Genomic DNA, 111,547 nt, shown 5'->3' on the forward strand with positions numbered 1-111,547 from the left:
GGGATCGTCACCACATCCAACGTTTCGCTGAGCGACGGCAGTTCCAGACGGCCGTCGAACTCAACGACATCGGCACCGTCATCAATGACCCGATCGAGGGCATCAGCGCTGGTCAGATGCGCGACCACCAGCACCCGGTCTTTCGGCAGCTCAGTGATGCGGAATCGGTTCACGCCACCCAGCGTAAACAGTGACCTGACTCACACACTCTTGCTACTCCCGAGTAGGTATCTGCTTTACTCCCCGGTAACAACCCTGTGTGATCTACGTCATGGTCAAGGAGGACCAGCGTGCGACGATCACTTGTTCTAGTCCTGGTACTCCTCACCACCCTGCTCGGTGCTCCGGCCGCCATCGCGGCTCCCGGGCACTCCATCACCTACCGGTCGATCTCCGGCGTCGGTGGCACCACCCTGAAGGCCTTCGTCATCGAACCGACCGGGCTCGGCAACGGCCCGTTCCCGTTGCTCGTCATGCCGGCCAGCTGGGCGGTGCCGAACATCGAGTACGTCGGCGCGGCGGCCAAGCTCGCCAAGGAGTCCGGCTACGTCGTCGTGAGCTACACCAGCCGCGGCTTCTGGGACTCCGGCGGTGAGATCGACATCGCCGGTCCGGACACCGTGAACGACGTCAGCAAAGTCATCGACTGGGCCGTGGCCAACGCCAAGGCCGACGTCACCAAGGTCGGCGTCGCGGGGATCTCCTACGGTGGTGGGCAGTCGCTCCTCGCCGCGGCCAACGACCCGCGCATCAAGGCCGTCGCGGCGCTGAGCACGTGGACCGACCTGGCCCGCTCGCTCTACCCGTACAGCACCGTGAACAAGCAGGCCGTCGAGCTGCTGCTGGCCGCAGGCCACGCGACCGGACGCCCCGGCCCCGTGCTGCTGGAGGCGGAGGACGCCTACCGCGACGGCAGGTTCTGGGAGGTCGTGCCGATCTCCGCGGGCCGTTCGGCGGCCTCGAAGATCGCGCAGATCAACGCCAACGGCACCGCGGTGATGATCGGCAACGCCTGGAACGACGGCATCTTCGCGCCGGGCCAGGTCGCGGACTTCTACTCGAAGCTCACCGGACGCAAGCGGCTCATGCTCTCTCCGGGTGACCACGCCACCGCCGAGCTCTTCGGCGCGGCCGGGCTGCCCAACGAGATCTGGGAGTCCGTCGGCCGCTGGTTCGACCGTCACGTCAAGGGCGCGGCCAACGGCGTCGACGCAGAGCAGCCGGTGCAGCTCAAGCCCAACAACGGCGGCGCGTGGAAGAAGTTCGGCGCGTGGCCCGCGGGTCCCGCCGACACGATGCAGCTCGACGCCAGGAAGATCTACGCGGGCTGGGGCACCGTGGCCGACAGCGGCACGATCCTGCTCTCCGGTGCGCTGCAAGGGTTCCTGAACATCCCGACCGGGGTGGCGCTGCCGTTCATCGACCGCAACCTCGCGGGCGTGTGGAGCGGGCCCCAGTACCCGAACGGCGCCACGCTCGCGGGCACGCCGAAGCTGAAGGTGCAGGTGACGCCCAGCGCGGAGACGACCACGCTGTTCGCCTACCTGTACGAGGTCGGGCCGCTGGGCCTGGGCTCGCTGATCACGCACAAGCCGATGAAGGTGACCGGTGCCGGCCGCACGCAGACGCTCGACGTCGAGCTCGAGCCGACCGTGTGGAGCGTCGGCGCGGGCAACCGGCTGGCGCTGGTGATCGACACGGTCGACCCCCGTTATCTCACCGAATCGACGCGTGGTTCAACTGTCACCTTCGGACCGTCGAGCTTGACGGTGCCCAAGGCGTAAGAATGTCCGGGTGGACTTCACCAGGCAGCAGGTGCTCTTCCACCGGATCCATCAGCACGAGCTGGACCGGCGGGTCGCAGGCGCGGCCGAGCTGGCGGTGTTCTCCCTGGGTGTCCAGGACAACACCTCCGGCTCGGCCCTGCTGAGTCTCGCCGCACGGCTCAGTTCGCCGTCCACGGACGAGTTCACCGTCACCTGGTCGGTGCGGGGCGCTCCTCACCTGCACCGCGCCGGTGAGCTGAAGGCGTTCGCCCGCGCGCTGTGGCCGTGGAGCGACGCGGACGCCCGTGCCCGCGCCGCACGTCCGAAGGTGGACGACATGGTGGCGGCGTTGCGGCACATCGCCACGGCGATGCGGTCGATCGTCACGAAGCCGATGACCAAGGGCGACGTCAGCAAGGCGCTGACCCCGTTGGCGCCCAAGCAGACCATCGAGGCGTGCCGGAGCTGCCAGACCGAGCACGTCAGCGACCCGATCTTCCGGCTCGGCGCACTGCCCGCCGGCCTCCGGATCCTTCCGGAGGAGAAGACCGTGACGTTCGAGCGCATCCACGGCTGGCCGGGCATCCCGCGCAAGACCGCGGGCTTCGACGAGCTGGTGCACCGCTACCTCACGCTGCACGGCCCCGCCGGACCGTCCGAAGTGGCCGGTTACTTCGGCACGACCACCCGCGAGGTCAGGAAGCGGTGGCCGAAGGAAGGCCTCGTCGAGGTGACCGTCGAGGGCAGGCAGGCGTGGCTGCCGGAGGACGTGGAGATCGTCGACGCGGAACCGCCGGACGTGCGCCTGCTGCCGCCGACCGACCCGTACCTGCAGGCCCGCGACCGGGACCTGCTGCTGCCGGACAAGGCGGCGCAGAAGGACATCTTCCGCATCCTGGGCCGCCGCGGCGCGATCCTGGTGGACGGCGAGATCGCGGGCTCCTGGCAGGGCAGGGTGGTCTCCGGCAAGCGGTTCGAGGTCACGGCCACGCCGTACCGCCCGCTGCCGGATCTCCTGCCGGAGACCCAGATCCTGGCTCAGGCCAAGGGACTAAGCGACGCAAGCGTCAAGAGCGACTGACACGTCGTCCGTGACGACGAGCGACTTCAACGCGGCGTGCGACACGAACCCCTTGTCGCGCAGGTGCGTCAGCCAGTCGACGAGTCCCTTGTAGTGGTCGTCGACGTCGAGCAGCACGACGGGTTTGGTGTGCATGCCCAGCACACCAGCCGTCCACACCTCGAAGAACTCCTCGGCGGTACCGATGCCACCGGGCAGCGTCAGGAACGCGTCCGCCTTGTCGTCCATCATCTTCTTGCGCTCGCGCATGGTGTCGACGACGTGCAGCTCCGTCGACTCCCGATCCGCGATCTCCCTGGTGGCCAGCCCCTTGGGAATCACGCCGTACGTGTGCGCGCCGCCGGCCCTGGCTTCCCGCGCCACCGCCCCCATCATCGACGTCTGCCCGCCACCCCAGACGAGGTTCCAGCCACGTGCCGCGATCTGGCGCCCCACCTCGGCGGCGAGGTCGATGTAGGTCTGGGGCACCGTGGCAAGACTGCCGCAGTAAACAGCCACGTACATCAGTGTGTGTCCGCCCATGCCTGGTGCGCTTCCTTGACCACGCGCACCGCGTCCTCGATGTCGTCGGTGAGGTGCAGCAGTGCGAGGTCCTTCTCGCCGACCTTGCCGCCTTCCAGCACCGAGCTCTTGACCCAGTCGTACAAGCCCTGCCAGTAGCTGCGGCCGAACAGCACGACCGGGAACTTGGTGACCTTCTTCGTCTGCACCAGCGTCAGCGCCTCGAACAGCTCGTCGAGCGTGCCGAACCCACCCGGCAGGCAGATGAACGCCTGCGAGTACTTGATGAACATCGTCTTGCGCACGAAGAAGTACCGGAAGTTCACACCGAGGTCGACCCACGGGTTGAGCCCCTGTTCGAACGGCAGCTCGATACCGAGCCCGATCGAAAACCCACCGGCCTCCGAACACCCCCGGTTGACCGCCTCCATGGCACCGGGCCCACCGCCCGTGATCACCGCGAACCCGGCCTCGGCCAGCGCCCCGCCGAGATCACGCCCGGTCTGGTACTCCGGGTGGTCCCGCCCGGTCCGGGCAGACCCGAACACGGTCACCGCACTGGGCACCTCGGCGAGCGCCCCGAACCCTTCGACGAACTCGGCCTGAATCCGCAGCACCCGCCACGGATCCGTGTGCACCCAGTCCGAGGGCCCACGCGAATCCAGCAACCGCTGGTCCGTGGTGGTCAGCTCGTCGCGGCGCCCACGCCGCAACACGATCGGCCCGCGCATCTTCTCTTTGGGACGCTCGTCCACCACGTCGTTCTCGTCTTCCGTCATCACTGAGATATTAGTGATCAGGCAAGCAAAAATCGCTTAAGCACGTCGAAACACCCGGTGATCTGATGGACCGGCACGTGCTCCTCCCTGGTGTGCGCCAACGTCGGATCCCCAGGCCCGAAATTGACCGCGGGCATGCCCAACGCCGCAAAGCGAGCCACGTCCGTCCACCCGAGCTTGGCCACCGGTGTCCCCCCAGCAGCCTCGACCAACTCCTGCGCCGCAGGCGCGTGCAGCCCGGGCAACGCCCCAGCCGCGAAGTCCGTGACCGCAACCTCGAACCCGTCGAAGACCTCACGCAAATGCTGCTCGGCCTGCGCCACCGACCGATCCGGCGCGAACCGGTGGTTGACCGTGAGCACGGCCTCGTCCGGCACCACGTTCCCGGCCACCCCACCGCTGATCTTCACGGCCTGCAGCCCCTCGTGGTACCGGCACCCGTCGATCTCGGGCTGCCGAGGCACGTACGCCTCCAGCCGCCGCAACGCCTCCCCCATCCCGTGGATGGCGTTGACCCCCATCCACGACCTGGCGGTGTGCGCCCGCTTCCCACTGGTCCTGATCTCGATCCGCATGGTCCCCTGACACCCGGCCTCGACCGTCCCGTTGGACGGCTCACAAACGATGGCCAGGTCCCCCATCAACCATTCGGAAAGCTCCCGCTGAATGCGCGTGAGCCCGTTCCGCTCGGCCTCGATCTCCTCGCAGTCGTAGAACACGAACGTCAGATCGTGTCGCGCGTTCGGACTGAGGGCCGCAACGGCCAGCATGACCGCGTCGCCACCCTTCATGTCCACGGTCCCGCACCCGTGCAGCACGTCCCCTTCACGCCGGCTGGGAAAGTTCAGGTTGATCGGCACGGTGTCGAGATGCCCCGCAAGCACCACCCGCCGCTCCCGCCCGAGGTGTGTCCGCGCCAGCACGGCGTTCCCTGATCGAGTGATCTCCAGATGCGGCGCGTGCAACGCCAACGACCGCTCAACCAGATCCGCGATCTCCGCCTCCTCCCCGGACACGCTGCGCACATCCACCAACGCAGTGGTCAAATCAATCGGGTCGGCGAAGAGATCAAGGGTGTCTGACACGCCGTTCACCCTACTCATCCACCTTCCCCACTAGCCCGTTCGGCCGATACCGTGCGCTCCGTGATCGAGCGCACACTCCTGGTCATCTCCCTGACGCTCATGGCCACCGGCTGCGGCGAGCCCCCGGTGGCCTGCGCCCACCAGTGCGGCGAGATCCGCTCCCTCTTCACCGCTCCCTGCGGCTCCCAGCACAGCGGCACCCCGGCCGACTGCGCCACGTGGGTGGCCAGGGTCAGCTCCATGACCCGCAAACTGGACCAGTCGTTCCAGGGCAAGCAGGTCGAGGACGACGTGCGCGAGGCCCTCCCCCGCCTGATGACCGCCGTGGGCGACTTCGAGGCCCACAAGTGCGGCGAAGTGCGCGTCGACAACGTCTCCAGCACCGACGCCCGCCAGTCGAAGTGCAACGAGGCCCTGATCGCCACCAGGGGCGACCTGAGCTCCCTGTACTTCAGCGCGGAAGTCCCCGGCTAGGCCACGGCTAGGCCGGGAGCCGCGGAGGGCCACCGCTCCCGGCCGGTCGGGGCCGCGGTCAGATCCGGGTCATGGTGGACGGGTAGCCGCCCCCGCCGGGGTAGACCCATTCACCGGTGACCGTGGTGCCGTCGGCGCTGGAGGTGCCCCGGTAGTAGGCCGGGCCGCCTTTCGCGCCGCCCCAGATGGTCAGCGTGTCGCCGGTCAGTTCGTAGACGTAGTCGAGGGTGTTGCCCATCGAGTCGTAGAACCGGGACGCCACGTCCGCCCCGGCCGGCTCACCGAACGGGCGCAGGTTGCCGATCACCTCCATTCCGGTGACCGGCTGCCCGAACTGGGTGAGCTCGACGTGCTGGAGCAGGAAGAACCGGCCGGGCATCCACTCGTACCGCACGGTTCCTTCGGCACCGCCGGTCACCTTCCAGGTGCCGACCAGCCGGTCCAGGGCTCGCACGTCAGCGCTCGGCTGGGTGATCGTCTCGGTCATCTCGTCCTCCTCGGCTTGCTTGCTGTGTGCCGGTACCTCGGAGCTGGCCCCTGCGCCTCGACATCCCTTTGTGGTGACGCAGGCCACATTCGCGGGAGGTCGAGATCCACGTGGCGGCGACGTGGTTGCGGCGAACACTCACCAAACCGCTCCCGAGGAGGAGTCATGGTCGCCGTCCGCACTGCCCCCGTTGCCCGCCGGTCGTCCGGGCGTCTGCTGATCGCCGGTGCCCTTGCCGGGCCGGTCTTCTTCACCTCGGTGGTCGCCCAGATGCTCACCAGGGAGGGCTTCGACATCACCCGGCACCCGATCAGCCAGCTCTCCACGGGCAGCCTCGGCGGGCTCCAGGTCGCAACGTTCGTGCTCGCGGGCCTGGGCTGCCTGGCACTGGCGGCGGGTGTCCGGCGCACGCTCACCGAGGGAGCCGGCAGGCGGGTGCTGCCGGTGTTCGTCGGGATCTTCGGAGCCGGGCTGGTCGCCGCCGGCCTGTTCACCATGGACCCGGAGAACGGCTTCCCCGCCGGCACCCCGGACGGACCGGTCGCCCGGATGTCGTGGCACAGCATCGTGCACTCGGCAGCGGCCGCCGTCGCGTTCACCGCGTTGGCCGTCGCCGCGATCGTTCTGGCCGTGCGATACGCCCGGCTGCGTCAGATGCGGCCCGCGGTGTCGAGCGGGGCGGCCGCCGTCGTGTTGCTGCTGCCCATGTCGCCGGAGTTCATGAGCATCCAGATCGCGGTGAACGGGCTCGTGGCCTTCACCTGGACGACCGTCGTCGCCTTGTCCCTGCGCAGTGCCGCCTGAGCTGCGTACCGTTGCCCGAGACGATCGACGAAGAGGAACCATCGTGAAGTACCTGCTGCTCAGCTACACCCCGGCCGCCGCGTGGGACGCCGGCACCGCCGACACTCCGTCCGAGGAGGCGCTGGCCGCCTTCGCCGTCTACCAGAAGTTCGAACAGGAACTGCGCGAGACCGGTGAGTTCGTCAGCAGCGAAGGACTCGGCCACCCCGCGGTCAGCACCACGATCCACAAGAGCGCGGACGGCGTGGTGGCGACCGACGGGCCCTTCGCCGAGCTCAAGGAGGTCCTGGCTAGCTTCGCCGTGATCGACGTCGCGAGCCACGAGCGCGCAGTCCAGATCGGCGCGCGCATCGTCGAGGCGCTGGGTGAGCCCATCGAGATCCGCCCGATCATGGGCGACGACTTCGGCGGGGGCTTCACCGCGTGAACGGCAGCGCCCCCACCATCGAGCACCTGCTGCGCACCGAGGCGCCGCAGGTGCTCGGCGCGCTGGTGCGGCGCTTCGGCCAGTTCGACATCGCAGAGGACGCGGTGCAGGAGGCGTTGCTCGCCGCGAGCCGGACGTGGCCTGCCGACGGGGTGCCGGAGAACCCGCGCAGCTGGCTCATCCGCATCGGCTACCGCAAGATGGTCGACCTGCTCCGCTCCGAGCAGGCCCGGCGCAGGCGCGAACAGGAAACCGGCCTGGCCGAGCTGGCCATGCGCGAACCAGCCCGTGACGCGGGCCCGCCACCGAACGTCGACGACAGCCTCACGCTGCTGCTGCTCTGCTGCCACCCCGCGCTCAGCCCCACGTCCCAGGTGGCGCTCACGCTGCGCGCGGTGGGTGGCCTGGCGACCGCCGAGATCGCCCACGCCTACGGCACCACCGAGAGCACCATGGGCACGCGGATCAGCCGTGCCAAACAACAGCTGGCCCGCGCGGGCGCTCGCTTCACCCCGCCCGGCGCCGACGACCGGGACAGCCGGATCACCGCGGTCACCCAGGTGCTCTACCTGATCTTCAACGAGGGCTACACCACCTCGTCCGGCGACCGGCTCACCCGCGTCGACCTGACCCAGGAGGCGATCCGGCTCACCCGCATGCTCCGCGCCACCCTGCCCGCCGACGACGCGATGACCGCCGAGGTGACCGGCCTGCTCGCGCTGATGCTGCTCACCGAGGCACGACACGCCGCCCGCACGGGCGACGACGGTGAACTCGTGCCGTTGGAGGAACAGGACCGGACGCGGTGGAATCGCGACCTGATCCGGGAAGGCACCGAGCTGATCGACAGCGTCTGGCCACTGCGCCGGCTCGGCCCGTACCAGATCCAGGCGGCGATCGCGGCCCTGCACGCCACCGCCCCGTCTCCCGGGCAGACCGACTGGCCGCAGATCGCCGGGCTCTACCTGTGGCTCGAACGGCTCACGCCCACCGCTCCCGTGCGACTCAGCCGAGTCGTCGCGGTGGCCCAGGCCTACGGCCCGGAACGAGGCCTCGCACTGCTCGACGACCTCAACCGCACCCACCACCTGGACCAGAACCCGCTGACGCACCAACGCGAACGCGCCGTCCGCGCGCACCTGCTCCAGATGACCGGCAACACCACGGGCGCCGCGGCCTTCTACCGGCAGGCGGCCACCCTCACCGACAACCACGTCGAACAGCGGTACCTCCACGACAAGGCCGACCACCTCGACCCGCCGGATCGCCGATGAAGCCGCCACATCGCTCAGTTCCGTGACAGAGGGGCAGCGCCCCCGGCGCCACCCACCAACCCGAACCCACCCGACTAGGCTGCACCACCGTGAGCACCGCATACGGCATCGGCTTGGCCACAGTGACCCCGGACGGCACCGTCCTCGACACCTGGTACCCGTCCCCAGCCCTCACCGACGCACCGGCGGAGGTAGCCGCCGAGGTGGCAGCAGAGGCGGCAGGCCTGGCCACCACCCGCCTGTCGTCCGCGGAGATCGCGGAAGCCCTCGGCGAGTCCGCCGCCAAGCTCCTGGGCGAGGACCCGGAGCGCAACGTCGAGATCGTGGGCGTGAAGGTCACCATCGACCTGACCACCGCCCCACGAGACACCTACGACGTCTGGCTGCGACTCCACCTGCTCAGCCACCGCCAGATCCGGCCCCACGGCGCCAACCTGGACGGCCTCTTCGGCCTCCTGACCAACGTCGTCTGGACCAACCACGGCCCGTGCGCGGTGGACGGCTTCGAACAGACCCGGATCCGCCTCCGCACCAGGGGCCCGGTCACCGTCTACGGCGTCGACAAGTTCCCGAGGATGGTCGACTACGTGGTCCCGTCCGGCGTCCGCATCGCCGACGCCGACCGGGTCCGCCTGGGCGCCCACCTGGCCCCCGGCACGACGGTCATGCACGAGGGTTTCGTCAACTTCAACGCCGGCACCCTGGGCAGCAGCATGGTCGAGGGCCGCATCTCGGGCGGCGTGGTCGTGGGAGACGGCTCCGACGTCGGCGGCGGCGCCTCGATCATGGGCACCCTCAGCGGCGGCGGCAAGCAGGTCATCAGCGTCGGTGAACGCTGCCTCCTGGGCGCCAACGCGGGCCTCGGCATCTCCCTCGGCGACGACTGCGTGGTCGAGGCGGGCCTCTACCTCACCGCGGGCACCAAGGTCACCCTCCCTGACGGCGAGGTCGTCAAGGCACTGACCCTCAGCGGCCAGAACAACCTGCTCTTCATCAGGGACTCGGTCACCGGCAAGGTCCTGGTCAAGCCGCGCAAGGGCACCGGCGTCGAGCTGAACGCCGCGCTGCACGCGAACGACTGAGCAACGCGCTTCTGGACTGAGCAGGGAGGAAACTCGGTGTCTGGGGCCCGGTCTGCCGAGGCAGGCTGGGCCCGTGCCGTTCTGATGGCTGTCGCGGGGAGGTGCACGTGCTGAAGCAGCGGATCGAGCTGAACGCTCGCGCCGCGATCGAACGTGCCCTGGAGGGGGCGCAGTCCGAGGACTCCTTCGTGGAGTTCAAGACCCAGTGGCCGGTCGACCACGGCAAGGCCGCCAGGCAGATCGCCGCGCTGTGCAACGCCGCGCGCGGGTCGGAGGCCATGTGGGTCGTCGGGGTCGACGAGAAGGGCCGGCACGTCAAGGGCGCGCTGGCCGAGGAGCTGTCGAGCTGGTGGCCGCGGGTCGAGAGCCACTTCGACGGGGTCGCGCCCGGCCTCACCACGGTGGCGTTCGACTGGGCACCTGGCAGGACAGTCGTGGTTCTCAGCCTCCAGACCGACAACGCCCCGTACGTCTTCGTCACGAAGAAGGAGCCCTACAGCAGGGAAATCCCGTGGCGCTCGGGCGAACGCACGCGAAGTGCCCGCCGCGGCGAGGTGCTGGAACTGCTGGTGCCCAAGCTGGACATGCCCGGCTGGGAGTTCGTCAGCGCGCGAGCGACGCTCAGCCAGCACTCGCCGACGCTGCGGTTCGAGGGCGATCTCTACCTGGAGACGAACCAGCCGCTGTCGCTGCCCCACCACCGCTGCCATTCGTACGCGACGTACGGGCTGGACAGCGAGACGGTCGACCTGGCGTTCAGCTTCCGCACGAACACCCGGGACGTGCGCGCGGTCGAGCGCGTCGTGCGGGTGGCGGAACCGGCCGTGCTCCACGTCAGCGCGGACGCCGACGTGGAGCTGGACGCGTTTCAGGACCTGTGGGACCTGCACTGGCACCTGGTGCTGGGGCTCGGACTGAGCGGCGACTCGATCAGCACGAGCGTCCGGCTCACGACGGACGCGGTGCCGCCGAACCAGTTCACCCGCCGGGTGTGGTCGGCCCTCAAGCCCTGAAAATCAGGCGCTGAGACGCTCGACGGCCGCCGCGATCCGCTCGTCGGTGGCCGTGAGGGCGATCCGCACGTGCTGTGCGCCCGCCGGCCCGTAGAACGTGCCGGGAGCGGCGAGGATGCCGCGGTCGGCCAGCCAGGAGATCGTCTCCCAGGCGTCCTCACCGCGCGACGACCACAGGTACAGCCCGGCCTCGGAGTGCGTCACGGTGAACCCTGCCGCCTCCAGGGCGGGCTTCAGCACGTCGCGCCGCGCGAGATAGCGGGCACGCTGCTCGGCCACGTGAGCGTCGTCCTCGAGCGCCGCCCGCATGGCTTCCTGCACCGGCCGCGGCACGATCATGCCCGCGTGCTTGCGAAGCTCCAGCAAACCCGAGATCAGCTCGGGGTCACCGGTGATGAACCCGGCCCGGTACCCGGCAAGCGAGGACGACTTCGACAGCGAGTGCACGGCGAGCACCCCGTCAAAGGAGTCCACAACGGACGGATGCAGCACCGACACCGGCGAGGCGTCCCACGGCAGCGCCAGGTAGCACTCGTCGGAGGCCACCACCGCGCCGAGCTCACGCGCCTTGGCGACGGCGTCACGCAGCTGCTGAGCCGACAGCACGCGGCCGGTCGGGTTCGACGGCGAGTTCAGCCACACGAGCTTCGTGCCGGCGGGCGGCAGCTCCCCGTCGGCCAGCCGCACGACCTCGGCACCCGCCAGCAGCGCGCCCACCTCGTAGGTCGGGTACGCCACGGAGGGCACGGCCACGATGTCGCCGGGACCGACGCCGAGCAGCGTCGGCAGCCACGCCACGAGCTCCTTGGAGCCGATCGTGGGCAGCACGGCCTCAGGCGACAGCCCGACGATGCCGAAGCGGCGTTCAACGGCGGCGACGAAGGCCGCACGCAGCTCAGGGGTGCCGTGGGTGGTCGGGTAGCCGGGAATGTCGGCGACCGACCACAGAGCGGACTGGATCACCGCGGGAACCGGGTCGACGGGCGTGCCGACGGACAGGTCGACCACGCCGCCGGGGTGCTTGCGCGCCTTGGCGGCGTGGTCGGCCAGCGAGTCCCACGGGAAGTCCGGCAGAGCCGGTCCCCTGCGCGTGAGGATCAATGCCCTTCGGCCTGCGGCTCGAGGGCCTTGATGAACTGCGGGTCGTTGCTCACCTTGCCGACCTTCGAGGCGCCACCGGGCGAGCCGAGCTCATCGAAGAAGTCCGCGTTCGCCTTGGTGTAGTCCTTCCACTCGTCGGGGACGTCGTCCTCGTAGTAGATGGCTTCCACCGGGCACACGGGCTCGCACGCGCCACAGTCCACGCACTCGTCGGGGTGGATGTAGAGCATCCGGTCGCCTTCGTAGATGCAGTCGACGGGGCACTCTTCGATGCACGCCTTGTCGAGCACGTCCACGCACGGCTGGGCGATCACATAGGTCACTGCGCTCTCCAACTTCCTCTGGTCCACACCGCGCAAGCCGGAGAGTACGCGGCACGTTCGAGTATCACCCGGTCAGGCTTGCCTTAGCTGCACGGTGTGCCACGTCACAACACCTGTTGGGACAGGATGAACGGGTGCACACCGTGGATCACCTGGAATCGCTCTGCGCGCGAGCATGGCCCGTCCTGGCACAAGTTCCGCTCGGAGACTGGTCGATGCGCGCGGCCGCGGGCTTCACCGGGCGCGCCAACAGCACGTTGACCTGCGGCGATCCCGGTATGCCAGTGCCGGACGCACTGGTCGTCGTCAAGGGGTTCGCGAGCGAGCACGGCATCAAACCCGCGGCGCACGTGGTCAACGGCTCAGCGCACGAACAGGCGATCGCGGACGCGGGCTGGCACGTCGATCTCGATCATCCCGGCGGCGCGGAGTCGCTGGTGATGACGGGTCCGCTGGAAAAGTTCGCCGAGGGCGAAGCCGGAAGTCATGATCTTCCCGGATGGTGGGAACTGACGGCGGGATCCGAGGTCTCCGCCGCCCAGCGGCACGTGCTCGGCAGCGGCGAGAACGTCTGCTTCGCGAGCATCAGCGAGAACGGAACGGTCGTCGCGGCCGTCCGCGGCGCCGTCGTCGAGGACTTGCTGCACGTCGCCCGGCTCGCCGTGCGGCCGTCACACCGCCGCAAGGGTTTGGCGAGGCAGCTGATGGGTGAGCTGGCGGGCTGGGGTCTGCGGCAGGGCGCCACGACGTGCGCGCTGCAGGTCGCAGAGCACAACGAGCCGGCGATCCGGCTCTACTCCGAGCTCGGCTGCACCGAGCACCACCGCTACCGCTACTGGGTGCCCGCGGTGTCGTAGAGGCCCGGCCGGTTGGCCGCGTTGCGCGCCATCACGGCACCCACGGCCACGGCACCCGTCAGCGCGCCACCCGCGAGCAGCAGCAGGCCGCGCCAGTCCTGCAGCAGCAGGACGGGGGTGCCCGCGGCGTGCCCCGGCTCGAAGTAGCCGAACCACGTCAGCGTGAAGAACCACACCAGCAACGGGGACGCGGCGGTCAGGACCCGTTCGGACAGCGAGGCCGCCCACGACACCAGCAGAGGTGTGGTGAAGGCGGCCACCGCGATCATGATGGGGAACGGCCAGTCCCGCAGCTCCGGCAGCAGCGTGCCGTCGAAGCGCAGGGGCAGGAACATCGTTTCCAGCACGGCGAGCACTGCCGCCTCGACGCACAGAAGCAGCAGGAACACGACTCGCCAGCTACCGGTCACCCAGTCCTCCGAACAGATCTGTGGCCGCGCCCTCCGCCGAACCCTTCGCGAGCACGTAGTACTCACCGCCGACCAGCGGCTGGGCGATGTTGTTCGACAGCGCGTAGCCGCTGTCCCACACACTGACCTGCGTCGAGTGTGCGCGCAACGCCCGGCGCTTCGCCGTCAGGTGCTCGGACACGTCGATCACGGTGGTGATCTCCTCGTCCGGCGTCACCGGCAGCTCACCGGGCTCTGGCAGCCGGAACGACTCCGGCACGTTCTCCATCGCCTGCACGCCTGTGGCCGTGGCGTCGCGGGACGTCACCGCGTAGAAGACCCGCTCAACGTCGGAAACCTGGGCGCACGCGGACACGGTGATCTCGTGCGCGCGGATGTGGTCCGGGTGGCCGTAGCCGCCGAACGCGTCGTAGCTGACGACGACCTGAGGCTTGACCTCGCGCAGGATCTCGACCAGCTGGGCGGTCTGCTCTTCCAGCGAACCCTGGACGAACGCGCGCGGGTGCGCGTTGGACGGCACGTCGACCATGCCGGAGTCGCGCCACCGGCCGATGCCGCCGAGGAATCTGTGGTCGGTCACGCCGAGTGCGGCGCAGGCTGATCTCAGCTCGCCCACCCGGTACCCGCCCAGCTGGTCGGCTGCGTCGGCGGCGAGGTGCGCCAGCGCGGGCGGGATGATCTCGCCCTCTTCCCCCAGCGTGCAGGTGACGACAGTGACGTGCGCGCCGGCCGAGGCGTAGCGCGCGATGGTGCCGCCCGTCCAGAGACTCTCGTCGTCCGGGTGGGCGTGCACGAAGAGCAACCGTGGTGGGGCAGTCAGCGTCACCGGAAAAGAGTAAAGCGGTGTTAATCGCCCCTGCTCCGCAGGGGCGGCGAGATCGCCGGGAAGTCGGTCATCCGGCCGAATCGCTCATGCCGAATTGGGCTTCGCCGAATTCGGCATGAGCGGTTGACCGGATGACCGACGCGATCTCGCGATCCGGCGTCAGCCACCCGGTCTTTGCTCTCGGCACGCCGATCGCGTCACACCACCGAGCGTTCCTCTGCGAAGTGGCACGCGGACAGCGTTCCGTCCGGCGCACCCCGCAGTTCCAGCTTCGGTTCCTCGGTGGCGCAGATGTCCTGGGCCTTCCAGCAGCGGGTGCGGAACCGGCAGCCCGACGGCGGGTTGACCGGCGACGGCACGTCACCGGTCAGCACGATCCGCTGACGCTTGCGCTCCTGCTTGGGATCCGGCATCGGCACCGCGGACAGCAACGCCTGCGTGTACGGGTGCATCGGCCGGTTGTAGATGGCCTCGCGCTCGCCCATCTCGATGATCTTGCCGAGGTACATCACCGCGACTCGGTCGGAGATGTGCCGCACCACCGAGAGATCGTGCGCGACGAACAGGTACGCGAGCCCGAGCCGATCCTGCAGCTCCTCCAGCAGGTTCACGACACCGGCCTGCACCGAGACGTCCAAAGCGGACACCGGCTCGTCCAGCACCAGGAACCGCGGGTTCAGCGCGAGCGCCCGCGCGATGCCGATGCGCTGCCGCTGACCGCCGGAGAACTCGTGCGGATAACGGTTGCGGTGCTCGGGGTTGAGACCCACGAGCTCCAGCAACTCGTTGACTCTGCGCTGCACGCCACCTTCCACACCGTGGATCCGCAACGGTTCCGCGATGATGTCGTTGACCTGCCACTTGGGGTTCAGCGACGCGTACGGGTCCTGGAAGACGATCTGGATGTCCTTGCGCAACGGCCGCAACTGCTTGGTGCTCATGGCCGTGAGCTCACGGCCCTCGAACTTCACCGAGCCCGAGGTCGGCTTGTGCAGCTGCAGGATCGCGCGCCCCGTCGTGGACTTGCCGCAGCCGGACTCGCCGACCAGGCCGAGCGTCTCGCCGGGGTTCAGCGAGAACGAGACCCCGGACACGGCCTGCACCGTGCCGACGTTGCGCGGGATGATCCCCTTGCCCCGCACGGGGAACTCCTTGACGAGGTCGGTGACCTCCAGCAGTGGCGCGGTCACTTCGCCTCCTCATCCGTGAGCAGAGACCCGTGCACGGCGGTCACTTCGAGCGACTCGTCGGGGTTGGCCGCGGCGAACACCGCCGGGTTCTCCACCGTGCCGATCTCGTCGTGCAGGAACAGCTTCTGCGGCTGGTCGATCGTCGCCAGGTGCTCCCACCGGTGGCAGCGCGACGTGTGGTTCGGCAGGCCGGCCTGTTCGAGCTCCGGCTCCCACTCGTGGCACACGTCGATGACGAGCGGGCAGCGCGGCGAGAACGAGCACCCGGTCGGCAGGTTCACGAGCGACGGCGGCGCGCCCTTGATCGGGGTGAGCCGCTTGCCCAAAGTGGACGGATTCGGGACGGAACCCAGAAGCCCCACCGTGTAAGGCATCCGGGGCCGTTCGAAGACGTCGTCGACAGGGCCGGACTCGACCACGGTGCCGCCGTACATCACCTGCACGCGGTTGACCATGCCCGCGACCACGCCGAGGTCGTGCGTGATCATGATGATCGCCGCGTCGGTCTCGGACTGCAGGCGCAGCATGGTGTCGAGGATCTGCGCCTGCACCGTCACGTCGAGCGCGGTGGTCGGCTCGTCCGCGATGATCACGCTGGGGTCGTTGATGATCGCCATCGCGATCACCACGCGCTGCCGCATGCCGCCGGAGAACTCGTGCGGGTACTGGGCCGCGCGCTTGTCCGGCTGCGGGATGCCGACCAGTTCCAGTGCCTCGACCGCCTTGGCCCACGCCGCCTTCTTCGAGACGTCGTGGTGCGCGCGGTAGGTCTCGGCGAGCTGCCACCCCACCGTGTAGACGGGGTTCAGCGACGTCATCGGGTCCTGGAAGATCATCGAGATGTGCTTGCTGCGGAACGGCTGCATCTGCTTGTAGGTACGGCCGTTCAGCTCCTCACCGCGGTAGCGGATCGAGCCTTCGATGATCGCGTTCTTGGGCAGCAGGCCCATGATCGCCATGGAGGACACGGACTTGCCGGAGCCCGACTCGCCGACGATCCCCAGCACGTCGCCGGGGTTGAGGTCGAACGAGACGTTGCGCACGGCGCGCACGTCGCCGTCGTCGGTCGGGAACGTGACCGACAGGTCCTTCACCGAGAGCAGCGGCGCGGTGGTGCTGGAGGACAGGAAGTCCTCCGACAGTTCGGAAACACTCGTCATCAGGCACGCACCTTCGTCTGCCTCGGGTCGAACGCGTCGCGCAGGCCGTCGCCGATGAAGTTGACGGCGAGGGAGAGCGACACGAGCACGATGAACGGACCCCAGAACAGCCACGGCCGGTTCAGGAACTGCCCGTAGTTCTCCAGCACGATCACGCCGAGCGACGTGTCCGGGGGCTGGACTCCCAGTCCCAGGAACGACAGCGCGGCCTCGGTGAGCACCGCGGCGGCGATCGCCAGCGTGGCGTTGACCGTGATGCTACCGATCATGTTCGGCACGAGGTGCTTGAAGATGATGCGCGGCGTGGAAGCGCCACAGGCCCGCGCCGCCTCGATGAACTCCCGCTGTGCCAGTGAAAGCGTCTCACCCCGGGTGATGCGGGCGATCTGCATCCAGGCGAACGCGGCGAGCACGAGCGCGACGACGTACCAGCTGCCGGAGAACCCCTTCACGACGATCGCGGCGACCGCGATCTGGGGGATGATCAGCAGCAGGTCGACCAGACGCATGAGCGCCGTGTCGACGAACCCGCGCAGATATCCGGCCAGAGCACCGAAAGTCACGCCGATGGCGGTGGCCAGCGCGGCCACGATCAAAGCGATCTGCAGCGAGTAGCCGGTGCCGCGCATGAGCAGCGCCAGCATGTCCTTGCCGACCTGGGTGGTACCGAGCGGGTGTGCGCCGCTCATCGGCTGGTAGGACTTGCTCGACACGTCCTCGAAGTCGTAGGTCCAGATGAACGGGCCCACGAACGCGAACAGGACCAGGAAGACGAAGACGCCGAGGCTCACCATCGCGAGCCGGTGGCGCAGGAAGCGCTGCAGGACGAGCTGGCCCTGCGTGCGGGTCTTGGTGGCGTCGAACTCGTGCGAGCCGGACTGGGGAGCGCTGTTCACCACGCCGCCCTCGGACGCCAAGTTGATGTTAGCCAAGGCGAATCCTAGGGTCGAGGATGCCGTACACGACGTCGGCGATCAGGTTGAACAGCACGATCAGGGTCGCGGTGACCGCGAGCCAGCCCATCAGCATCGGCGGGTCGAACTGCCGCACGGAGTTCACCAGCAGCGTGCCCATGCCGGACCAGCCGAACACCGTCTCGGTGATGATCGCGCCGGACAGCACGGCACCGAAGTTCAGCGAGAACAGCGTGGCGACGGGGATGAGCGCGTTGCGGAACGCGTGCCGGAAGATCACGCGGCCCTGCGAGATGCCCTTCGACCGCGCGGTGCGCACGAAGTCCGAGTGCAGGATCTCCAGCATCGAGGCCCGTTCGAACCGGCTGTACGCGGCGAAGCTGATCAGCATCAGCGCGATCGTCGGCAGCAGGAACGTGCCGGTGTACTTGAAGATCACCTCACCGAAGCTGCCGGTGAAGCCACCCGGCCGCGGACCGGCGGTGGTGAGCCAGCGGTCCAGCCCCATCGACTCCAGGACGTTGTTGAACTGGATGCCGTAGTTCTTCACGATGACCGCGACACAGAAGATCGGCATCGAGAACATGAGGAACGCGGTGCTGGTGGCGAGGTAGTCGAAGATCGAGTACTGGCGCACGGCGGCGAGCACGCCGACCGAGACACCCAGGGTGAGCGCGAGGAGTTCGGCACCGATGACGAGCCGTCCGGTGGTCCACAGCGCGTCCGTGACGGCCGGGAAGACAGCGGTCTTGGCCTGACCGAGGGCGATGCTCTGGCCCCAGTCACCGGACAGGAAGTCGGTGAGCCAGTTCCAGTAGCGGACGACGACGGGCTTGTCCAAGCCGAGGGAGGCCTCGGCGGCCTTGATGTCGGCTTCGGTGACACCGGGCCGGAATCGCATCTCCGCCAAGGGGTTTCCGGCGGAGGCGACGAGGACGTAACAGGCGAAGCTGCCGATCAGCAGGATGGGTATGGAGATCAGCAGGCGCCGGATGATGTAGCGGATCACGGGCGGGCTCCTAGGGGGCAACCCGGCTCGGGCGGGGCCGGACTCGTGGTCCGGCCCCGCCCGGTCAGGCGTTGCGCACTTCAGCTATGGCGATTTACTTGGTCTGCCACTCGTTGGCGTTCCAAAGCGCGCCGTAGTAGCTCTGGAAGTACACGCGGTCGAGTCCCTTGAAGGCCCACATGTTCGGCATCTGGAACAGCGGCAGCGAGAGGTACTCACCGGCCAGCGCGTCGTCCGCTTCCTGCCAGTACTTCAGCGAGTCGGCGATCGCCGTCTGCGAAACCGCCTGCTTCAGAGCCTCGTCGGCCTTCGGCACGCTCCAGTTGGACCAGTTCTGGCCACCACCGGTCTCGTAGATCGACTTCTTGCCGCTCTTGAACGGCGGCGACGACCACGCGAAGAGGGCGACCTCGTAGTCACCGGCGGAGACGCGCTCGTCGAGGAAGTTCGGGTCGGTGTCGTCCTTGACCTCGATGCCGGCTTCCTTGCACTGACCCTGGATCAGCTCGACGGTCTGCTTGCGGCGCGGGATGTCGGTGTGGCTGATCTTGAAGGAGGCGCGCTGGCCGTCCTTCGCGAACACACCGTCGGCACCCTGCGTCCAGCCGGCGTCGGACAGGATCTTCTTGGCCTCGTTCGCGTCACCCTTCGCCTTGTCGGCGTAGAGGTCCTTGTAGCCCTCGTCCTTCGGGAAGAAGATCAGGCTGCCCAGCGGCTTGGCGTCGGACTGAACCTCGGTGATGAGCTTGTCGATGATGTCCTGGCGCTTGACGCACATGAAGAACGCCTTGCGGATCTCAGCCTTCGACAGCACCGGGTGCTTCATCTGGATGTCGAGGTGCTCGAACGACAGGCCGGGGCCGGCGCCGAACGTGACGCCCTGAGCACTGAGGCCCTTGAGCTTCGTGGCCGCGTTCGCGTCGGGCTGGGCCATGGAGTTGACGGCGACCTCACCGTTCTCCAGCGCCTGCGCCTGCGCGATCGGGTCCGGGATCGCCTTCAGGGTGATCTTCTCGGGACCACCGGCCTTGCCGACCCACTTGGGGTTGCGCTCCAGCGTCACCGACTGGTTCGGCTCGAAGCCGGTCAGCATGTACGGACCCGCAGAGGGCATCAGGTCCTTGGTGAAGCCGTTCCACTTCTCGTTCCAGAAGTCGGCGGCCTTCGTCAGCTCGTCCGCGCTGCTGGACGCGGTGAGCTTGGTGACGTCGGCGATGCCCGTCTGCTTCTCGAGGATGTGCGCCGGCAGAACGTCGTTGTTGAACAGGCTCTCGTAGTCCGGGTACGGCTCCTTGAAGGTGCCGACGAACGTCTGGTCGTCCTTGCACTCACCGGTCATCAGGTCGTACCCGGTGGCGCTGGCAGGCTTGAAGAACTTGCTGCCGTCGGCCTTCTTGGAGGAGTTGCTCTGCGTGAACCACGCCATGTAGAAGTCGTCGCAGTCCCAGGCCTCGCCGTCAGACCAGCTGACGCCCTTCTTCAGCTTCCAGGTCACGACCTGCGGAGACTTCGAGGTGACCTCGATCGACTCCATGACGTCCTTGTTCAGGATGACCTTGTTGTTGCCGTTCGTGATGTGCGCACCCGGCTGCACGAGAACCAGCGCGAACGTGTTGTAGGACTGGTTCGCGTCCTCAGTCGCGTTGTTGTACGAGGTGAACGGCTTGTCGCTCGACACGACGATCGGGCCGCTCTGCTTCGTCTCCGGCGCGGTGTAGCCGTCCGCGGACTCACCACGAGCGGTCGCCATCTCCGCGATGGTGGCGTCGCCACCATCGGCGTCGTTGCTACCGCCACCGCCACCACAGGCACCCAGAACCAGAGACACGCTGGAAATCAGCGCGATCGCCGGAAGTGCTTTGGTTCTCCTCATCGACACGTGCCCTCCTAGCACTGGGCGGCCGTGGCCAGGTCGGCATGCACGCCCATAACCGTGATGTGCCATACGCGCCCCGAACCGGCACATCGTGGGCAGCACGGTAAGAACCTGGTGAGGGAGCGGTCACTACCTCGGAGGGCGATCGTGACCCAATGGAGACACCTCGTAGCGCGCCGCAATGGCCCGATTACCGGGCGAATGCGTTCGTTAACCGGGCGCGTAGAATTCTGTCAACAACGGCGGCCGAAAGTAGCAACGAGCAAACCGCCTCCGCAACGGGTTTTCCGCCCGCCGGCTACTTCTCGAGCCTCCGCCATTCGGGTGCTTCGCTCAGCACACCGGCCAGCGGCGCCCCGGTGTCGACCCCGGAAACCATTGTTGGCAGCACACCAAGAAGATCCACTACCTGGAACAGCGGCAACGCGACCGCCTGAGCCTGAATCTGCGGCTCGACCCGCGCGAGCACGTCGGCGAGGAGCACCTTGCCGTTGAGCGCGGCCTCGATGTCGGCCTGGATCGCCGGGTCACAGAACCCGGCGGGGTTCGCGGGAGTGGTCGTCCCGCCGTCCGGCTCGTCACCGGCACACCCGTACGCACTCGCGAGCCCGGCCGCCGAGTCACCGGCGTCGACACGCGGCACGACAGCGATGTCGACGTCCTTCTCGAGCAGCTGCTTGCTGAAGAGCTCCTCGGCTTTGGGCGTGACGACCTCGGAGTCGATCCCGCGCTCGGCCAGCTGCGCCTTGATCCGGTTCGCGAGCCCGACGTACGGCTCGTCCTTCTCGGGCGCGGCGATCTTCAGCCTGAGCGGCTTGCCGCCCTTCGCCCACGCGTTCTGCGCGTTCCTGACGTACCCGGCCTCGGCGAGCAACTGGTCGGCGGCCGCCGCGTTGAGCGTGTTGCCCTGGATCGTCGCGGTGTACCCGGTGCGGCTGGGCGGCACCACGTAGGAGTCGGCCCGGTACTGGGCACTCGGCCCGCTCTGCGTGCCGGACGCGATGAGCGCGTCGCGGTCCAGCGCGGCGACGATCGCCTTCCTCGCTCTGACGTCCTTCAGCTGCTCACTGGCCGGCCTGAGGAGGACCTGGACAACCTCGTTGCGCGGCACCGGTTTCGTCGTGAGGTCCTTGATCGACTTGAGCAGGTTGACGTCCGCTGCGTCGGCCCTGAGCAGAGCCGCCTGATTGTCGCCTTTGGACAGTGACTCGGCCATCGCGCTGTGCGTGGCCCTGCGGATCACGACCCGGTCGAGCGTGGTCGGCACCTCCCAGTACCGGTCACTGCGCTCCAGGACCACCTCACCGCGCGGTTCGTCCAGGGAGCGCACCTGGAACGGGCCTGCGGTGGCGGGGAAGCCGGTGCTCAGCACGTTCGACCACGTGCCGGGGGCGTCCTTGAGCAGGTGTGCCGGCAGGAGGTTGGCGAAGAGGGACCGCCAGCCGGGGAAGGGCTTGCCGAACACGACCTCGACGACCTTGCCGCCTTCTCTGGCGCTGATGTTGTTGATGAGCCGGTAACCCGCCGGATCCACAACACCGGGTTCGACGCGCATACGCTGCCACAGGTAGTAGAAGTCCTCGGCGGCGATGGGCGCGCTGTCCGACCAGCTCGCGTCCTTGCGGATCGTGTAGGTGACAGTGAACGGCTCGGCCTTGGTGACCTTGGCACTCACCATGAGGTTGCGGTCGAGCTGCGGCGCGCCATCGGGTCCGGGGCGGAACACGGACGGGAGCAGGAGGGAGCTCAACGCCGTGGTGATGGGGCTCTGCGCAGCCAGTGAGTGCGGGTTGTAGCCACCTGCCACGTCGTCCACACCGATCACGACCTCGGTGACCTTCGGCCCCGTCGTGGTGATGACCGGCGCCTCGGACTTCGGCACCAGAGGCGGAGGCGGCGCGTTCGTGCACGCCGCAGTGCCGCACAGGACGGCAGCAGCCAGCACTCCCCCGAGTCGCCTCATGGTCCTCACATTGCCAGAAGGGTGATGGTGGCGTTCGGGCAACCCAGGTTTTGTCACCCGCGCCACTTGTGGGACGTGCCCGGGTGGTGGCGGGTTGCTCGCACAGTGGGTAGTACGGCCCACCTGGGCGGGTGGTTCGGGGGTGGGGTCGGCTGGTTCTCGGCGCCCGAAACTCGGGCGGTTTGGCGGGTCGGCGCCTTGCGGCCGGCGCGGGAGCGTCGCCGTGGCGGGTGCTCGCCACCCCAACCACCCCGGACACGACGAAGGGCGGCCAGGCCGTGGCCCAGCCGCCCCTGTCAGGCGTTACGTCAGTTCAGCGCGTGAATCAGCCGCGCTGCTTCAGCCGCGACCGCTCGCGACCCCGCAGGTTCGCGTCCAGCGTCACCTTGCGGACGCGGACGACCTCCGGCGCCACCTCCACGCACTCGTCGGAGGCGCAGAACTCGAGCGCCTCCTCCAGCGAGAGCTTGCGGGGGCGGGCCAGGGTTTCCATCACGTCGGCCGTCGAGGAGCGCATGTTCGTGAGCTTCTTCTCACGGCAGACGTTGACGTCGAGGTCCTCGGCGCGCGGGTTCTCGCCCACGACCATGCCCTCGTAGGTGTCGGCGCCCGGCTCCACGAAGAACGTGCCGCGGTCCGCCAGCTGGATCATGGCGTAGGCGGTGATGGAGCCCGCGCGGTCGGCCACCAGGGAGCCGTTGTGGCGGGTGCGGATCTCGCCCGCCCACGGGCCGTAGCCCTCGGAGACGGCGTTGGCGATGCCGGTGCCGCGGGTTTCGGTCAGGAACTCGGTGCGGAAGCCGATGAGGCCCCGGGACGGCACCACGTAGTCCAGCTTGATGCGGCCCGAGCCGTGGCCCGACATGTTCTCCATGCGGCCCTTGCGGTTGGCGAGGAGCTGCGTGACGGCGCCGAGGTGCTCCTCGGGGCAGTCGACGGAGAGGCGCTCGAACGGCTCGTGGATCTTGCCGTCGACGGTGCGGGTGACGACCTGGGGCTTGCCCACGGTCAGCTCGAAGCCCTCGCGGCGCATCTGCTCGACCAAGATGGCCAGCGCCAGCTCGCCGCGGCCCTGGACCTCCCAGGTGTCCGGGCGCTCGGTCGGGAGGACGCGCACGGACACGTTGCCGACGAGCTCGGAGTCGAGACGCGACTTCAGCAGCCGGGCGGTGAGCTTGGTGCCGCCGTTGCGACCGGCCAGGGGTGAGGTGTTCACGCCGACGGTCATCGAGATGGCGGGCTGGTCGACGGTGATCCGCGGCAGGGCCTCGGGTGCGTCGGCGTCGGCGAGGGTGTCGCCGATCGTGATCTCCGGGATGCCGGCGATGGCGACCAGGTCGCCCGCGTGGGCGACCTCGGCGGGGATGCGCTCGAGGGCCTCGGTGATCAGCAGCTCGGTGATGCGGACCTTGACCGGCTCGCCGTCCTCACGGCACCAGGCGACGGTCTCGCCCTTGCGCAGCGTGCCGCGGTGGACGCGGCACAGCGCGATGCGGCCGAGGAACGTCGAGGCGTCGAGGTTCGTGACCAGGGCCTGCAGCGGGCCGTCCACGTCGACCGTGGGGGCCGGGATGTGGTCGAGCAGCACCTGGAACAGGGTGTCGAGGTTCTCCTCGTCCGGCAGGCCGCCGTCCTCCGGCTGGTTCAGCGAGGCACGGCCGGCGCGCGCCGAGGCGTAGACGACCGGCAGGTCCAGCACGGACTCGTCGGCGCCGACCTCGGTGGCGAGGTCCAGCAGCAGGTCGTGAGCCTCGTCGACGACCTCGGAGATCCGGGCGTCGGGGCGGTCGACCTTGTTGACCAGCAGGATCACCGGCAGACCGGCGGCCAGCGTCTTGCGCAGGACGAACCGGGTCTGGGGCAGCGGGCCTTCGGAGGCGTCGACGAGCAGGACGACACCGTCCACCATCGACAGCGCGCGCTCGACCTCACCACCGAAGTCGGCGTGGCCGGGGGTGTCGACGACGTTGATGATCACGTCACCGTCCGGCGTGTGCCTGCGCACAGCCGTGTTCTTGGCGAGGATCGTGATGCCCTTCTCACGCTCGAGCTCGCCGGAGTCCATGACCCGGTCGACGAGCTCGGCACGCGCGGAGAAGGCGCCGGACTGGCGCAGCATGGCGTCGACCAGCGTGGTCTTGCCGTGGTCGACGTGCGCGACGATCGCGACATTGCGCAGGTCAGTGCGCGTCTGAAGGGCAGGCGCGGTGGCCGTGGGCACGCAGAACTCCTAGAGCTTCGAAGGCGTTGGAGGGGCTCGCGCCGGACACGTCAATGCGCACAGCCGTACACCAGAGTACCGGCCGCGTCGGCATTACCACACAAGAGTGCTAGTGAAGTGAGCCTCACCTACTCTAGCGACACGTGCCGGAGTGGAGTGCAACCAGTGGGTAAGAAGCTCAAGAAGAAGTGCTGCCGGTCGAAGCCGCAGTGCAAGCGGTGCCCGGTTCCGTTCCTGCTCAAGGAGCGTGACAAGGCCCGCAAGAAGGCTGCGAAGAAGGCGGCCAAGGCGGCGAAGAAGGCCGCGTGATCAGGTATGTCCTCCTGGTCCTGCTGCTGTTGAGCACGGGCGTCGGAGAGCCCGTCTCACCGGCTCGCAGCTACCTCGACACCGCCCTCGACCTGCTCCAGCAGCACTCGATGGAGAGCTCCGCGGCCGACTGGCCGCGGTTGCGTGCTGAAGCTCACCGTGCCGGCGACGCCCACGACGCGATCCGGTGGGTGATCGGTGAGCTCGGCAACCCGCACACCGTCCTGCGCACCTCACCCAGCGGCGGCCCTCCGCCCTCCATCCGCGAGGTCCCCGGCGGCCGGATGATCGGCTCCACCGCCTACTTGAAACTGCCGCAGACCTCTTCGGACAACGGCGAGACGTACGTCGAGTCCGGCCGGTACCTGCTGCGCGACCTCCTCGCCGCACGACCGTCGGGCTGGGTCGTCGACCTGCGCGGCAACCACGGCGGCGACATGCACCCGATGCTCACCGTGGTCGCGCCGCTGCTCGGCGAGGGCAAGACGGGTTCGTTCGTGCACCCGGACGGCACCACGACGGACTGGGGCATCCGCGACGGCCACGTCCACGACGGCGAGAGGATCTGGTTTCCGCAGGTGGAGATGCCTCCCGCGGTCAACGGCCCGGTCGCCGTGCTGATCGACGGCGGGACCGCGAGCTCGGGGGAAGCCGTGCTGCTCGCGTTCACGGGCGCCGCCCGCACGCGCAGCTTCGGCGAGCCGACCGCCGGTTACGCGACGTCCAACGAGCTGTTCCTGCTGCCCGACGGCGCGCGGCTCGCGATCACCACCGCGTACATGGCAGATCGCACCGGCAGGACGTACGGCAACACCCCGATCGCCCCGCAGACGCTCGTGGACAGCGACGAAGCGCTCGACGCGGCGATCGAGTGGCTTGCCGAACAGACCTAGTGCTGCAGCACGGCCTCGTTCAGCTTCATGAGCTCAGGCGCCGTCCGCGTCGCCTCGAACTCGCAGATCTCGTACTTCACGAGCTTCTGCTCCGCCCACGGGTCCGTGGCGAGCAGCGCTTCGAGCTTGCCGCGGGGCATGGGCCGCGTGATGATCACGCCGCCGGTCCTCGGCACCTGACGCCCTGAGGCGAGGAACAAACCCCGCTCGTACTGCTTCTCGACCCACGCTCGGTGGTCGGGCAGGGCGTAGTCGATCTGTTCCAGTGGCGCGGCGTACTTCAGCAGCACGATGAACATCCTCCAACGGTAGTCCTATACTCGTGATCGTGCGCACTCTGAACGCCTTCTGGTGGGCCGCCTTCAGGCGGCCGGAGTAGCTGTGCGCTAAAGCGAACACAGGCCGCCCGACACGGGCGGCTTTTTTGTGCGTTCGTCCGGGCGGTCCTTCACGAAGGGACCATGACCATGATCCGTTTGTCCGCCATCACCCCGTCGGGCCAGGTTCACCTGGGCAACTACCTCGGGGCGCTGCGCACCTGGGCCCGCGAGGGCACCCAGGACGACGTGTACTTCATCAGCGACCTGCACGCGATGACGTCGTCGCACAATCCGCAACGCCTCCGATCGATGACGCGCGAGCAGCTCGCCGTTCTCGTCGCGTCAGGCATCGACCCGGCGAGCGTGTGTGTGCAGAGCGACCTGATCCGCGAGCTGGGAGCCCTCAACTGGGTCCTGGAGTGCACCTGCACGTACGGCGAGGCCGCGCGCATGATCCAGTTCAAGGAGAAGTCGCTCGGCCGTGACTCCGTGCGCCTCAGCCTGCTCACCTACCCGGTGCTGATGGCCGCGGACATCCTGCTGCAGGGCACCGCGGAGGTCCCGGTCGGCGAGGACCAGCTCCAGCACGTCGAACTGGCCCGTGCCCTCGCCCGCCGCTTCAACAACGCGTACGGCGAGGCGTTCGTCGTCCCGACGGCCGTGGTCCCGAAGGTGGGCGCCCGCATCAAGGACCTTTCCGACCCCACGCGCAAGATGGACAAGTCCGCGCAGAACTCCACGGGTGTCGTGTTCGTCCTCGACGACCCGGACCTGGTGCGGCGCAAGGTCCGCCGCGCAGTCTCGTCCACCGAGGGCATCGCGAACCTGACCGAGATCCTCGCCTCCTGCACCGGCAAGGACCCGGAGGACTACACGAGCAGGTTCGCCGACCTCAAGAACGTCGTGGCCGAAGCCGTCATCGAGGAACTGCGCCCGGTCCGCGACCGCACGCTGGAACTCCTCGCCGACCCGGCGGAACTGGACCGCATCCGCTCCTCCGGCGCCGACCGGGCCCGCGACCGCGCCCAGCACCGCCTGAACGCGGCCCTGCGCCTCTCCGGACTCATGTGATGAGCTGCTGAAGGGCAGGCACCAGCACCCGGTCGGCCGGCAACCAGTCCACGCCGGGCAGCTCGCCGGCGGTGAGCCACCGGACAGCGTTGTGCTCCAACGCTTCCGGCTCACCGCCGCCGAGCTGAGCCGCGTAGATCCGCAAGATCATGTCCTTTTTCAACGGCACGTCCGGCCCGACCTGCTCGCCGACCACGACCGGCACGCCGAGCTCTTCCACGCACTCCCGCGCCAGCGCCTCTTCCGGCTTCTCGCCGTCCTCCACCCGCCCGCCGGGCAGTTCCCACTGCCCCGCATGACTTTCGGGATAGGCCCGCTGCTGCGCCAGCAACCGTCCATCCCGGACGATCGCGGCCCCGACCACGACCCCGGCCTCGCCCAGCTCCCGGCACCGCTCCGCCAGCAACGCCGACCGCTTCTCCAGCACCCGCAGGGCCATCCCGCGCCCGACGGTGACGTCGGCGAACCGCCCGACCATCCCGCCCACCGTCGTCCACGCGACCCGGTCGACCACCATCGTCCCGGCCCCGGTGACCACGAGATCCGTGTGCAGCTCCAGGAAGTCCCCCGCCGCCGACACACCGGACAGATCAGCCCGCGTCACCGTCAACTTGACCCCGAACGGCCCGGTGAGCACGTCCCCGAGGCACAACAGCGCGCCAGGCACCTTCACCCCGAACCCGGTGATCAGCGAGGTCTCCAACAGGGCACCGGCAACAGCGGCAACAGGTGCGTCGACCAGCGCCGACGCTCGCAACTCTGGCACCTGCGCTGCCTACCAGGACGGCCAGCGAATCTCCAAACGCGCACCACCAGCAGGTGACTCAGCGGCCCGGACCGACCCGTCCCGCCGCTGCACCAGATGCGCCACCAGCGCCAGCCCGAGGCCAAATCCACCCGACCGCCGTCCACGGTCCTCCTCAACCCGGTAGAACCGGTCGAACACCTTGGCCCGATGCTCAACGGGAATCCCGTGCCCGTCGTCGTCCACCAGCAGCCGCACGTCCCGCCCCACCGGCGCCAGCGTCACGGTGATCGTCGAGTACGCATACCGAGCCGCGTTCCGCATCAGGTTGTCCAGCACCAGCTCGACCTCGGACCGGCTGGCCCTGACCAGACAGGCCGACGGCGGCGCGTTCAACCGCACCAGCAACTCGGTGTCGAGCCGCCCGATGGCCGCCTCGGCCTCCAGCACCAGGTCCACGGCCTCAGCCCGAGGCGGCGCCCCCGTGTCCGCCCGAGCCAGGATCAACAGCGAGTCCACCAGCGCACTGAGCCGGATCGACTCCTCGACCACCGACTCCAGCACCTCGATCGAGAAGTCAGGATCCGGATGCGCCACCGCAACCTCGGCCTGCGCCCGCACAGAAGCCACCGGCGACCTCAACTCGTGCGCCGCATCCCCCGTGAACCGCCGCAACCGATCCGAAGCCTCATCCCGCCGGGCCAGCAACGCGTTGAGCGCCTCGGCCAACGCCTGCAGCTCGTCCCGGGAAGGCGGCACCGGCAACCGCTCCCCGTGCGGCAGCTCCCCAGCCGCCACCCGCATCCGCTCCACCGGCCGCAACGACGACCGCACCGCCAACCACGTGGCAATCCCCACCAGCCCGGCCACCAGGACCGCCGCCACAGCCAGCCACCGAGTCCCCAGCGTGTTGGCCTTCTCGTACCCCAGCAAGGTGCTCCCGAACACCTCGAGCCGAGGCGTCCCGTCCCCTCCGAACACCACCCGCCCCCGCCACCGCTGCGCCGACTCCCCTTCGAGCCGCAGCACGGGTTCCCCGGACTTCAACATCCGAATGTCCTGAGCCGTCAACGGAAGCGGCGGCCCTCCGTCCACCGGCACCCCGGACACGTCCAGCAACCGAGGCTCGGCCTTGGCCAGCTCCTGGTCCACCGCCGTGATCTGGATGAGCCCGATCAGGGCAGGCGCCAGCCCGGTGAACGCCAGCAAACACAACAAGGCCACCCCGGTGGCCACCACGGTGATCCGGAAGCGCAACGTGCGCCGCAACCACCAGCGGCGAGGACTCACTTGTTCCCCAACGCACTGTCGAGGTCCGGAGTGGACGCGATGTACCCGTGCCCCCGTACGGTCCGCACAACCTCCCCAGCTCCCACAGCCTCCAGCTTGCGCCTGAGGTACCCGACATACACCTCAACCGCATTCCGCGTAGCAGCCTGCTCGTCCCCCCAAACAGCCCGCAACAACTCGTCCTTGGTGACCACCGACCCGGCGCGCGACGCCAGCACGTCCAGCACCGCGTACTCCCGAGGACTCAACGAAACATCCGTCCCAGCCCAACTGACTTCCCTGAGCCCCCGATCAATGACGAGCTCCCCCAGCGTCAGCTTCCGCCGAGCCCCACCCCCACGCCGCAACAGCGCCCGAACCTGAGCCACCAGCACCACAAAGCTGAACGGCTTCACGAGATACCCATCGGCCCCGAGATCCAGCCCGTCAGCCTGGTCGATCTCCCCGTCCTTGGCCGACACCATCAACACGGGTGTCCGCACCCCATCTGCCCGCATCCGCTGCAACACCCGGTACCCCGACAGCCCAGGCAACATGATGTCCAGCAACACGACGTCAAAAGCCCCGGTCAACGCCACCCTCAACGCAGTGGGCCCATCAGAGGCCGTAACGACCTCCATACCTTCAGCCGCCAGCCCACGCTCCAACGCCCGGCGCACGCCGACTTCGTCGTCCACGACCAGCACTCGAGGCTTCACACCGCACAGCATGCCGCTCCGAGCCTCGTCCCGCCCGCAAGATCTCAGCCGACTCTCAGCAACCACCCCTCTCTCGCGAAGCCGCAGGCGAGCAAAGGCGACGGCGGAGCTGAGCTGCTTTTAGCAACGCGCCGCTGCTGGGGTAGGTCCATTGGCGGGGTCTGGGGCGGAGCCCCGGGAAACCCTCGCAACCGGCACATGACAGAGCAATCCGGCCACCTATGAACAACGAACCGGAACCCGCCAACGCAACCCGGGTGACGACCCACGCACCCCGCGCGCACCCAAAACCGAGCACAAAACCCCAGGTAGAACTAGTCTCAGCATCATCTCAGCAACCCGCCCCCAAGCTAGACCTACAAGCCCTTGGAGGAGGGGACAGGATGAACAAGCGAAAGGTGACCCTGGCCGTAGCAACGGCCGGAGTGCTCACCGGTGCAGCAGGCCTGAGCCTGCTAGCCATGCCAGCAGGCGCAGGCCAGCCACCATCTCTACCCGATATCGCCCCGGAAGCCCTGGTAGAACAGGTCATGACCGTCAAGCCGGGCGCGTTCGGCGGCACAGTGGAGGTCGACAACAAGCTGGGCCTCCCGGCAATCGCAGAAATCCCGCAGCTGGCCGACGGCAAGCACAGCGGCAGGATCTGGACCGACGGCACGGGCAAGCTCCGGCTGGCCCTCCCGAACGGCCAGTCCGAGCAGACCATCGTGGACGACGGCAAAACCACCTGGTCCTGGAACTCCCAGACCAACGAGGTCACGAAGTCCGAACACAAGGCCGACCCCAAGCCCGAGAACAAGGACCAGGACAAGAACTCCGCAGAGCAGAAGGCGATCGACCCGGCCACCGCGGCCAAGGAGATCGTCACCATGACCAAGGAGTTCAGCGAGATCAGCGTCGACGGCACCGCACGGGTCGCCAACCGCGCAGCCTACGAACTGGTCCTGACCCCGAAGCCCACCGAGAAGACCCTGATCCGCGAGGTCAGGATCGCCGTGGACTCCGAGCTGAAGATGCCCCTGCGCGTGGCCGTGCTGACGAACGGCACCGCGGAACCGGCGGGCACGGTCGGCTTCACGCAGATCAACGTGGGCCCGCAGGATCCGAAGCTGTTCGAGTTCACCCCGCCGGCCAACGCCAAGGTGACCACGCCGGAGGCCAAGGAAGCCGAGTCGCGCGAGAAGCTGCCGGAAGCAGGCCTGGAAGCGGCCCTGCACGGCAAGGACCCGCAGATCTTCGGCACCGGCTGGGACTCGGTGATCGGCGCGAGGATTCCCGCTGAGGCCATGACCCAGGTGCCGGCCGAGGCCCAGGGCCTGGTCGACAGGTTCACGAAGAAGGTCAGCGGCAGCTGGGGCTCCGGCAACCTGTTCACCACGAAGGTCGCCACGATCCTGATCGCGGACGACGGCCGGGTGGTCGCGGGTGCCGTTCCCGAGCAGGTGCTGTCCGACACGATCGGACAGGTGAAGTGACCACCTCGACCAGCGCGCCGGTGACAGCACCAACGCAACAGGCTGTCGCTGCGCGGACCAGGGGTCTGCGCAAGGAGTACGGGAGCACGGTCGCCGTCGACCGCGTCGACCTCGAGCTGCCGGAAGGGGCCGTGCTCGGCATGCTCGGCCCCAACGGGTCGGGCAAGACGACCACGATCCGGATGCTGCTCGGGTTGGTGCGGCCGACACAGGGGGAGATCGAGCTGCTGGGCCGGTCGTTGCCGGACGGTGCCGAGCAGGCGCTGCCGCACGTTGGCGCGCTGGTCGAGGGTCCCGGGTTCCACCCGTTCCTGTCGGGGCGGGAGAACCTCATCAGGTGTGCCGCGTTCGAGCCGCTCCTCGAGAAGCGCGACATCAAGCACGCCGTCGAGGACGCGCTCGAACGCGTCGGGCTCGCCCAGGCCGCACACCGCAGGTACCGCGGGTACTCGCTCGGCATGAAGCAACGCCTCGGCCTGGCCGCGGCGTTGCTCGTGCCGCGCAAGCTGGTCGTGCTCGACGAGCCGACCAACGGTCTCGACCCTGCGGGCACGCGGGAGATCCGCAAGATCATCGCGGAGCTGCACGACCAGGGCAGCACGGTGCTGGTCTCCAGCCACCTGCTGAGCGAGGTCGAGGCCACCTGCACGCACGTCGCGGTGCTCCACCGCGGAACCGTTGTGGCGCAAGGTGAACTGACCGAGCTGCTACAGGCGGGCGGCTCGGCGCTCCAGGTCATCACCCCGGACGTCGAGACCGCGCTCAGCGCACTTCGGCAGGCGAAGATCTCCGCACGGCCGCTCGGCGAGGGCCTGCGGGTCGAACTCGCAGGGACGTCGGCACCGCAGGTGATCGAAACGCTGGTGAAGGCCGGCGTCGGGGTCTACGAGGCGACGCGGTGGAAGACCGGCCTTGAGGAGCTGTTCGCGCGGCTCACCGAGGCCGAGGAGGCCGAGCGCGGAATGTCCGCTGTGGACACGCTGGACGGGGGACCGCGATGATCACGCGTCAGTTCGGTTCCGAGGTGCGCTGGATGCTGCGCAGGCCGCGGACCCTCATCGGCCTGTTCGGGCTCGTCCTGGTGCCGATCATCATCAGCTTCGGCATCTGGACCGCCGGTGAGGACGGCGGCGGCGGGCCGGGTCTCGGCGCGATCATCCAGGGCAACGGCATGGTCGTGCCGATCTTCACCCTGTTCCTGTCGCTCAACCTGCTGCTGCCGCTGGTGGCGTCGATCTGGGCGGCGGACGGTCTCGCGGGCGAGGCGCAGCACGGCACGTTGCGCGGACTGCTCGTCGCCCCGGTGTCACGGGTGCGGCTGCTGTTCGTGAAGCTCTTCGGGCTCACCGCGATGTCGCTCTTCGCCGTCACGCTGATGGCGGTCGTGGGCATCATCGCCGGCACCGCGTTCCTCGGCATGAACGGCATGATGACGCTGTCCGGCACCACGCTGAGCACCGGAGAAGGCCTGCTGCGCATCGCCTTCTTCATCGTGCTGGTGACGTTCCAGATGGTGTCGATCGGCGCGGTCGCCCTCGCCGTCAGCTCGACCACCGAGCACCCGCTGGTGGTGCAGGCGGCGACGATGACGACGATCATCGTGTTCCAGGTGCTGGGGCAGTTCCCGTCGCTCGACTGGCTGCACCCGTTCCTGATCACGACGGGCTTCCCCGGCCTGGTCGACGTGATGCGAGACCCGATGCCGCTGAACCAGATCTGGGACAGCACGCTGCTCGCTGGCTGCTACCTGCTGATCGGCACGGGCCTCGCCGCGATGCGCCTGATCACGAAGGACAGCTAGAAGTTGATGAGGGGAGCTTTCCTCAACCTGACGTCGGGGAAAGCTCCCCTCATCAACCTCAGAGCTACCGGAACCCGCCCTCGCTGTTGATCACCTGACCGGTGATCCACTCGGCGTCGTCGGTGCAGAGCCAGGAGACCAGCCGCGCGGCGTCGTCCGGCTGGCCCCAGCGGCCGAGCGGCATCCGCTCCCGCACCCACTCATGTGTCTCCTCTGTCGCATAACCGGTGTCGGTCGGGCCGGGGTTCACGGCGTTGACGGTGATCCCCTGCCTGATCAGCTGGTGGGACAACGTCGGCATGATGCCCACCAACGCACCCTTCGCCGCGGCATAGGCGATCTGACCTGGCATCGGTCCGAGGTTCTGCCCGGACGTCATGAACACGACCCGGCCGCCCTTCGCGCCGTCGTGCTGTTCGGCAAACGCTTGCGTCAGCAGAACCGACGACCGGGTGTTCACCGCGTAGAGCGCGTCGATCTTGGCCGCGCTCAGCTCACCGAGCCCTCCGTCAGGCCCACTGCTCGCGTGGTTGCACACCAGCACGTCAACGCGCCCGTAAGCCTTGACCGCAGCCGCCATCAACTGCTCCGGCGCGTCCGGCAGAGCAAGATCGAGCCCGAGGTGCTCCACCCGACCACCGATGCCGGCGATCACGTCCTCGATCGAGTCCGCACCCCACGGCTGCTCGGCGTCGTGCGCCACGTGGTGCTGCACGAACAGATCAGCGCCCAGCCCGGCCAGCCGCCGCGCGGTCGCGTACCCGATGCCCTGCCGCCTGCTCACTCCGGTGACGAGGGCTACTCGTCCTTCAAGATGTCCCATAGTACTTCCAGCTAACCGATTCGAGCAACGCCGTCCAAGTCAATTTCGAGCCGAACCCGGTCCCCGACCTCGGTCATCGGGCCAACGGCCTCGTACTCCTCGCCATCGATCTCCACCAGCAGCCGCACGTGGTCCCGCCGATGCACCCGCTCCAGCACAGTGCCCTCGAGCGGCCCCGCCGGATCAACGCGCAACGCCGTGGCCCGCAGCCCAACCCGTCCAACCGAAAGCCCCACGAACGAACCGGGCACGAACTTGTTGCACCCCAGGAACTTCGCGGTCTCCACGTCGACCGGCGACGACCACACCTCGGCCGGCGGCCCGACCTGGACGATCCTGCCGCGCGACATGATCGCCACCCGGTCGGCCAGCGTGAACGCCTCGTCGTGGTCGTGCGTCACGACCAAAGCCGTCGTGGCGGCCTCTCGCAGCAACCGCGCCAGGTCGACCGCGAGCTGCTCTCGCAACGCCCGGTCCAGCGCCGACAACGGCTCGTCCAGCAGCAGCAACCGCGGTGAGGGGGCCAGTGCCCGCGCCAGCGCCACCCGTTGCTGCTCACCGCCGGAAAGCTGCGTCACGCGCCGATCCGCGTAACCCTCGAGCCCGACGAGCTCCAGCAGCGACAGCACCCGCTTGTCGCGCGACTCGCGCTCGACCTTCTGCATCCGCAGTCCGAAAGCCACGTTCCCGGCCACCGACCGGTGCGGGAACAGCTGCCCGTCCTGGAAGACCAGCCCGAACTCGCGCCGGTGCACCGGCACCCCTGCCAGGTCCGCCGAGTCCCAGCGGACGGAGCCGGAGGAAGGCTTCTCCAGCCCGGCGATCGTGCGCAGCAGCGTCGACTTCCCGCACCCCGACGGCCCGAGCAACGCCACGACCTCGCCGTCCGCCACCGAAAGCGACACGTCCGACACGGCGACCGTCTGTCCATATCGGACGGTGATCGAGTCAAGTTCCAGCGCCATCAGAACTCCCCGCTGCTCGGCACGCGCAACCGTTCGATCAGCAGCACGCACCCGACCGTGACGACCATCAGCAGCGCACACGCCGCGTAGGCCATCTGGCTGTTCAACTCCCCCGGCCGCGACATCAGCCGCGCGATCACCACCGGCAACGTCGGTGCGTCCGGCCGGGCCAGGAAGCTCGTCGCCCCGAACTCACCCAGCGCCACCACGTACCCGAACCCTGCCGCCGCCACCAGCGACCGCCCCACCAGCGGCAGGTCCACCTCACGCCACACGCGCAGCGGCGAGGCCCCCAACGTAGCCGCCGCCTGCCTCAGCCGTTCGTCCACGGCCCGCAACACCGGCAGGACCATCCGCACGATCAACGGCGTCACCACCAGCGCCTGCGCCAGCGGCACCAGCAGCGGCGAAGTGCGGAAGTCCCCCGGCAACGCGTCCATCGTCACCAGGTAGCCGAACCCGACCGTCACCGCGGACACGCCGAGGGGCAGCATCAGCGCGGTGTCCAGCACCTCGGCGATCCGGCCACCGGACCGCCGCAGCCCGACCAGCACCACGGCCGAGAACACTCCGACCACCAGCGCCACCACGGTCGCGTCGAACGCCGTCCGCACCGAGTTCAGGGCCGCGTCGAACCCGGTCACCGCCAGCGTCCCGCGATCTCCACGGGTGGCGAGCGCGGCATACCCGGCGAAGCTCCAGCCGTCCCGAGTCGACAGCGACCGCGTCACCAGCCCGACCACCGGCGCCAGCAACGCCACCACGACCAGACCGGCCCCGGCGACGACGTACCACTCACCCCCGGACGGCCGCCGCGCCAGCTCTTCCCTGTCGCGCAACGACAACGCGGTCTCCCGCCGCCGCCGGGCCAGCGCACCCAGCACCAGCACCGCCAGCACCGCCGCGAACTGCAGCGCCGACAGCGCGGCCGCCCCGGACAGGTCGAACAGCTCGACGGTCCGCAGGTAGATCTCGGTCTCCAGCGTCCGGTACCGCGACCCGCCCAGCACCAGCACCACACCGAAACTGGTGGCGCAGAAGAGAAACACCACGGCAGCCGCGGACCCGATCGCGGGAGCCAGCGCCGGCAGCACGACCGACAGGAACGCCCGCGGCCGGGAAGCCCCGAGAGCCCGAGCCGCGTCCTCGGCCCGCCGATCGGTGTGCGCCCACAGCCCGCCAACGGTCCGCGCGACCACGGCGACGTTGAAGAACGCGTTGGCCAGCACGATCGGCAGCACCCCGCCGTCGGGCCAGAACGTGCGGAACGCCAGTCCCACCACCACGGTCGGCAGGACGAACGGCACCATCACGGCCGCACGCACCAGCCCGAGCCCGCGAATCCGGCACCGCGCCAGCACGAACGCCACCGGCAGCCCGGCGATGATCGCCACCACCGTCGACGCGAATGCCTGGCCGAGCGTGAACGCGACCAGCTCCCAGGTCTCGGCGGAGAACAGCGCCTTGAGCACGCCGCCCTCGTCCAGACCCAGGGTGACGATCGCGAGCACCGGCCAGGCGAAGAACAGCGCCAGGAAGGCCAGCGGCAGCAGAGCCGCCGCCGACCAGCCAGAACGCGCCCCGAAGAGCCGGGTCCTGCTCAGCCCTGCACGAGCTTGCGCCACTGCTCGACCCAGGCTTCGCGGTTGTCCTTGACCTTGTCCGCGGGCAGCGTCTGCGGGTTCGGCGGCAGCGGCGCGTCCTTGGCCCACGACTCGGGCAGCGCGACACCCTCACGCGACGGGTAGACGTACATCTGCTCGGCGACCTGCGCCTGGAACTTCTCACCCAGCAGGAAGTCCAGCACCTTCTGCGCGTCCGCGGAGTTCTTGGCCCCCGCCAGCACGCCCGCGTACTCGACCTGCCGGTAGCAGGTGCCGAGCACGGCCTTGGTCTTCCCGCCCTCGGCCGACGGCGACGACGCGTACGAGACGACGATCGGCCGGTCGCCCTTGGTGGCGGAGAACTCCTGGTTGTAGGCCTCTTCCCAGCCGCTCACGACCTTGACGCCGTTGGCCTTGAGCTTGGTCCAGTACTCCTGCCAGCCGTTCTCGCCGAACTTCGCGATCGTGCCGAGCAGGAACGCGAGACCGGGTGAGGACGTGGCCGGGTTCTCCACGACCAGCTTGTCCTTGAACTTCGGGTCGGTCAGGTCCTCGTACGAGGCCGGTTCAACCCCGCCGAGCTTGGCCGGGTCGATGTTCAGGCACACGTCGCCGACGTCGACGGCGTGGAGGCGCCCGGTGTCGTCGACCTTGTACCGCTGGGCGCCCTTCGTGGCCTCCGGCGAGGCGTACTCGGCGAACACGCCCTCCGACAGCGCCCGTGACGCGAAGGTCGAGTCGACGCCGAACGCGACGTCGCCGATCGGGTTGGACTTGGTGAGCACCAGCTTGTTCGTGAGCTCACCCGCGTCACCGCTCGCGATCTGCTTCACGGTGATCCCGGTGGCCTTCTGGAACTCGTCGAAGAGGCCTTCCTTCACCACGAACGAGTCGTGCGTCACCAAAGTGACCTCGTGCGTTTGCGGCGCGGTCGAAGTACCGGCCGAACAACCGGTCAGCGCCAACGCGGCGAGAACAGCAAAAATCCTTCTCATCCAAATCTCTCCCTACGCCGGTATGACCCGGATCAGGTGGACGGTCGAGGGCTTGCGAGCCCTCCTCTCAGCCCGGCGCTTCACCGGACTCCCGTGGCAAACGCGCAGCTTACGTGACGTGGTGGGACGATCAGGACATGGCCGAGCTGTTGAGCGACGATCAGCTGAACGACGTGCTGCCCAAACTGCCCGACTGGGCCGCCCAGGACGCGGCACTGGTGCGCACCGTGGAGCTGGAGAGCTTCGCGCAGACGATCATGGTCGTGAACCGGATCGCCGAGATCGCGGAGAACGACAACCACCACCCCGACATCGACATCCGCTACAAGACCCTGACATTCCGCCTGAGCACTCATTACAAGGGAGGAATCACCGCGCTGGACGTGTCTCTCGCCGAGGAAATCGACGGAGTCCTGGACGCGTTGGCCTGATTCGGTCAAGATGTGCGCTGCCGCCGCCCGCGGATATGAGAGGGAACACCCTCATGCGGTTGCGCACACCACTTTTCGTCGTGGCACTGGCCGGCAGTCTTCTGATCGCTCCCGCGGCCGCTCAGGCCGTGCCCTGTGCCGTGACGGACGTGATGATCAAGGCCAGTCAGGCCTGGGTCACCAGGGGCACCGGCCTCACGGCGAACAACTGGTCCAACGCGAACTTCCACGTCGGCAACATCGCGCAGGTCAGGACGACCGGGATCAGCAACCACAAGACGTGGCCGTGGGTCCGGGCGAACAAGTTCCTGCTGCCGATCGACCCGGCGAACCCGTACGCCCCGGACCCGCAGGCGAGCGGTGAGGCCTACCTGGCGGTCTCGTTCTTCCACCCGGAGCCGGAGGTGCTCCAGCCGCTGCGGGACAACCTGCGCGCCCAGGTGAAGACCGGCAGGACCGACTTCTGGAAGTCGCCGGACGCGCTGACCATGTCGCTGCCGTCGTTCACCCAGGTCGCCGTACGCGACCTCGACCAGGACATGCTCGACTACTCGTACCGGTCCTACCGCAGCCTCAAGAAGAGGACGTTCAACGAGGTCACGGGCCTGTGGAGCCGGAACGTGCAGACCAACGGCTGGGCCGTGCAGGGTCTCGCCAAGGCGATCCTGGCGCTGCCGGCGGACAGCCCGTACCGGGCCGACTACGCCAGGACGCTGCGCAAGAGCGCGCAGACGTTGCGGTACCTGCAGCGCCACGACGGCTTCTGGGGCGCCACCGGCAAGGACTCGGCGGCCACCGCGATGATCACTTACGCGTTCGCCGCCGGCGTCAACACGGGCGTGCTCGACCGGGACACCTACCTGCCCCTCGTGCGGAAGGGCTGGCAGGCGCTCCTGACCGCGGTGGACGCCGACGGCCTGCTCGGCTGGACGGCGGCCCGCAACTCCTGGAAGCCCGCCTCAGCCGGAGACTCGGCTGGGTTCGCCGTCGGCAGCTTCCTCCTCGCCGGGCAGCAGCTCGTTCCTCTTACGCCGGGCTGCTAGGCCGATCGCGACGAGCGTGAGCATCCCGGCCGCCGGGTAGCCCCAGCCGAGCAGCATGAAGTACCAGGGACGCGAGAAGTCCCAGATGTTCGGCTGGGCGATCAGCAGGAACGAGATGAGGTAGCCGCCGGTCAGCAGCACCCACAGGCCGGCGGCGATCTTGCACAGGAGGTGTTCGCCCTCGTAGATCAGCCACAGGAGGGCGGGCACCATCCACACCCAGTGGTGGCTCCACGAGATCGGCGAGACCAGCAGGCCGAGCATCTGCACGCTGACGATCAACGCCAGCGCGTCCTTGGTCTTGCTGACGGCGAACCACGTCAGCGCGGCGGCGACGAGCACGCCGAGGATGTACAGCTTCCCGGTCCCGACGTCGTCGCCGATCGTCCGGCTCAGCGCACCGCGCAGCGACTGGTTGATCGCGCTGCCGACCGGTCCCACGCGGCTCGCGTCACCGAGCAGCTGGAACCAAAACTTGTCGGACTGCGAGGGCGAGACGGCCCAGCCGATGCCGTACACCGCGACGAACGCCACGAAGGACCAGACAGCGGCCATCCATCGGCGCTGAATGAGGAAGTAGAGCCCGGAGATCGCGGGCGTCAGCTTGATGCCCGCGGCGAAACCCACACCGGCGCCGGCGACCCAGTTGCGCGCACTGGCCAGCGTTCCGATCAGGATCGCCACCAGGACCAGGTTGATCTGGCCGTAGTTCAGCGTCGTGCGCACCGGCTCGATCCACAGCGTCAGCGCGGTCCACAGCATCACGCGGCGCGGGTCGTGCAGGTTCAGCAGCTTCAAGCTCGTGCGCACGATGTAGTACAGGCAGCCGAGGCAGATGAGCTGCCAGATCCACCGTGACGCTTCCCACGGCACCCAGCTCATCGGCGTGAAGATCGCGGCCGCGAACGGCGGGTAGGTGAACGGCAGCGGGAACACGTCCGCGTACTGCTCGAGCCGCCACTCGTACAGGTCGCCCTTGAACAGGTGCGGCGACCCGTTGCGGTAGACCAGCAGGTCGATCATGGTCATCTTCGCCTGGAAGGCGACCATCAGCAGGTGCCCGACGACCGACAACGCGAGCAGCCACGGTGCTACGGAGAGCACACGCGCTTCCACAGCACGGAGTTTCACCCCGAAAACGTTACCCGAGGCAACTTCCGGGGGTACCCGAGCGTCATCTGAACGGGAGAGATCGCTAGAGGGAGTTTTGCTGATCATGTCTGTTGATCTTGTAGTTGCCGCTGTCGCCGCTCTGGCCATGCTGGGGGTCGCGTTCGGAGTGTTCGCCGCTGCCGCTCGCACCAAGGGCAACGTCTGAAACACTTGCCAGACAAGCGAAAGGGAGAACCTCCATTGTGGAGGTTCTCCCTTTCATCTTTCCGAGTGGAAAGAGGACGCTTGTGCGTCAGAAGTAGTGCGCACGACCGCCGACCGGCTTGCCCACAGCGCCGAGGACGGCGAGGATGGCGCCGATCACCAGAAGCACCACTCCGATGGTCGTCAGAATGCTGATACCGGCCAGCCATCCGACGACGAGCAGGATCAGACCGAGAACGATCATGACACCTCCAGGTGGGGAATCCTGCTCTTGGCTACCCCACAGACGTCGGTACAAACCTAATCGAGTGAACTGAGCAGTCCGCGCACCTCGTCCGCCTCCTCCGGGCGTTGCTTCTCGTAGCTGACCAGCGCCTCCCCGAGCAGGTCCCGAGCGGTTTCGCGTTCCCCGGTCGCCATGTGGACCTTCGCCAGCCGCACCAGAACCGCGGCGAGCGTGTACGTGTCCCGGGTGTGCCGCAACATCCGGATGGACGTCTTCAGGTGCCCGGCCGCCTCCGCATACCTGCCGAGCTTCACGTAGACGTCGCCCAGAGTCTCGTAGGCCGTGCTGGCGGCGATGGAGCCGGTGTGGGCCAGCTCGACGAAGAGCGCGTGTGCCTCAAGACAGAGTTCGATCGCGCGTTCGCTCTCGCCCGCCAGGTGGTTCGCTCTGCCGTACGAGGCCAGGAAGCTGCTTTCTCGAACTTGCTCTCCAGACGTTCGCTGAGGGGATGCACCCGGTGCAGGATCGCCAGGCCGTCCACGGCCCTCCCCTGCAGTTCGCACATGTAGGCCAGCCCGCGAGCGTCGTTCAACTGCCCGCTCACGTCGTCGAGCTCCTCGTCACAGCGCAGAGCTTCGGCCAGGTAGGACTCCGCCTGGGCGAAGTCCCGTTTCGCGAGATGAACGGCTGCCAGCGAGCGGTTGAGGCGCGATTGCCCGAAGACGCTGCCGTCGCGTCGCGCGGCAGCGAGCCCACGCGTCTCGACGTCGACCGCTTCGTCGAGATGCCGTCTGCGCAACAGGTACATGTGCACGGAGTAGGCAAAGGTCCACAGGACGTCGTCCGCCCCGGTCTCCTCCATCTGCCTGAACACGCCCAGCAACACGTGGTGTTCGGCGTCGTACCAGTCGAAAGCGGCCTCCACGTTCGCGACCGGCTCCACCACCACGAACTCCGCCGGCCGCGGCAGGCCGGGCCAGCGGATGCCGCTGCCCTCGACATTCCTGCAGGCCGACCAGGTGGTGTGGAGGTAGTGGTCGAACATCCGCTGCCGCGCCGCGGACCGCTGTTCTTCCGGCAGCTCGGCGGCGCAGTCGGCCGCGAACTCGCGCAGCAGGTCGTGCAGTCCGAACCTGCCGTTCGCACCTGTGTGGACGAGGCTGCTCGCGACGAGCTCCCCGAGCGCCCGCCGAACCTGTCCGACCGGCAGTCCGGCGAGGCCTGCCGCGGCGGCGACGCTGAAGTCCGGGCCGGGGTGCAGGCCGAGCAGCAAGAACACCTTGGCGGCCTGCTCGCTGACCGCCCGGAGCGACCACGAGAAGACCGCACGAAGACCGGTCGTCGGGTCATCGATGTCGAACCCGTCGAGCCGTTCCTGCTCCAGTTCGTCCGCCAGTGCCGTGAGCGGTCCCCGCAGGCTGCGCGTGCGGCGACGATGCCCAGCGCCAACGGCAGTCCCGCACACCTCTCGATCAGGCGGGAGACCGCGTCCGGCTCGGCGACGACCTGTGCCGCGCCGATCCGCTCGGTGAGCAGATGCACCGCGGCCTGCTCACCGAGGACGTCCAGGGCGACCGGTTGAGCACCCTCGCGCGCGACGAGCCCGCGCAGGTGGTTGCGGCTGGTGATCAGCACCAGGTTGGCGGAGCCGCCGGGCAGCAGCGGCCGGACCTGCTCGACGTCCCGGGCGTTGTCGAGCACCAGCAACACCTGCCGCTGGGCCAGCGCCGACCGGTAAGCCGCTGTCAGCGCCTCCTCGGACGCCGGAACGTCCTTCGCGGCGACACCCAATGCCAGCAGGAAGTCGCGGGCCACGGTGAACGGGTCCAGCGGTTCGGCCCGCGTGTCGAAACCGCGCAGATCGACGTAGAGCTGACCGTCCGGGAACCGGTCGGCGACCTGGTGCGCCCACTGCAGCGCGAGCGCGGTCTTGCCCACACCGCCGATGCCGTTGATGGCCGAGATGAGCACCGGTGCACCGGGCCGGATGGCGAGCATCTCGGTCAGCCGCGACAGTTCGTGCTCGCGGCCGACGAAGTGCGGGACCCCGGCAGGGAGCTGACGGGGGACCGAGACGGCAGGCACCTCGCCACTGAGCACGAGTTCGTGCGCCTCGCGCAGCCGCGGGCCGGGGTCGACGCCCAGTTCGTCGGCGAGATGGTCACGGACCTCCTGGTAGACCGCGAGCGCCTCGGCCTGCTGGTTGGACCGGTGCAGGGCGAGCATCAGCTAGGCCCAGAACGTCTCACGCAACGGATATTGGTTCACCAGTCTTCGCAGTTCCGGCACCAGCACGTCGGTGTCCCGGCCGAGGTCCTGGTCGATGCGGCGTTCCAGCGCGACCACGTGCTCCTCCACCAGCAGCGGCACGTCGTCGCGGTGCAGCGACTCGGACGCGACGTTCGCCAGCACGGGGCCACGCCACAGTTCCAGCGCGGCACGGTGGTCACCGCGAGCGGTCAGTGCCCGGAAGCGGGTGAGGTCGAGTTGTTCCGGTGAAACAGCTGCCGAGTAACCGCGCGACGACGTCTGGAGGCAGTTCGCCTCCCCGAGCGCCTGGCGCAGTCTGCTCACCGTCATCTGCAACGTCTTGTAGGCACGGTCACCGGCAGGCGGCTCGCCGTCCCACACCCGGTCGACCAGCTCGTCGACCGGCACGAACTCGTTGGCACGCAACAACAACGTGGCAAGCAGCACGCGGCCGCGCCCCGCCGGGACCGCGACAGGCTCCCCGTCGGCGAGCACTTCCAACGGCCCCAGCACGCGATACTCGACGATCACGCTGGACGAGTCTAGGTGCGCGGCCTGAGACACGCGCTCGACGCGAGACGCAGTCTGGTGCCAGCCTTCAACACATGCAGGCAGTGAGCAGGACAGCGCTGTGGGTCGCCTCGATGCGCGCGACGGAGGCCGCACGACCGGACCGGTTGCACGACGATCCACTGGCAGCGGCCGTCGTGGCATCCGCCGAGCAGGAGATCCCATCGGCCCCACCGGGCGCGGCGGAGTTCATGGCGATCCGCACGCGCTTCTACGACAACTTCCTCGTGGACTCCGCTCGTCAGGTCGTCGTGCTCGCCGCCGGCCTGGACGCCCGCGCGTTCCGCCTGCCATGGGCGCCGGACGTCCGCCTGTTCGAACTGGACCTGCCGGAACTCCTCGCCTTCAAGGACGGGGTGATCGCCACTGCCGACCTCACCGCGGCCTGCACCCGCGTCGTCGTGCCGGTCGACCTGCGCGACGACTGGACCGCCGCGCTGTCCGCCGCCGGGTTCGCCGCGGACCAGCCCACGGCGTGGGTCGCGGAGGGCCTGCTCCAGTACCTGAGCGAGCCGGACAAGAAGCGCCTGCTCGACACGATCTCCGGCCTGTCCGCGCCCGGCAGCCGGTTCGCGTTCGACCACATGGACGCCTCGGCCGACGACCGCGAGGCCGTGGTCGACGCGCTGGAGAAGATCAGGAGCATGGGCGCGGAGTTCGTGGCGACGGTCGACGACCCGGCGGGCTGGCTGACCGCGCACGGCTGGACCGTGGCGGTGGACCGCATCCCGGCGCTCGCCGTCGCCTACGGGCGGCCGCTGCCGGACTTCATGGACCCGGCAGCGGCGAACGCGACCGCGCTGTGCACGGCCGCCCTTCCCGCCTGATGAACGAGCACAGCGCGTCCCACTAGCTGCAGCTCGGCACGGATGAACACGACATGTCAGACGTTGAAGCGGAACTCCACCACGTCACCGTCGGCCATGACGTAGTCCTTGCCCTCCATGCGGACCTTGCCCGCCGCCTTCGCGTCGGCCTTCGAGCCCGCCGCGACCAGGTCCTCGAACGACACGACTTCGGCCTTGATGAAGCCCTTCTCGAAGTCCGTGTGGATGACACCCGCGGCCTGCGGGGCCGTGGCGCCCTGCGGGATCGTCCACGCGCGCGCCTCCTTCGGGCCCGCGGTCAGGTAGGTCTGCAGACCGAGGGTGTGGAAACCCGCGCGCGCCAGGGAGTGCAGACCCGGCTCGTGCTGACCGATGGACTCCAGCAGCTCGCGGGCCGACTCCTCGTCCAGCTCCAGCAGCTCGGACTCGACCTTGGCGTCGAGGAACACCGCGTCTGCCGGGGCGACGAGCTCGCGGAGCTCCTTCATGCGGGTCTCGTTGCCCAGCACGCCCTCGTCGGCGTTGAAGACGTAGAGGAACGGCTTCGTGGTGAGCAGGGAGAGCTCGCGGATCAGCGCGGGGTCCACCTCGGCCTGGGCGGAGAACAGCGTGCGGCCGGAGTCGAGGATGTCCTTGGCCTTCTGCGCCGCTTCGAGGGCGGGGCGGCGGTCCTTCTGCATCCGCGCCTCCTTCTCGAGGCGCGGGATGGCCTTCTCCAGGGTCTGGAGGTCGGCGAGGATCAGCTCGGTGTTGATCGTCTCCATGTCGGAGGCCGGGTCCACGCGACCGTCGACGTGCACGACGTCCGGGTCGTCGAAGACGCGGATGACCTGGCAGATCGCGTTGGCCTCGCGGATGTTGGCGAGGAACTTGTTGCCGAGGCCCTCGCCCTCCGACGCGCCCTTGACGATGCCCGCGATGTCGACGAACGACACGACGGCAGGCACCTCGCGCTCGGAGCCGAAGATCTCGGCGAGCTTGGTGAGGCGCGCGTCCGGCAACGGCACGACGCCGACGTTCGGCTCGATGGTCGCGAACGGGTAGTTCGCGGCGAGCACGTCGTTGCGCGTGAGCGCGTTGAACAGGGTGGACTTGCCGACGTTGGGCAGGCCGACGATACCGAGGGTCAAACTCACGGGGGACGAGTCTACGGCAGGCCACGGTCATGTCCGATTCCCGCGAGCCTTTGCCCGTTGCCGCTGGCAGGATCGTTGGCATGGTCATTGACGAAGAGCACGCGTACCGGGTGTGCGCCGCACGTGACGCCCGCTTCGACGGGTGCTTCATCCACGCGGTCCGCACGACCGGCATCTACTGCCGGCCGTCGTGCCCCGCAGTGACCCCGAAGCGCCGCAACAGCCAGTTCTTCCTGACGGCGGCCGCCGCCCAGTCCGCGGGCTTCCGCGCCTGCCGCCGCTGCCTGCCGGACGCCGTGCCGGGCTCACCGGAGTGGAACCTGCGCGCCGACCTGGCCGCCCGCGCGATGCGCCTGATCAGCGACGGCGTGGTCGAACGCGACGGCGTCACGGGCCTCGCCTCCCGCCTGGGCTACTCGGAACGCCACCTGACCCGCGTCCTGACCGCCGAGCTGGGCGCCGGCCCACTCGCGCTGGCCCGCGCCCACCGCGCCCACGCCGCCCGCCTGCTGATCGAGACGACCGAGCTCCCGTTCGCCGACATCGCCTTCGCCGCGGGCTTCGCCTCGGTCCGCCAGTTCAACGACACCATCCGCATGGTCTTCGCCTCGACGCCGTCCGACATGCGCGGCCGTGGCAAAGCTCCGGTCGGCACACCGGGCCGGATCGTCCTGCGTCTCCCGTACCGCCAGCCGTTCGACGCGGCTGGTCTGCTGGCCCACTTCCGGCGCCACGCCCTGCCCGGCGTCGAGGAGGTGACCGCCGACTCCTACGCCCGAACGCTGTCGCTCCCCCACGGCGAAGCCACCGTCCGCCTGACGTTTCCCGCCGACCACGTCCTGTGCTCGCTGCGCCTGGCCGACATGCGCGACCTGGGCGCGGCCGTCTCCCGAGTCCGCCGCCTGCTGGACCTCGACGCCGACCCGGTCGCCGTCGACTCGTTCCTGGGCAAGGACCCCGTGATCGGCCCGCTCGTCCGCGAAACGCCAGGCATCCGCGTCCCGGGCAGCGTCGACGGCGCCGAAACCCTCCTGCGGCTGGTGGCCCATTACGCCGGCGTGCCCCTGCAGGTCCCGGACGGCACGCTCACCCACCTCTACTCGGCCGCAGACCACCCCGTGACCGAGGCACTGGCGACCGGCAGACTCGCGGTGGACGTGGGCCGCTCCTTCGAGGACCTGACCGAAGAACTGACCCCGTTGGTCGGCCCGTCGATCGCCGACGAGGTGGCCATGCGGGTGGTGGGCGCACCGGACGTCCTGGTGCTCCCCCCTGCCCTGCGAAACCTGACTTCCCACGGCCCAGATTGGCGACCGTGGCGCTCCTACGCCGGAGCACACCTGACGAGGAAGGCTGCAACATCATGAGCGTCGCACACACGTCCACTGTGGACACCCCGGCGGGGCCGTTCACCGCGATCGTCGCGCCGGACGGAGCGGTGCTGGCGAGCGGCTGGACCGCCGACATCGCCCTGCTGACCCCCCAGATCCACCCGTCACTGGCCCCGTCCTCGGTCACCCCGCGCACCGACCTGGGCGACGTCACCAAGGCCGTGGTCGCCTACCACGAGGGCGACCTGACGGCGATTGACACGGTGGAGGTCCGCCAGAAGTCGGGCCCGTTCCTCCAGCACGCGTGGGACGTCCTGCGCACCGTCCGCCCCGGCACCCCGGTCACGTACTCCGAGTACGCCGAGATGTCCGGCCGCCCGGCAGCCATCCGTGCCGCGGCCTCGGCCTGCGCACGAAACTCAGCGGCCCTCTTCGTCCCGTGCCACCGCGTGATCCGCATCGGCGGCAACCTCGGCGGCTTCCGCTGGGGCCTCGACGTGAAGCGCTGGCTGCTGGCCCACGAGGCCTAACCGACGAGGTTGATCTCCGGCGGCCCGCTCATGGTCACCAGCTCCGTGCCGCACCGCGCGCACGAGCTGGTGACCGGCCAGACCATGTTGCTCTGCAAGGACTTCTGCTCACCGACCCAGTCGTCCACGCCGGAGTCGCGGCAGGTGTGGCACCCCACGCGGTAGTACACGCGAACCCACGGCTTGTCCCCCAGCTCGCTCCCCCGCTCGCCGGGCCGCTTGAGGTCGGCGAACGGCGACCACCAGAACGACAGCCGGTATCGCAGCGTCTCCACCCCGCCATCCGACGCGGTGTCGAACCCGGTGATCCTGATCGGCGCCGGATGCATCCCCGCGTCATCCAGGTCGTCCTGCCACTCCAGCTGCCGCCGGGACGAGTGGCACACACCCTGAGTCGCACCGTGTTGCAGCGCAAAGGTTCGCCCCACCCGGCGGCACACAAAACAATCATGGGAGTACTCCACCCGGTTCGACCACACGAAGTGGGCAGCCGGACTGACGGTGACGCGCGCGGTGACTTCCACGTGGGACAGCACGAGCCGAGGTTAGAGCCGCCCCACCAATTCGTCCACATGCGACACACACGCCGGCCTCAACCGCGCGACGCCGAGCCGGGCAGGGTGATCGCAACCCACCAACGCGAGCTGCCCCGCGCAGCCCCACCTCAGCCCAGCGAAACCTCGAGCGTGGACCCGGTACGAGCCTTCCGGACCCTCAACCGAGTGGGAATCCGCTGCCGCAACTCCTCCACGTGCGACACCAGCCCGACAACCCGCCCACCAGCCCGCAACTCGTCCAACGTGTTCATCACGATGTCCAACGTGTCCGAGTCGAGCGTCCCGAACCCTTCATCCACGAACAGCGTGTCCAGCAACGCCCCGCCGGTCTCGTTGGCCACGACATCGGCCAGCCCGAGAGCCAGCGACAACGAAGCCAGGAACGACTCTCCACCGGACAGGGTCTTGGCAGGCCGGGCCCGCCCCGAGTAGTCGTCCAACACGTCGAGGCTCAACCCACCGCGAGTCCCCCGCGCCCCAGCCGAGTCCGAGTGCACGAAGCTGTACCGCCCCTGACTCATCCGGTGCAGCCGGGCGGAAGCCGCGACGGCGACCTCTTCCAGCCGCGCGGCCAGCACGTACGACCGCAGCGTCATCTTCTTGGAGTTCTGCCCGCGCCCGTTGATCACATCGGTGAGCGCGTCGAGCTCCGCGTACGAAGCCTCCAGCGGCTCCAGCGACTTCCACTCGGCCCGCAACCGGGCAGCCAGCTCACCGACCCGCTCGAACGCCGCACGGGCACGAGCCAGCCGGGTGGCGGCCTCCGAGGCAGCGGTTCGCGCGGCAGAAGCCGCTGCGGTGACCTCGTTCAGGTCCACCGCAGAACCCGGATCGACCTCCGCCAGCTCCTCCAAGGTCGCCATGGCCGTGGTGCGAGCGCGTTCCCAGGCGGCGATCCGCTCGTCCAGCGCCTGCAACTTGGCTGCGGGACGAGCAGCGGCAAGGGCCTCGTCGACATCGGCGAACCCCGCCTCCGCGGCCAACGCGGCCACGGAGGCCTGCTGCTCCTCGACCCTGGCCAGGGCGCTGTCACGCGCCGCTCGCCGATCAGCCAGCTCCACCAGCGCCTTGGCCAGCCGCAGCAGGTGGTCGCGGCGGGTCAGCACGTCCTCGTGCTCCCCGCGTGCCTTGTCCAGCCGCGCACCGCGTTCCTCGACCACGGTGACCAGCGACGCGTGCTCGGTGCGCAGCCCGACCAGGTCCTGCTCGACCTTCGCCTTCTCGGCGCCCAGATCGCGGGTCTTGGCCTCCAGCCCGACGAACTCGTTCTGCCGCTGCGACCGCGTGCGGGCCAGCTCCAACGCCGCCCGGTACTCGGACAACGCGACGGCGGGCTCCTCCGAACCCAGGGCCTCCCAGCAGGCCTGGATGCGCAGCTCCGCGGCGTGGGCGGCGCGTTCGGCCTCGTTGCGGCGGTCGAGCGCGGTCTGTTCGTCGCGGGCCGCGTCTTCCTCGTCGGTCGCGCCGACGCCGCCCAGCATCGGCTGGGCAGGAGCCGGGTGGCTCGGGGAACCGCAGACGGCGCAGGGCTTGCCGCGCTTCAGGGCCGCAGCCAGTTCGATGGCCATGTTCTCGAGGCGTTGCTGGCGGACCTGCTGCAGGACGTCCTTGGCCTTCTGGTGGACGTCGATCGCCTGGTGCAGCTCGTTCTTGGTGCGTTCCAGGGCCTTGGTCGCACCCGGCAGGGCCTCGGCCGCGTCGGCACGGGTCTTCAGCGACTCCAGGCGGGCTGAGGCTTCCGCGGCCGCGTCGAGCTGGGCACGGCACTGAGCGAGGCGCTCCGGGAGCACCTCCAGTTCTGCGTTCAGCGCCAGCAGGCGGCGCTCCACCTGGTACGAGGCGTGCTTGAGCTCGGAAAGCCTGCGCTCATCGGCCTTCTGACGTTCGGCCTCGGCGGCCAGTTCGGCCAGGCCGCCCGCTTCCTCACGGCAGCGCTCGGCGTCCTCCCGCAAGGAGGAGCCGGTGTAACCCAAGCGCGCCAACGCTTCTGAAGCCCGAGTCTCGTCGCGGACCGCGAACTCGTAGGACTGCTGGAGCTTCGCGATCTCGCCGAACGCCGGCACGACCGGGATCGCGCGGCGAGCGGCGTCGCGCTCGGCGAACCACGACGCCGAGTCGGCGGCTTCCACGCGGGCCAGCATGTCGCGGGCCTCGCGGACGCGCCGGATCTGGTCGGCCTGCACGCGGGCCTGGGCCAGCAGCGCGTCGGCGCCGTCGGCCACGCCTGCCGTCTCCACCGAGTGCGCCTCTGCCTCCCGGACGGCGAGGGAAAGCCGCTCCAGCACCGACTCCAGCCAGCCCGGCTCGAACGACGGTTCCTCGGAGGCGGCCTCCGCCACGCGGTGCATGAGCTCGACGGCGCCGCGGCGGCGTTCCTCCAGCACGCGGCCGGCCACCACCCGCTTGTCGCGGAACCACTTCTCCACGTCCAGGAAGCGCTCGGTGCCGAAGAGCTTTTCGAGCAGCACCTCGCGTTCCGCGGTGTCGGAGCGCAGGAAGCGGGCGAACTCTCCCTGCGGCAGCAGCACGACCTGGAAGAACTGCTCGTACGACATGCCCAGCATGTCCTCGACGGCGCGGGCCACGTCGTCGATGCGGGTGATGCCCTCGCCGTCCCAGCCCTCGAGCCATGTCAGCGAGCACTTCGCGGGCTGCGTGGTGAAACCGCCGCCGCGTTTCTTCGGCCTGTCGAACTCCGGTGAGCGCACGATGCGAAAACGGCGGCTCTGCACCGTCAGCTCCAGCGACACCGACGTCGGCACCTCGGGATCGGCGTACTCGCAGCGGAGCTTCTTCACGTCGCCACGCGCGCCCGGCACACGGCCGAACAGCGCGAAGGCCACCGCGTCGAGCAGCGTCGTCTTGCCCGCGCCCGTGTCGCCGTGCAGCAGGAACAGGCCGTCGGCGCCCAGTTCGTCGAAGTCGACGGTCTCGGGTTTCGGGTAGGGCCCGAAAGCCGTCAGCTCCAGGCGGTGCAGTCTCATTGCTCCTGCTCCCTCGCCACCGAAGCGAACGCCTCCCGCAGCAACGACATCTCCGCCTCGGAAGGCTCGGACCCGCGGGCGTCGGACACGAAGCAGCAGGCCACTTCCTCGTCCGTGCGTCCGCGCACCCGTTCCGCGTACGTCATGTTGTGCTGCAGGCCCTGCTCCGGCCGCCACTCCACGTGCACCGCGTGCTCGAACCGCTGCTGCAGCTGCCGCAACGCGTCCATCGGCCGCACCTGATCGGTCAGCACCACGGACAGGAAGTGATCTTCCAGCGGCGTGTGCGCCGGATCGGCCAGCACGTCGGCGAGAGTGCCCGTCACCGTCGCCAGCTGACGCGGTACCGGCAGCTCACGCCGTTCCACGCCGACGAGCCCGCCCGCGTCCAGCTCCACCAGCCACACCGACTTGCGGTGCCGCGCCTCGGAGAACGAGTACGCCAGCGGACTGCCCGAGTAGCGCAGGTTCTCGGCCAGGGTCTGCGGCCCGTGCAGATGCCCGAGAGCCACGTAGTCGACACCCGAGAACACCTGCATCGACACGTCCTGCACGCCACCCACGGCGATGGTCCGCTCCGACTCCGACGGCGCCCCGCCCGTGACGAACGCGTGCGCCAGCACCACCGACCGCGCCTCCCGGCCGGCCAGATCGGCCCGGATCCGCCGCATCGCCTCGGTCAGCACGGGAGCGTGCCCCTTGTCGGCCACCCCGAGCGCGTGCCGCGCGGGCTCCGGCTCCAGGAACGGAATCCCGTACACCGCGACCGGCCCGTGCTCGTCCTCCAGCTCGACCGGCTTGTCCAGCAACGAGATCTGCGTGCGCAGGTGCAGCCCGCCCGCCGCGGCGAACTCCCCGAACACCCCGATCCGCGCCGCCGAGTCGTGGTTGCCGGGCGTGATCACGATCCGCGCACCGGCCGCGCGGATCCGCATCAGCACCCGCGCGCACAACGCCACCGCGTCGGCGGACGGCACCGCGCGGTCGTAGAGGTCGCCGGAGATGACCACGACGTCGACCTTCTCGGAAGACACCAGGTCAGCGAGGCCGCTCAGCACCGACTCCTGCTCGACGAGCAGGTCGCGGCCGTGGAAGGTGCGCCCCACGTGCCAGTCGGAGGTGTGCAGGATCCGCATGGGACCAACCGTAGAGACGAGGTCCGACAAAACTTCGGGAGGGTTCCCGGCGTGTCACCCGATCGAGTTCAACATCTTTGAGGGAGCATCATCGGTGCCGTGACCGCAGTGATCATCACCGCCTCGCTCGTCCTGGCCCTCGTCAGCGCCGGGGCGCTGGTGTTCGTCTGGCGCCTGTACCAGGACAGCGTTCGCCGCACCGACGAGGCGCTCAACGCCATCAGCGCCGAACGCGCGCGCTACGACGCCCAGCAACAAGCCCTGCAACGGTACGAAGTGGCGTTCTCCAGCGTCAGCGGCCGCGGCGAGCTCGGCGAACAGGTCCTCGTCGAAACGGCGCGCGCACTGGGCCTGAGGGAGAACCTCCACTACACGCTCCAGACCGACGTCGCGGGCGGCGGAGCGGTGCGGCCGGACATGGTCCTGAACGTCGGCGGCGGCCGCATGGTCCCGGTCGACTCGAAGATGTCCATGGCCTGCTGGGCCGAAGCGGTCGAAACGGACGATCCGCAGGAACGCCAGGACGCGCTGCGGGTCCACGTCCGCAACATCCGCTCGCGCGCCGCCGAACTGGCGGGCAAGGGCTACCAGCGCTGGGCCGACGCGATCTACGGCACGATCATGTTCGTCCCCAACGACGGCGCCGTCGTCGCCGCCATCGACACCGACCCCGAACTGCTGCGCTGGCTGCTGGACCGGCGGATCTTCCTCTGCGGTCCGACCGGATTCGCCGTGATCGCCTCGAGCGCGATGTTCGCGGTCACCGAACGAGCCCTCGCCGACGACGTCGAACAGGTCAGGCTGCAGGCGGGCCGGGCGAACCGGGCCGCCGACACCGCCATCGAGGCCGTCAACCTCTCCACCACCCACCTGCAGCGATTCCTCTCCGCAAGGCGCCGCGAACTGGACGCCCTCGAAGGCTTCCGGGCGAGCGTCGAGCCACTCACCGACGCCTCCGCCACCCCCACGCCCCTCCCTCTCGTCCGAAGGGCGGACGAACAGTCCGCATAAAACGCACGCAGCGTGCCGTCAGGTTGCTTCTGGGTGAGAAAGCCGCGGACTGACGAACACCGAATGGCCGAACGGCTACCGTGTGCGGCGTGAGTGACGTGCGCGACCGTTCGGCTGCCTTCGACGACGTCGAGGACTACGAGGCCGTTCCGTGGAACTACAAGGCCATCTTCGGGTCGTTCAAGGGCATCCCGTGGTGGGCCGCGATCCTGTGCGCCCTGGTCCCGGCGTTCATCGGCGCGTTCATCGACATCAACTCCAGCAAGACCGTCGGCTGGACGTTCAACGCCGTGTTCTTCGTCGGCGCACTCGTCGCGATCCTGCTGGTCCAGCGCCGCAGCCTGTTCGCACCGATGGTGCAGCCGCCGCTCGTCCTCGCCGCCACGGTGCCGCTGCTCGTGATGCTCACCGGCGGCGTCCAGAAGGGCGGCCTGGCCGCCATGGCGATCGGCCTGGCCAAGCCGCTGGTCGACAGCTTCCCGGTCATGGCCGTCACCACCGCCGTGACCGTCACGCTCGGCATCATCCGGATCGTCATCCAGAAGGACCCGGACCGGCCGTCCAAGGACGAGGTCCGCGAGGCCAAGGCGGAGCTGAAGAGCCGCAGCAAGCCCGCGGCCCGCAAGCCCACCCGCGAGTCGAGCCGCGAGGAGCCCGCCGAGGACCGCCCGCGCCGGCCCCGTCCGGAAGGCACCCCGGCCCGTCGCCCTCGTCCCGAGGGCGCTCCTGCCCGCCGCCCGCGCCCGGAAGGTGCCGCCCGCGGCGAGCGTCCGGCCGGGCAGCGCAGGCCGAGGCCACCCCGCGAAGACCGCTAGGCCGGCCTTGACCCGTTGTCCGTGATCGGACCCGCGAACGTCGTACAACGGATCACGGACAACACCCCCCTGACCAGCACGCACTCTGCCAGCATGAGCGCGATGCCTAGAGGGGAACGTCCACTGGACGAGGGCGACAGTCCACTGCTGCTGTTCGCCGCAGACTTACGACAACTGCGCACCAACGCGGGGCGGCCGAGCTACCGGGAACTGTCCCGGCGCGCGCATTTCTCGGCGAGCACGCTGTCCGACGCGGCGGGCGGCAGGAAGCTGCCGGGGCTCGACGTGACGCTCGCGTACGTCCGCGCGTGCCAGGGTGACGAGACGGCGTGGGAGCGGCGTTGGCACGACCTGGCCGTCGCGATGGCGCGGAGCAGGTCCGTGGACGGGCCGTCCCCGTACGTGGGCCTGAACCCGTTCACGACCGAGGACGCCGACAGGTTCTTCGGGCGCGAGGCGCTGACCCACACGTTGCTCGACCGGCTCGGCCGACAGCCGTTCCTCGCGGTGTTCGGCGCGTCGGGGGAGGGCAAGTCGTCGCTGCTCAGGGCGGGCATCGCGGCGAAGTTCGCGAACGCCGTGGTGTGCACGCCCGGCCCCGACCCCGACGCCGCGCTCGCCGACGCGCTCGCGCGAAATCCGGACCTGCTGGTAGTCGACCAGTTCGAGGAGCTCTTCACGCTGTGCGAGGACGAGGTGCAGCGCTCGGCGTTCCTCGACGCCCTGCTCGCCGCGGACGGCCGCCGCGTGATCGCGGTGCGGTCCGACTTCTACCCGCACTGCGCCCAGTACCCGAAACTCGCCGACGCGCTCACCGACGCACAGGTGCTCCTCGGCACGATGACCCCTGACGAGCTGCGCCGCGCCATCACCCAGCCCGCCGCCACCGTGGGCTGCACCGTCGAAACGGCCCTGCTGACCACTCTCGTCGCCGAGGCAGCCGGACGCAGCGGCGTGCTGCCCCTCGTGTCGCACGCGTTGCTCGAGACGTGGCACCGCCGTCGCGGCAACACGCTGACCCTCACCGGCTACCAGGCCGCCGGTGGCATCCAGGGAGCGCTCGCCCAGAGCGCCGAGGCCGCGTACGCCACACTCGACGAGGAGCAGCAGCGCCTCGCCAAGCAGCTCCTGCTCCGGCTCAGCTCCGACGGCACCAAGCGCCCCATCCCGCGCCAGGACGTCGTGGGCGAGGACGTGCTCGACGTCCTCGCCGACACCCGGTTGATCACCGTCGACGAGGACACCGTCGAGGTGACGCACGAGGCGCTGTTCGAGGCCTGGCCCCGGCTGCGGGCCTGGCTGGACGAGGACCGCGAAGGCCTCAGGACGCACCGCAGGCTCACCGACGCGACCCGGACGTGGCAGGAGCTGGGCCGCGACACCGACTCGCTCTACCGGGCCACCAGGCTCGCCGAGACGACCGAGTGGGTCGCCCGCGCCAAGCCGGAGCTGACCGGCGCCGAACGCGAGTTCATCGGCGCGTCGAAGGCCCGCGAGCGTCGTCGTTCCCGCCGCGTGCGCTGGATCGCGGCCGGCCTGACCGCCCTGCTGGTGGCCACCACGGCGACCGCGGTGCTGGCCGTGCAGCAACGCCGCGAGGTCGACAGGCTGGGGCTGGTGCGGAAGTCGCAGGAGCTGACCGAGCTGTCCGAGGCGCTGGCGGCCAGCGATCCGGTGCGATCCGCGCAGACGGCACTGGAGGCGTACGAGACCTACCCGACCGTCGAAGCACGCGGACGGCTGCTCAGCGCGGCGGCCACGCGCACCCCCGGCCGCGAGATCAGCATGGACGGCGCCGGCATCGGACGCACGATGCAGCACGACGGCGCGTGGAGCGTCGCGGACATCAACGGCGACATCGCGCTGATGGGTCCCCGTGGCCTCGACCTGTACGACGCCACGACCTTCCGCCACATCAAGACGGTGCCGGTGACGGAGCAGTCCAGCTACGTCTTCGGCTGGGACGTGGCGGAGGACGGCAGGCTCGCCGTGTCCGAGGGCAACGGGTGGATCACCGTGCGCGCCGGGCTGGAGGCCGAGCCCGTCCGGCTGGAGCGGGTCGGGATGCCGGTGGGTGTCTCCTTCATCGACGACGACCGCGCCCTCCTCGTCGGTGGCGCGGTCTACGACCTCGCCACCCGGCAGAAGCGGTTCGAGCTGCCCGTCGGGCAGGTCACCGGCCCGTTCACGATCGACGGCGACAGGACGCTCGTGCTCGCCTCCAGCGGCTCCGTCGCGGTGTGGGACCTGGTGGCGCGGCACCGGACCGGCGGCTTCTCGATCGGCTCCGGCGTCATCAACCGGGTCGTCCTGCTGCCCGGCGGCAAGCAGGCCGCGATCGGCACCGACGACGGCCTCGTGGAGGTGCGTGACGTCGTGACCGGCGCGGTCGTGGCGACGCCTCCCCGGCACACCGGCGCGGTCACCACGATCAGCATCAGCCCCGACGGAACCGTCCTCACCTCGGCGGGCGCGGACGGCAAGCTGCACCTGTGGGACCTCGCCCGCGGCACCGTGCTCGCCACCCTCGCGGTCGGTGAGCCGGTGCACTCCACGAGGTTCGCGCCCGACGGCTCGCTCGCCATCGTCACCAGGAACGCGCTGAGGTTCTGGCCTGCGTCGAACATACCCAAGGCGTCCGGGCAGATGGTCAGGGCACTCGCGGTCGACAGCGACGGGACCGTGCTCACCCTCGACAGCACGGGCGTCATCGAACGCCGTGACAGCACCACGGGCACCGTCAAGCGGGTGGAGACCGGTGTCGTCCAGAACTGGATGGGCCGTTTCAGCCCGGACCGCAAGCTCGTCGTGACGAACGGACCCCTCGCGGTGCGCGAGGTGGCGACGGGGAACCCGGTCGCGAACCTGTCCACGCTCGGGTTCTCCGAGCAGGGGCGTCAGCCGGTGGCGCTGGAGTTCAGCGGCAAGTCATTGCTCGCGATCGGCAGCGAGGTGCCCGACGGCGTGTGGCCGGTCGCCGAGGCCGCGCAGCCGAAGCTCATCGGCGGGCTGGCGTGGGGACAGCGCACCTCCGCCGTCTTCGGCCGATCCGACCACGAGATCGTGATCGGGCGTGAGGACGGCGGCATCAGCGTGCGCGACATCAGGTCGTGGGAGGAAAAGGCCGTGCACAGCCCGCACCAGCGTCCGGTGCGCGCGATGGTCCTGTCACCTGACAAGACGTTGCTGGCGACCGGTGACGACAACGGTCTGATCGCGCTGTGGGACACCTCGGCCTGGCGGCTGGTCGGTGAGCTGCGCGGCCACACCCAGGGGGTGACCGCACTCGAGTTCAGCCCCGACTCAGCCCGGCTCGCGAGCGGCGGCCGCGACCGGGACGTCGTCGTGTGGGACGTCGGCGCGCGAGCCTCGTGGGCGACCTTGCGCGGGCACAACCAGCCGGTCACGCACCTGGCGTGGCGACCGGACGGCGCCGCGGTGGTGTCGGCCGGGACCGACGCGGTGAACGTGTGGGGCCTGGACGTGGACCAGGCCCTCCGCACGATCCGTTAGCGCACGAGGTCCTTGCGGAGCTCGCGCGGCAACGAGAAGGCGATCTTCTCGTTGGCCGTGGTGATCTCCTCGACCTCGCCGAAGCCGTGCGACTCGAGGAACTTCAGCAGCTCCATCACCAGGATGTCCGGCACCGACGCGCCCGACGTGACGCCGACGGTCTCGACGCCCTCGAGCCACGCCAGGTCGACCTCCTTGGCGTAGTCGATCAGGTACGAGGCCTTCGCGCCGTTCTGCAGCGCGACCTCGACCAGCCGGACCGAGTTGGACGAGTTCTTCGAGCCCACGACGAGCACGAGGTCGCACGACGGCGCCATCGTCTTCACCGCGGTCTGGCGGTTCGAGGTGGCGTAGCAGATGTCGTCGGACGGCGGGTCCTGCAGCTCGGGGAAGCGGTCCTTGAGCTGCCGGACGCGCACCATGGTCTCGTCGACCGAGAGCGTGGTCTGCGACAGCCAGATGACCTTGCTCGGGTCGCGCACCTCGACCGTGGCCGCGTCCTCCGCGGTGTCGACGAGCTGCACGTGGTCGGGGGCCTCACCGGCGGTGCCCTCGACCTCCTCGTGGCCCTCGTGGCCGATCAGGAGGATGTCGTAGTCCTCCTTGGCGAAGCGCACGGCTTCCTTGTGCACCTTGGTCACCAGCGGGCACGTGGCGTCGATGGTGCGCAACGACCGTTGCGCCGCCTCCTCGTGGACCGCCGGCGACACGCCGTGCGCTGAGAACACCACGAGTGCGCCCTCAGGAACTTCGTCGGTCTCGTTGACGAAGATGGCACCGCGGTCGGACAGGGTCTCCACGACGTACTTGTTGTGGACGATCTCCTTGCGCACGTAGACGGGTGCGCCGTACTGCTCGAGGGCGCGCTCGACCGTCTCGACGGCACGATCAACGCCCGCGCAGTAACCACGCGGCTTCGCCAACAGGACTCGCTTGGGCATGACACCAGGGTACCCAGGCCGAGTTCTTCGCTTCTCAGCCGCAGTTGCGGCAGGCTAGGGGCCATGAAGCCACTGCCGTTGACGGTCCGCGTCGCCGCTGGACTCGCGGTGACCGCCCTCGAACAGGCGCGCAAGCTGCCGCAGCAGCTCGCCGGACTCCCGCTCACGGTGGTCAGCGAGGCGATGCAGTTGTCCATGCGCGTGCAGCAGCATGTGACCGAACTCGCCATCAAAGGTGACGACGTCCTCTCCGGACTGAGGCCCGTGGAAGAAGAGCCGGAGTGGGCGACGTTCGACGAGGACGAGACGCCGGTCACCGCCGAGGTCCCCGCCGACGATCCGTGGGAAGAGGAGGAGCGCGCGATCGCGGAGGTCCCGGAGTTCCTCCCGACCTACGACGAGCTGTCGATCGCCCAGCTGCGCGCTCGGCTGCGCAACCTGAGCGAGGAGCAGCTGGAGGAACTGCTGCGCTACGAGAAGGCTCACGCCGGAAGGCCTGAGTTCGTCGGCATGCTCAACCGCCGGATCGCGACGGTGAAAGCTCAGTCGTGAGCGAAGCAAAATCCACGCCGGAGAACCCGTGGCCGGTGCGGACGGTCGCCCGCAAGCTGCTCGACTGGATCAACCGGCTCGGCGACGTCTGGGTCGAGGGCCAGGTCACGCAGCTCAACGCGCGCAGTTCGACGGCGTTCCTGACGCTGCGCGACCCGAGCGTCGACATGTCCATGTCGATCACCTGCAACGCCGGGATGATCCGCGAGCTGCAGCTCACCGAGGGCAGCCGCGTCGTCGTGCACGGGAAGATCAGCTTCTACCCGAACCGGGGCACGCTGTCGTTGCGCGCGGACGAGATCCGCGCCGTCGGCATCGGTGAGCTGCTCGCGCGCATCGAGCGGTTGCGCAAGCTGCTGCACGCCGAGGGCCTGTTCGACCCGCGCCGCAAGCGCCGTCCGCCGTTCCTGCCCAACAAGATCGGTCTTGTCACCGGCCGTGCGTCGGCAGCGGAACGGGACGTGCTCACCAACGCGCGCAACCGTTGGCCCGCAGCGCACTTCCGCGTCATCAACGTCGCGGTGCAGGGCCCGATGGCGGTCACCCAGGTGATCACCGCACTGTCCACTCTGGACCGGGATCCCGAGTGCGACGTCATCATCGTCGCCCGCGGCGGCGGCAGCGTGGAGGACCTGCTGCCGTTCTCCGACGAGGCGCTGTGCCGCGCGGTGTCGGCCTGCCGCACGCCGGTGCTGTCGGCGATCGGGCACGAGCCGGACACCCCGCTCGTCGACCACGTCGCGGACGTCCGCTGCTCGACGCCGACCGACGCGGGCAAACGGGTGGTTCCCGACGTCGCCGAAGAGAGTGAACGCGTCCGCCAGATGCGCGATCGCGGACGGCGTGCGCTGCACGGCTGGGTCGACCGGGAACGCAAACTGCTCGACGCGTTGCGCTCGCGACCAGTACTTTCGGATCCGTACGGTCCGCTGGAGCGCCGTGCCGAAGAAGTGAATCGTCTTCGCGAACAAGGCCGTAGGGCGGTCACGCAACGTCTCGATCGGGAAGACGTCCACCTATCAGGGACGAAAGCCCGCTTGACGACCCTCGGACCAGCCGCCACGCTGGCCCGCGGATACGCCGTTGTGCAACTCGTCACACCTGACGGGCCCGACGGCGTGTTGCGTTCTGTGACGGACGCCCCGAGCGGAACACAGCTGCGGGTACGCGTCGTTGACGGAGCAGTGCAGGCAACCGTGACCAGTGCGGAAGGGGGAGGTTCCGATGATGCGTGATGCCGTGTTCCTGCCCCTGACCATGGAGGCGGCCGGCGAGTGCGCCTCCGGGCTGCGGAACAAGGCGGAGGCGGCGAACAGGGCCGCCGCGGAGTGCTGGACGGCCTTGGTGGGCGACTGCGACACCACGAGCCGCCGCACGCTGATCCTCACGCTGCACGACCTGAGCGAGGCGACCGCGGGAACGGTCCAGTACCGGCGTGTCGCGGAGGCCGAGGCACTGATCGACGAGGCCGTGCGAGAGGGTGACGGTGAGGAGTTCGCGGAGGCTCTCGTCGGATACGACCTGGCCGTCGCGACCGTGCTGAGCCGTCTGAGGAGCCAGTCCGCGTGAGTTCGGAAACACTCGGTTACGAAGCCGCCCGTGACGAGTTGGTCGAGGTGGTCCGCAAGCTGGAGGCCGGTGGCCTGTCGCTGGAGGACTCACTCGCGCTGTGGGAACGCGGTGAGGCGCTCGCCAAGACGTGTGAGCAGCATCTCGCCGGAGCGCGCGAGCGAATCGATGCAGCTCTCGCTGTGGTCGAGGAAGACGTTTCCGAGGGCTGATCCCGTGCAAGGATTCAGCTGCCGATCACAAAATCCGGCACGCTGAGTAGTCGCATGGAGGCGCGCAATGGTGAACACCCCCGCGGAACGACGTCGCGAAGCCCCCGACCGCAACCTGGCATTGGAGCTCGTGCGCGTCACTGAGGCGGCGGCCATGGCTGCCGGCCGGTGGGTGGGACGCGGCGACAAGAACGGCGGTGACGGCGCCGCGGTCGACGCGATGCGCAAGCTGATCCACACCGTCTCGATGCGCGGTGTCGTCGTGATCGGCGAGGGCGAGAAGGACGAGGCGCCCATGCTGTTCAACGGCGAGGAGGTGGGCAACGGCGAAGGCCCCGAGTGCGACGTCGCCGTCGACCCGATCGACGGCACCACGCTGATGTCCAAGGGCATGCCGAACGCGCTGGCCGTGCTGGCCGTGGCCGAGCGCGGGGCCATGTTCGACCCGTCCGCCGTGTTCTACATGGAGAAGCTCGCCGTGGGCCCGGAGGCGGCCGACGTCATCGACATCACCGCCCCGATCGCGGAGAACATCCGCCGCGTCGCGAAGGCCAAGCACAGCGACGTCTCCGACGTGAACGTGTGCATCCTGGACCGCCCGCGGCACGAGCAGATCGTGCGCGAGGTGCGCCAGGCCGGTGCCCGCATCCACTTCATCTCCGACGGCGACGTGGCGGGCGCGATCTCGGCCGCGCGTCCCACGTCGGGCGTGGACATGCTCGTGGGCATCGGTGGCACGCCGGAGGGCATCATCGCCGCGGCGGCGCTCAAGTGCGTCGGTGGCGCCATCCAGGGCCGGTTGTGGCCCAAGGACGACGAGGAGCGCGAGAAGGCGATCGGCGCGGGCCACGACCTCTCCCGCGTGCTCACGACGAACGACCTCGTGTCGGGCGACAACGTCTTCTTCTGCGCCACGGGCGTTACCGACGGCGACCTTCTGCGCGGTGTGCACTACCGGGCTGGTGGTTGCACCACGCAGTCCATCGTCATGCGATCGAAGTCCGGCACCGTCCGCATGATCGACGGCTTCCACAGCCTGCACAAGCTGCGCGAATACGCCTCGGTCGATTTCGACCTGCCGGAGGACGTGCAGCAGCCGCTGCCGTAAAAGGTGAACTGTGAACGCTTAGTAACCAGACGAGTGACCCTAGTCATCGTGTGACTTTCGTCCCTAGTTTCCGTCCTGACCCCGGCAACCCTGCGCCGGGATCAGGAAGGAAGCTCAACGATGAGGGCACGTTCGTTGTTCTCCGCAATCGCCGTGGCCGCGGGCGCCCTGCTCGCTTCGGCCGCCGCGGCCACCGCGGCTCCGACCCCCAACCCTGACGGCGACGTCTCGCCGATGATCGTCGGTGGCCGCAACGCCACCCAGGTCTACTCGTGGATGGTCTCGCTGCAGAGCACCTCCGGCAGCCACTTCTGCGGTGGCACGCTGATCAAGTCCAACTGGGTCGTGACGGCGAAGCACTGCGTCCAGGGCCGCACCCCGTCGTCGACCCAGGCGCGGATCGGCACCACCAACCGCACCAGCGGCGGCACGGTGGCCCGCGCGTCGCGGATCATCAACCACCCGTCGGCCGACCTGGCGCTCGTCCAGCTGTCCACCTCGGTCAGCCAGGCTCCCGCCGCCGTGGCGGCCACGTCCGGTCCGGTCGGCACCCCGTCGCGGATCATCGGCTGGGGCCAGACGTGTCCGATCCGCGGCGGCTGCGGCGCTCCGATCACCCTGCAGGAGCTTGACACGTCGATCGTCTCGGACAGCCGGTGCTCCGGCATCAACGCCGCCTCGGAGATCTGCACGAACAACACCGACGGCAACAAGGGCGCCTGCTACGGCGACTCGGGTGGCCCGCAGGTGAAGTCGGTGTCCGGCCGCTGGGAGCTGATCGGCGCGACGAGCCGCTCCGGTGGTGGCGCGACCTGCGCGACCGCTCCGTCGATCTACGTGGACGTCCCGTACTTCCGCTCGTGGATCAGCCAGTACGCGGGCTCGGTGTAAACCGGTAAACGCGTTTTGAGGGCCCGTCTCCCAACCGTTATGGGAGGCGGGCCCTCGCTTTGCAACCCCGGTGATCGTCCAGTCGTCTACTTCGGCAAAGGATGAATCACTTAGGGGGTGCGCGATGCGGATGCTGCTCGCGGCGGTCGCGTTGATGTCGGTGGCGGGATGTGCGCAGGGAACCGTGCACGCTGAAACTCCTGCAGCGCCTTCGTCATCGTCTTCTTCGCCTGTGCCCGCGTCTTCGCCGGCGCCCGTGTCTTCCTCTGAGACGCCTTCCCCGCCGCCACCGCCTCCCGCTCCGGTCGTGAAGCCGACGCCGTGCGACATCAGCGACGGCGCGTGCATCCAGCTCTCCACGAACCAGTCGTGGGTCCTGCGCGGCGACAAGATCGTCTACGGCCCGGCGCCGATCACCCACGGGCGCAAGGGCTTCGAGACGCCGCTCGGCAAGTTCCCGGTGCTGCGCAAGGTGAAGGACGAGTGGAGCCGCCCGTACAACGCGCCCATGCCGTGGTCGACGTACTTCACCCACAGCGGTATCGCGTTCCACGAGGGCTCGCTGACCGACCCGTCGCACGGCTGCATCCACCTGGACCCGAAGGCGGCGCAGTACTACTTCCAGAACCTGTCGATTGGCGAGACGGTTCAGGTGGTCTCATGATGATCAACTATGAGAACCACGGCCGTAACGGCCCTTCTGCTGCTTAGCCTCGCGGCACCCGCACACGCCTCCGGCTGCACCGTCCACAACGGAGCGTGCGTGCAGAAGCACACGAACCGGGCCTGGCTCGTCACCAACGGCGTCACGAGCTACGGCCCGGTCCAGATCAGTCACGGCAAGCCGGGGTACGGCACCCCGGTCGGCATGTTCTCCGTGCTGCGCAAGGTGAAGAACGACTGGAGCATCCCGTACAACGGCCCGATGCCGAACGCCGTGTACTTCACCTACGACGGTGTGGCGTTCCACCAGGGCGACCTGAACTCCCAGTCGCACGGGTGCGTGCGCCTGACCTGGGAAGCCTCGCAGGTCTTCTACGACAACCTCTTCGTCGGCCAGCAGGTTCAGGTTCTTCCATAAGCAGATGATTGAGATCACCGGATAGTGGTTACTCCACCACTGAGGGGTGATGTGAGATGCGAGTTCTCATCGCGACGGTGCTCCTGCTCCTCGGTTTCGCGGTACCCGCGCAGGCGCAGGCGGGGTGCACCGTCTACAACGGAGCGTGTCTGGAGAAGCACTCCAACAAGGCATGGCTGGTCTACAACGGCAAGGTGAGCTACGGACCGGTCCAGATCAGCCACGGCAAGCCGGGGTACGAGACCCCGGTCGGCACGTTCTCGGTACTGCGCAAGGTGAAGAACGACTGGAGCGTCCCCTACAACGGCCCGATGCCGAACGCGGTGTACTTCACCACGAGCGGTATCGCGTTCCACCAGGGTGACACCAACGTCCAGTCGCACGGCTGCATCCGGCTGAGCGCCGACGCGTCGCTGGTGTTCTACGACAACCTGGCGATCGGCGAGAAGGTCCAGGTGCTGCCCTAACTGATCGCTGCCCACCAGCATCCGTCGTCGCGCCCCATCACGGAGACGCGACCCGCGAGGCCGGTGGGCAGCCATCCGATGAGCCGCTCCAGCTCCTTGCCGACCACCACCAGCGCCACCCCGGGATCCGCGGACAGGTTGTCCAGCAACACCGGCACGTCCACCGCGCTGAAGTCCACATCGGACACCGGCCTGCCGGCGGGTTCCCTGGTGGCCCTGACGATCCGCCAGCCCTCGTGCCCCTCCCACTGGACTTCCTCGGCCGGCAACGAGGCCATGAACTCGTCCGACGAGGTCCGCGGCGACACGAGCGCGATCGTCCCGGCGAACCGCCCGGCCAGCGTGCTGAGCCGGAGCGGGTGCTCGAGACTTCGCGGCTCCGCCTCGACCCGCGAGTACCCGGCTCCCAGCCGCCGCGCCACCCGTTGCACCGCGGTGTGCACGCCGTCCTCCAGCGCAGCCACGACCAGCTCGACGTTCCGGCTCCGGTTGAGCGCGTCCGGCAGCGCCAGCTGCACCACGGCAAACCCGGGCATCACCGCGATGTCGGGAATCAGGCGGCTCGGCACCGTCATCTCGACCAGCACGTCGGACCCCCACCCGAACGTGTCGACCTCGGCGTTGACCCGCCGTTCGACCAGCTCGGACAACGGCTGCCAGTAAACGGTGCGCGGCCTCTCGCGCGTGACCGGCCCTGCCCACCACGGCGTGCCGGGCACGATGTCGGCCCAGTAGACGTGAATCACCAGATTCCCCCTGGGTTGCATTGCCGCGCATCCCCCTGACACGCGCAACCCGTGCAGTTCAGGCACCCATGCTACCGGCGTTCGCAGTCATGCCGCTGTCTTCCCGCTGGCGCGCACGGAGAAGCTTCCCGGCTGTCACCCCGATGCCGTCCACCCGCCGCAGCGCGGTCTCGTGGTCAGCGCCGTCGTCTTCCCTGGCCAGCGTGTAGATCACCCCACCGGCACTGGCGACGTGGTCGGGCACCCACACGATGCCGCGCGCTTCGAGCAGGCCGGCGACGCTGTCGTCGGTGAGCTGGTTGTTGGCGGGCCCGACGACCAGCCGTACGTCCAGCTGTTCGACGACTTGAGGGCTGAGCACGCCTCCCACCGCCGCAGGAACGAGCACGTCCGCCTTCACCCTGTACGCCTGGTCCGGATGCACCCAGCCGAACTCGTCCGTTCGCCTGCTCTCGTCCACATCGGACACGATCACCTCCGCACCCCGCAGCGCCCTGGCGATCAGCTCCCCCACCGAACCGAACCCGCTGATCACCACCTTCCTGCCGGTCAGGTCGTCCGTCCCGAAGACGTGACGCGAAGCGGCCTTCAACGCCGCCAGCACTCCCCGCGCCGTGGGCCCGCTCGACGAGCCCGTACCGCCGTGCTCCTCCGGCAGGCAGTAGACGTACGGGGTCAGTTCGCTGAGCACGAGCATGTCGTCAGGCCCGGTGCCGACGTCAGGCCCCGCGCGGTAGGCGCCGCCGAACTCGTTGATCAGGTCGGCGTGGTCGAGCAGCACCTGCCGCCTCAGCCCGGGAGTGAGCGGCCGATCGACGACGATCACACTTTTGGCGCCACCGTGCGGAATTCCGGCCGCCGCGCACTTGAGCGCCATTGCCTTGGACAGCCGCAACACGTCGGTGACGGCGTCAGTGATCCGCTCGTACGCCTTCATCCGGCACCCGCCGACCGCCGGGCCCGCCTCCGTCGAGTGCAGGGCGACCATCGTGGTCATCCCCGACCGCGGCCCGGTCCGGACGACGAGCCGTTCGTGTTCCCACATCAGCGTTCCTCCCGAACTTCCGCCATGCTTTGGCTTCGAAGTTAGGGTGATCACCAACGATTTCGGTGCCGAGCCGAACGTTGTTCGGCAGTCAGCGCTGGGGAGCGAGATGGACGAACTTGATTCGGCGATCGTGCGGGAACTGCAGCGCGATGCCCGGCAGTCGAACCGCGACATCGCCCGCAAGGTGGGCGTGGCACCGTCGACGAGCCTCGAACGCATCCGCCTGCTGCGCGAACGCGGCGTGATCCGCGGCTACCACGCCGACATCGCACCGTCCGCGCTGAACCGCGGGGTGCAGGCACTGGTGTCGGTGCAGGTACGTCCGCTGAGCCGCGGCGTGATCGACGCCTTCAAGGCCTTCGCCGCCCAGCTGCCGGAGGTCCTGTCGGTGTTCGTGATGGCGGGCAGCGACGACTTCGTGATCCACGTGAGTGCCCAGGACAACGAGCACCTGCACGCCTTCCTCGTCGACCGGCTGAGCCAGCGCAAGGAGATCGTCGGCTTCCGCACGTCGATCATCTTCCAGCACCTGGCGAAGCACGACCCGGCACCGCTGCCCGCGCCGTAGTCAGTCGCAGCGCTTGTCGAACTCCTCCGCCGTGATCCACTTGTGCCGATGCAACGTCTTGCCCTCGTCGAGCTGCCGGAGGGTGAAGTCCTGGACGGTGGCGTGCGGTCGTTCCTCGTAGGCGATGTCGACGGACACCACCTGGTCGGGGCCGGGCTGCCGCCACGGGATCGTCTCCACGGCGCCATCGGGCAGGCGCCCCACCTCGACCGAGGTCAACGCGACCGGCGTGGGGAAGTCGAGCTGCCAGATCGTCGGCTCGTTCTCGTCCCAGCTCTCACCTTCGACGGTGACGAACGAGATCCGGACGAGCTTCTCGATCTCTCTGTCGCAATCGGAGTACACGATCTCGACGCCGCCCCTTGCGCACGGCGTACGGCGGCGCGTCGCTACATCCGGCCAGCAGCAGGCAGGCCGCGAGCACGGCCACGAGCCTCCCCATGCCCGCGGATCCTGCCAGCGCGGATCAGCTCGCGTCGCTGGAATGCCCTGGAAAGAGGTGAGCCGAGGGGTTGAGCATGACCGCGATGTTGTTGACCGCCGTCGCCGCCTCCCCGAACCCGGTGGCGATGAGCTTGACCTTGCCGGGGTACTGCGCGACGTCACCGGCCGCGTAGACGCGGTCCAGCTTGGTCTTCATCGTGGTGTCGACGACCACCGCGCGGTGGTCGAGCTCCAGCCCCCACGACTCGATCGGCCCGAGGTCGGCCGTGAACCCGAGCGCCGCGACAACCGTCTGCGCGGGCAACGTCTTCACGTCCTCACCCTTGACCTTGATGTCCACTTCGGACAGAGGCTCGCCCCGCAGCTCCAGCACCTCGGCGTCGGTGATGATCTCGACCCCGAGCTCCCGCACCTGCCGCACAGTCGCGGCGTGCGCGCGGAAGTTGGCCCTGCGGTGCACCAACGTCACGCTGGCGGCGATCGGGTGCAGCGCGAGCGCCCAGTCGAACGCCGAGTCGCCGCCGCCCACGATCACGACGTGCTGCCCGGCGTGTTCGGCCAGCACCGGCACGAAGTGCACCATGCCGCGACCCAGCCAGCCGTCGCCCGCAGGCAGCGGCCGCGGGTTGAACTCGCCCATACCCGCCGTGATCAGCACCGCACCGGCCCTGATCGTGCTGCCGTCCGCGAGACCGATCGTGAGACCATCCTCTGCGGACTCCAGCGTGCGCGCCTGGCGACCGAGCAGGTAGGTCGGCTTGTACTGCCCTGCCTGCTCCACCAGACCGTTGACGAGGTCACGCCCGCGGATCGCGGGGAAGCCGGCCACGTCGAAAATCATCTTCTCCGGATACATCGCCGTCACCTGGCCGCCCGGTTCGGGCAGTGCGTCGACGACTGCGATCTTGAGTTCCCGGAAGCCTGCGTAATACGCGGCGAACAACCCCGTCGGGCCAGCGCCCACGACGAGGAGGTCGACGTCAAGCTCCATGAGTGGTGCCCTTCTGCCAGTGGTGGGTGGCAGTGCTGTGATCGACCATAGAGACTCGGATGCATGTCTGAACAGGAGTACCGCGTCGAGCACGACACGATGGGTGAAGTCCGCGTGCCGGTCGACGCATTGTGGCGCGCCCAAACACAACGCGCGGTCGAGAACTTCCCGATTTCCGGTCGAGGCCTGGAACGTGCCCAGGTCAGGGCCCTGGGCCTGCTCAAGGCGGCGGCGGCCAGAGTCAACGCCCAGCTCGGTGTTCTCGACGCGGACCTCGCCGCGGCCATCGCCACCGCCGCCGACGAGGTGGCCGCCGGCGAGTGGGACGCCCACTTCCCGGTCGACGTCTTCCAGACGGGTTCCGGCACGTCCTCGAACATGAACGCCAACGAGGTCATCGCCACCCTGGCTTCGCGCGCGCTGGGCCGCGACGTGCACCCGAACGACCACGTCAACGCCTCGCAGTCGTCCAACGACACCTTCCCCACGACCCTGCGTGTGGCCGCCACCGAAGCGGTCGTCACGGACGTCATCCCCGCCCTGGAGCACCTCGAGTCGGTGCTCTCCTCAAGGGCCGCAGAATGGGCTGACCTGGTCAAATCCGGCCGCACCCACCTGATGGACGCCGTGCCGATCACGCTGGGCCAGGAAGCAGGCGCGTGGGCCTCCCAGGTCCGCTACTCCGCGGAACGCCTGCAGTCCTCCGTGCCACGCCTGGCCGAACTGCCGATCGGCGGCACCGCCGTCGGCTCGGGCCTGAACGCCCCCGCCGAGTTCGGCGCCCGAGTGGCCGCCGAACTGGCCGCAACAACCGGCCTGCCCCTGGTCGAGGCCCGCGACCACTTCGAGGCCCAGGCCACCCAGGACGGCGTGGTCGAGATCTCCGGCCAGCTGCGAGCGTGCGCGGTGGCGTTGTTCAAGATCGCCAACGACCTCCGCTGGCTGGGCTCCGGTCCCCGCACGGGCCTGGGCGAACTGGCCCTCCCCGACCTCCAGCCGGGCTCGTCGATCATGCCGGGCAAGGTCAACCCGGTGATCTCGGAAGCCACGATGATGGTCGTGGCCCAGGTGATCGGCAACGACGCCGCGGTGGCCTTCGCCGGCTCGCAGGGCAACTTCCAGCTCAACGTGATGCTGCCGGTCATCGCCCGCAACGTCCTGGAGTCCTCGCGCCTGCTGGCCGCCGTGGCCCGCCTGCTGGCCGACAAGGTGCTGACCGGCACCGAGGCCCAGGCCGAGCAAATGCGCGAGTACGCCGAGTCGTCGCCCTCGATCGTCACGCCGCTGAACCGCTACCTCGGCTACGAGGAGGCGGCGTCGATCGCCAAGCAGTCGCTGAAGGAGCGCAAGACCATCCGCGCGGTCGTGCTGGAGCGCGGTCACGTGCCGTCGAAGCTGACCGAGGAGCAGCTGGACGAGGCGCTCGACGTGTTGCGGATGGCGCGCGGTGGGCGTTGACGTCCGCGTGGTCCGCAAGGAGTCACGGCGCCGCGTGACGGAGGTCGGCGTGGTGCCGGACGGAGCCGGCGTGTTCAGCGCACTGCTGGAGCGGGTGAACCATCCGCTGCTGAACCGCATCGACCCGTACGGCTACCGCGAGCTGGGCGCCGTCGACATGTCCGACTTCGTCGCGGCACTGGACGCGGTGGGCGCGGAGGGCCGTCATTTCGACGACCTCCGCGCTCTCGCGGCGGTGTGCGCTGCGGATCGTTCGCTGACGATGGAGTTTCTGGGCGACTGACCGATCAGGAGTACATGGCGAGCCAGATGGCGATGTAGTGGCAGATCGCCGCCACCACGGTCGCAGCGTGGAAGAACTCGTGATACCCGAACACCTGCGGCCAGGGGTTGGGCCACCGGGTCGCGTAGAACACCGCCCCAGCGGTGTAAAGCGCCCCGCCCACCAACAACAACACGAGCGCCGCGACTCCGGCGTGGTGCAGCAGCTCAGGCAGCACGAACACCGCCACCCAGCCGAGCGCGATGTAGATCGGCACCCCGAGCCACCGCGGCGCGTGCGGCCACGCCAGCTTCAATGTGACGCCCAGGATGGCGCCGGTCCACACGATGGCCAGCACCACGCGGCCGGTCCCCTGGTCCATCGCCAGGAGCGCGAACGGCGTGTACGTGCCCGCGATGAACACGAAGATCATCGAGTGGTCCAGGCGCTTCATCCACGTCCGGACGCGGTCGGACTTCCAGGTGACGCGGTGATACAGCGCTGAGACGCCGAACAAGCCGAGAACGGTGGCCCCGTACACCGAAGTGGCCAGAGCCGCCAGGCCGGAGACCGTGGAGGCCGCCAGCGCGATCAGTGTCGCGCCGGTCGCCACCGAGACGATGAAGGACCAGAGGTGCAGCCACCCACGAAGTCGCGGCCGCAGTCCGGGCTGTGGAGGAATGGTCGCAGTGGTCACGAGAACCCAGGTTACGCGACCGTAGGTTTCGGGACCGCGACTCAGTGATGAAGGTTGCACGGCGTACGCTGTTCGGACGTGGCACTCCGCACCCGTGTGAAAGACGTCGCTATCCACTTCTACGAGTGGATTCTCCGGCGCGAGCTGAGCGGGACACAGGTGCCCAAACACGTCGGCGTCGTCCTCGACGGCAACCGGCGGTGGGCGCGCGAGGCCGGGTTCACGGACGTCGCGCACGGGCACCGGGCCGGGGCGCGCAAGATCCTCGAGCTGCTCGACTGGTGCGGTGACGCCGGAGTCGAGGTCGTCACGCTCTGGATGCTGAGCACCGACAACCTCAACCGGCCCGCCGAAGAGCTGGCGCCGTTGCTCAACATCATCGCCGACATCACCGACGAGCTGGCCGAGGACGGCAAGCCGTGGCGGGTCAGGCACGTCGGTGCCATCGACATGCTGCCCGAGGAGCACGCCGAGCGGCTCACCAACGCCGCGGCGCGCACGAAGGGCCGCGGCGGCATCCAGGTCAACGTCGCCGTGGCGTACGGCGGCCGGCAGGAGATCGCGGACGCGGTCAGGAAACTCCTGCAGGCGCACGCCGAGCGCGGCGGCACCATCGAAGAGCTGGCCGAGGTGCTCGACGTCGACCACATCGCGGAGCACCTCTACACGTCCGGGCAGCCGGATCCGGACCTGATCATCCGCACGTCCGGTGAGCAGCGGCTCTCCGGGTTCATGCTGTGGCAGTCGGCGCACTCGGAGTTCTGGTTCTGCGAGGCCTACTGGCCCGGCTTCCGGCGCACGGACTTCCTGCGGGCCATGCGCGAGTACGCCAAGCGCCACCGCAGGTACGGCAGCTGAGCAGAAAGGGCGCCCACCGCGGAGGTGAGCGCCCCTTTCAGCTACGAGAGGATCAGTCCTCGTCGTCGTGGCCCCACTCGTCGCCGTCTTCGATGCCGCTGACCGCGCAGGTGTCCGTGATCGACGGCGAGTTGATCGGCACAGCAGCGCCGAGAACGCCGACGTTGTTGCCACAGACGCCGACGTTCACGTTCGTGTTGTTGGCGTTGCCGACGACCAGCAGCGGCGCGTTCTCCCACTCGTGGCCCTCAACGGCCATCGCCGGGCTGCCAACGGCCAGGAACGCGGCGGCCGCGCCGAGAGCGGCACCTGCCTTCTTCAGCACGATTTTCTCCTTAACGAGTTTCAAACCGGGAAAAACGTCTGGGGGCGCCACGAATGACGCCCCCAGACGCAGAGAAAAAGGGAGATCAGCCCTCGTCGACGATGCCGCCGGCGGCACAGGTCTCGGTGATGGACGGCGAGTTGATCGGCACAGCGCCGCCGAGAACGCCGACGTTGTTGCCACAGGCACCGACGTTCACGTTCGTGTTGTTGCCGTTCAGCAGAACGAGCAGCGGGCCGTTCGTCCAGTGGTGTCCACCGTCGCCTTCGCCGGCCATGGCGGCCGGGGCGAACGCGAGAGACAGCGCAGCTGCGGCAGCAACCGCGGCACAAGCCTTCTTCACGTCAATCTCCTTCATGTCGGGTTATCCCGTCATTTCCGGAGCCTTCGGGGATCTCCGGAGGGTGGGGTCTCCGGGCGGAGACGTTATCGGTGTTGATCCCGATTGGTGGCCCCGATGACCCCATTGTGTGACGGCAAGATCAACAACATTGCCCGTTCAGGTGGTCTTCGATTCACGATTCGGTCGCGAGTAAGGCGGCGTGGTAGACGCTCTACGCTCTCCGACTCATGGAGGCCAACGAGCTCGTGCGCGGATACCTGGTTCTTGGGCTGCGGCTCGGGCGCCTGGTGCCCGGGTTCGTCGACTCGTTCACCGGCGACCCGGCACTGAGCCGCGCCGTCGACAACGAGCCGCGCCTCGACCCCAAGGCGCTGGCAGACCACGCGCGGCAGCTCCGGCGTGAGCTCGTCGACACTGACCTCGCTGACCAGCGCAAACAGTTCCTCCAGGCGCACCTCACCGCGTTGGAGTGCACCGCGCGCAAGCTCGCTGGCGAACGCATCGCGTTCATCGACGAGGTCGAGCGGTACTTCCAGGTCCGCATCCGCCCCGGCGACGAGGACGCGTACGCGCAGGCCCACCGCAACCTCGACGCGCTGCTGCCGGGTGCCGGTTCGCTCTCCGAACGCCTCAACGCCTTCCGCACGGCCGACGAGGTGCCCCCACGCAGGCTCCAGGGCGCCGTCCAGGCCACCTCCAGCGCCCTGAGGGACCGCGTGCGGCGCAAGTACGCACTGCCCGAGCAGGAGATCGTCGAGTACCAGGTCGTCACGAACAAGCCGTGGAGCGGCTTCAACTACTACCTCGGCGGCTACCGGTCGCGCGTCGCGATCAACGCCGACCTGAACCACCGCATGTCGAACCTGCCGCACCTGGTCGCCCACGAGTCCTATCCGGGCCACCACACCGAGCACTGCCGCAAGGAGGCGGGACTCGTCGCCAAGCGGGGCCACGCCGAGCAGTCGATCTTCCTGATCAACACGCCGCAGTGCCTGATGGCCGAGGGCATGGCGGACCTCGGCCTGCACGCCGCGGTCGGGCCGGGCTGGGGCGTCTGGACGGAGCAGATCTTCCGCGACCTCGGGTTGCGAATGGACGGCGAACTGTCCGAAAAGGTCGAATCGGCGGCGTCCGGCCTGCTCACCGTGCGGCAGGACGCCGCCCTGCTGCTACACGATCGGGGTGCGGATCAGGATGACGTGGTTGCGCATCTGCGCAGGTGGCTGCTAGTCCCCGACCGCCGCGCACGGCAGATGGTTCGTTTTCTGGCCGACCCGTTGTGGCGCGCGTACACCACCACATACGTCGAAGGAGTGCGCCTCGTGAGGGCCTGGCTGGACGTCCGCGCGCCCGGCGAGTCGCTCGACTCCCGCTATCTGAGACTTCTCGACGAGCCCCTGGTGCCGAAATCCCTGGAATCCCAGGTTCGGGACGGCCTGTCGTGGCTGGCCCGCAACGGCCACGAAAATGGCATCTGACCAGCGAAAACACGGCTACGGTCACGTTTCGGGTTGTTTTCCGGCAGATGACAAATCGGGATTCACCTGTGTGGCTTCATGCAGACGGGGTACTTCCGCAGGTAACTTCGAAAGCGGCGGGACGCGACCACTGCGGACCGCGCAGGGAGGCTCTGATCGTGGCAGACAACGTCGCGAGGGGGCCGGCACCCGGCCCTCGTGGTCGACCTGCCTGACGCCGACACCGGCGGAAGGTGAGACGACCGATCAGGGTGGTGCCTGGCCCAGCGAGGAGCGGACGCGGGTGCCGCGTTCGTGAGGGAGTTGCCGTGAACGCACGACGTCCCGCGAGCCGTTCCTCAGGCTCATCGCGCAGTTCCTCCCCCCGGCGCAAGTCCGCCGCTCCAGCCATCACCACATATGTGCTGGACACGTCGGTACTGCTGTCCGACCCTCTCGCCCCCACCCGTTTCGCGGAGCACGAGGTCGTGCTGCCGCTCGTGGTGATCAGCGAGCTGGAGGGCAAGCGCCACCACCCCGAACTGGGCTGGTTCGCGAGGGAAGCACTGCGTCTGCTCGACGACCTGCGCTTGCGGCATGGTCGCCTCGATTCACCGATCTCCATAGGAGATCTGGGAGGCACCTTGCACGTCGAGCTCAACCACTCCGACCCGGAGGTGTTGCCATCAGGTTTCCGAACGGACTCCAACGACGCCCGGATCCTCGCTTGCTCCCTCAACCTCGCTGCTGAGGGGCGAAACGTCACCCTGGTGACCAAGGACATGCCGCTGCGGGTCAAGGCCGGATCGGTCGGCCTGCAGGCGGAGGAGTACCGGGCGCACGACGTGACCCTGTCCGGCTGGACGGGAATGTCCGATCTGGACGTTCCTCAGTCGTTGGTGGACAGCCTGTTCAAGGAGAACGTCGTCGACCCCACCCAGTACGAGGACCTGGAGCACATCGCGGAACTGCCCTGCCACACCGGACTCCGGTTGCTGGCGGGCACGTCGAGTGCGCTGGGCCGGGTGACCGCGGACAAGCAGATCAGGCTGGTGCGCGGAGATCGGGAGGCGTTCGGACTGCACGGCAGGTCCGCTGAACAGCGGATCGCGCTGGACCTGTTGCTCGACGCCGATGTCGGCATCGTCTCGCTGGGCGGACGTGCGGGCACCGGCAAATCGGCGCTGGCGTTGTGCGCCGGCCTCGAAGCGGTGATGGAACGCAGGCAGCACCGCAAGGTCGTGGTGTTCCGGCCGCTGTACGCGGTCGGTGGCCAGGAGCTCGGGTACCTGCCGGGTACCGAGAACGAGAAGATGGGGCCGTGGGCGCAGGCGGTGTTCGACACCCTCGGCGCGCTGGTGAGCCAGGCGGTGCTGGAGGAGGTGCTGGACCGCGGGATGCTCGAGGTCCTGCCGCTCACCCACATCCGCGGTCGCTCGCTGCACGACTCCTTCGTGATCGTGGACGAGGCGCAGTCGTTGGAGCGCAACGTCCTGCTGACCGTGCTGTCCCGCCTGGGCAGCAACTCGCGGGTGGTGCTGACGCACGACGTGGCGCAGCGCGACAACCTGCGGGTGGGCCGGCACGACGGCGTGGCGGCGGTGATCGAGAAGCTGAAGGGTCACCCGCTCTTCGCACACGTGACCCTGACCCGCTCGGAGCGTTCGCCGATCGCGGCCCTCGTCACCGAGATGCTGGAGGACTACGCCTCATAGTCGCGTCCTGAGTGGAACGGCCCCGCGCTTTCGTGGCGCGGGGCCGTTTCGCATCGCTAGTCGAGCGCGCGTTTCATGAAGCCGCGCAGGCCGAGCCCGCCGAAGCCCGCGATCGCGATCACGAGCACCAGCAAAACGATCGGCAACGGGATGTGCGGCACGCTGGGCACCAGCTCCGCGCGCATGCCCTCGCTCACGTACGTCAACGGGTTGAGTGCGCAGATCACCTTGAACCACAGCAGGTCGTCGCTCAGCGATCGCCACGGGAACTGTGAGGACCCCGTGAACAGCAACGGCGTAAGGATCACCGCGAACATCACGTTGACCCGGCGAGCCGGCACCGACGTGCCGATGACCAGGCCGACCGCGCCACCGGCGAGGCAGCCCAGGACGATCACCAGCAGGGCGCCCGGAATCCCTTCCCACGCCCACGAAACGTCGAGCATCACGAACCCGACCGGCACCATCAGCACCGCCGCGAAGAACCCGCGGATCGCGCCGAACACGATCTTCTCCACCGCGACCAGCGGGATGGAGATCGGTGCGAGCAGCCGGTCCTCGATCTCCCGCGTCCAGGAGAAGTCCAGCACCAGCGGCAGCGTCGTGTTCTGCAACGCGCCGAGGAACCCGTTCATCGCGATGATGCCGGGCAGCAGCACCTGAGCGAAGTCGTCCTGGACGTACCCGATGTCCCCCAGCACCTTCGCGAAGATGAAGAGGATGAAGAACGGCTGGATGATCACCTGCGCGAGGAAGCTCGGCAGCTCGCGGCCCGTGACGAAGACGTCGCGCCACAGGATCGCCTGGAACGTCCTGAGCTGGCTCACCGCAGCTCCCTGCCGGTCAGGTGGATGAAGACGTCTTCCAGGCTGGGCTTGCCGATCGCGACGTCGCTGACGACGACGTCGAGGTCCCGCAGCACGTTCAGCACCGCCGGCAACGTGACCGCGGTGTCGACGTCGGTGTAGACGCGGAACATGTTGTTCACGTCCTCGACCCGCTGCACACCGTCCACTTCGGACAGCGCTTGAGTGATCTTCGCGGGCTCGTGGCCGTTCGGGCCGACCGTGACGCTGACCGTGTTGCTACCGGGCAGGCTCCTCGTCAGCTCCGCGGGCGTGTCCAGCGTGAGCAGCTTGCCGTGGTCGACGATGCCGACGCGGTCGCACAGCTTCGCGGCCTCGTCCATGTCGTGCGTGGTCAGCACGACCGTGACGCCTTCCGCGTGCAGTGCGGCGACGCGTTCGTGAACGAAGAGCCTGGCCTGAGGGTCGAGGCCGGTGCTGGGTTCGTCGAGGAACAACACCTTCGGGCGGTGCATCAGCGCGCGGGCGATCATCAACCGCTGCGCCTGCCCGCCGGACAACGTGTCGACGAGCGCGTTCTCGTGGTCCTTCAACCCCATCCGCTCGAGGATGTCGTCGGCGAGCTTCTTGCGTTCCGCGGGCCCGATTCCGTGGTAGGCCGCGTGGAACAACAGGTTCTGCCGCGCGTTGAGCGAACGGTCGAGGTTGTTGCGCTGCGGCACGACAGCCAGCAGCTGCCGCGCGCGCTTCGAGTCGGTGACCACGTCGACCCCCTCCACCAGCGCCCGCCCCGACGTGGGGCGGACGCGCGTGGTGAGGACGCCGACCGTGGTCGTCTTGCCCGCGCCGTTCGGCCCGAGCAATCCGAAGACCTCACCGCGGCGGACGGTGAAGCTCAACCCGTCCACCGCCGGTTTTTGTCCGGTTTTATAGACTTTGCGGAGTTCTCTCACCTCAACCGCGTCGTCCACTTCTCACCATCCCCCTGGCAACGGCCGCCCTTCCGCGAATCCAGCCGCCGACTGGATGCCGAGCACAGCCTTGGCGTGAAACTCCTCCAACGAGGTCGCACCGGCATACGTGCAGGCCGAGCGAACGCCGGACGTGATGGCGTCCAGCAGATCCTCCACGCTCGGGCGCACCGGGTCCAAGCGCATTTTCGAAGTGGAAATACCTTCTTCGAACAGCCCCTTCTTCGCCCGGTCGAACGCGTTGTCGCTGCGCGTCCGGGCAGTCACGGCACGCTTCGAGGCCATTCCGAAGGATTCCTTGTAGAGGTTTCCGCGCTCGTCCCGCTGCAGGTCGCCAGGCGACTCGTAAGTGCCGGCGAACCAGCTGCCGACCATGACGCTGCTGGCCCCCGCCGCAAGCGCCAACGCCACGTCGCGCGGGTGCCGCACACCACCGTCGGCCCACACGTGCTTGCCGAGCCTGCGCGCCTCCGCCGCACACTCCGCGACCGCGCTGAACTGCGGCCGCCCCACACCGGTCATCATGCGCGTGGTGCACATCGCGCCAGGCCCGACCCCGACCTTGATGATGTCCGCCCCGGCCTCGACCAGATCCCGCACACCTTCCGCGGTGACGACGTTGCCCGCCGCGACCGGCACGCTCGGGTTGGCCTCCTTGACCGCCCTGAGCGCAGCGATCATCTTCTCCTGGTGCCCGTGCGCCGTGTCCACGACCAGCACGTCCACCCCGGCCTTGATCAACGCCTCGGCCTTGGCCCTGACGTCGCCGTTGACCCCGACCGCCGCCGCGACCCGCAGCCTGCCCTCGGCGTCCGCGGCGGGCCGGTAGATCTCCGCCCGCAACGCCGTGAGCTCCGTCAGCACACCGCTGAGCCGCTGGTCGTCGTCGACGCCCAGCGCAATCCGGTGCGCGCTGTGGTGGAGCTGGTCGAACACCTCCTGCGGCTTCGTGCCGAGCGGCAGCAGCAGGACATCGGTGTTCATGACGTCGCCGATGCGCGTGAACCGGTCAACACCCGTGAGCGCCTCCTCGTCGACGACGCCGATGGGCCGCCCGCCGTCGTCCACGACGACAACCGCGCCGTGCGCCCGCTTGTGCAGCAGGTTCCACGCGTCCGCCACCGCGTCGCCCGTGGTGAGCGTCAGCGGGGTGTCCCAGACCGGATGCCGCTCCTTGACCCACGCGATGATCTCCGCGACCGCCTCGGTGGGCACGTCCTGCGGGATGACGACAAGTCCGCCGCGCCGCGCGATGGTCTCGGCCATGCGCCGCCCGGCGACCGCCGTCATGTTGGCGACGACGATCGGGATCGTGGCCCCGGTGCCGTCCGAGGTGGACAGATCAACGCCGAACCGCGACTCCACGGCACTGCGGCCGGGAATGAGGAAAACGTCGTCGTAGGTCAGGTCGTAAGAGGGTCGATGCCCTTCGATGAACCGCACGTGCTTCCACGATACCCGGTACGTCTCACTTGGGCATGCGGCTCGGCCTGGCCTGTGGCGCGGCTCGCTCCGGCCCGTGGTGCGGCTCGTTCCGGACCGAGCCTGCATTCCTGGCCCCGAGCCGTGCAGTCCCAACGAGCCGTGCAGTCCCAACAGGACCGGCCGTGCCCTCCGTCCGACCCGAGCCCCCGCGCTTCCTCACCTTGCGGAACGCTTGAAAAGCGGTTTGGGTTCCCGACTGTCCACAGATTAGCCCTCCGGACGTTTCCGCAGGTCAGGTCGCCGGAATCTGTGGACAACTCGAGATCTTGAGCCGTGCGGCGCGTTGCGCCGGGCCGGTGAAGCCCGCACTCCGGGGCAGGCCATCGACCCAGACGATCCGCGGTCTCAGCTTCGCTTCAAGAGGTACCCCGTGGTCGTGGTGACCTTGACGAACCCGAGCCGCTCGAGGATCGGCCTGCTGTCCTCGCTGGCGTCGACCTGCAGGTACTTCAGGCCGCGGGCGAGTGCCACTTCGGCCCGGTGCGCGATGAGTGCCCGGTAGATGCCCCGGCCACGCCACTGCTGCAGCGTGGAGCCTCCCCACAGGCCTCCGAACTCCGTGCCCGGGACGATCTCCAGGCGCGCGGACGACACGATCTGGCCCTCGGCCTCGGCCACGACGATGACGGTGTCCGGGTCGTCCCTCTTGTCGATCAAGTAGTCGGTGAGGTAGCTGACGTCCTTGCCGAACGCCTCGGACGACGCGGCGCCGGCTCGGCGGATGTCTGCCTCGTCCCTGGTCTCCCGCAGGACGATCCCGTCGAGGTCGACCGGCGTGACCATGTCCTCGGCCAGTCCGATCAGCACGGTCTCGCGGCCGTCCGACTCGAATCCAGCCCTCAGAAGCCGGTCTGGCAGGTCGGCGGGTGTGTCGTGGCCCCACGTCTTCCACTCGACGGACTGGTCGCGCGCAGAGAAGAAGTCGCGTTGCCGCGCGATGAGCTCGTCCAGTGCGGGGCCTTCGATGCCGAGGTCAGGCGGTCCGGCCACGAAGCCTCGCCGACGTGGCCAGGACACGCGGAACACAGGACCGTCGCGGTCGACGGTCGCCTCGGGATCCGGGACGGTCCACTCGGCGGGGCGGGCCTGATCGTCGTACGCACGGAGCAGCGCGGCAGCATCGGTCACCGGCCCGACGCTATTCCCCTGCATCGGCTAGCCGCACGCGAGTTTCAACCCCGGCGCGCGTCCGGTTGTGCGGTGGGCAGAAGTGCCCTCACCTCCTCGATCGTCGTCGCCTCCGACGGGTCCTTGTCCGGGCGGTAGCGCACGACGCGGGCGAACCGCAGCGCCACCCCGCCGGGATAGCGCGGCGAGACCTGCACGCCGTCCAGCTCGATCTCGATCACCAGCTCCGGGCGGACCATGACCACCCAGTCGTTCTGCTCGGTCGCGATCTCCTGCAGGGCCTTCGTCTGCCACGTGAGCAGCTCGTCGGTGAGGCCCTTGAAGGTCTTGCCGACCATCACCGGCGGGCCGCCGTCCGAGTCGCGGGCACCCAGGTGCAGGTTCGACAGCCATCCGCGGCGGCGGCCGCTGCCCCACTCGACCCCGAGCACGATCAGGTCGAGCGTGTGGACCGGCTTCACCTTCTGCCAGGCACGACCGCGTCTGCCCGCCGCGTAGGGCGAGGCGAGCGACTTCACCATCACGCCCTCGTGACCGGCGCTCAGCGACGCCGTGACGACCTCGGCCGCCTCGTCCGGCGACGGGTCCAGCACGCCCGGGATGACGTGCTCGCCCGCGACCTGCCGGAGAGCTGTCAGACGGTCTCTCAGCGGCTCGTCGAGCAGGTCCTTGCCGTCGAGGTGCAGGCAGTCGAAGAAGTAGGGGTGCAGGAGCAGCTCGCGCTCGTCCTGCGCGCCGAACCGGCTCATCGTCTCCTGGAACGGGCGGGGTCTCCCCTCGTCGGTCAACGCCAGGGTCTCGCCGTCGAGCACCACGGACGTGCACGGCAGGCCGCGCACGAGCTCGACCAGCTCGGGCACCGTTTTGGTGATCTCGCGCAACGTGCGGGTGTAGACGCGGACGTCGTCGCCCGAGCGGTGCACCTGGATGCGCGCACCGTCGAGCTTGTGCTCCACCACGCAGCTGCCGAGCTCGGACAGCGCCTCGCTCAGCGACTCGGCTGGTGAGGCCAGCATCGGCCGCAGCGGACGCCCGACCTCCAGCCGGAACGCCTCCAGCGCCTCCGCGCCGCCGGCCAGCGCGGCCACCGCCGTCTCAGGTAATCGGCCGGACAGCATGAACGCGCGTCGCACCGTCTCGCCCGGCACGTCCGCGGCCGAGGCGATCGCGTCCAGCATCACGCCTTCCAGCGCGCCCTGCCGCAGCTCACCGGTGAGCAAGCGACGTAAGAAGTCCTGCTCCGCCTCAGTGGAACGACCGAAAAGCGCCGTCAGCAGGTCGGCTCGGCGCTGCGCCGAGCCCTTGCCGGACGTCGCGGCCACCTCGGCGAGCACGGCGTCGACCTCGGCGACCGTGAGTTCCGCCTGAGCGACCGGCGGCACGGACAGGTCGAAGACCGTGCGCCAGCCCGCGCCGATGCGACCCTGCCGCGGCGTGCCTATGAGGAAGGACACCACCGCGACCACGACGTCGGCCGACGCCGAGCGCAGCAACGCGGACAACGCCTTGACCTTGGCAAGGCGCGATCGCGTCGCCGCCACGGCGGCCGACGTGTCGACTACTTCGGAAAGGAGCACGGACTCATGGTGCACCCGAGCACTGACAATTTCTGGACGGTCGGGTTAGGCTGACCAGGTCAACCGTTCTACCTGGGGGTTTATCGCGTCATGCGCGCTACCAAGATCGTCGCCGCCGCCCTGCTCATCGCCGCCGTCGCCTCGTCCGCTCCTGGCATCGGCACCGACCGCGAGCACATCCTGGGCGCCGACATCTCCCCCGCGCGCGAACACATCCTGGGCACCGACCTCAGCCCCGCGCGCGAACACATCCTGGGCACCGACGCCAGCACCATGCGCGAGCACATCCTCTAAGCGGCCGCCGCGATCTCCTTGACCGCCTCCCGCAGGCGGTCGGGAGTGAGCGCCGCATAGCCGAGAACCAGCCCCGGCCACATCGGCGTACGCGTGTACTGCGCCAACGCCCACACGTGCACGCCACGCTCCGCAAGCCTGCTCTTCAACGCGAGGTCGTCCGTCCCGTCCGGCATGCGCAACACGACGTGCAGCCCGGCGGCGACACCGATGGACTGCCACGCGGGCAGGTGCTCCGACACGGCGTCCAGCAGCGCGTCCCGCCTCTTCCGGTAGAGCGCGCGCGTACGACGCAGATGCCGGTCATAGCCGCCCGTCCGCAACATGTGCGCGAACGCGGCCTGCGGGATCGTCGCAGTGCCCATGTCGTTGTACTTCTTGCGGTTCACGATGCCCTCGCGCAGCCGCTCCGGCACCACGAGCCACCCGAGGCGCAGCGCGGGCGCCAGCACCTTGCTGGTCGTCCCCTGGTACACCACGTGTTCCGGCGCCAGTGCCTGCAACGCCCCGAGCGCTGGCCGGTCGTACCGGTGCTCGGCGTCGTAGTCGTCCTCGATGATCAACCCGTCCCGCTCGCGCGCCCACTCCACGAGCGCCCGGCGGCGTTCCGGATGCAGCACCACGCCCAGCGGGAACTGGTGCGCCGCCGTGACGAGCACCGCCTTGCAGTCCGTTTTGGACAGCAGGTCGACCCGGATTCCCTTGTCGTCCACCGGAACCGGCACGGTTTCGAGCCCGTGTGACCGCAACATGTCCTCGCCACCGAAGTGGCTCGGCTCCTCGATGGCGATGCTGCCGTTCAGCAACCGGGCGGTGAGCTGCAACCCGTCCGCGGCGCCGTTGGTGATCACCGCATCCCGCGCGACCACCGCCCGCACCCGCGCCAGGTAGTCGACGATCTCCTTGCGCAGCCCCACAAATCCGGCCGGGTCCGGGTAAGCGAGGTCGTCGTCGGGCAGGTCGGCGAGCGCCGCTCGGTGCGCCGCAACCCATTCCGCACGCGGAAACGCGCCCAACGCCGGCAACCCGGGCCGCAGGTTGAACCGCCACCGCTGCGGTGGCTCCGGCACACCACAGGCCCCGGCGGGCCCGAGGCTCGCGACCGTCGTCCCCGATCCGCGCCGCGACGTGAGGTACCCCTCCGCCACCAGCTGCGTGTACGCCGACGTGACGGTCCCGCGCGCCACCCCGAGCTGCGTCGCCAGGTCCCGGCTCGACGGCAACCGCGTCCCCGGCACCAGCCGCCCGTCCCGGATGGCCCTGCGCAGCTCGACCTCCACGCCACGCCGCCGCTGGTGCCCCGGCAACAGCAGCTCACGAAAAGTGGTCCAGTTTGCAGTCATCAAAGTGGAGCTTAAACCTGGACCAGTCAGCCGCGAGGCTCAACGGCATGAAACTTGCGGTGGCCGCGGGAGCGACAGCGGCAACGATCGTCGGCGCGTCAGTGCCCATCACCGGCATGCTCGAGGGCTACCCGGTCCTGACCGGCCAGGCCATGCGCTACGCACTCGGCGCGGCCGTCCTGCTGCTGGTCGCGCGTCGGCTGCCGATGCCGTCCTGGCGCGACATCCCGCCGCTGCTGGGCATCGTCGCTTCGGGCATGCTCGGCTTCAACGCCCTGCTCATCGCCGCCCAGCAGTACGCGGAACCGGGCTTCGTCGCCGCCGTGATGGGCTCATCCCCGATCGTCCTCGCGCTTCTCGCCCGCAACCGCTCTCTCGCTGCCGTCGTCGGCGCCGTGGTGGTGGCAGCAGGCGTAGTGGTGTTGTCCGGCGGCGGAGCGTGGCACGGCCCGGGCCTCGTGCTGGCGCTGCTCACGATGGTCGGCGAAGTCTGCTTCACGCTGTTCGCCGTCGGTGTGGTCAAGCGCATGGGCGTGCTCGGCGTGGCGACCTGGACCTGTCTGCTGGCGGCGGCGATCGGCGCCGTGCTGGGCACGTTCATCGAGGGATGGCGGATGCCGGACGCCCGCCAGTCCTTCGCGCTGGTAACGCTGGCCGTCGTCGTGACGGCACTCGCGTTCGGGCTCTGGTACTTCGCCGTGAACCGCTTGGGTTCCGATCGCGCAGGAGTGCTCATCGGCCTGATGCCGGTGGCCGGCCTTACGACGTCTGTGTTGCTGGGTGCGCAGGAACTTTCGCTGGTGTCCACTGCCGGGGCTGTCACGGTCGCACTCGGGTGTGTCATCGGCCTTCGCAGGGGCAGCACAAAGGCCGCCGCCGACATCCCGTCGAGCGAGCGGCCCCTGGCAACCGCACCGGCTACGTGAGATCCGGGCCCTGCGAACGAAGATCGTCGACCTTCGACATCGCGTCGCGCAGCTCACCGAGCCACGCGTCGGCGTGCTCGCCCACCAGGCGGACCGCCCACGCCAGAGCGTCCGCACGAGAGCGGGCCACGCCGGCCGCCACGAGCGTGTCGAGCACCTGGCGTTCCGGCTGGCGCAGGCGCGTCATCACCGGGACGGCCAGGTGCGTGAAGAGCTCGCGCGTGTCACCGAGCGAGGCTCCCCAGGCGACCTTGCGGCCGTAGCGGTGTTCGGCCTGGCGCGCGATCTCGATGCGCTCGGACCGCGTCTCCTCCCGCCAGCGGGAGATGCGGCCCGACTCGGCCGCGGCGCGTGAGGCGTCGTCGAACTCACCCTCCAGCGGGGCGAGCGTGCCCACGACGGTGATCTCCTCGCGGTCGACGATCACCTCTGGCGCGCCGACGAACCAGCCGTCGGGGAGCCTGCCCGCGAACCACGCCGCCGCGTCGTCGGCCGGCGGCAGGTCAGCCTGTTGCCAACCGCCTCTTCCTCGCCATCCACGTCCCATTTCGACCACCCCTGATTACATGATTACGTCATTACTGACGTTACGCCTGCAATCAGCGGGTGGTGTTCGCCGACAGCGAAGTGACCAGGGCATCCACGGAAACCACAGGCCTGTCGCACACGTAGCCGCGGCACACGTAGGCGGCCGGGGCCTCGTCGACCAGCGGTCGGTCCTCCAGCAACGGCACCGAGCCCGGTTCACCGGCCACGACGACGCCGCCGCCAGGCACATGAGCGACCGCCGCCGCCCACAGCTGTGCACGACGCGGATCGTCGACGCCGACCACTGCCACCTGCAGCGGACCGGCGACCAACGCCTCCGCGACGCTCAGCCAGTGGCCGGCGAAGCGGGGTGCCCGCGCGGCCAGCAAGCCGGCGCGCGTGACGGCCTCCGACGCCGCCGTCAGGTACCGCGACGAACGGTCGGCACCGGACAGCAGCGACGCCGTCAGCAGGGCCGAGGCCAGCGAAGACGCGCCAGAGGGCGAGGCGTTGTCGGTCGAGTCTGCCGGGCGGCGCACGAGAGACTCGGCGTCGTCAGCGGTGTCGTAGTAGGCGCCAGGAGAGTCCGGCACGGCGAAACGAGAGAGAGCGGTGTCGAGCAGGCCGCACGCCAGGTCGAGCCACCGGATCGAGCCGGTGACCTGGTGCAACGCCAGCAGGCCGTCGGCGAAGCAGCCGTAGTCCTCCAGCACGCCGAACGACGGGCCGGCGACCCCGTCCCGCGAGGTTCGCAGCAGCCTGCCCTCGACGAGGTGCAGCGAGGCCAGCAGCGACGCGGCCTCCGACGCCGCCACGATCCACGACGGCTCGCCGAAGAACGCTCCCGCCTCGGCCAGCGCCGCGATCGCCACGCCGTTCCACGCGGCGATCACCTTGTCGTCACGGCCGGGCTGCGGGCGGGCGGCACGGATCGCCAGCAGCGACGCCCGCACGTCCTCTCCCGGCTCCGAGACGAACCGCAGCGTCGACTTGCCGTCCTCGAAGTTCGGCTCGGCGGTCACACCGAATGCAGCCGCGGCATCCCCGAGTTCCTCGAACGACCACACGTAGGTCAAGCCTTCGACGCCCTCGGTGTCGGCGTCCAGCGAAGCCGCGAAGCCTCCCTCCGCGGTGCGCAGATCCCGCAGCAGGAAGGAAGCCGTGTCCCTGGCGACGCGCGAGTAGCGCTCAGTGCCGGTCAACCGCGCCAGGTGCGTGTAGAACCGAAGCAGCAAAGCGTTGTCGTACAACATCTTCTCGAAGTGCGGCACGGTCCACGACGCGTCGACGCTGTAACGCGCGAACCCTCCGCCCAGCTGGTCGTACATACCGCCGTTCGCCATCGCGTCGGCCGTCTTGGTCGCCATGGAGATCGCCTCGACCGAACCTGTGCGTTCGTAGTGCCGCAGCAGGAACTCGACGACCATCGACGGCGGAAACTTCGGCGCGCCACCGAATCCGCCGTTGCGCCGGTCGAACTCGCCCAGCAACGACACCACGGCGCCCGCCAGCGCGTCCGCATCCACAGCGGACGGTGGCAGCGGCGCCGTGTGGCGTGAGATCTCTTCCACGACAACGGAAGCCGATTCCAGGATCTCGGCGGGACGTTCGGTCCACGCAGCCGAGACGGCCTCGATCAGCTGGGTGAAGGACGGCATGCCGGGGCGCGGCGTCGGGGGGTAGTAGGTGCCCGCGTGGAACGGCCGCGCGTCGGGCGTCAGGAACACGGTCATCGGCCAGCCGCCGTGCCCGGTCATGGCCTGCGTGACCTCCATGTACACGGCGTCGACGTCCGGACGTTCCTCGCGATCCACCTTGACCGGGACGAAGTGCTCGTTGAGGAACGCGGCGACAGAAGCGTCTTCGAACGACTCGTGCGCCATGACGTGGCACCAGTGGCAGGCCGCGTAGCCGACGGACAGCAGCACCGGGACGTTGCGCCGTCGTGCCTCCTCGAACGCCTCCGGGCACCACGGCCACCAGTCGACCGGGTTCTGAGCGTGCTGCAGCAGGTAGGGGCTGGTCGCGTCAGCGAGCCGGTTCTTCATGGATTCCACACTAAATCAGCAGCGCGGAGACCGACTCTCGATCAGACTCGAGCTCGTGCTGCTCACCATGACCACGACCCACCAGCCGGCGACCGACCTCGGTCACCTGCTGCACAAGCACCCCGACCGGGCTCAGTCCTTCTCGACGAGCTCGGGAACCGCGCACGTCTTCTACCCGAAGGCGACGAACGAGGAGTGCACGGTCGCCCTCCTGCTCGAGGTCGACCCCATCGCGCTGGTGCGAGGTCCCGGCAGCACGCTCACCCAATACGTCAACGACCGTCCCTACGCGGCGGGGTCGTTGCTCACGGTCGCGCTCGGCAGCGTGTTCCGCACCGCGATGAACGGCCGCAGCGAGAGCTACCCAGAACTCGCAAAGACACCGATTCCGCTGGTCATCCGCATTCCCGCGCTGCCGCACCGGCTCGCGGAGCGGCTGTTCAAGCCGCTCGGCTGGGCCGTCGAGACGAAGGGGCACGGCGACTCGCGCTACGGCGACGTGAAGCTGACCGGCACCGTCAAGCTCAGCGACGCTTTGAAGCACCTCTACGTGCTGCTGCCCGTGCTCGACGGCGGCAAGCACTACTGGGTCGCGGCCGACGAGGTCGACAAGCTGCTCAAGGCCGGCGACGGCTGGCTGGCGAGCCACCCCGACAAGGAGCTGATCACCACCAGGTACCTGGCCCGCAAGCGACCGCTGGTGCTGTCCGCACTGGAACGCCTCGCCGAGGTCGACGAGGTCGAGCCGGAGGAGCTGGACAACGCGCTCGCCGAGCCGAAGATCTCCCTTGCCGCACAGCGCAAGGAGGCCGTGATCAAGGCGCTGAAGGAGGCACGGGCCAAGCGCGTGCTCGATCTCGGCTGCGGGGGCGGCGCGCTGTTGCGTGAACTCGTGAAGGAGCCGGAGTTCGCCGAGATCCACGGTGTCGACGTGTCCGCGAAGGCGTTGCAGGAGGCCGCGCGCAAGCTGCGGCTCGACCGCATGCCCGACCGGGCGCGCGAGCGGATCACGTTGCGGCAGTCGGCTTTGACGTACGCCGACGCGGAACTGGCCGGCTACGACGCGGCTGTGCTGATGGAGGTCGTCGAGCACGTCGACCCGTCGCGCCTGCCGGCGCTGGAGCACTCGGTGTTCGTGGTCGCGCGTCCGGCGACCGTGCTTGTGACGACGCCGAACGTCGAGTACAACGCGCTCTTCGAAACGTTGCCGGAAGGGCAGATGCGCCACTCCGACCACCGTTTCGAGTGGACCAGGGCGGAGTTCGCGGCGTGGGCGGACGGCGTTGCGTCACGACGCGGCTACCGCGTGCGCTATGTGGGGATCGGGCCGGAAGACGCCGAACGCGGCGCGCCGACCCAGATGGCGGTGTTCAGCTCGGGGGACGAGAACTGATGGAACTGAAGATCCCGGACCTGTGCCTGGTGGTGCTGATCGGCGCCTCCGGTTCCGGCAAGTCCACGTTCGCGCGCAAGCACTTCCTCCGCACGCAGGTGCTCTCGAGCGACTACTTCCGCGGGCTGGTGTCCGACGACGAGAACGACCAGTCGGCGTCCGCGGCGGCGTTCGACGTCCTGCATCACGTCGCGGCGAAGCGGCTGGAGGCGGGAAAGGTCACCGTCATCGACGCCACCAACGTGCAGGCACCCGACCGCGCCAAGCTGATCGAGGTGGCGAAGAAGGCCAACGTGCTGCCGGTCGCGATCGTGCTCGACACACCGACCGACGTGTGTCTCAAGCGCAACGCCCAGCGTCCGGACCGCGACTTCGGCGCGCACGTCGTCAAGCGGCACCGGGCGGCGTTGCACCGGTCGTTGAAGTACCTCGGCAAGGAGGGGTTCAAGCGTGTCCACGTCCTGCGCTCGGAGTCCGATGTGGACAGCGCGGTGATCGTTTACGAGAAACTGCTCAACGACCTGCGGCACGAGACCGGGCCGTTCGACGTGATCGGTGACGTGCACGGCTGCCGCGCCGAGCTGGAAGAGCTGCTGACGGAGCTCGGGTACACGCTCGTTCGTGACGACGAGGGCCGCGCGATCGACGCGGTTCCGCCCGGGAACCGCAAGGCGGTGTTCGTCGGTGACCTCGTGGACCGCGGGCCGGACACGCCGGGCGTGCTGCGCCTGGTCATGGGCATGGTCGCCGCCGGGCACGCCTTGAGCGTGCGCGGAAACCACGAGGAGAAGCTCGTGCGGGCGTTGCGCGGCCACAAGGTCACGGTGCGGCACGGGCTGGAGAAGTCCCTGGAGCAGCTCGCCCACGAGCCGGAGGAGTTCCGCCGTGCCGTGACGAAGTTCTGCGACGGACTGGTCGCGCACTACGTCCTCGACGGAGGAAACCTCGTCGTGGCGCACGCCGGCCTGCCTGAGCGCTACCACGGTCGCGCGTCGGCCAAGGTGCGCAGCTTCGCGTTGTACGGCGACACGACCGGTGAGGTCGACGAGTACGGGCTTCCGGTGCGCCTCCCGTGGGCGAACGACTACCGCGGTTCCGCGATGGTGCTGTACGGGCACGTGCTGGTGCCCGAGGCCGAGTGGATCAACAACACGATGTGCCTCGAAACCGGTGTGGTGTTCGGCGGCAAGCTGACCGCGCTGCGCTACCCGGAGAAGGAGCTCGTCTCCGTCAAGGCGCATCAGGCCTGGTACGAGTCGGACCGCCCGCTGGTGGCACCGGCTCCGGCGGAACGGGCGCCGGACGTGCTCGCGTTGACCGATGTCACGGGCCTTCGCCGGATCGAGACGTCGGTGATGGGCGCCGTGACGATCCGCGCGGAGCAGTCCGCTTCGGCACTGGAGCTGATGAGCCGGTTCGCGATCGACCCGCACGACCTGCTGTACCTGCCGCCGACGATGGCTCCCACCGCCACCTCGCTGCGGGACGACGTGCTGGAGCACCCGTCCGAGGCGTTCGCGGAGTACCTCGCGGCCGGTGTGCGCGAGGTGATCTGCGAGGAGAAGCACATGGGCTCCCGCGCGGTGTTGCTGGTGCGGAAGGTTGGCGGCGCGATCTACACGCGCACCGGACGCGCGTTCTTCGACGGCACGCTGGGCGACGAGCTCCTGGACCGCGTGCGGGAGAGCGCGAAGCCGTTGTTCGACGAGTTCGCCACCGACTGGCTGCTGATCGACGCCGAGCTGATGCCGTGGAACGCCAAGGCTTCCGGGCTGATCCGCGAGCAGTACGCGGCGGTCGGGGCGGCCGCCGGCGGAGCTCTACCGGTGGCGGTCGAGGCCTTGCAGACGACGGCTGACCGTGGCGTGGACGTCGCGGAGCTCTTGGCACGGACGGAAAGCCGGGCGGCGAACGCTTCGGCCTACCGGGCGGCGTACGAGCGGTACTGCTGGCCCACTGAAGGGCTGGAGGGCGTGCGAATCGCACCGTTCCAGCTGCTGGCGACCGAGGGACGCACGTTCCACGACCGTTCGCACCTGTGGCACCTCGAGACGCTGAGCCGACTGGAAGGATCGTTGTTCCAGCAGACCCGTCACCTCGTGGTCGACACCGCGGATCCCGCGGCCGGCGTGCGGTGGTGGGAGGAGCTCACGGCGGAAGGCGGCGAGGGCATGGTCGTCAAGCCGCTGGCGAACCTGACCGGTCGCGTGCAGCCGGGCGTGAAGGTGCGTGGGCGGGAGTACCTGCGGATCATCTACGGCCCGGACTACACGGAGCCCGCGAACCTCGCACGGCTGCGCAAGCGCGCTCTCGGCCGCAAACGCGGTCTTGCGCTGCGCGAGTACGCCCTGGGCATCGAGGCGTTGGAACGCGTCGCGCGCGGCGAGCCGTTGTGGCGCGTGCACGAGTGCGTTTTCGGTGTGCTGGCGCTCGAATCGGAACCGGTGGACCCACGACTGTGATTCTCGAAGCGATCATCGGTTCGCACGCCTACGGGCTGGCGACCGCAGAGTCTGATGTGGACAGACGCGGGGTGTTCGTCGCGCCCACGGAAGCGTTCTGGCGCCTGGACAAGCCGCCGACCTCGGTCGAGGGGCCCTCGCCGGAACAGCTCAGCTGGGAGGTCGAGCACTTCTGCAGGCTGGCGCTGAAGTCGAACCCGACGGTGCTCGAAACGCTGGTGAGCCCGCTCGTGGAGGTCACGACGCCGCTGGGGGAGGAACTGCGGGCGCTGCTGCCCGCGTTCCTGTCCCGGTACGCGGTGCGGGCGTACACGCGCGCGACGGAGATGCAGCTGTCGCGCGCGGGCCGCAACCTCAAGCCGAAGCAGCTCATGCACGTGGTGCGGTTGCGGCTGGTTGGCCTGCACCTGATGCGGACCGGATCGTTGGACATCACCGCGGACCGGTCGTTGCTCGCGATCCGCGACGGCTCGATGCCTTGGGACGACGCGGTGGCGTGGGCGCACCGGCTCGGTGAGGAACTCGCGAACGCGGATGGGCCGCTGCCCGAGGAGCCGGATCGGGCACGCGTGGAGGACTGGCTGGTTTCGGTGCGCAGGAGGGCGTTGTGAGCTACGAGGTTCCTGACCTGAGCGCGGTCGTGGCGGAGCAGTCGCACGACCTGCTCTTCGCGACCGTGTCCGGTGCGCACCTGTACGGCTTCCCGTCCCGCGACTCGGACGTGGACCTGCGCGGCGTGCACGTCCTGCCGCTCACCGAGGTCGTCGGGCTGCGGCGCGGCCCGGAGACCAAGGAGCGGATGTGGGTGCGGGACGGTGTCGAGATCGACCTCGTCACGCACGACGTGGAGAAGTTCTGCCGCCTGCTCACCCGCCCCAACGGCTACGTGCTGGAGCAGCTCCTCTCGCCGCTCGTCGTGCACACCACGGACGGGCACCGGAAGCTGACCGATCTCGCCGCGGGATGCCTCACGTCACGTCACGGCCACCACTACCGCGGGTTCGCGGTGACCCAGTGGCGGCTGTTCGAGCGGACCGGCGAGATCAAGCCGCTGCTCTACACGTTCCGCGCGCTGCTGACCGGCGTGCACCTGCTGCGCACCGGAGAGGTCGTAGCGCACCTGCCGACGTTGCTGGACAAGCTCGACGGGCCGGACTACCTGGCGGCGCTCATCGAGGCCAAGGTCCTCGGCGAGCACCGGTCACTGGCCGGTGTACCCGAGCGGCCCGCTCCCGAACGACTGGAGGCCGACGTCGCGCACTGGCACGAAGAGCTGCAGAACGCGCGGACGGCCAGCGACCTGCCCGAGCATCCGCCGGCGTTCGAAGCGGTGCACGAGTTCGTGGTCGCGACGCGGGTGAGCTAGTGGCGTGACCCGGAACGTCGGCTGGGTGATTCACGCTCAGCAGGGCACCTCGCGGCACCCGTCTGACCGCGAATTCGCCCGGCAACGTTCCGGGCCACGCCGCTAGTCCTTCTTCTCCGGCTCGGCCGCGGGCTTGGCCTCAGCAGGCTCGTCGAACGACGCCGGCACGCGCTTGAGGTGCTTGTTCATCGACTTGACGAGGAAGAACACCGCGATGAAGAAGAGGATCAGCAGGACGAGGCCGACCGGGGAGGACTTGCCGAAGTCCTCACCCTGGCCGCCCTTGTCGTTGTTCGTGTTCGACGGCTGCACGGCAACGAAGGCCACCGTGTTGCCGAGGTCGAAGTCTGGGGAGAGCACCCCTAGACCTTAACTCCGGCGAACAGGTCGTTCTCGGGCAGCGTCGAGTCGACCTGGGAGCGCACGAGCTCGTACTCCTCGGTCGGCCAGATGTCCCGCTGCAGGTCCATCGGGATGGCGAACCAGCGGCTGGTCGGGTCGATCTGGGTGGCGTGGGCCTTCAGGGCGTCGTCGCGGACGTCGAAGTAGTCCGCGCACTCGACCCTGGTGGTCACGCGGTCCATCACGTCGGGGCGGTTGGCGTCCCAGTTCGCCAGCCACTCGGTGTAGGGCGACTCGAGGCCGCGCGCCTCCATGGCCTCGTGGAACGCCAGCAGCTTGGCGCGCGAGAAGCCGTGCGAGTAGTAGACCTTCTGGGTCTCCCAGGCCTCGCCCAGCGAAGGCTCGAACCCGGGGTCGGCCGCGGCGTCCAGTGCGGCCATCGAGATCTCGTGCGTGCGGATGTGGTCCGGGTGCGGGTAGCCGCCGTTCTCGTCGTACGTCACGACGACGTGGGGGCGGAACTCGCGGATCACCTCCACCAGCGGTGGCACCGACTCCTCGAGCGGTACCAGGGCGAAGCAGCCCTCCGGCAGCGGTGGCTTCGGGTCGCCCTCAGGCAGGCCGGAGTCCTTGAAGCCGAGCCAGCGGTGCTGGATGCCGAGGATCTTGGCTGCGCGGGCCATCTCCTCGCGGCGGATTTCGATCATGTTCTCGAGCACGTCCGGCCTGTCCATCGCCGGGTTGAGGATGCTGCCCGCGCCTCCGTCGGTACAGGTCACGACCATCACGTCGTGACCTTCCGCGACGTAGCGGGCCATCGTGGCCGCGCCCTTGCTCGACTCGTCGTCGGGATGTGCGTGCACTGCCATAAGGCGCAGCTTGTCGGCCATGACCCCCGTGGTCCTCCTGTGTGAATGGTCCTGCGACACTCAACAACTGAACGTCGGTCGTCATTGTTCCCCAGCGGGTCAGGAGGGCGTGGGAAAGTGTCGCAACGCGCGCTCCCCGAGGGGCGGTACGGCAACAGAACGCGCAAGCCGCTCAACAAGTGGGCTCGGTGGGGGTTACTCGCCGTAGCCGTGGCGGTAGGTGCGGTGGTCGCCTTCGTCGGTTACCGAAATCTCGGTACAAAGCCGATCGAGGCGAAGCAGACGGCGTTCATCCTCCTCGGCGACGACAGCGTGAAGGTCAGTTTCGAGGTTTCCCGAGATCAACCAGAGCGACCAGCCGTCTGCATCATTCGGGCCCGTTCCAAGGACGGCGACGAAGCAGGTAGACGCGAAGTTCTGGTTCCTCCGGGAAATGCCGTCGTCGTTGAGACAACAGTTCTCCGCACCTCGAAGCCGCCGGTCACCGGCGAGGTGTACGGGTGCTCTTACCAGGTTCCCCCCTACTTGTCCACGAGCTAGCGGCCAAGCGGGTGATCTGCGGTTTAAACGGCGAGATGGGGAACAAATCGCCGTCGCTGAACGTTGTCTACGTGTTACTATTGAGGCTCAAGCACGGCCCCGGCGCGGGCCGTGTTTTTCCGTTCCGGGCCCACGGCCCGGGAACTATCTGGCACACACACGTGCGCCGGAGCAAGACGAGGAGTTGGTGACCGTGAGCGACACCCAGGTGACCTGGCTGACCCAGGAGGCCTACGACCGGCTCAAGGCGGAGCTGGACGAACTTATCGCGTACCGCCCGGTCATGGCTGCCGAGATCAACGCCCGCCGCGAGGAGGGTGACCTTCGCGAGAACGGCGGCTACCACGCCGCCCGCGAGGAGCAGGGCAAGCAGGAGGCGCGCATCCGCCAGCTGCACGAGCTGCTCCAGGCCGCGAAGGTTGGCGAAGCCCCCACCACCAAGGGCGTCGCGGCTCCGGGAACGGTACTGACGATCCGTTACGAAGGCGACGACGAGACCGAGACCTTCCTGCTCGCGACCCGCGAAGAGGGCGCGCACGGCGAGATGGAGGTCTACTCCCCGTCCTCGCCGCTCGGCAAGGCCCTGAACGGCGCGAAGGACGGCGAGACCGTGGAGTACGAGCTGCCCAACGGCAAGCTCCAGAAGGTCACGCTGATCACGGCGTTGCCTTACGCGGGGTAATCACTCAAACGTCGTGCAAGGGGCGGTCACCTCGGTGGCCGCCCCTTCACGCGTTCCAGGAGCGGTCGCACGCGTGGAGGCACGGGCGTCGACAGGGCGATCGAGGTCGACAGCCTGCGCACGTGCGGCACGTCGACGACGTGGTCGACCACGCGCTGCAGGTCCGCGTTGGACCGCGCGACCATGCGCACGAAGAGATCGCCCTGGCCGGTCGTCGCGTGCACCTCGCACACCTCGGGGATCGCGGCCAGGCCCTCGCACACCTCCGCGCGCCGGCCCTGCGCGATTTCCACCACCGCGAACGCCGTCAGCCCGTAGCCCATCGCGCCCAGGTCGAGCGCCGGCGGGAACCCGGTGAGCACGCCGCGTTCGACCAGCCGGTCCAGCCTGGCCTGCACCGTTCCCCTCGCGACACCCAGCCGTCGGGAGCATTCGAGGACTCCCAGCCGAGGCTCGTCCGTCAGCAGCAACAGCAGCCGTGCGTCCAGTTCGTCCACGGGCTGGTCAGAGTGCTCACTCTGTTGATCCGAAGGCATAGAACACTGTACAAAATGCACAGTGAAATCGCTGACTGTTGCTCACCCTGTTGGGTCGACTCATGCTGTGAGGCATGACGCAGCAGCTTGACGACGTGAGCTACGACCAGCTCCGGCAGCTCGTGGGGTTGGTCGACTACGACGCGACCAAGGACCCCTTCCCCGTGCGCGCCATGGACGCCGTGGTGTTCGTCGCGGGCAACGCAACGCAGACCGCCTGGCTCTACCAGGTGGCGTTCGGCATGGAGCTCGTCGCCTACGCGGGCCCCGAGACCGGCCAGCGCTCCCACAAGTCGTTCGTGCTGAAGTCGGGCTCGGCCCGCTTCGTCATCCACGGCGGCGTGCAGCCCACCTCCCCGCTCCTCGACCACCACCGCAAGCACGGTGACGGCGTCATCGACCTGGCGCTGGAGGTCGGCGACGTCGACCAGTGCATCGCGCACGCCCGCAAGCAGGGCGCGACCGTGCTGGAGGAGCCGCACGACGTGTCCGACGAGCACGGCACCGTCCGTCTCGCCGCGATCGCCACGTACGGCGAGACCCGCCACACGCTGGTGGACCGCTCCAAGTACAACGGCCCCTACCTGCCCGGTTACGTGGCGCGGAAGTCGACCGTCAAGCGCCCGGAGGGTGCGCCGAAGCGCCTCTTCCAGGCCGTCGACCACTGCGTCGGCAACGTCGAGCTCGGCAAGATGGACTACTGGGTCGAGTGGTACAACCGCGTCATGGGCTTCGTGAACATGGCGGAGTTCATCGGCGACGACATCGCCACCGACTACTCGGCGCTGATGTCCAAGGTCGTCTCCAACGGCAACCACCGGGTCAAGTTCCCGCTGAACGAGCCGGCGATCGCGAAGAAGAAGTCGCAGATCGACGAGTACCTGGAGTTCTACGAGGGTGCCGGCGTCCAGCACATCGCGCTGGCGACCAACGACATCATCCGCACGGTCACGGCCATGCGCGACGCGGGCGTGGAGTTCCTGGAGACGCCGGACAGCTACTACGACGACCCGGAGCTGCGTGCCCGGATCGGCGAGGTCCGCGTGCCCATCGAGGTGCTCAAGGAACACCGCATCCTGGTCGACCGCGACGAGGACGGCTACCTGCTGCAGATCTTCACCAAGCCGATCGGTGACCGTCCGACCGTCTTCTACGAGCTGATCGAACGGCACGGATCGCTGGGCTTCGGCAAGGGCAACTTCAAGGCCCTTTTCGAGGCGATCGAGCGCGAGCAGGAGCGACGCGGCAACCTCTGATGGCGTTCCCCCGGTAAGGTGCTTTACGGGGGATACACATCGTGGGGAGGTGGCATGGCATTCGCACGACGCGTGGCCGCGGTGATTCCGCTGGTCGGAGCCGTGACCACGGCTGCGGCACTGACCGGAGCTGCGTTCTTGACCGTGGCGCACGCCGGGTGTGACGAGGCCGGCCGCTTCGTCCGAACAGGCGAGTCGATGGAGTTCGTCGGCGGCTGTGTGAACGGCGCCGACCTTCCGGCGGCGCCGACAGCCGAGGCCGAGAACGTCGACAGGTTCGGCGGCTCCAAGAAACCGTGAGACGCAGAACGGCCCCCTCCAGCCGGAGGGGGCCGTTCGCGTTGCCGGAAACTCAGCCGAGGGCTTCGAGCAGGTCGGCCACGAGGTCGTCACCGGACTCGATGCCCACCGAGACGCGCACCAGGTCCGCCGGCACCTCCAGCATCGACCCGGCGGTGGACGCGTGGGTCATCTTGCCGGGGTGCTCGATCAGCGACTCGACGCCGCCCAGCGACTCGGCCAGCGTGAACAGCTTGGTCCGCGCGCACACCTCGAGCGCCGCCTCTTCGCCGCCGTCGACGATGAACGACACCATGCCGCCGAACCGGCGCATCTGCTTGGCCGCCACCTCGTGGTTCGGGTGCGACTCCAGGCCGGGGTACAGCACCTTCTTCACCTTCGGGTGCCGCACCAGGGCCTCGGCGACGAGCTCGGCGTTGTCCGAGTGCTTCTCCATGCGCAGCTCGAGGGTCTTGAGGCCGCGCAACGTCAGGAACGCGTCGAACGGGCCGGGAACCGCGCCCGCACCGTTCTGCAGGAAGCCGAACGCCGCGTCGATCTCCTCGTCCGAGGTGATCAGCGCGCCGCCCACGACGTCGGAGTGGCCGCCGACGTACTTGGTGGTCGAGTGCAGGACCACGTCGGCGCCGAGCTCCAGCGGCGTCTGCAGGGCCGGCGAGGCGAAGGTGTTGTCCACGACGAACTTGGCGCCCGCGGCGTGCGCCACCTCGGCGATGGCCGCGATGTCGCCGATGTTCAGCAGCGGGTTGGTCGGGGTCTCGATCCACACCAGCTTGGTCTCGGGACGGATGGCGGCGCGGATCGCGTCGATGTCCGTGACCGGTGCCGGCGAGTGGGTGACGCCCCACTGCGAGAAGACCTTGTCGATCAGCCGGAACGTGCCGCCGTACGCGTCGTTCGGGATGACGATGTGGTCGCCGGGCTTGAGGAACGTGCGCAGCGCCGCGTCGGTCGCGCCCATGCCGGAGGCGAACGCACGGCCGTAGCGGCCGCGTTCCAGCGAGGCGAGGGCCGTCTCCAGCGCACGGCGGGTCGGGTTGCCGGTGCGCGAGTACTCGAAGCCCTGACGCAGCCCGCCCACGCCGTCCTGGGCGTAGGTCGACGTCGCGTAGATGGGCACGTTCACCGCACCCGTGGTCGGGTCCGGGTCCTGGCCGGCGTGGATCGCCCTGGTCGCGAAGCCGTAAGGGGTGCTCATCTCCCAAGGGTACTCACCCATCTGGCGGTCGACGGCACGAGTCCACGCAGTGAACTCCCCCGGAAACGAGCCGGCCCCCGGCCACTGGGAAGTGACCGGGGGCTGGGTGCGTGCTGGGGATTACCAGCCCTGCTGCTGCCCGTAACCCTGCTGCGGCGGCTGGCCGTAGCCACCCTGCTGCTGCTGCGGGTAACCGCCGGTGCCCGGCTGCTGCGGGTAGCCACCGGTACCGGGCTGCTGCGGGTAACCACCGCTGCCGCCGTAGGGCGAAGCGGTCTCCGGGGCGTTGACCACGATGGTCTTCATGATCTTGTCGGCCCAGGTCTGCTTCTTCGGCTCCCACAGCGGGGCGAAGAAGCCCGCGTAGCACGGCAGGGCGTCGACGATGTGGCACAGCTGGCGCACGAAGACCGTGCCGGCGCCGATCGGCTGCTGGGTCTCCTCGCCGACCAGCTTGATCTTCGCGATCTTCTTGCCGATCGTCTGGCCCGTCTGACCCTGCTTGATGATCACGTTCCAGATGACGAAGCCGGCGTAGCCCAGCCACAGGACGAGCCCGATCAGGCCGAACACGACAGCGGCGTCAGGAGCGTTGGCCGCGACCAGGCCGAGGATGAAGACGATCGCGTAGACCACGACGAGCGGCGCGGCGACGTCGATCAGGTAGGCGACGAAGCGCGAGCCCCACTCGGCGTAGCCGGTCGGCGGCGGCGGCGCCATGGGCATGCCGTAGCCGGGCTGGCCGTACGCGCCCGCGGCCGGCTGGCCGTACGGGTTCGACTGCGGAGCACCGTACGGCTGCTGCGGCTGACCGTAGGCCTGCTGCTGCGGCTGGCCGTACGGGTTGGACTGCGGAGCGCCGCCGTAAGGCTGCTGCTGCGGCTGACCGTAGGCCTGCTGCTGCGGGGCGCCGTACGGGGGCGGCTGCTGGGCGGGGAACCCGCCGGAGCCGAGTCCCTGCGCCGGGAAGCCACCCGAACCGGGAGCTGCCGGCGGCACCTGCCCGGGGCTGACGACCTGGGTGGCGTCCGCGTTCTGCTGCGGTGCGGCAGGTACCTGACCAGGCGAGACGACCTGCGTCGCGTCCGGGTTCGGGTTGGCCGCGGAGGGCTGCCCACCTCCCGGGACGATCTGCGTCGCGTCCGCGTTGGGCTGCTCCTGCTGCGGCTGACCGCCGAACTGGTTTCCTGGCGGCTGCGGAGCGTTCATCCGGTTTCCAACCCCCTTGGCTGGGCCGTGTGTGAGTAAGACTGGTGATCTGGGGCGTCACGCTATCGGACGCACCCGCTTCTACGCTCAGCGACCAGCCAAGAACCCCAGAATGTCCTGCCGCGTGACGACTCCGGCGGGCTTCCCGTCCTCCAGGACGAGCGCGCCGTCGGCACTCGACAGCGCGTTCATGGCGACACCGACCGGCTCGCCGGCGCCGAGCGTGGGCAGCGGCGCGCCCATGTGCTTGTCGAGGCGGTCCGACAGCTGCGCCTTGCCGGTGAACAGCGCGTCGAGCAGGTCGCGCTCGTTGACCGCACCCGCGACCTCGGCGGCCATGACGGGCGGCTCGGCGTTGACGACGGGCATCTGGGAGACGCCGAACTCGCGCAGGATCGCGACCGCGTCACCGACGGTCTCGTTCGGGTGCGCGTGGACGAGGTCGGGGAGCTTGCCGCCCTTGCGGCGCAGCACGTCGCCGACGGTCGCACCGGTCGAGTCCGGCGGGAGGAAGCCGTAGGAGGCCATCCAGCGGTCGTTGAACACCTTGGAGAGGTAGCCCCGGCCACCGTCGGGCAGCAGCACGACGACGACGGCGTCTTCCGGCAGGTCCTTCGCGACGCGCAGCGCGGCCGCGGCCGCCATGCCGCACGAACCGCCGACCAGCAGGCCTTCCTCACGGGCGAGGCGGCGCGTGACGTCGAACGAGTCCGCGTCGGAGACCTCGACGATCTCGTCGCAGATGGTCTTGTCGTAGGTCTCCGGCCAGAAGTCCTCGCCGACGCCCTCGACCAGGTACGGCCGGCCGGTGCCGCCCGAGTAGACGGAGCCCTCCGGGTCCGCGCCGATGATCTGCACGGCGCCGTTCGAGGCCTCCTTGAGGAAGCGGCCGGTGCCGGAGATGGTGCCGCCGGTGCCGACGCCCGCGACGAAGTGCGTGATCTTGCCCTCGGTCTGGCGCCAGATCTCGGGCCCGGTCTGGTGGTAGTGGCTCGCCGGGTTCTCCGGGTTCGCGTACTGGTTCGGCTTCCACGCGCCGGGGATCTCTCGGACGAGCCGGTCCGAGACGTTGTAGTAGGAGTCCGGGTGCTCCGGCGCGACGGCGGTCGGGCACACCACGACCTCGGCGCCGTAGGCCTTCAGGACGTTGCGCTTGTCCTCGCTGACCTTGTCCGGGCAGACGAAGACGCACTGGTAGCCCTTGCGCTGGGCGACCAGCGCGAGCCCGACTCCGGTGTTGCCGGAGGTCGGCTCGACGATCGTGCCGCCGGGCTGCAGCTCACCGGACTTCTCGGCCGCCTCCACCATGCGCAGCGCGATGCGGTCCTTCACGCTCCCGCCGGGGTTCAGGTACTCGACCTTGGCCAGCACCGTGGCTTTGATCCCCGAGGTCAGGGAGTTGAGCTTCACCAGCGGCGTGTTGCCCACCAGGTCGACGACGTGCTCGGCGTACTCCACCGGTATCTACTCCCCACTCCCACTCTCCGAGATAGCAAAACGAAGCCTAGCTCTAGTGGCTGCGGAGGTTGATTCGAACGGCGGTGCCGACGATTTCCCCGGAAAGGGGGTGTTGCGGATGATCGGACTGAGGACGCTGCGAGCGGTGGCCATGACCGCCGCGACGCTCGGAGGGCTCTCCGGTGCGCTGGTCGGGTTGCTGAGCGAGCAGGGCAGACGCGCCCGGATCGCCATCGGCGTGCTGGAGCACCTGTGGCCCGCGCCGGACGGTGTCTACTCCGACGACGGCGGCGACCCGCTGCGGTTCGCCGTGCTCGGCGACTCGATGGCGGTGGGTGTCGGTGTGACGCATCCCTCGCAGATGCCGGGCGTGCTGCTGGCCCAGGCGCTGGCCGAGGAGGCGGGACGGCCGGTGCGGCTCTCGACCTACGCCGTCAGCGGCTCGACGACGCGGGACCTGGTGTCGCAGGTCGACGCGGCCGTCCGGGACGCACCGCACGTCGCGCTGATCATCATCGGTGCGAACGACGTCACCTCCCGGCTGGGCGTCGGCGAGTCGGCGCGGCTGCTGGGCGAGCAGGTCCGCAAGCTGCGCGCCGCCGGCTGCGGTGTCGTCGTCGGCACCTGCCCCGATCTCGGGATCGTGCGGCCGATTCCGCAGCCGTTGCGCTACGTCGGGCACAGGTACAGCCTGCGGCTGGCCGAGGCGCAGACCGCGGAGGTGTCGCGGGCGGGTGGAGTGCCGGTGTCGCTAGCGAACCTGCTGGCGCCCGAGTTCATGGCGCGGCACGTCGACATGTTCAGCTCCGACCGCTTTCACCCCAGCGCCGTCGGTTACGAGGCCGCGGCCGGCGTGCTGCTGGCGCCGTTGTGCCAGGTGGTGGGGTTGTGGCCGGGTTGGGGCACGCCCGCGTTGCCGAGGCGGTCGGCGGCGGCTCTCGCGCTGCGGCCGTCCCGCGTGCCGGGGTGGCTGCAAAGGCGGCACGCCTGAGTTTCGAAATTCGCGTCACGTGCGCTGGCCGGGGTGAGCGGGCGTTAACTACGCTCGACCGCGACCTTGACTCTCAACGAGGAGTTTCGTGATGCCTGAGGCCGTGATCGTCTCCGCCGCCCGCTCCCCCATCGGCCGCGCGGGCAAGGGTTCGCTGAAGGACGTGCGGCCGGACGACCTGGCCGCACAGATGGTGCGAGCAGCGCTCGACAAGGTCCCGCAGCTCGACCCCGCGCAGATCGACGACCTGATGCTCGGCTGCGGCCTGCCCGGCGGCGAGCAGGGCTTCAACATGGCGCGCGTGGTGGCCGTCCTGCTCGGGCAGGACTCGCTGCCCGGCACGACCGTCACGCGGTACTGCGCCTCGTCGTTGCAGACCACGCGCATGGCCCTGCACGCCATCAAGGCGGGCGAGGGCGACGTGTTCATCTCGGCCGGCGTCGAGACGGTGTCGCGGTTCGCGAAGGGCAGCTCCGACTCGTGGCCGGACACCCACAACCCGCTGTTCGCCGACGCCGAGGCCCGGACCGTTTCGGTGGCCCAGTCCGGTGCGGACGAGTGGGTGGACCCGCGTTCGCTGGGCGTCGTCCCGGACATCTACATCCCGATGGGCCAGACCGCCGAGAACCTGGCGCTGCTGAAGGGCGTCTCGCGGCAGGAGATGGACGAGTTCGGCGTCCGCTCGCAGAACCTCGCCGAGAAGGCGATCGCGGACGGCTTCTGGGCCCGCGAGATCACTCCGGTGACGCTGCCCGACGGCACCGTGGTCTCCGCGGACGACGGCCCGCGCGCGGGCGTGACGTATGAGGCGGTTTCTTCTCTGAAGCCGGTCTTCCGCCCCGACGGCCGGATCAACGCCGGCAACTGCTGCCCGTTGAACGACGGCGCCGCGGCTCTCGTGATCATGTCCGACACGAAGGCGCGAGAGCTCGGCATCACCCCGCTCGCCAGGATCGTGTCGACGGGCGTCTCCGGCCTGTCGCCGGAGATCATGGGTCTCGGCCCGGTCGAGGCCTCGAAGCGCGCGCTGGCACTGGCCGGATTGTCGATCTCCGACATCGACCTCGTGGAGATCAACGAGGCGTTCGCGGCCCAGGTGATTCCTTCGTACCAGGACCTCGGAATCGATTTGGACCGGCTGAACGTGAACGGTGGCGCCATCGCCGTCGGTCACCCGTTCGGCATGACCGGTGCGCGCATCACCTCGACCCTGATCAATTCCCTGCAGTTCCACGACAAGCAGTTCGGTCTCGAGACCATGTGCGTCGGCGGTGGTCAGGGCATGGCGATGGTCATCGAGCGCCTGAGCTGAGATCCCCAAGATCTGCAAATTGACGCTTGCAAGTAGCTCCGCTTCACCCGAACGGAGCTACTTGCCTGCCACCTTTCTGCCGATGACGTAATTCGTCGCGTAACGGCGTCATCAGGCGAGGGGGAGTCCGTCCCTACCGCGATGAGCAAGGAGGGTCGGACATGCCGTACGTGTGGTGGCAAAGCGAATACGACCTGCAATGCCATGCCTTCTCCCTCGACCAAGCCAACGGTTCCCGCAGCTTTTACGAGGCCGTCTGCGAACACTCGGTACCCGATGAGCGGGTGTCGCGTGCCCAGGCAGGCGCCCTCTGCACGACCTGCCTGATCAAGGTGGGCACGCAACTGCCCGATGTCCGCTGGCGGGCCTAGACCCGCCTCATGCCGACCGACGCCGGTGCGCTCTCGGTGAAGCCGTGCCGTTCGTAGAGACGACGGCCGGGCGGGTCGGCGAGCAGGTTGACGTACGCGTTCGGCGCGTGTTCGCCGATGCGGTCCAGCAGCGCTGTCATGATCGCGTCGCCGATGCCCTTGCGCTGATGGTGCGGCAACACCGCCATGTCGATGATGTGGAAGTACCAGCCGCCGTCGCTGAGCACGCGGCCCATGCCCACGGTCTCGCCTGACTCCACGTGGACGACGTGTGCGCTGGCCCAGGCGCCGTTGATGCCGTTCTCGGCTTCTTCGACGGTGCGCGCGCTGAGGCCTGATTCCTTGCGCAGGCGCAGGTAGTCGTCGACCGCGGGCGGTTTCATCTCCAGCCGGTACGCGTGATCCACGGATCTCCCCTAGGTGTGCTTGTTCGACCTGTGGCGGTAGAGCGCCGTCCGAGCTTCCTTGGTGTCGAGCTTCTCGAGGCCCCAGATCGCCCAGTCCCCGAAGCGCTCGTCGTCGAGGTGAGCGACGAAGAGCGGCAACGCCCTGGGATCCCCGGCTTCGCCGATCAGCTCCAGCAACCAGGCGCGCAGGCCCTGGTCGTCCTCCTCGCGGTGGAACTCCTCGATGAGCTCGTCGAGGTGCTCCGCCGCGTGGGGCTTCAGCATGGCGAAGCCGGTTTCGCAGTCCTGGCCGTTGCGGCGGCGCATCAGCCGCATCGCCTCTCCGAACCTCTTGCTCACTCCACCCCCAAACGCCGGAGGGCGCCCCGCCGAAGCGAAGCGCCCTCCGGAAACCCCCGGGACGTCAGTCCGAGTTGAAGTACGACAGCAGGCGCAGGATCTCGGTGTACAGCCACACCAGGGTGACCGTGAGACCGAACGCGATCTGCCACGCGAACTTGGCCGGCACACCGGCCCGGATCGCCTGGTCGGCGGCGTCGAAGTCGATCAGGAAGCTGAACGCCGCGAGACCGATGCAGACGAGGCTGAAGATGATCGCGAGCGCGCCGCCGTTGCGGAGGCCGAGGCCGCCGTCGGTGAAGAAGCTCATGATCAGGTTGAAGAGCATGAGGACGGCGACGCCGATGATCGCGCCGGTGATCCACTTGGTGAACTTCGGCGTGACTCGGATCGCGCCCGTCTTGTAGACGATCAGCATGCCGGCGAACACGCCGATCGTGCCGATGATCGCCTGGCCGATCACGACGACACCCTGACCCGGACCGGTCCAGCGGTCGATCATGGCGCCGATGATGCCGCTGAAGGCACCGAGGAAGATGCCCTCGACGGCCGCGTAGGCGATGACGAGCGGCGGGCTCGGCATGCGCTTGAACATGATGATCAGCGCGAGCACGAGGCCGATGATCGCGGCCGGGAACAGAAGGTTCCACCACTGCATCACGTACGTGACGACGGCGGTCGCGGCCACCACGGCGAGCGTGATGCCGGTCTTCGTGACGACGTCGTCGATCGTCATGGGCCGCTCGCTGGTCAGCGGCGGCGGAGCCTGCTGGTAGCCGGCCTCTGGCTGGCCGAAGCCTGCATAGCCTCCGTACCCGCCGCCGGTCGGCAGGTTACGGAAAGCCGGGTTGCTGCTGGAGCGCACCTGGTCCTCCTGGGGCGTTGCTTTACGCCGTCACGGGTACAACGAGCACGCTAGGTGCCAGGTTCCCCGTCGGTAAAGGCGACTTTACCCCTGACGACGATCACACGTGCGCAAATACTGCGCTAACTCCGGAGCGTAGTGAGACTACGGCGTGTCGCGGCGTGTCACTCCTGAAGCGAGTAACGCGCGTCACATTTCAATCACATTCACACGGACGGTGACGACACACTTCCCCCTCGTGGCGGCTTGTACCCGGTGTGGGGTACCGCCAGGCTCGCACGCGGAGTTACCACAGGTCAGAGGGGACCAAGATCCAAAATGGGCTGGAAACGTCTTGCCGCCGTGGCGGTGGTCTCGGGTCTCGCACTCCTGACCGCACCCACGACGGCGACAGCAGTCGGCGTCAAGGGCATCGGCCACAACGCGTCAGGGCTCCAGCCCAACGCCACACCGGGCAGCGAGTGGCACGGGTCCTACGTCTGGCAGAACAAGCACGTGTGGTGCGTGCAGTACGCACTGCCCGCGCCGGACAGCAACGTCGGCTACAAGGAAGGCGACGAGCTGCTGACGAAGGCGGGCAAGAAGCTCCCGTCCGACATCGCGGCGAACATCTCCTACCTCCTGCTGCGCTACTCCACGACGAAGTCCGCGGAAGAGGCGGCCGCGCTCGCGCACCTCCTCCACACCTGGACCTCTCCTGTCGACGGCAACGTGAACCTCGGCGCGACCGACCCCAAGTACCTCGCCTACGACAGCGCGTTCTACGCCTCGAAGCTGCCGCCCGCCGTCATGGACACCGTCGCGCGCCTGAAAGCCGACGCCGAGGCCAACCGCGGCCCGTGGACGCTCAGCGCCACCGCCCCCAAGGAACCGCTGATCATCGGCACCGAGTCGAGCTGGACCGTGTCGCTGGTCAAGGCGAACGGCCAGGGCGTGCCCAGCGCGCCGATCGACTTCACGCTGACCGACGCGACGCTCGTCGACGGCAGTGTCGGCGGCAAGGCCACCACGGGCGCCGACGGCAGCCCGGCCACGATCAAGATCCTCCCCACGGGCCCGAAGCCCTCGATCGCGGCCAACGCGGACTCCCCCGCCGACAAGCCGGTCGTGCACCAGCCGATCTCGACGGACAACATGCAGCGCATGGTCACCACGGGCGGCGAGAAGAAGCTGAGCGCGAACGCCACCGGACAGGCCAAGACCGCGCCCGGCAAGGTGAAGATCACGAAGATCGACTCGGAGACCAAGAAGGCCATCGCGGGCGTCGCCCTGCGCGTCACGTCCAAGGACCAGACGAAGCCCGCGCTCAAGCAGGACGACACCGAGCTGGTCGGCACCGACGGCAAGCCGCTGGTGCTGCAGACCGGTGCCGACGGCACGGTCGAGGTCCCGGACCTGCGCACCCCGCAGGAGATCTGCCTCGTCGAGGTGGCGGCACCGAAGGGGTACGAGGAGTTCTTCGACCCGAAGGCACCACCGGCCTCGTGCGGCACGCTCGCGGCAGGACAGACGCTCGCGCTCGAACTGGTGAACAAGCCCAACAAGCCCGTCGTGCCCAGCACGATCCCGGCCGGTCAGGACGGCAAGACGCCCGTCGCGACCGCGTCGTTCGAAACGCAGCTGCGTCCGGGTGTGATGCTCGCGGTGGGTGGCCTCGTGCTGCTCGGTGCGGCGCTGGCAGGCTTCCTGGTGTGGCGCAGGCAGTGAGTCCCAAGGCGTTTCTGACCGGCGCGCTGGTGGCGGGTGTTGCCGCCACCAGCGTGCTGGTCACCGCGTCCGGGACCGAGGTGCTCAAGGGGCACGCGGTCGCGGACGAGATCCCCGTGGTCGGGCCGGGGCCGGTCGCTGACAGCCTCAGCACCGGCCGCGGGGCCGACCTCACCGGGCTGGTCGGTGGCGCGAACACGGCAAACGCCAAGCCCGCGGAGCCCACGCAACCACAACCGGCGCCGCCCAAGGCCGGTCCCGGCTCGGTCCGGCTGCCTTCGGGAGGCACGGCCACGCTGGTCCGCCGCGAGGTGAAGGACGGCGTGCTGCCCGTTCCCGACGGCATCGCCGAGGCCACCTGGTGGGGCGCCGAGCTCGCGGAGCAGGAAGGCGCGACGGTCCTCGCCGGGCACGTCGACTGGAAGGGCGCCAGGGGTCCCTTCGCCGAGCTGTGGCAGGCCCAGAACGGCCGTGAGGTCGTGATCGCGGACAGTGCCGGCAAGGAGTTCAAGTTCCGCATCAACCAGATCGAGACGGTGCGCAAGGAAGAACTGCCTGCCCGCGCCGTCGAGTTCTTCGGCCCGCGCGGGCCGCACCGGTTGGTGCTGGTCACCTGCGGCGGCACGTGGATCGGAGGCCAGCAGGGTTACGAGGCCAACCGCGTGGTGATCGCCGAACCCGTTGCGTAATGAAGCAACCCCTTCGGGTGACCAGTCGTCTCCATAAGTGTGAAACGGTGGGGATGGTTGACCACGGGCCTGGCGCTTGCGCTGGCCCTCGTGCTGGTGATGACTCTCGGCCCGACCAAGGACCAGCAGAGCCAGGCGGACGCCGGTCCCCTGCCGATGGCACCTCGGCTGCCCGCCCCCAAGGACGCCGGCCCCACGCCGGCAGTTCCCGCGCCGAGCCCCGAACAACTGCAGCAGCAGCCGTGGATGCACAAGCTCGCACCCGGTGAGAAGCCACCGCAGTTCGTGCTGTTCTCCTTCGACGGCGCGGTCTCCAAGCAGCACTGGGACAAGGTCCTGCCGATCGCCAGGGAGAAGAAGGCGCACGTCACCGGTCTGCTGTCCGGCGTGTACATGCTGGCCGACCAGGACAAGATGCAGTACCAGCCGCCCGCGGGACTCAAGCGCGGCGTCTCCGACATCTCCTTCGGTGGCAGCAAACAGGACATCGCCGCCCGCATCGGCTACCTCAACCAGGTGATCGACGAGGGCCACGAGATCGGCACGCACTACAACGGCCACTTCTGCTCCGGCGGCACCCAGCCGTCGGTCGACAAGTGGGACAGCAAGGCGTGGAACGAGGAGCTCGCCCAGTTCAAGCAGATCGTGGACAGGGCACGTGCCGCAGGCTTCAAGCTCGCCGACGGCGCTGTCCGGGGTGGACGGACGCCGTGCCTGGAAGGCAACTGGGACCACGCTTTCCCCGCGATGGCGGCCAACGGACTGGCCTACGACACCAGCAAGGTTGCGCTGGGCGTGCAGTGGCCGTCCGTCCAAAACGGACTATACGAGTTCCCGATGCCCGAGGTGAGGGTTCCCGCGCTGGGCAGGCAGGTCGTCATGATGGACTTCAACCTCTGGTACGCGCTCAACGGCGCCAGGGACGAACCCCACCGCGCGACCGAGTTCGCCCAGATCGTCTTCGACACGTACAAGTCGGTGCACCAGGCCGCGTTGAACGGCAACCGCGCGCCGCTCGTGATCGGCAACCACTTCAACGAGTGGAACGGTTCGGCGTTCTCGAACGCGATGGAGCAGTTCCTCGCGTACGTGTGCGACAAGCCGGAAACGGTGTGCGCCACCTACACCGAGGTGATCCAGTGGATGCAGCTGCAGGATCCGGCAGTGCTGGACCAGCTCCGCCGGATGCCCGCAGCCCGCAACTAGGCCCAGGCTCAGCCGTCCGTCGAGACGATCCGGTCGTCGTTCGCATCCGGCTGGCCGTCCTGGTTGGACGTTCCCAGCCACAACGTGCCGTCCGGCGCCGGAGCCACCGCCCGTACGCGGCCGTAGCTCGTGAACACCGCCTGCGGGGTGCCGAGCGTGGTGCCGTTCACCGGGATCTTCCACACGCGCCTGCCGGTGACAGCATCGACGTACAACGCGTTCTTGTAGTAGCCGATGCCGGCCGGACCGGCCTGGCTGGTGGGCCACGCCTTCACCGGGTTGGCCATCCCCGCGGTGTTGCAGTGCCCGATCGCGAGACGATGCTGCCGGCGCGAGGGGTGCCGGCCGCGGGCCTGCCCGCGGTGTCGAAGCGGAGAACCTTGCCGCCCGACGAGTTCCAGTTCTGCGCCGTGCTGGTGTTCTGGCCGTCACCCGTGGTCGCCCGCAGGAAACCGTCCGGGCCGAACTCCAGGCCGCCGCCGTTGTGGTAGCGGTTCTTGGGGATGCCGCTCACGATCACCTGCGGTGTACCGCCGAGCCGCAGCTTCGCGACGCGGTTGTCGCTTGCCGTGGAGTAGTAGATGAAGACCGAGTTGTCGGTCGCGAAGGTCTTCGACACGGCGAGCCCGAGCAGCCCGCCCTCACCACCCGGTCGTCTGGGCCTGTTCCACCGTGTCCAGTTCCGTAACGGTGGTGCCGGTGATCTTCTTGATCTTGCGCGTGTCCCGCTCGGTGAAGATGCCGCTGCCGTCCGGCAGGAACTCGATGTCCCGCGGGATGTCCAGCTTCGTGGCGATTGTCCGTTCGGCGAGAACCGGCGGGCCGTCCTGCGCGGAGGCCGGGATCACGCAGAGGGATGCGGCCACGGCAGGCTGCCGCCACCGCGATACGACGAGCACGGATGTGCTCTCCTTAAATGTCCGCTCGTGTTTGTCTACTGCGGCGGCATTGCAGGGCGTAGTTGCCCAATCACAAGCCGGATAAACCCGCAACGATCATCGGATGTGTGGGACGTCCCTCGCCTCCGAGCGGGTGAGGCGAGGGACGTTTCTCAACTACCTCGGGTAGCCGAGTCCGGTGTGGTCAGTTGCCGTCGGCGATGTGGATCCCGCCAGGGGTGATCACCCAGAGCGAGCCGTCGGGACCCGCGACCTCGTCCCGCGTGCGCCCGAGGTTGGTGTAGATCTTGCCGCCGGCACCGTTCGGCGTGAGCTTGAACGTGCCGCCCTTGAGGGAGGCCATGTAGAAGTGGCCCTTGTAGGTGGTGAGGCCGGACGGCGTCGCCTGCGAGGTCGGCCACTGCTTCACCGGGTTGGTCATCCCGGCGGTGCCGCACGAACCCTCGCAGGTCGGCCAGCCGTAGTTCTTGCCGGCGTCGATCTTGTTGAGCTCGTCGACCTTGCTGGCGCCGATGTCGGAGACGTAGAGCTGGCTGCCCAGCCAGGTCAGGCCCTGCACGTTGCGGTGGCCGTAGGAGTAGACGAGCGAGTTGAACGGGTTGCCCGGCGCGGGCTTGCCGTCCTTGGTCATGCGCAGGACCTTGCCGCCCAAGGAGTTCTTGTTCTGCGCGTTGCTCCCGTTCTGGCCGTCACCGGTACCGGCGTAGAGGAAGCCGTCGGGACCGAACTTGATGCGGCCGCCGTGGTGGAACTGCGAGCCGCGCGGAATGCCGGTGACGATGGGCTTCGTGGCCGTGTCACCGATCTTCCACGTGGCGATCCGGTTGTCGCTTCCGGTGGTGTAGTAGAGGAAGAGCGTCTTGTCCGCGGCGTACGTCGGCGACACCGCGATGCCCAGCAGGCCCGCTTCCTTCGTCACCGAGACACCGGGGATGTCACCGACTTTCGTGACTTTGCCGTCCTTGGTGATGGTGGAGACGGTCTTGGCGTCCTTCTGCGTGAAGATGCCGGTGCCGTCCGGCAGGAAGTCGATGCTCCAGGCCTGCTTGAGGCCGGTGGCGATCGTTTTGACGGCCATCGTGCCGACTTCGCCGCTCTCTGCCGCGGACGCCAGCGGGCTGCTGGACAGTCCGACCGCAAGTGCGAGGACGCCGGCGTACGCACTTCGACGAGCACCCATTGTGCTGACCCCTCAACTTTCGCGTCGTGCGGCGACGGCGAGCCCGCGTCGGAAGGTGCGGGCTGGGGGCCTCCCGATACAACCACGGTGTGTAGTCAGGAGCGCATCCACCAATCGGGTCACCCCTCCGATGACTTTAGGTAACTTTATGTACGGTCTGGACCTCGACCGCCGGGACGACATAACGTGTGGTTCGCCGCCGCGCCCCACGGAAGTGCCGCGCGCCCAGCAATCGGGCACGCCGGCCGGAGACCCGAGGAGTTGCGCCATGAACGTTGTCGTCAACACTGCCGAGCAGAAGCTTCCCGAGGTCAAGCGCGAGTGGGTCAAGCCCGACTTCCGCGACTTCGAGACGCCGATGGAGGTCACCGCCTACGCAGCCCGCAGCTGACGTTGGGCTTCTGCCGGGGTTCCTGCCGTTTCGCGGGCAGGAACCCCGGCCCCACGCCTCGCCGCGCGTCCCCCAGCCGAGGAGTATCCGCCCATGACCGCTGTACCTCCCGAGGAGTTCGTCGCCGAGCTCCGCGCCCTCGCGCCCCGGTACTGGGACAGCCACCCGTTCCACCTGCGCATGCACGCGGGTCAGCTGAGCAAGCACGAGCTGCAGGCGTGGGCCGCGAACCGCTGGTACTACCAGCGCTGCATCGCGCAGAAGGACGCCGCGATCCTTTCCAACTGCCCGATACCAGACATCCGACGTCAGTGGCGTGAACGGATCATCTGGCACGACGGCACGCAGCCGGGCGAGGGCGGCGCCGAGAACTGGATCCGCCTCGCGGAAGCCGTCGGGCTGACGCGGGAAGAGGTGCTCGACGAACGGCACGTGCTGCCCGGCACCAGGTTCGCCGTCGACGCCTACGTGAACTTCGCGCGCACCAAGCCGTGGGTCGAGGCCATCGCCTCCGGCCTCACGGAGATGTTCTCGGGTGCCTTGATGCGCAAGCGTTTGGCGGCATTGCGGGAGCAGTACCCGTGGATCGCCGAGGAGGGCTTCGCCTACTTCACCAACCGCATCCAGGCGGTCGCCGGTGAGGGACAGGCCACTTTGGACATCGTGGTCGAGCACTCCCGTACTCGTGCCCAGCAGGAAGCGGCCATCGCCGCGTTGTCGTTCAAGTGCGACGTGCTGCGTGCCGTGCTGGACACCGTCGACTACTACTCGGGCAAGGGCAAGCCGTGACGTCCGTCGTCGCCCTGGACGCCGTGCCGCGCATCCGGCGTGGGGTGAAGTGCACCTACGACCAGATCCGGGAAGCGCACGTCGTCCTGTTCCCCGAAGGTGTGCTGGTGCTGAACGAGACCGCCGCCTCCGTCGTGTCGTTGTGCGACGGGGTCCGGTCGGTCGGCGACATCGCGCTGGCGCTAGGGGATGTGTACGCGGGCGTGCAGCCCGAGGACATCGCCGAGCTCGTGGCCAGGCTGGTGGAACGGAGGGTGGTGGACGTCGATGGCTGAGGCACCTTTCGGCCTGCTGGCCGAGCTGGCGCACCGATGCCCGTTGCAGTGCGGCTACTGCTCGAACCCCGTCGAACTGGTCCGCCGCAACGCCGAGCTCGACACCGAGTCGTGGCGCCGGGTCTTCGACCAGGCGCGGTCCTTGGGAGCACTGCAGATCCACCTGTCCGGCGGCGAGCCGTTGCTCCGGCCGGACCTGCCGGAGCTGGTGGCGCACGCGAACAGCCTCGGCTGCTACGTCAACCTGGTCACGTCCGGAGTCGGCCTGTCCCGGGAACGGTTGCGGGAGCTGGCTTCTCGCGGTGTCGATCACGTGCAGCTCTCCCTGCAGGACGCGACGAAGGCCGGCAACGACCGGATCGCGGGCATCAAGGCGTTCGACCGGAA

119 protein-coding genes and 1 pseudogene (2 of these 120 only partly in view) are annotated in these 111,547 nt (G+C 68.8%); 58 read left to right on the top strand and 62 right to left on the bottom strand.

All coding sequences use genetic code 11. The features are described from left to right. Positions 1 to 173, bottom strand: partial view of a hypothetical protein gene (locus tag ABFX45_RS08335; protein ID WP_146231414.1) — the 5' portion only. It extends 166 nt beyond the left edge of the window; the window shows 173 of its 339 coding nt (coding positions 1–173); the start codon lies at positions 171 to 173; its stop codon lies off the left edge, out of view. Positions 174 to 290: 117 nt separating this feature from the next. Here ABFX45_RS08335 and ABFX45_RS08340 point away from each other — a divergent pair, with 117 nt between their 5' ends. Next, positions 291 to 1,784: a CocE/NonD family hydrolase gene (locus tag ABFX45_RS08340; protein ID WP_346128786.1), complete on the top strand. Its 1,494-nt coding sequence runs from the start codon at positions 291 to 293 to the stop codon at positions 1,782 to 1,784. 10 nt (positions 1,785 to 1,794) lie between these two features. Then, positions 1,795 to 2,847 (top strand): winged helix DNA-binding domain-containing protein, encoded by a 1,053-nt coding sequence (locus ABFX45_RS08345; protein ID WP_346128788.1) that lies wholly within the window; start codon positions 1,795 to 1,797, stop codon positions 2,845 to 2,847. Here the strand turns inward: ABFX45_RS08345 and ABFX45_RS08350 are convergent. Genes ABFX45_RS08350 through dapE form a run of 3 tightly spaced genes read right to left on the bottom strand, consistent with a single transcriptional unit; the run spans position 2,818 to position 5,230 of the window. Continuing rightward, complete coding sequence (locus ABFX45_RS08350; protein WP_411711465.1) at positions 2,818 to 3,345, bottom strand: LOG family protein; 528 nt, start codon at positions 3,343 to 3,345, stop codon at positions 2,818 to 2,820. The genes ABFX45_RS08345 and ABFX45_RS08350 overlap by 30 nt on opposite strands. Positions 3,346 to 3,350: 5 nt before the next feature. Beyond that, the gene (locus tag ABFX45_RS08355; RefSeq protein WP_112228793.1) at positions 3,351 to 4,127 is read right to left on the bottom strand and encodes an LOG family protein; all 777 of its coding nucleotides are present in this window, start codon (positions 4,125 to 4,127) and stop codon (positions 3,351 to 3,353) included. Between the two features lie 17 nt (positions 4,128 to 4,144). Then, positions 4,145 to 5,230, bottom strand: a complete 1,086-nt coding sequence (gene dapE, locus ABFX45_RS08360) for a succinyl-diaminopimelate desuccinylase (RefSeq protein WP_109632388.1) — start codon at positions 5,228 to 5,230, stop codon at positions 4,145 to 4,147. 42 nt (positions 5,231 to 5,272) lie between these two features. Here dapE and ABFX45_RS08365 point away from each other — a divergent pair, with 42 nt between their 5' ends. Beyond that, the gene (locus ABFX45_RS08365; protein WP_346128791.1) at positions 5,273 to 5,686 is read left to right on the top strand and encodes a hypothetical protein; all 414 of its coding nucleotides are present in this window, start codon (positions 5,273 to 5,275) and stop codon (positions 5,684 to 5,686) included. A 58-nt stretch (positions 5,687 to 5,744) separates the two neighbouring features. Here ABFX45_RS08365 and ABFX45_RS08370 read toward each other — a convergent pair whose 3' ends face one another. After that, positions 5,745 to 6,173, bottom strand: a complete 429-nt coding sequence (locus ABFX45_RS08370; RefSeq protein ID WP_346128793.1) for a hypothetical protein — start codon at positions 6,171 to 6,173, stop codon at positions 5,745 to 5,747. Positions 6,174 to 6,338: 165 nt separating this feature from the next. Between ABFX45_RS08370 and ABFX45_RS08375 the strand changes: the two genes are divergently transcribed. The 5 genes from ABFX45_RS08375 (at position 6,339) to ABFX45_RS08395 (ending at position 10,773) form a co-directional block, all read left to right on the top strand. Next, complete coding sequence (locus tag ABFX45_RS08375; protein WP_346128795.1) at positions 6,339 to 6,977, top strand: DUF998 domain-containing protein; 639 nt, start codon at positions 6,339 to 6,341, stop codon at positions 6,975 to 6,977. Between the two features lie 43 nt (positions 6,978 to 7,020). Then, a complete protein-coding gene (locus tag ABFX45_RS08380) occupies positions 7,021 to 7,404 on the top strand; it encodes a YciI family protein (RefSeq protein ID WP_109632384.1) in 384 nt (127 codons plus the stop codon). Beyond that, the gene (locus ABFX45_RS08385) at positions 7,401 to 8,678 is read left to right on the top strand and encodes an RNA polymerase sigma factor (protein WP_346128798.1); all 1,278 of its coding nucleotides are present in this window, start codon (positions 7,401 to 7,403) and stop codon (positions 8,676 to 8,678) included. Before ABFX45_RS08380 ends, ABFX45_RS08385 begins: the two co-directional genes overlap by 4 nt. Before the next feature lie 89 nt (positions 8,679 to 8,767). After that, positions 8,768 to 9,760 carry a 2,3,4,5-tetrahydropyridine-2,6-dicarboxylate N-succinyltransferase gene (dapD, locus tag ABFX45_RS08390; RefSeq protein WP_109632381.1) on the top strand — a complete coding sequence of 331 codons (993 nt, stop codon included), beginning with the start codon at positions 8,768 to 8,770 and terminating at the stop codon, positions 9,758 to 9,760. Positions 9,761 to 9,867: 107 nt separating this feature from the next. Continuing rightward, positions 9,868 to 10,773 (top strand): hypothetical protein, encoded by a 906-nt coding sequence (locus ABFX45_RS08395; protein ID WP_146231412.1) that lies wholly within the window; start codon positions 9,868 to 9,870, stop codon positions 10,771 to 10,773. A 3-nt stretch (positions 10,774 to 10,776) separates the two neighbouring features. On the opposite strand, the gene dapC is transcribed toward ABFX45_RS08395, so the two are convergent. Next, the gene (gene dapC, locus ABFX45_RS08400) at positions 10,777 to 11,874 is read right to left on the bottom strand and encodes a succinyldiaminopimelate transaminase (protein WP_346128800.1); all 1,098 of its coding nucleotides are present in this window, start codon (positions 11,872 to 11,874) and stop codon (positions 10,777 to 10,779) included. Continuing rightward, positions 11,871 to 12,197 (bottom strand): ferredoxin, encoded by a 327-nt coding sequence (fdxA, locus tag ABFX45_RS08405; RefSeq protein ID WP_109632377.1) that lies wholly within the window; start codon positions 12,195 to 12,197, stop codon positions 11,871 to 11,873. Before fdxA ends, dapC begins: the two co-directional genes overlap by 4 nt. 143 nt (positions 12,198 to 12,340) lie before the next feature. Here fdxA and ABFX45_RS08410 point away from each other — a divergent pair, with 143 nt between their 5' ends. Next, complete coding sequence (locus ABFX45_RS08410) at positions 12,341 to 13,054, top strand: GNAT family N-acetyltransferase (protein ID WP_346128803.1); 714 nt, start codon at positions 12,341 to 12,343, stop codon at positions 13,052 to 13,054. Here the strand turns inward: ABFX45_RS08410 and ABFX45_RS08415 are convergent. From ABFX45_RS08415 to typA, 9 genes are all read right to left on the bottom strand, one after another. After that, positions 13,030 to 13,464, bottom strand: coding sequence for a hypothetical protein (locus ABFX45_RS08415; protein WP_346128805.1), 435 nt, complete (start codon positions 13,462 to 13,464; stop codon positions 13,030 to 13,032). The two genes, ABFX45_RS08410 and ABFX45_RS08415, sit on opposite strands and share 25 nt — an antisense overlap. Further along, on the bottom strand, positions 13,454 to 14,290 hold the full coding sequence (gene mshB, locus ABFX45_RS08420; protein ID WP_109632370.1) for an N-acetyl-1-D-myo-inositol-2-amino-2-deoxy-alpha-D-glucopyranoside deacetylase: 837 nt from the start codon (positions 14,288 to 14,290) through the stop codon (positions 13,454 to 13,456). The genes ABFX45_RS08415 and mshB overlap by 11 nt, the downstream gene beginning before the upstream one ends. A gap of 197 nt (positions 14,291 to 14,487) precedes the next feature. Beyond that, the gene (locus ABFX45_RS08425; protein WP_109632368.1) at positions 14,488 to 15,480 is read right to left on the bottom strand and encodes an ABC transporter ATP-binding protein; all 993 of its coding nucleotides are present in this window, start codon (positions 15,478 to 15,480) and stop codon (positions 14,488 to 14,490) included. Next, on the bottom strand, positions 15,477 to 16,640 hold the full coding sequence (locus tag ABFX45_RS08430) for an ABC transporter ATP-binding protein (protein WP_109632366.1): 1,164 nt from the start codon (positions 16,638 to 16,640) through the stop codon (positions 15,477 to 15,479). The genes ABFX45_RS08425 and ABFX45_RS08430 overlap by 4 nt, the downstream gene beginning before the upstream one ends. Beyond that, positions 16,640 to 17,539 (bottom strand): ABC transporter permease, encoded by a 900-nt coding sequence (locus tag ABFX45_RS08435; protein ID WP_233439265.1) that lies wholly within the window; start codon positions 17,537 to 17,539, stop codon positions 16,640 to 16,642. The genes ABFX45_RS08430 and ABFX45_RS08435 overlap by 1 nt, the downstream gene beginning before the upstream one ends. A gap of 25 nt (positions 17,540 to 17,564) precedes the next feature. Next, positions 17,565 to 18,563 (bottom strand): ABC transporter permease, encoded by a 999-nt coding sequence (locus ABFX45_RS08440; RefSeq protein WP_109632362.1) that lies wholly within the window; start codon positions 18,561 to 18,563, stop codon positions 17,565 to 17,567. 94 nt (positions 18,564 to 18,657) lie between these two features. Then, positions 18,658 to 20,436, bottom strand: coding sequence for an ABC transporter family substrate-binding protein (locus ABFX45_RS08445; protein ID WP_109633234.1), 1,779 nt, complete (start codon positions 20,434 to 20,436; stop codon positions 18,658 to 18,660). A gap of 301 nt (positions 20,437 to 20,737) precedes the next feature. Further along, entirely contained in the window at positions 20,738 to 22,402 is a 1,665-nt protein-coding gene (locus tag ABFX45_RS08450; RefSeq protein ID WP_211337154.1) for an ABC transporter family substrate-binding protein, read from the bottom strand. A 325-nt stretch (positions 22,403 to 22,727) separates the two neighbouring features. Then, a complete protein-coding gene (gene typA, locus ABFX45_RS08455) occupies positions 22,728 to 24,623 on the bottom strand; it encodes a translational GTPase TypA (protein ID WP_109632357.1) in 1,896 nt (631 codons plus the stop codon). A gap of 165 nt (positions 24,624 to 24,788) precedes the next feature. Here typA and ABFX45_RS08460 point away from each other — a divergent pair, with 165 nt between their 5' ends. Together ABFX45_RS08460 and ABFX45_RS08465 are read left to right on the top strand one after the other, a co-directional pair. Further along, positions 24,789 to 24,932, top strand: coding sequence for a hypothetical protein (locus ABFX45_RS08460; protein WP_170154674.1), 144 nt, complete (start codon positions 24,789 to 24,791; stop codon positions 24,930 to 24,932). Beyond that, positions 24,929 to 25,825 (top strand): S41 family peptidase, encoded by an 897-nt coding sequence (locus tag ABFX45_RS08465; RefSeq protein ID WP_346128812.1) that lies wholly within the window; start codon positions 24,929 to 24,931, stop codon positions 25,823 to 25,825. The genes ABFX45_RS08460 and ABFX45_RS08465 overlap by 4 nt, the downstream gene beginning before the upstream one ends. Here ABFX45_RS08465 and ABFX45_RS08470 read toward each other — a convergent pair. After that, the gene (locus ABFX45_RS08470) at positions 25,822 to 26,124 is read right to left on the bottom strand and encodes a YciI family protein (RefSeq protein ID WP_109632353.1); all 303 of its coding nucleotides are present in this window, start codon (positions 26,122 to 26,124) and stop codon (positions 25,822 to 25,824) included. The two genes, ABFX45_RS08465 and ABFX45_RS08470, sit on opposite strands and share 4 nt — an antisense overlap. Before the next feature lie 168 nt (positions 26,125 to 26,292). Here ABFX45_RS08470 and trpS point away from each other — a divergent pair, with 168 nt between their 5' ends. After that, the gene (gene trpS, locus ABFX45_RS08475) at positions 26,293 to 27,216 is read left to right on the top strand and encodes a tryptophan--tRNA ligase (RefSeq protein WP_109633231.1); all 924 of its coding nucleotides are present in this window, start codon (positions 26,293 to 26,295) and stop codon (positions 27,214 to 27,216) included. Here trpS and ABFX45_RS08480 read toward each other — a convergent pair. Genes ABFX45_RS08480 through ABFX45_RS08490 form a run of 3 tightly spaced genes read right to left on the bottom strand, consistent with a single transcriptional unit; the run spans position 27,209 to position 29,961 of the window. After that, entirely contained in the window at positions 27,209 to 27,982 is a 774-nt protein-coding gene (locus tag ABFX45_RS08480; protein WP_233439209.1) for a (deoxy)nucleoside triphosphate pyrophosphohydrolase, read from the bottom strand. The two genes, trpS and ABFX45_RS08480, sit on opposite strands and share 8 nt — an antisense overlap. A 9-nt stretch (positions 27,983 to 27,991) precedes the next feature. Then, a complete protein-coding gene (locus ABFX45_RS08485; protein WP_109632351.1) occupies positions 27,992 to 29,251 on the bottom strand; it encodes a sensor histidine kinase in 1,260 nt (419 codons plus the stop codon). Beyond that, positions 29,248 to 29,961 carry a response regulator transcription factor gene (locus ABFX45_RS08490; protein ID WP_170154752.1) on the bottom strand — a complete coding sequence of 238 codons (714 nt, stop codon included), beginning with the start codon at positions 29,959 to 29,961 and terminating at the stop codon, positions 29,248 to 29,250. The genes ABFX45_RS08485 and ABFX45_RS08490 overlap by 4 nt, the downstream gene beginning before the upstream one ends. 371 nt (positions 29,962 to 30,332) lie before the next feature. Here ABFX45_RS08490 and ABFX45_RS08495 point away from each other — a divergent pair, with 371 nt between their 5' ends. From ABFX45_RS08495 to ABFX45_RS08505, 3 genes are read left to right on the top strand one after another with little or no spacing between them, the layout of a single operon-like run. After that, on the top strand, positions 30,333 to 31,424 hold the full coding sequence (locus tag ABFX45_RS08495) for a LolA family protein (protein WP_346128816.1): 1,092 nt from the start codon (positions 30,333 to 30,335) through the stop codon (positions 31,422 to 31,424). Further along, a complete protein-coding gene (locus ABFX45_RS08500; protein WP_109632344.1) occupies positions 31,421 to 32,425 on the top strand; it encodes an ABC transporter ATP-binding protein in 1,005 nt (334 codons plus the stop codon). Before ABFX45_RS08495 ends, ABFX45_RS08500 begins: the two co-directional genes overlap by 4 nt. Further along, positions 32,422 to 33,225: an ABC transporter permease gene (locus ABFX45_RS08505; protein ID WP_109632342.1), complete on the top strand. Its 804-nt coding sequence runs from the start codon at positions 32,422 to 32,424 to the stop codon at positions 33,223 to 33,225. The genes ABFX45_RS08500 and ABFX45_RS08505 overlap by 4 nt, the downstream gene beginning before the upstream one ends. A gap of 64 nt (positions 33,226 to 33,289) precedes the next feature. On the opposite strand, the gene ABFX45_RS08510 is transcribed toward ABFX45_RS08505, so the two are convergent. From ABFX45_RS08510 to ABFX45_RS08525, 4 genes are read right to left on the bottom strand one after another with little or no spacing between them, the layout of a single operon-like run. Continuing rightward, positions 33,290 to 34,048, bottom strand: coding sequence for an SDR family oxidoreductase (locus tag ABFX45_RS08510; protein ID WP_109632340.1), 759 nt, complete (start codon positions 34,046 to 34,048; stop codon positions 33,290 to 33,292). Between the two features lie 11 nt (positions 34,049 to 34,059). After that, on the bottom strand, positions 34,060 to 35,013 hold the full coding sequence (locus tag ABFX45_RS08515) for an ABC transporter ATP-binding protein (protein ID WP_109632337.1): 954 nt from the start codon (positions 35,011 to 35,013) through the stop codon (positions 34,060 to 34,062). Then, positions 35,013 to 36,638, bottom strand: coding sequence for an ABC transporter permease (locus tag ABFX45_RS08520; RefSeq protein WP_428834107.1), 1,626 nt, complete (start codon positions 36,636 to 36,638; stop codon positions 35,013 to 35,015). Before ABFX45_RS08520 ends, ABFX45_RS08515 begins: the two co-directional genes overlap by 1 nt. Next, the gene (locus ABFX45_RS08525; RefSeq protein WP_109632335.1) at positions 36,614 to 37,612 is read right to left on the bottom strand and encodes a thiamine ABC transporter substrate-binding protein; all 999 of its coding nucleotides are present in this window, start codon (positions 37,610 to 37,612) and stop codon (positions 36,614 to 36,616) included. Before ABFX45_RS08525 ends, ABFX45_RS08520 begins: the two co-directional genes overlap by 25 nt. A 137-nt stretch (positions 37,613 to 37,749) precedes the next feature. On the opposite strand from ABFX45_RS08525, the gene ABFX45_RS08530 reads away from it, so the two are divergent. Both ABFX45_RS08530 and ABFX45_RS08535 read left to right on the top strand, forming a co-directional pair. Continuing rightward, the gene (locus ABFX45_RS08530) at positions 37,750 to 38,043 is read left to right on the top strand and encodes a 4a-hydroxytetrahydrobiopterin dehydratase (RefSeq protein WP_109633225.1); all 294 of its coding nucleotides are present in this window, start codon (positions 37,750 to 37,752) and stop codon (positions 38,041 to 38,043) included. Between the two features lie 59 nt (positions 38,044 to 38,102). Beyond that, a complete protein-coding gene (locus ABFX45_RS08535; RefSeq protein WP_346128820.1) occupies positions 38,103 to 39,086 on the top strand; it encodes a glycoside hydrolase family 88 protein in 984 nt (327 codons plus the stop codon). Here ABFX45_RS08535 and ABFX45_RS08540 read toward each other — a convergent pair. The 5 genes and pseudogenes from ABFX45_RS08540 to ABFX45_RS46840 form a co-directional block, all read right to left on the bottom strand. After that, complete coding sequence (locus ABFX45_RS08540; protein ID WP_346128822.1) at positions 39,003 to 40,217, bottom strand: mannosyltransferase; 1,215 nt, start codon at positions 40,215 to 40,217, stop codon at positions 39,003 to 39,005. The genes ABFX45_RS08535 and ABFX45_RS08540 overlap by 84 nt on opposite strands. A gap of 274 nt (positions 40,218 to 40,491) precedes the next feature. Next, positions 40,492 to 40,647 (bottom strand): DUF6131 family protein, encoded by a 156-nt coding sequence (locus ABFX45_RS08545; RefSeq protein WP_086662791.1) that lies wholly within the window; start codon positions 40,645 to 40,647, stop codon positions 40,492 to 40,494. Between the two features lie 56 nt (positions 40,648 to 40,703). Next, positions 40,704 to 41,042 (bottom strand): tetratricopeptide repeat protein, encoded by a 339-nt coding sequence (locus tag ABFX45_RS08550; protein WP_346129110.1) that lies wholly within the window; start codon positions 41,040 to 41,042, stop codon positions 40,704 to 40,706. After that, complete coding sequence (locus ABFX45_RS46835) at positions 40,940 to 42,094, bottom strand: hypothetical protein (protein ID WP_346129122.1); 1,155 nt, start codon at positions 42,092 to 42,094, stop codon at positions 40,940 to 40,942. The genes ABFX45_RS08550 and ABFX45_RS46835 overlap by 103 nt, the downstream gene beginning before the upstream one ends. Before the next feature lie 65 nt (positions 42,095 to 42,159). Then, a pseudogene (locus ABFX45_RS46840) lies at positions 42,160 to 43,593 on the bottom strand (AfsR/SARP family transcriptional regulator); the annotation flags it as partial. Between ABFX45_RS46840 and ABFX45_RS08565 the strand changes: the two are divergent. Continuing rightward, positions 43,485 to 44,276, top strand: coding sequence for an SAM-dependent methyltransferase (locus tag ABFX45_RS08565; protein WP_346128825.1), 792 nt, complete (start codon positions 43,485 to 43,487; stop codon positions 44,274 to 44,276). The pseudogene ABFX45_RS46840 and the gene ABFX45_RS08565 overlap by 109 nt on opposite strands. Positions 44,277 to 44,332: 56 nt before the next feature. On the opposite strand, the gene ychF is transcribed toward ABFX45_RS08565, so the two are convergent. Further along, complete coding sequence (gene ychF / locus ABFX45_RS08570) at positions 44,333 to 45,412, bottom strand: redox-regulated ATPase YchF (RefSeq protein WP_109632321.1); 1,080 nt, start codon at positions 45,410 to 45,412, stop codon at positions 44,333 to 44,335. Positions 45,413 to 45,492: 80 nt separating this feature from the next. On the opposite strand from ychF, the gene ABFX45_RS08575 reads away from it, so the two are divergent. Both ABFX45_RS08575 and ABFX45_RS08580 read left to right on the top strand, forming a co-directional pair. Further along, the gene (locus ABFX45_RS08575; protein ID WP_346128828.1) at positions 45,493 to 46,779 is read left to right on the top strand and encodes a bifunctional transcriptional activator/DNA repair enzyme AdaA; all 1,287 of its coding nucleotides are present in this window, start codon (positions 45,493 to 45,495) and stop codon (positions 46,777 to 46,779) included. Next, complete coding sequence (locus ABFX45_RS08580; RefSeq protein WP_109632317.1) at positions 46,776 to 47,273, top strand: methylated-DNA--[protein]-cysteine S-methyltransferase; 498 nt, start codon at positions 46,776 to 46,778, stop codon at positions 47,271 to 47,273. Before ABFX45_RS08575 ends, ABFX45_RS08580 begins: the two co-directional genes overlap by 4 nt. Here the strand turns inward: ABFX45_RS08580 and ABFX45_RS08585 are convergent. The 3 genes from ABFX45_RS08585 to ABFX45_RS08595 all read right to left on the bottom strand — a co-directional run bounded on the left by ABFX45_RS08585 (position 47,270) and on the right by ABFX45_RS08595 (position 51,950). Beyond that, positions 47,270 to 47,659, bottom strand: a complete 390-nt coding sequence (locus ABFX45_RS08585) for a hypothetical protein (protein WP_112228811.1) — start codon at positions 47,657 to 47,659, stop codon at positions 47,270 to 47,272. The two genes, ABFX45_RS08580 and ABFX45_RS08585, sit on opposite strands and share 4 nt — an antisense overlap. 278 nt (positions 47,660 to 47,937) lie before the next feature. Further along, positions 47,938 to 50,814 carry an AAA family ATPase gene (locus ABFX45_RS08590; protein ID WP_346128831.1) on the bottom strand — a complete coding sequence of 959 codons (2,877 nt, stop codon included), beginning with the start codon at positions 50,812 to 50,814 and terminating at the stop codon, positions 47,938 to 47,940. Continuing rightward, on the bottom strand, positions 50,811 to 51,950 hold the full coding sequence (locus ABFX45_RS08595; protein WP_109632311.1) for an exonuclease SbcCD subunit D: 1,140 nt from the start codon (positions 51,948 to 51,950) through the stop codon (positions 50,811 to 50,813). The genes ABFX45_RS08590 and ABFX45_RS08595 overlap by 4 nt, the downstream gene beginning before the upstream one ends. 99 nt (positions 51,951 to 52,049) lie before the next feature. Here ABFX45_RS08595 and ABFX45_RS08600 point away from each other — a divergent pair, with 99 nt between their 5' ends. The 3 genes from ABFX45_RS08600 to ABFX45_RS08610 all read left to right on the top strand — a co-directional run bounded on the left by ABFX45_RS08600 (position 52,050) and on the right by ABFX45_RS08610 (position 57,289). Further along, positions 52,050 to 52,961, top strand: coding sequence for a DNA recombination protein RmuC (locus tag ABFX45_RS08600; RefSeq protein ID WP_109632309.1), 912 nt, complete (start codon positions 52,050 to 52,052; stop codon positions 52,959 to 52,961). An 89-nt stretch (positions 52,962 to 53,050) separates the two neighbouring features. After that, complete coding sequence (locus ABFX45_RS08605; protein ID WP_346128834.1) at positions 53,051 to 53,776, top strand: DUF6542 domain-containing protein; 726 nt, start codon at positions 53,051 to 53,053, stop codon at positions 53,774 to 53,776. A 102-nt stretch (positions 53,777 to 53,878) separates the two neighbouring features. Further along, on the top strand, positions 53,879 to 57,289 hold the full coding sequence (locus ABFX45_RS08610) for an nSTAND1 domain-containing NTPase (protein WP_346128837.1): 3,411 nt from the start codon (positions 53,879 to 53,881) through the stop codon (positions 57,287 to 57,289). On the opposite strand, the gene ABFX45_RS08615 is transcribed toward ABFX45_RS08610, so the two are convergent. Continuing rightward, on the bottom strand, positions 57,286 to 58,230 hold the full coding sequence (locus ABFX45_RS08615) for a 4-hydroxy-3-methylbut-2-enyl diphosphate reductase (protein ID WP_109632302.1): 945 nt from the start codon (positions 58,228 to 58,230) through the stop codon (positions 57,286 to 57,288). The genes ABFX45_RS08610 and ABFX45_RS08615 overlap by 4 nt on opposite strands. Positions 58,231 to 58,293: 63 nt before the next feature. On the opposite strand from ABFX45_RS08615, the gene ABFX45_RS08620 reads away from it, so the two are divergent. The 9 genes from ABFX45_RS08620 (at position 58,294) to ABFX45_RS08660 (ending at position 64,110) form a co-directional block, all read left to right on the top strand. Further along, positions 58,294 to 58,782: a lipid droplet-associated protein gene (locus tag ABFX45_RS08620; RefSeq protein ID WP_109632300.1), complete on the top strand. Its 489-nt coding sequence runs from the start codon at positions 58,294 to 58,296 to the stop codon at positions 58,780 to 58,782. After that, positions 58,779 to 60,017, top strand: a complete 1,239-nt coding sequence (xseA, locus tag ABFX45_RS08625) for an exodeoxyribonuclease VII large subunit (RefSeq protein ID WP_346128840.1) — start codon at positions 58,779 to 58,781, stop codon at positions 60,015 to 60,017. Before ABFX45_RS08620 ends, xseA begins: the two co-directional genes overlap by 4 nt. Beyond that, a complete protein-coding gene (locus tag ABFX45_RS08630) occupies positions 60,007 to 60,351 on the top strand; it encodes a sugar ABC transporter substrate-binding protein (RefSeq protein WP_233439208.1) in 345 nt (114 codons plus the stop codon). Before xseA ends, ABFX45_RS08630 begins: the two co-directional genes overlap by 11 nt. Continuing rightward, on the top strand, positions 60,348 to 60,563 hold the full coding sequence (locus ABFX45_RS08635) for an exodeoxyribonuclease VII small subunit (protein WP_112228817.1): 216 nt from the start codon (positions 60,348 to 60,350) through the stop codon (positions 60,561 to 60,563). Before ABFX45_RS08630 ends, ABFX45_RS08635 begins: the two co-directional genes overlap by 4 nt. A gap of 67 nt (positions 60,564 to 60,630) precedes the next feature. After that, positions 60,631 to 61,671, top strand: a complete 1,041-nt coding sequence (gene glpX / locus ABFX45_RS08640; RefSeq protein ID WP_109632293.1) for a class II fructose-bisphosphatase — start codon at positions 60,631 to 60,633, stop codon at positions 61,669 to 61,671. Positions 61,672 to 61,791: 120 nt separating this feature from the next. Then, a complete protein-coding gene (locus tag ABFX45_RS08645; protein ID WP_109632291.1) occupies positions 61,792 to 62,562 on the top strand; it encodes a S1 family peptidase in 771 nt (256 codons plus the stop codon). Positions 62,563 to 62,869: 307 nt separating this feature from the next. Next, entirely contained in the window at positions 62,870 to 63,226 is a 357-nt protein-coding gene (locus tag ABFX45_RS08650; protein WP_346128844.1) for a L,D-transpeptidase, read from the top strand. 99 nt (positions 63,227 to 63,325) lie between these two features. After that, positions 63,326 to 63,643 (top strand): L,D-transpeptidase, encoded by a 318-nt coding sequence (locus ABFX45_RS08655; protein WP_233439207.1) that lies wholly within the window; start codon positions 63,326 to 63,328, stop codon positions 63,641 to 63,643. Positions 63,644 to 63,699: 56 nt separating this feature from the next. Beyond that, on the top strand, positions 63,700 to 64,110 hold the full coding sequence (locus ABFX45_RS08660) for a L,D-transpeptidase (RefSeq protein WP_109632286.1): 411 nt from the start codon (positions 63,700 to 63,702) through the stop codon (positions 64,108 to 64,110). Here the strand turns inward: ABFX45_RS08660 and ABFX45_RS08665 are convergent. Together ABFX45_RS08665 and ABFX45_RS08670 are read right to left on the bottom strand one after the other, a co-directional pair. After that, positions 64,107 to 64,856, bottom strand: a complete 750-nt coding sequence (locus ABFX45_RS08665) for a hypothetical protein (RefSeq protein ID WP_109632284.1) — start codon at positions 64,854 to 64,856, stop codon at positions 64,107 to 64,109. The two genes, ABFX45_RS08660 and ABFX45_RS08665, sit on opposite strands and share 4 nt — an antisense overlap. A 58-nt stretch (positions 64,857 to 64,914) precedes the next feature. Beyond that, positions 64,915 to 65,901 (bottom strand): Glu/Leu/Phe/Val dehydrogenase dimerization domain-containing protein, encoded by a 987-nt coding sequence (locus ABFX45_RS08670; protein ID WP_346128847.1) that lies wholly within the window; start codon positions 65,899 to 65,901, stop codon positions 64,915 to 64,917. Between the two features lie 109 nt (positions 65,902 to 66,010). Here ABFX45_RS08670 and ABFX45_RS08675 point away from each other — a divergent pair, with 109 nt between their 5' ends. Further along, entirely contained in the window at positions 66,011 to 66,472 is a 462-nt protein-coding gene (locus ABFX45_RS08675; protein ID WP_109633218.1) for an Lrp/AsnC family transcriptional regulator, read from the top strand. Here ABFX45_RS08675 and ABFX45_RS08680 read toward each other — a convergent pair whose 3' ends face one another. Together ABFX45_RS08680 and ABFX45_RS08685 are read right to left on the bottom strand one after the other, a co-directional pair. Next, positions 66,473 to 66,817, bottom strand: coding sequence for a hypothetical protein (locus ABFX45_RS08680; RefSeq protein WP_346128850.1), 345 nt, complete (start codon positions 66,815 to 66,817; stop codon positions 66,473 to 66,475). 121 nt (positions 66,818 to 66,938) lie between these two features. Continuing rightward, positions 66,939 to 67,907: an NAD(P)/FAD-dependent oxidoreductase gene (locus ABFX45_RS08685; protein ID WP_346128852.1), complete on the bottom strand. Its 969-nt coding sequence runs from the start codon at positions 67,905 to 67,907 to the stop codon at positions 66,939 to 66,941. Positions 67,908 to 67,970: 63 nt separating this feature from the next. On the opposite strand from ABFX45_RS08685, the gene ABFX45_RS08690 reads away from it, so the two are divergent. Beyond that, complete coding sequence (locus tag ABFX45_RS08690; protein ID WP_109632279.1) at positions 67,971 to 69,365, top strand: class II fumarate hydratase; 1,395 nt, start codon at positions 67,971 to 67,973, stop codon at positions 69,363 to 69,365. Then, on the top strand, positions 69,355 to 69,648 hold the full coding sequence (locus ABFX45_RS08695) for a hypothetical protein (protein WP_109632277.1): 294 nt from the start codon (positions 69,355 to 69,357) through the stop codon (positions 69,646 to 69,648). The genes ABFX45_RS08690 and ABFX45_RS08695 overlap by 11 nt, the downstream gene beginning before the upstream one ends. 4 nt (positions 69,649 to 69,652) lie before the next feature. Here ABFX45_RS08695 and trhA read toward each other — a convergent pair whose 3' ends face one another. After that, positions 69,653 to 70,324, bottom strand: a complete 672-nt coding sequence (gene trhA, locus ABFX45_RS08700; protein WP_109632275.1) for a PAQR family membrane homeostasis protein TrhA — start codon at positions 70,322 to 70,324, stop codon at positions 69,653 to 69,655. A gap of 78 nt (positions 70,325 to 70,402) precedes the next feature. Here trhA and ABFX45_RS08705 point away from each other — a divergent pair, with 78 nt between their 5' ends. Continuing rightward, positions 70,403 to 71,182, top strand: coding sequence for an isoprenyl transferase (locus ABFX45_RS08705; protein WP_346128855.1), 780 nt, complete (start codon positions 70,403 to 70,405; stop codon positions 71,180 to 71,182). A gap of 52 nt (positions 71,183 to 71,234) precedes the next feature. Here ABFX45_RS08705 and ABFX45_RS08710 read toward each other — a convergent pair whose 3' ends face one another. Further along, entirely contained in the window at positions 71,235 to 71,507 is a 273-nt protein-coding gene (locus ABFX45_RS08710; protein WP_346128857.1) for a hypothetical protein, read from the bottom strand. An 85-nt stretch (positions 71,508 to 71,592) separates the two neighbouring features. Then, on the bottom strand, positions 71,593 to 71,865 hold the full coding sequence (locus tag ABFX45_RS08715; RefSeq protein WP_346128859.1) for a hypothetical protein: 273 nt from the start codon (positions 71,863 to 71,865) through the stop codon (positions 71,593 to 71,595). 212 nt (positions 71,866 to 72,077) lie between these two features. On the opposite strand from ABFX45_RS08715, the gene ABFX45_RS08720 reads away from it, so the two are divergent. Together ABFX45_RS08720 and phoH2 are read left to right on the top strand one after the other, a co-directional pair. Further along, positions 72,078 to 73,328 carry a DUF885 domain-containing protein gene (locus ABFX45_RS08720; RefSeq protein WP_346128861.1) on the top strand — a complete coding sequence of 417 codons (1,251 nt, stop codon included), beginning with the start codon at positions 72,078 to 72,080 and terminating at the stop codon, positions 73,326 to 73,328. 401 nt (positions 73,329 to 73,729) lie between these two features. Continuing rightward, positions 73,730 to 75,022, top strand: a complete 1,293-nt coding sequence (gene phoH2 / locus ABFX45_RS08725) for an RNA 5'-3' helicase PhoH2 (RefSeq protein WP_325049719.1) — start codon at positions 73,730 to 73,732, stop codon at positions 75,020 to 75,022. Between the two features lie 56 nt (positions 75,023 to 75,078). On the opposite strand, the gene ABFX45_RS08730 is transcribed toward phoH2, so the two are convergent. The 5 genes from ABFX45_RS08730 to ABFX45_RS08750 form a co-directional block, all read right to left on the bottom strand. Continuing rightward, entirely contained in the window at positions 75,079 to 75,849 is a 771-nt protein-coding gene (locus ABFX45_RS08730; RefSeq protein ID WP_346128863.1) for an ABC transporter permease, read from the bottom strand. Next, on the bottom strand, positions 75,846 to 76,799 hold the full coding sequence (locus ABFX45_RS08735; RefSeq protein ID WP_346128865.1) for an ABC transporter ATP-binding protein: 954 nt from the start codon (positions 76,797 to 76,799) through the stop codon (positions 75,846 to 75,848). The genes ABFX45_RS08730 and ABFX45_RS08735 overlap by 4 nt, the downstream gene beginning before the upstream one ends. 3 nt (positions 76,800 to 76,802) lie before the next feature. Continuing rightward, entirely contained in the window at positions 76,803 to 78,242 is a 1,440-nt protein-coding gene (locus ABFX45_RS08740) for a GuaB1 family IMP dehydrogenase-related protein (RefSeq protein ID WP_346128867.1), read from the bottom strand. A 387-nt stretch (positions 78,243 to 78,629) separates the two neighbouring features. Beyond that, a complete protein-coding gene (locus ABFX45_RS08745; RefSeq protein WP_346128869.1) occupies positions 78,630 to 79,412 on the bottom strand; it encodes a GNAT family N-acetyltransferase in 783 nt (260 codons plus the stop codon). Between the two features lie 44 nt (positions 79,413 to 79,456). After that, entirely contained in the window at positions 79,457 to 80,989 is a 1,533-nt protein-coding gene (locus tag ABFX45_RS08750; protein ID WP_346128871.1) for an ATP-dependent DNA ligase, read from the bottom strand. A gap of 90 nt (positions 80,990 to 81,079) precedes the next feature. On the opposite strand from ABFX45_RS08750, the gene ABFX45_RS08755 reads away from it, so the two are divergent. After that, complete coding sequence (locus tag ABFX45_RS08755) at positions 81,080 to 81,283, top strand: hypothetical protein (protein ID WP_346128873.1); 204 nt, start codon at positions 81,080 to 81,082, stop codon at positions 81,281 to 81,283. Here ABFX45_RS08755 and pdxR read toward each other — a convergent pair. After that, the gene (gene pdxR, locus ABFX45_RS08760; protein ID WP_109632251.1) at positions 81,280 to 82,626 is read right to left on the bottom strand and encodes a MocR-like pyridoxine biosynthesis transcription factor PdxR; all 1,347 of its coding nucleotides are present in this window, start codon (positions 82,624 to 82,626) and stop codon (positions 81,280 to 81,282) included. The genes ABFX45_RS08755 and pdxR overlap by 4 nt on opposite strands. A 47-nt stretch (positions 82,627 to 82,673) precedes the next feature. On the opposite strand from pdxR, the gene ABFX45_RS08765 reads away from it, so the two are divergent. Further along, positions 82,674 to 83,552, top strand: coding sequence for a DMT family transporter (locus tag ABFX45_RS08765; protein ID WP_112228833.1), 879 nt, complete (start codon positions 82,674 to 82,676; stop codon positions 83,550 to 83,552). Here the strand turns inward: ABFX45_RS08765 and ABFX45_RS08770 are convergent. Continuing rightward, positions 83,545 to 84,099: a hypothetical protein gene (locus tag ABFX45_RS08770; protein ID WP_109632247.1), complete on the bottom strand. Its 555-nt coding sequence runs from the start codon at positions 84,097 to 84,099 to the stop codon at positions 83,545 to 83,547. The two genes, ABFX45_RS08765 and ABFX45_RS08770, sit on opposite strands and share 8 nt — an antisense overlap. A 52-nt stretch (positions 84,100 to 84,151) precedes the next feature. Further along, the gene (locus ABFX45_RS08775) at positions 84,152 to 86,128 is read right to left on the bottom strand and encodes a thioredoxin domain-containing protein (protein ID WP_346128876.1); all 1,977 of its coding nucleotides are present in this window, start codon (positions 86,126 to 86,128) and stop codon (positions 84,152 to 84,154) included. A gap of 55 nt (positions 86,129 to 86,183) precedes the next feature. Here ABFX45_RS08775 and ABFX45_RS08780 point away from each other — a divergent pair, with 55 nt between their 5' ends. The 4 genes from ABFX45_RS08780 to ABFX45_RS08795 are packed head-to-tail and all read left to right on the top strand — an operon-like array spanning position 86,184 to position 91,349. Next, a complete protein-coding gene (locus tag ABFX45_RS08780; protein ID WP_346128878.1) occupies positions 86,184 to 87,521 on the top strand; it encodes a 3' terminal RNA ribose 2'-O-methyltransferase Hen1 in 1,338 nt (445 codons plus the stop codon). Continuing rightward, on the top strand, positions 87,521 to 89,983 hold the full coding sequence (locus ABFX45_RS08785; RefSeq protein WP_346128880.1) for a polynucleotide kinase-phosphatase: 2,463 nt from the start codon (positions 87,521 to 87,523) through the stop codon (positions 89,981 to 89,983). Before ABFX45_RS08780 ends, ABFX45_RS08785 begins: the two co-directional genes overlap by 1 nt. Further along, positions 89,980 to 90,594, top strand: coding sequence for a nucleotidyltransferase domain-containing protein (locus ABFX45_RS08790; protein WP_346128882.1), 615 nt, complete (start codon positions 89,980 to 89,982; stop codon positions 90,592 to 90,594). Before ABFX45_RS08785 ends, ABFX45_RS08790 begins: the two co-directional genes overlap by 4 nt. Beyond that, entirely contained in the window at positions 90,591 to 91,349 is a 759-nt protein-coding gene (locus ABFX45_RS08795) for a nucleotidyltransferase domain-containing protein (protein ID WP_346128884.1), read from the top strand. The genes ABFX45_RS08790 and ABFX45_RS08795 overlap by 4 nt, the downstream gene beginning before the upstream one ends. A 102-nt stretch (positions 91,350 to 91,451) precedes the next feature. On the opposite strand, the gene ABFX45_RS08800 is transcribed toward ABFX45_RS08795, so the two are convergent. Together ABFX45_RS08800 and mca are read right to left on the bottom strand one after the other, a co-directional pair. Continuing rightward, positions 91,452 to 91,676, bottom strand: coding sequence for a hypothetical protein (locus tag ABFX45_RS08800; RefSeq protein WP_233439263.1), 225 nt, complete (start codon positions 91,674 to 91,676; stop codon positions 91,452 to 91,454). A gap of 35 nt (positions 91,677 to 91,711) precedes the next feature. Continuing rightward, positions 91,712 to 92,581, bottom strand: coding sequence for a mycothiol conjugate amidase Mca (gene mca, locus ABFX45_RS08805; protein WP_346128886.1), 870 nt, complete (start codon positions 92,579 to 92,581; stop codon positions 91,712 to 91,714). Positions 92,582 to 92,605: 24 nt separating this feature from the next. Here mca and ABFX45_RS08810 point away from each other — a divergent pair, with 24 nt between their 5' ends. Both ABFX45_RS08810 and greA read left to right on the top strand, forming a co-directional pair. Continuing rightward, a complete protein-coding gene (locus ABFX45_RS08810; protein WP_346128888.1) occupies positions 92,606 to 93,100 on the top strand; it encodes a DUF4307 domain-containing protein in 495 nt (164 codons plus the stop codon). A 184-nt stretch (positions 93,101 to 93,284) separates the two neighbouring features. Beyond that, entirely contained in the window at positions 93,285 to 93,782 is a 498-nt protein-coding gene (greA, locus tag ABFX45_RS08815; protein WP_109632231.1) for a transcription elongation factor GreA, read from the top strand. Between the two features lie 26 nt (positions 93,783 to 93,808). On the opposite strand, the gene ABFX45_RS08820 is transcribed toward greA, so the two are convergent. Continuing rightward, on the bottom strand, positions 93,809 to 94,318 hold the full coding sequence (locus ABFX45_RS08820; protein ID WP_109632229.1) for an Lrp/AsnC family transcriptional regulator: 510 nt from the start codon (positions 94,316 to 94,318) through the stop codon (positions 93,809 to 93,811). Positions 94,319 to 94,392: 74 nt separating this feature from the next. On the opposite strand from ABFX45_RS08820, the gene hppD reads away from it, so the two are divergent. Then, the gene (gene hppD, locus ABFX45_RS08825) at positions 94,393 to 95,574 is read left to right on the top strand and encodes a 4-hydroxyphenylpyruvate dioxygenase (RefSeq protein WP_109632227.1); all 1,182 of its coding nucleotides are present in this window, start codon (positions 94,393 to 94,395) and stop codon (positions 95,572 to 95,574) included. Between the two features lie 54 nt (positions 95,575 to 95,628). Beyond that, positions 95,629 to 95,874: a hypothetical protein gene (locus ABFX45_RS08830; RefSeq protein ID WP_109632225.1), complete on the top strand. Its 246-nt coding sequence runs from the start codon at positions 95,629 to 95,631 to the stop codon at positions 95,872 to 95,874. A 52-nt stretch (positions 95,875 to 95,926) separates the two neighbouring features. On the opposite strand, the gene ABFX45_RS08835 is transcribed toward ABFX45_RS08830, so the two are convergent. The 3 genes from ABFX45_RS08835 to ABFX45_RS08845 form a co-directional block, all read right to left on the bottom strand. Beyond that, on the bottom strand, positions 95,927 to 97,072 hold the full coding sequence (locus tag ABFX45_RS08835; RefSeq protein WP_211337151.1) for a cystathionine gamma-synthase: 1,146 nt from the start codon (positions 97,070 to 97,072) through the stop codon (positions 95,927 to 95,929). Between the two features lie 120 nt (positions 97,073 to 97,192). Next, complete coding sequence (locus ABFX45_RS08840) at positions 97,193 to 98,281, bottom strand: RDD family protein (RefSeq protein ID WP_211337150.1); 1,089 nt, start codon at positions 98,279 to 98,281, stop codon at positions 97,193 to 97,195. 87 nt (positions 98,282 to 98,368) lie between these two features. After that, positions 98,369 to 99,739 carry a cystathionine beta-synthase gene (locus tag ABFX45_RS08845; protein ID WP_346128892.1) on the bottom strand — a complete coding sequence of 457 codons (1,371 nt, stop codon included), beginning with the start codon at positions 99,737 to 99,739 and terminating at the stop codon, positions 98,369 to 98,371. 118 nt (positions 99,740 to 99,857) lie between these two features. Between ABFX45_RS08845 and ABFX45_RS08850 the strand changes: the two genes are divergently transcribed. From ABFX45_RS08850 to ABFX45_RS08860, 3 genes are all read left to right on the top strand, one after another. Beyond that, positions 99,858 to 100,730, top strand: a complete 873-nt coding sequence (locus ABFX45_RS08850; protein ID WP_346128894.1) for an SGNH/GDSL hydrolase family protein — start codon at positions 99,858 to 99,860, stop codon at positions 100,728 to 100,730. A 91-nt stretch (positions 100,731 to 100,821) separates the two neighbouring features. Further along, positions 100,822 to 102,042 carry an acetyl-CoA C-acetyltransferase gene (locus tag ABFX45_RS08855; protein WP_346128896.1) on the top strand — a complete coding sequence of 407 codons (1,221 nt, stop codon included), beginning with the start codon at positions 100,822 to 100,824 and terminating at the stop codon, positions 102,040 to 102,042. A gap of 161 nt (positions 102,043 to 102,203) precedes the next feature. Next, on the top strand, positions 102,204 to 102,413 hold the full coding sequence (locus tag ABFX45_RS08860) for a hypothetical protein (RefSeq protein WP_109632219.1): 210 nt from the start codon (positions 102,204 to 102,206) through the stop codon (positions 102,411 to 102,413). Here ABFX45_RS08860 and ABFX45_RS08865 read toward each other — a convergent pair. The 3 genes from ABFX45_RS08865 to ABFX45_RS08875 form a co-directional block, all read right to left on the bottom strand. Then, positions 102,410 to 102,820, bottom strand: a complete 411-nt coding sequence (locus tag ABFX45_RS08865; protein WP_211337149.1) for a GNAT family N-acetyltransferase — start codon at positions 102,818 to 102,820, stop codon at positions 102,410 to 102,412. The genes ABFX45_RS08860 and ABFX45_RS08865 overlap by 4 nt on opposite strands. 9 nt (positions 102,821 to 102,829) lie before the next feature. After that, the gene (locus ABFX45_RS08870) at positions 102,830 to 103,159 is read right to left on the bottom strand and encodes a HEAT repeat domain-containing protein (RefSeq protein ID WP_109632217.1); all 330 of its coding nucleotides are present in this window, start codon (positions 103,157 to 103,159) and stop codon (positions 102,830 to 102,832) included. Positions 103,160 to 103,223: 64 nt separating this feature from the next. Next, the gene (locus ABFX45_RS08875) at positions 103,224 to 104,024 is read right to left on the bottom strand and encodes a Bax inhibitor-1/YccA family protein (protein ID WP_109632215.1); all 801 of its coding nucleotides are present in this window, start codon (positions 104,022 to 104,024) and stop codon (positions 103,224 to 103,226) included. A 318-nt stretch (positions 104,025 to 104,342) separates the two neighbouring features. Here ABFX45_RS08875 and ABFX45_RS08880 point away from each other — a divergent pair, with 318 nt between their 5' ends. From ABFX45_RS08880 to ABFX45_RS08890, 3 genes are read left to right on the top strand one after another with little or no spacing between them, the layout of a single operon-like run. Further along, positions 104,343 to 105,731 carry an MSCRAMM family protein gene (locus ABFX45_RS08880; RefSeq protein WP_109632213.1) on the top strand — a complete coding sequence of 463 codons (1,389 nt, stop codon included), beginning with the start codon at positions 104,343 to 104,345 and terminating at the stop codon, positions 105,729 to 105,731. Continuing rightward, positions 105,716 to 106,420 carry a class F sortase gene (locus ABFX45_RS08885; RefSeq protein WP_346128900.1) on the top strand — a complete coding sequence of 235 codons (705 nt, stop codon included), beginning with the start codon at positions 105,716 to 105,718 and terminating at the stop codon, positions 106,418 to 106,420. The genes ABFX45_RS08880 and ABFX45_RS08885 overlap by 16 nt, the downstream gene beginning before the upstream one ends. 57 nt (positions 106,421 to 106,477) lie before the next feature. After that, entirely contained in the window at positions 106,478 to 107,626 is a 1,149-nt protein-coding gene (locus ABFX45_RS08890; protein ID WP_346128902.1) for a polysaccharide deacetylase family protein, read from the top strand. 8 nt (positions 107,627 to 107,634) lie between these two features. On the opposite strand, the gene ABFX45_RS08895 is transcribed toward ABFX45_RS08890, so the two are convergent. The 4 genes from ABFX45_RS08895 to ABFX45_RS08910 form a co-directional block, all read right to left on the bottom strand. Further along, positions 107,635 to 107,913: a PQQ-dependent sugar dehydrogenase gene (locus ABFX45_RS08895; protein ID WP_346128904.1), complete on the bottom strand. Its 279-nt coding sequence runs from the start codon at positions 107,911 to 107,913 to the stop codon at positions 107,635 to 107,637. Beyond that, positions 107,898 to 108,245, bottom strand: a complete 348-nt coding sequence (locus tag ABFX45_RS08900) for a PQQ-dependent sugar dehydrogenase (RefSeq protein WP_346128906.1) — start codon at positions 108,243 to 108,245, stop codon at positions 107,898 to 107,900. The genes ABFX45_RS08895 and ABFX45_RS08900 overlap by 16 nt, the downstream gene beginning before the upstream one ends. Positions 108,246 to 108,267: 22 nt before the next feature. Further along, entirely contained in the window at positions 108,268 to 108,525 is a 258-nt protein-coding gene (locus ABFX45_RS08905; RefSeq protein WP_346128908.1) for a hypothetical protein, read from the bottom strand. 184 nt (positions 108,526 to 108,709) lie between these two features. Then, positions 108,710 to 109,705 (bottom strand): PQQ-dependent sugar dehydrogenase, encoded by a 996-nt coding sequence (locus tag ABFX45_RS08910; protein ID WP_109632207.1) that lies wholly within the window; start codon positions 109,703 to 109,705, stop codon positions 108,710 to 108,712. A 268-nt stretch (positions 109,706 to 109,973) separates the two neighbouring features. Between ABFX45_RS08910 and pqqA the strand changes: the two genes are divergently transcribed. The 4 genes from pqqA to pqqE form a co-directional block, all read left to right on the top strand. Next, a complete protein-coding gene (gene pqqA / locus ABFX45_RS08915; protein WP_109632205.1) occupies positions 109,974 to 110,096 on the top strand; it encodes a pyrroloquinoline quinone precursor peptide PqqA in 123 nt (40 codons plus the stop codon). 93 nt (positions 110,097 to 110,189) lie between these two features. Next, positions 110,190 to 110,885: a pyrroloquinoline-quinone synthase PqqC gene (pqqC, locus tag ABFX45_RS08920; protein WP_109632203.1), complete on the top strand. Its 696-nt coding sequence runs from the start codon at positions 110,190 to 110,192 to the stop codon at positions 110,883 to 110,885. Then, positions 110,882 to 111,160 (top strand): pyrroloquinoline quinone biosynthesis peptide chaperone PqqD, encoded by a 279-nt coding sequence (gene pqqD, locus ABFX45_RS08925; RefSeq protein ID WP_233439203.1) that lies wholly within the window; start codon positions 110,882 to 110,884, stop codon positions 111,158 to 111,160. Before pqqC ends, pqqD begins: the two co-directional genes overlap by 4 nt. Continuing rightward, on the top strand, positions 111,153 to 111,547 hold the beginning of the coding sequence (gene pqqE / locus ABFX45_RS08930; RefSeq protein ID WP_346128912.1) for a pyrroloquinoline quinone biosynthesis protein PqqE. The gene runs 685 nt beyond the window's last position; 395 of the gene's 1,080 nt are visible here — the first part of the coding sequence; its start codon is at positions 111,153 to 111,155; its stop codon lies off the right edge, out of view. The genes pqqD and pqqE overlap by 8 nt, the downstream gene beginning before the upstream one ends.

Source organism: Lentzea roselyniae (assembly GCF_039537795.1).
In the GTDB taxonomy this organism is placed as follows: Bacteria; Actinomycetota; Actinomycetes; order Mycobacteriales; family Pseudonocardiaceae; genus Lentzea; species Lentzea atacamensis.

Excerpts from the sequence above, each read along its gene's own strand:
- ABFX45_RS08355 (WP_112228793.1), bottom strand. The coding sequence starts at position 4,127 with ATGACGGAAGACGAGAACGACGTGGTGGACGAGCGTCCCAAAGAGAAG.
- dapE (WP_109632388.1), bottom strand. The coding sequence starts at position 5,230 with ATGAGTAGGGTGAACGGCGTGTCAGACACCCTTGATCTCTTCGCCGAC.
- ABFX45_RS08370 (WP_346128793.1), bottom strand. The coding sequence starts at position 6,173 with ATGACCGAGACGATCACCCAGCCGAGCGCTGACGTGCGAGCCCTGGAC.
- ABFX45_RS08375 (WP_346128795.1), top strand. The coding sequence starts at position 6,339 with ATGGTCGCCGTCCGCACTGCCCCCGTTGCCCGCCGGTCGTCCGGGCGT.
- ABFX45_RS08430 (WP_109632366.1), bottom strand. The coding sequence starts at position 16,640 with ATGACGAGTGTTTCCGAACTGTCGGAGGACTTCCTGTCCTCCAGCACC.
- ABFX45_RS08445 (WP_109633234.1), bottom strand. The coding sequence starts at position 20,436 with ATGAGGAGAACCAAAGCACTTCCGGCGATCGCGCTGATTTCCAGCGTG.
- ABFX45_RS08450 (WP_211337154.1), bottom strand. The coding sequence starts at position 22,402 with ATGAGGCGACTCGGGGGAGTGCTGGCTGCTGCCGTCCTGTGCGGCACT.
- ABFX45_RS08470 (WP_109632353.1), bottom strand. The coding sequence starts at position 26,124 with ATGTTCATCGTGCTGCTGAAGTACGCCGCGCCACTGGAACAGATCGAC.
- trpS (WP_109633231.1), top strand. The coding sequence starts at position 26,293 with ATGATCCGTTTGTCCGCCATCACCCCGTCGGGCCAGGTTCACCTGGGC.
- ABFX45_RS08490 (WP_170154752.1), bottom strand. The coding sequence starts at position 29,961 with ATGCTGTGCGGTGTGAAGCCTCGAGTGCTGGTCGTGGACGACGAAGTC.
- ABFX45_RS08495 (WP_346128816.1), top strand. The coding sequence starts at position 30,333 with ATGAACAAGCGAAAGGTGACCCTGGCCGTAGCAACGGCCGGAGTGCTC.
- ABFX45_RS08505 (WP_109632342.1), top strand. The coding sequence starts at position 32,422 with ATGATCACGCGTCAGTTCGGTTCCGAGGTGCGCTGGATGCTGCGCAGG.
- ABFX45_RS08510 (WP_109632340.1), bottom strand. The coding sequence starts at position 34,048 with ATGGGACATCTTGAAGGACGAGTAGCCCTCGTCACCGGAGTGAGCAGG.
- ABFX45_RS08515 (WP_109632337.1), bottom strand. The coding sequence starts at position 35,013 with ATGGCGCTGGAACTTGACTCGATCACCGTCCGATATGGACAGACGGTC.
- ABFX45_RS08525 (WP_109632335.1), bottom strand. The coding sequence starts at position 37,612 with ATGAGAAGGATTTTTGCTGTTCTCGCCGCGTTGGCGCTGACCGGTTGT.
- ABFX45_RS08530 (WP_109633225.1), top strand. The coding sequence starts at position 37,750 with ATGGCCGAGCTGTTGAGCGACGATCAGCTGAACGACGTGCTGCCCAAA.
- ABFX45_RS08545 (WP_086662791.1), bottom strand. The coding sequence starts at position 40,647 with ATGATCGTTCTCGGTCTGATCCTGCTCGTCGTCGGATGGCTGGCCGGT.
- ABFX45_RS08565 (WP_346128825.1), top strand. The coding sequence starts at position 43,485 with ATGCAGGCAGTGAGCAGGACAGCGCTGTGGGTCGCCTCGATGCGCGCG.
- ABFX45_RS08575 (WP_346128828.1), top strand. The coding sequence starts at position 45,493 with ATGGTCATTGACGAAGAGCACGCGTACCGGGTGTGCGCCGCACGTGAC.
- ABFX45_RS08580 (WP_109632317.1), top strand. The coding sequence starts at position 46,776 with ATGAGCGTCGCACACACGTCCACTGTGGACACCCCGGCGGGGCCGTTC.
- ABFX45_RS08590 (WP_346128831.1), bottom strand. The coding sequence starts at position 50,814 with ATGAGACTGCACCGCCTGGAGCTGACGGCTTTCGGGCCCTACCCGAAA.
- ABFX45_RS08595 (WP_109632311.1), bottom strand. The coding sequence starts at position 51,950 with ATGCGGATCCTGCACACCTCCGACTGGCACGTGGGGCGCACCTTCCAC.
- ABFX45_RS08610 (WP_346128837.1), top strand. The coding sequence starts at position 53,879 with ATGCCTAGAGGGGAACGTCCACTGGACGAGGGCGACAGTCCACTGCTG.
- ABFX45_RS08615 (WP_109632302.1), bottom strand. The coding sequence starts at position 58,230 with ATGCCCAAGCGAGTCCTGTTGGCGAAGCCGCGTGGTTACTGCGCGGGC.
- ABFX45_RS08620 (WP_109632300.1), top strand. The coding sequence starts at position 58,294 with ATGAAGCCACTGCCGTTGACGGTCCGCGTCGCCGCTGGACTCGCGGTG.
- ABFX45_RS08630 (WP_233439208.1), top strand. The coding sequence starts at position 60,007 with ATGATGCGTGATGCCGTGTTCCTGCCCCTGACCATGGAGGCGGCCGGC.
- glpX (WP_109632293.1), top strand. The coding sequence starts at position 60,631 with ATGGTGAACACCCCCGCGGAACGACGTCGCGAAGCCCCCGACCGCAAC.
- ABFX45_RS08645 (WP_109632291.1), top strand. The coding sequence starts at position 61,792 with ATGAGGGCACGTTCGTTGTTCTCCGCAATCGCCGTGGCCGCGGGCGCC.
- ABFX45_RS08660 (WP_109632286.1), top strand. The coding sequence starts at position 63,700 with ATGCGAGTTCTCATCGCGACGGTGCTCCTGCTCCTCGGTTTCGCGGTA.
- ABFX45_RS08670 (WP_346128847.1), bottom strand. The coding sequence starts at position 65,901 with ATGTGGGAACACGAACGGCTCGTCGTCCGGACCGGGCCGCGGTCGGGG.
- ABFX45_RS08675 (WP_109633218.1), top strand. The coding sequence starts at position 66,011 with ATGGACGAACTTGATTCGGCGATCGTGCGGGAACTGCAGCGCGATGCC.
- ABFX45_RS08685 (WP_346128852.1), bottom strand. The coding sequence starts at position 67,907 with ATGGAGCTTGACGTCGACCTCCTCGTCGTGGGCGCTGGCCCGACGGGG.
- ABFX45_RS08690 (WP_109632279.1), top strand. The coding sequence starts at position 67,971 with ATGTCTGAACAGGAGTACCGCGTCGAGCACGACACGATGGGTGAAGTC.
- ABFX45_RS08715 (WP_346128859.1), bottom strand. The coding sequence starts at position 71,865 with ATGAAGGAGATTGACGTGAAGAAGGCTTGTGCCGCGGTTGCTGCCGCA.
- ABFX45_RS08720 (WP_346128861.1), top strand. The coding sequence starts at position 72,078 with ATGGAGGCCAACGAGCTCGTGCGCGGATACCTGGTTCTTGGGCTGCGG.
- ABFX45_RS08755 (WP_346128873.1), top strand. The coding sequence starts at position 81,080 with ATGCGCGCTACCAAGATCGTCGCCGCCGCCCTGCTCATCGCCGCCGTC.
- pdxR (WP_109632251.1), bottom strand. The coding sequence starts at position 82,626 with ATGACTGCAAACTGGACCACTTTTCGTGAGCTGCTGTTGCCGGGGCAC.
- ABFX45_RS08765 (WP_112228833.1), top strand. The coding sequence starts at position 82,674 with ATGAAACTTGCGGTGGCCGCGGGAGCGACAGCGGCAACGATCGTCGGC.
- ABFX45_RS08770 (WP_109632247.1), bottom strand. The coding sequence starts at position 84,099 with ATGGGACGTGGATGGCGAGGAAGAGGCGGTTGGCAACAGGCTGACCTG.
- ABFX45_RS08775 (WP_346128876.1), bottom strand. The coding sequence starts at position 86,128 with ATGAAGAACCGGCTCGCTGACGCGACCAGCCCCTACCTGCTGCAGCAC.
- ABFX45_RS08785 (WP_346128880.1), top strand. The coding sequence starts at position 87,521 with ATGGAACTGAAGATCCCGGACCTGTGCCTGGTGGTGCTGATCGGCGCC.
- mca (WP_346128886.1), bottom strand. The coding sequence starts at position 92,581 with ATGGCCGACAAGCTGCGCCTTATGGCAGTGCACGCACATCCCGACGAC.
- ABFX45_RS08810 (WP_346128888.1), top strand. The coding sequence starts at position 92,606 with ATGGTCCTGCGACACTCAACAACTGAACGTCGGTCGTCATTGTTCCCC.
- ABFX45_RS08820 (WP_109632229.1), bottom strand. The coding sequence starts at position 94,318 with ATGCCTTCGGATCAACAGAGTGAGCACTCTGACCAGCCCGTGGACGAA.
- hppD (WP_109632227.1), top strand. The coding sequence starts at position 94,393 with ATGACGCAGCAGCTTGACGACGTGAGCTACGACCAGCTCCGGCAGCTC.
- ABFX45_RS08830 (WP_109632225.1), top strand. The coding sequence starts at position 95,629 with ATGGCATTCGCACGACGCGTGGCCGCGGTGATTCCGCTGGTCGGAGCC.
- ABFX45_RS08835 (WP_211337151.1), bottom strand. The coding sequence starts at position 97,072 with ATGAGCACCCCTTACGGCTTCGCGACCAGGGCGATCCACGCCGGCCAG.
- ABFX45_RS08840 (WP_211337150.1), bottom strand. The coding sequence starts at position 98,281 with ATGAACGCTCCGCAGCCGCCAGGAAACCAGTTCGGCGGTCAGCCGCAG.
- ABFX45_RS08850 (WP_346128894.1), top strand. The coding sequence starts at position 99,858 with ATGATCGGACTGAGGACGCTGCGAGCGGTGGCCATGACCGCCGCGACG.
- ABFX45_RS08855 (WP_346128896.1), top strand. The coding sequence starts at position 100,822 with ATGCCTGAGGCCGTGATCGTCTCCGCCGCCCGCTCCCCCATCGGCCGC.
- ABFX45_RS08860 (WP_109632219.1), top strand. The coding sequence starts at position 102,204 with ATGCCGTACGTGTGGTGGCAAAGCGAATACGACCTGCAATGCCATGCC.
- ABFX45_RS08880 (WP_109632213.1), top strand. The coding sequence starts at position 104,343 with ATGGGCTGGAAACGTCTTGCCGCCGTGGCGGTGGTCTCGGGTCTCGCA.
- ABFX45_RS08895 (WP_346128904.1), bottom strand. The coding sequence starts at position 107,913 with ATGGCCAACCCGGTGAAGGCGTGGCCCACCAGCCAGGCCGGTCCGGCC.
- ABFX45_RS08910 (WP_109632207.1), bottom strand. The coding sequence starts at position 109,705 with ATGGGTGCTCGTCGAAGTGCGTACGCCGGCGTCCTCGCACTTGCGGTC.
- pqqA (WP_109632205.1), top strand. The coding sequence starts at position 109,974 with ATGAACGTTGTCGTCAACACTGCCGAGCAGAAGCTTCCCGAGGTCAAG.
- pqqC (WP_109632203.1), top strand. The coding sequence starts at position 110,190 with ATGACCGCTGTACCTCCCGAGGAGTTCGTCGCCGAGCTCCGCGCCCTC.